This is a genomic window from Kocuria rhizophila DC2201, assembly GCF_000010285.1.
Classification (GTDB): domain Bacteria; phylum Actinomycetota; class Actinomycetes; order Actinomycetales; family Micrococcaceae; genus Kocuria; species Kocuria rhizophila_A.
The window spans coordinates 2,015,421-2,130,763 of record NC_010617.1 but is presented as its reverse complement, the minus strand read 5'-3'; the positions used below and the strand labels follow the sequence as shown (position 1 = coordinate 2,130,763).

87 protein-coding genes, 3 tRNA genes, 3 rRNA genes and 1 riboswitch (2 of these 94 cut by a window edge) are annotated in these 115,343 nt (G+C 71.2%); of the genes, 61 read left to right on the top strand and 32 right to left on the bottom strand.

Translation table 11 applies throughout. From position 1 onward, the window contains the following. The 5 genes from glgB to KRH_RS09175 all read left to right on the top strand — a co-directional run. Window positions 1–1,288: the 3' portion of a 1,4-alpha-glucan branching protein GlgB gene (gene glgB, locus KRH_RS09195; protein ID WP_012398931.1), read on the top strand. It extends 2,861 nt beyond the left edge of the window; only the last 1,288 of its 4,149 coding nucleotides appear in the window; its start codon lies beyond the left edge, outside the window; the stop codon is at window positions 1,286–1,288. Window positions 1,289–1,807: 519 nt separating this feature from the next. Then, a 16S ribosomal RNA gene (locus KRH_RS09190) occupies window positions 1,808–3,338 on the top strand. A gap of 371 nt (window positions 3,339–3,709) precedes the next feature. Next, a 23S ribosomal RNA gene (locus KRH_RS09185) occupies window positions 3,710–6,834 on the top strand. A gap of 170 nt (window positions 6,835–7,004) precedes the next feature. Then, a 5S ribosomal RNA gene (gene rrf / locus KRH_RS09180) occupies window positions 7,005–7,121 on the top strand. The 16S, 23S and 5S rRNA genes sit together here, the layout of an rRNA operon. Before the next feature lie 162 nt (window positions 7,122–7,283). After that, window positions 7,284–9,290: an acetoacetate--CoA ligase gene (locus tag KRH_RS09175; protein ID WP_012398930.1), complete on the top strand. Its 2,007-nt coding sequence runs from the start codon at window positions 7,284–7,286 to the stop codon at window positions 9,288–9,290. A 209-nt stretch (window positions 9,291–9,499) separates the two neighbouring features. On the opposite strand, the gene KRH_RS09170 is transcribed toward KRH_RS09175, so the two are convergent. From KRH_RS09170 to KRH_RS09160, 3 genes are read right to left on the bottom strand one after another with little or no spacing between them, the layout of a single operon-like run. After that, window positions 9,500–11,176 carry an FAD-binding oxidoreductase gene (locus KRH_RS09170; protein ID WP_012398929.1) on the bottom strand — a complete coding sequence of 559 codons (1,677 nt, stop codon included), beginning with the start codon at window positions 11,174–11,176 and terminating at the stop codon, window positions 9,500–9,502. Between the two features lie 28 nt (window positions 11,177–11,204). Continuing rightward, window positions 11,205–12,038 (bottom strand): lysophospholipid acyltransferase family protein, encoded by an 834-nt coding sequence (locus KRH_RS09165; protein WP_226905844.1) that lies wholly within the window; start codon window positions 12,036–12,038, stop codon window positions 11,205–11,207. Window positions 12,039–12,042: 4 nt separating this feature from the next. Then, window positions 12,043–12,825, bottom strand: a complete 783-nt coding sequence (locus KRH_RS09160; protein WP_012398927.1) for an SDR family NAD(P)-dependent oxidoreductase — start codon at window positions 12,823–12,825, stop codon at window positions 12,043–12,045. Window positions 12,826–12,904: 79 nt separating this feature from the next. On the opposite strand from KRH_RS09160, the gene KRH_RS09155 reads away from it, so the two are divergent. Both KRH_RS09155 and KRH_RS09150 read left to right on the top strand, forming a co-directional pair. Next, a complete protein-coding gene (locus KRH_RS09155; RefSeq protein WP_012398926.1) occupies window positions 12,905–15,154 on the top strand; it encodes an HAD-IB family hydrolase in 2,250 nt (749 codons plus the stop codon). 3 nt (window positions 15,155–15,157) lie between these two features. Further along, window positions 15,158–15,760 (top strand): TetR/AcrR family transcriptional regulator, encoded by a 603-nt coding sequence (locus tag KRH_RS09150; protein WP_012398925.1) that lies wholly within the window; start codon window positions 15,158–15,160, stop codon window positions 15,758–15,760. Here KRH_RS09150 and KRH_RS09145 read toward each other — a convergent pair. Genes KRH_RS09145 through KRH_RS09135 form a run of 3 tightly spaced genes read right to left on the bottom strand, consistent with a single transcriptional unit; the run spans window position 15,757 to window position 19,376 of the window. After that, window positions 15,757–17,016, bottom strand: a complete 1,260-nt coding sequence (locus tag KRH_RS09145; protein WP_012398924.1) for a DUF4032 domain-containing protein — start codon at window positions 17,014–17,016, stop codon at window positions 15,757–15,759. The two genes, KRH_RS09150 and KRH_RS09145, sit on opposite strands and share 4 nt — an antisense overlap. Before the next feature lies 1 nt (window position 17,017). Then, entirely contained in the window at window positions 17,018–17,833 is an 816-nt protein-coding gene (otsB, locus tag KRH_RS09140; protein ID WP_012398923.1) for a trehalose-phosphatase, read from the bottom strand. Continuing rightward, a complete protein-coding gene (locus KRH_RS09135) occupies window positions 17,826–19,376 on the bottom strand; it encodes an alpha,alpha-trehalose-phosphate synthase (UDP-forming) (protein WP_050738066.1) in 1,551 nt (516 codons plus the stop codon). The genes otsB and KRH_RS09135 overlap by 8 nt, the downstream gene beginning before the upstream one ends. Before the next feature lie 222 nt (window positions 19,377–19,598). Between KRH_RS09135 and KRH_RS09130 the strand changes: the two genes are divergently transcribed. Then, a complete protein-coding gene (locus KRH_RS09130; protein WP_012398921.1) occupies window positions 19,599–20,480 on the top strand; it encodes a DsbA family protein in 882 nt (293 codons plus the stop codon). Window positions 20,481–20,624: 144 nt separating this feature from the next. Here KRH_RS09130 and KRH_RS09125 read toward each other — a convergent pair. The 4 genes from KRH_RS09125 to KRH_RS09110 all read right to left on the bottom strand — a co-directional run bounded on the left by KRH_RS09125 (window position 20,625) and on the right by KRH_RS09110 (window position 25,194). After that, window positions 20,625–20,698: transfer RNA gene (locus KRH_RS09125), tRNA-Thr, on the bottom strand. 113 nt (window positions 20,699–20,811) lie between these two features. Then, window positions 20,812–21,414, bottom strand: coding sequence for a TIGR03085 family metal-binding protein (locus KRH_RS09120; RefSeq protein WP_041297406.1), 603 nt, complete (start codon window positions 21,412–21,414; stop codon window positions 20,812–20,814). A 106-nt stretch (window positions 21,415–21,520) separates the two neighbouring features. Then, a complete protein-coding gene (locus tag KRH_RS09115; protein ID WP_012398919.1) occupies window positions 21,521–23,452 on the bottom strand; it encodes an ABC transporter ATP-binding protein in 1,932 nt (643 codons plus the stop codon). Beyond that, window positions 23,449–25,194 (bottom strand): ABC transporter ATP-binding protein, encoded by a 1,746-nt coding sequence (locus KRH_RS09110; RefSeq protein ID WP_012398918.1) that lies wholly within the window; start codon window positions 25,192–25,194, stop codon window positions 23,449–23,451. Before KRH_RS09110 ends, KRH_RS09115 begins: the two co-directional genes overlap by 4 nt. A 184-nt stretch (window positions 25,195–25,378) precedes the next feature. On the opposite strand from KRH_RS09110, the gene KRH_RS09105 reads away from it, so the two are divergent. The 8 genes from KRH_RS09105 to KRH_RS09070 all read left to right on the top strand — a co-directional run bounded on the left by KRH_RS09105 (window position 25,379) and on the right by KRH_RS09070 (window position 37,415). Beyond that, window positions 25,379–26,170, top strand: a complete 792-nt coding sequence (locus KRH_RS09105; protein ID WP_012398917.1) for a DeoR/GlpR family DNA-binding transcription regulator — start codon at window positions 25,379–25,381, stop codon at window positions 26,168–26,170. Then, window positions 26,167–27,348 carry a 1-phosphofructokinase family hexose kinase gene (locus KRH_RS09100; protein ID WP_012398916.1) on the top strand — a complete coding sequence of 394 codons (1,182 nt, stop codon included), beginning with the start codon at window positions 26,167–26,169 and terminating at the stop codon, window positions 27,346–27,348. The genes KRH_RS09105 and KRH_RS09100 overlap by 4 nt, the downstream gene beginning before the upstream one ends. 46 nt (window positions 27,349–27,394) lie before the next feature. After that, the gene (locus KRH_RS09095) at window positions 27,395–29,734 is read left to right on the top strand and encodes a PTS fructose transporter subunit IIABC (RefSeq protein ID WP_012398915.1); all 2,340 of its coding nucleotides are present in this window, start codon (window positions 27,395–27,397) and stop codon (window positions 29,732–29,734) included. Beyond that, window positions 29,734–31,470 carry a phosphoenolpyruvate--protein phosphotransferase gene (gene ptsP, locus KRH_RS09090; RefSeq protein WP_012398914.1) on the top strand — a complete coding sequence of 579 codons (1,737 nt, stop codon included), beginning with the start codon at window positions 29,734–29,736 and terminating at the stop codon, window positions 31,468–31,470. Before KRH_RS09095 ends, ptsP begins: the two co-directional genes overlap by 1 nt. A 54-nt stretch (window positions 31,471–31,524) precedes the next feature. Beyond that, window positions 31,525–31,806 (top strand): HPr family phosphocarrier protein, encoded by a 282-nt coding sequence (locus KRH_RS09085; protein WP_012398913.1) that lies wholly within the window; start codon window positions 31,525–31,527, stop codon window positions 31,804–31,806. 279 nt (window positions 31,807–32,085) lie between these two features. Continuing rightward, the gene (locus KRH_RS09080) at window positions 32,086–34,005 is read left to right on the top strand and encodes an FMN-binding glutamate synthase family protein (RefSeq protein ID WP_041297405.1); all 1,920 of its coding nucleotides are present in this window, start codon (window positions 32,086–32,088) and stop codon (window positions 34,003–34,005) included. 90 nt (window positions 34,006–34,095) lie between these two features. Continuing rightward, window positions 34,096–35,178: a lipid II:glycine glycyltransferase FemX gene (locus KRH_RS09075; RefSeq protein ID WP_012398911.1), complete on the top strand. Its 1,083-nt coding sequence runs from the start codon at window positions 34,096–34,098 to the stop codon at window positions 35,176–35,178. A 125-nt stretch (window positions 35,179–35,303) separates the two neighbouring features. Beyond that, complete coding sequence (locus tag KRH_RS09070; RefSeq protein WP_012398910.1) at window positions 35,304–37,415, top strand: threonine/serine exporter family protein; 2,112 nt, start codon at window positions 35,304–35,306, stop codon at window positions 37,413–37,415. A 16-nt stretch (window positions 37,416–37,431) separates the two neighbouring features. Here KRH_RS09070 and KRH_RS09065 read toward each other — a convergent pair whose 3' ends face one another. Further along, window positions 37,432–38,286, bottom strand: coding sequence for a siderophore-interacting protein (locus tag KRH_RS09065; protein ID WP_012398909.1), 855 nt, complete (start codon window positions 38,284–38,286; stop codon window positions 37,432–37,434). A gap of 19 nt (window positions 38,287–38,305) precedes the next feature. After that, window positions 38,306–38,989: a uracil-DNA glycosylase gene (locus KRH_RS09060; protein WP_012398908.1), complete on the bottom strand. Its 684-nt coding sequence runs from the start codon at window positions 38,987–38,989 to the stop codon at window positions 38,306–38,308. Window positions 38,990–39,050: 61 nt separating this feature from the next. Here KRH_RS09060 and KRH_RS09055 point away from each other — a divergent pair, with 61 nt between their 5' ends. The 4 genes from KRH_RS09055 to KRH_RS09040 all read left to right on the top strand — a co-directional run bounded on the left by KRH_RS09055 (window position 39,051) and on the right by KRH_RS09040 (window position 42,787). Continuing rightward, window positions 39,051–39,275, top strand: coding sequence for a DUF3263 domain-containing protein (locus tag KRH_RS09055; RefSeq protein ID WP_012398907.1), 225 nt, complete (start codon window positions 39,051–39,053; stop codon window positions 39,273–39,275). An 84-nt stretch (window positions 39,276–39,359) separates the two neighbouring features. Continuing rightward, the gene (locus KRH_RS09050) at window positions 39,360–39,617 is read left to right on the top strand and encodes a hypothetical protein (protein WP_012398906.1); all 258 of its coding nucleotides are present in this window, start codon (window positions 39,360–39,362) and stop codon (window positions 39,615–39,617) included. Between the two features lie 263 nt (window positions 39,618–39,880). Next, on the top strand, window positions 39,881–41,515 hold the full coding sequence (groL, locus tag KRH_RS09045; RefSeq protein ID WP_012398905.1) for a chaperonin GroEL: 1,635 nt from the start codon (window positions 39,881–39,883) through the stop codon (window positions 41,513–41,515). A 156-nt stretch (window positions 41,516–41,671) separates the two neighbouring features. Then, window positions 41,672–42,787, top strand: coding sequence for an RNase H family protein (locus KRH_RS09040; RefSeq protein ID WP_012398904.1), 1,116 nt, complete (start codon window positions 41,672–41,674; stop codon window positions 42,785–42,787). Between the two features lie 7 nt (window positions 42,788–42,794). Here the strand turns inward: KRH_RS09040 and KRH_RS09035 are convergent, their stop codons facing one another. From KRH_RS09035 to KRH_RS09020, 4 genes are all read right to left on the bottom strand, one after another. Next, the gene (locus KRH_RS09035) at window positions 42,795–43,085 is read right to left on the bottom strand and encodes a WXG100 family type VII secretion target (RefSeq protein ID WP_012398903.1); all 291 of its coding nucleotides are present in this window, start codon (window positions 43,083–43,085) and stop codon (window positions 42,795–42,797) included. A gap of 101 nt (window positions 43,086–43,186) precedes the next feature. Next, entirely contained in the window at window positions 43,187–44,659 is a 1,473-nt protein-coding gene (locus KRH_RS09030) for a sensor histidine kinase (RefSeq protein WP_012398902.1), read from the bottom strand. 4 nt (window positions 44,660–44,663) lie between these two features. Then, entirely contained in the window at window positions 44,664–45,377 is a 714-nt protein-coding gene (locus tag KRH_RS09025; protein ID WP_012398901.1) for a response regulator transcription factor, read from the bottom strand. 254 nt (window positions 45,378–45,631) lie between these two features. Next, window positions 45,632–45,901 carry a hypothetical protein gene (locus tag KRH_RS09020; protein ID WP_012398900.1) on the bottom strand — a complete coding sequence of 90 codons (270 nt, stop codon included), beginning with the start codon at window positions 45,899–45,901 and terminating at the stop codon, window positions 45,632–45,634. Window positions 45,902–46,045: 144 nt separating this feature from the next. Between KRH_RS09020 and KRH_RS09015 the strand changes: the two genes are divergently transcribed. Genes KRH_RS09015 through KRH_RS09005 form a run of 3 tightly spaced genes read left to right on the top strand, consistent with a single transcriptional unit; the run spans window position 46,046 to window position 48,394 of the window. After that, window positions 46,046–46,429 (top strand): cold-shock protein, encoded by a 384-nt coding sequence (locus KRH_RS09015; RefSeq protein WP_012398899.1) that lies wholly within the window; start codon window positions 46,046–46,048, stop codon window positions 46,427–46,429. Beyond that, window positions 46,422–47,117, top strand: coding sequence for a DUF3027 domain-containing protein (locus tag KRH_RS11810; protein WP_050738065.1), 696 nt, complete (start codon window positions 46,422–46,424; stop codon window positions 47,115–47,117). Before KRH_RS09015 ends, KRH_RS11810 begins: the two co-directional genes overlap by 8 nt. 53 nt (window positions 47,118–47,170) lie before the next feature. After that, on the top strand, window positions 47,171–48,394 hold the full coding sequence (locus KRH_RS09005; RefSeq protein ID WP_012398897.1) for an MFS transporter: 1,224 nt from the start codon (window positions 47,171–47,173) through the stop codon (window positions 48,392–48,394). Between the two features lie 259 nt (window positions 48,395–48,653). Here the strand turns inward: KRH_RS09005 and serC are convergent, their stop codons facing one another. Continuing rightward, window positions 48,654–49,814, bottom strand: a complete 1,161-nt coding sequence (gene serC / locus KRH_RS09000; protein ID WP_050738064.1) for a phosphoserine transaminase — start codon at window positions 49,812–49,814, stop codon at window positions 48,654–48,656. Between the two features lie 280 nt (window positions 49,815–50,094). Here serC and KRH_RS08995 point away from each other — a divergent pair, with 280 nt between their 5' ends. The 4 genes from KRH_RS08995 to KRH_RS08980 all read left to right on the top strand — a co-directional run bounded on the left by KRH_RS08995 (window position 50,095) and on the right by KRH_RS08980 (window position 53,546). Then, window positions 50,095–50,796 (top strand): metal-dependent transcriptional regulator, encoded by a 702-nt coding sequence (locus KRH_RS08995; protein ID WP_012398895.1) that lies wholly within the window; start codon window positions 50,095–50,097, stop codon window positions 50,794–50,796. A gap of 298 nt (window positions 50,797–51,094) precedes the next feature. Beyond that, window positions 51,095–51,294, top strand: a riboswitch (cyclic di-AMP (ydaO/yuaA leader). Between the two features lie 5 nt (window positions 51,295–51,299). After that, window positions 51,300–51,905, top strand: a complete 606-nt coding sequence (locus tag KRH_RS08990; protein ID WP_041297404.1) for a C40 family peptidase — start codon at window positions 51,300–51,302, stop codon at window positions 51,903–51,905. A 231-nt stretch (window positions 51,906–52,136) separates the two neighbouring features. Next, window positions 52,137–53,060 carry a C40 family peptidase gene (locus tag KRH_RS08985; protein ID WP_012398893.1) on the top strand — a complete coding sequence of 308 codons (924 nt, stop codon included), beginning with the start codon at window positions 52,137–52,139 and terminating at the stop codon, window positions 53,058–53,060. 198 nt (window positions 53,061–53,258) lie between these two features. Then, the gene (locus KRH_RS08980) at window positions 53,259–53,546 is read left to right on the top strand and encodes a hypothetical protein (protein WP_012398892.1); all 288 of its coding nucleotides are present in this window, start codon (window positions 53,259–53,261) and stop codon (window positions 53,544–53,546) included. Between the two features lie 52 nt (window positions 53,547–53,598). Here KRH_RS08980 and KRH_RS08975 read toward each other — a convergent pair whose 3' ends face one another. Then, window positions 53,599–54,525 carry a DUF4031 domain-containing protein gene (locus KRH_RS08975; protein WP_012398891.1) on the bottom strand — a complete coding sequence of 309 codons (927 nt, stop codon included), beginning with the start codon at window positions 54,523–54,525 and terminating at the stop codon, window positions 53,599–53,601. 61 nt (window positions 54,526–54,586) lie between these two features. Between KRH_RS08975 and KRH_RS08970 the strand changes: the two genes are divergently transcribed. Further along, window positions 54,587–54,659 (top strand) — tRNA-Arg (locus tag KRH_RS08970). 220 nt (window positions 54,660–54,879) lie between these two features. Here KRH_RS08970 and KRH_RS08965 read toward each other — a convergent pair. Then, the gene (locus tag KRH_RS08965; RefSeq protein WP_012398890.1) at window positions 54,880–55,581 is read right to left on the bottom strand and encodes a hypothetical protein; all 702 of its coding nucleotides are present in this window, start codon (window positions 55,579–55,581) and stop codon (window positions 54,880–54,882) included. Between the two features lie 108 nt (window positions 55,582–55,689). Here KRH_RS08965 and KRH_RS08960 point away from each other — a divergent pair, with 108 nt between their 5' ends. After that, entirely contained in the window at window positions 55,690–56,421 is a 732-nt protein-coding gene (locus KRH_RS08960) for an integrase (RefSeq protein WP_226905848.1), read from the top strand. 86 nt (window positions 56,422–56,507) lie between these two features. Further along, entirely contained in the window at window positions 56,508–58,964 is a 2,457-nt protein-coding gene (pcrA, locus tag KRH_RS08955; RefSeq protein WP_012398888.1) for a DNA helicase PcrA, read from the top strand. 33 nt (window positions 58,965–58,997) lie between these two features. Here the strand turns inward: pcrA and KRH_RS08950 are convergent, their stop codons facing one another. Then, on the bottom strand, window positions 58,998–59,744 hold the full coding sequence (locus tag KRH_RS08950; RefSeq protein WP_041297403.1) for a hypothetical protein: 747 nt from the start codon (window positions 59,742–59,744) through the stop codon (window positions 58,998–59,000). A 218-nt stretch (window positions 59,745–59,962) separates the two neighbouring features. Here KRH_RS08950 and sucC point away from each other — a divergent pair, with 218 nt between their 5' ends. Beyond that, window positions 59,963–61,132 (top strand): ADP-forming succinate--CoA ligase subunit beta, encoded by a 1,170-nt coding sequence (sucC, locus tag KRH_RS08945; RefSeq protein ID WP_012398886.1) that lies wholly within the window; start codon window positions 59,963–59,965, stop codon window positions 61,130–61,132. A 31-nt stretch (window positions 61,133–61,163) separates the two neighbouring features. Further along, window positions 61,164–62,081 carry a succinate--CoA ligase subunit alpha gene (gene sucD, locus KRH_RS08940; protein WP_012398885.1) on the top strand — a complete coding sequence of 306 codons (918 nt, stop codon included), beginning with the start codon at window positions 61,164–61,166 and terminating at the stop codon, window positions 62,079–62,081. Between the two features lie 138 nt (window positions 62,082–62,219). Here the strand turns inward: sucD and purU are convergent, their stop codons facing one another. From purU to KRH_RS08925, 3 genes are all read right to left on the bottom strand, one after another. Continuing rightward, entirely contained in the window at window positions 62,220–63,092 is an 873-nt protein-coding gene (purU, locus tag KRH_RS08935; RefSeq protein ID WP_012398884.1) for a formyltetrahydrofolate deformylase, read from the bottom strand. A gap of 722 nt (window positions 63,093–63,814) precedes the next feature. Then, window positions 63,815–64,975, bottom strand: a complete 1,161-nt coding sequence (locus KRH_RS08930; protein WP_041297402.1) for a VIT1/CCC1 transporter family protein — start codon at window positions 64,973–64,975, stop codon at window positions 63,815–63,817. 67 nt (window positions 64,976–65,042) lie between these two features. Next, a complete protein-coding gene (locus KRH_RS08925) occupies window positions 65,043–67,820 on the bottom strand; it encodes a DEAD/DEAH box helicase (protein ID WP_012398882.1) in 2,778 nt (925 codons plus the stop codon). Window positions 67,821–68,197: 377 nt separating this feature from the next. Between KRH_RS08925 and KRH_RS08920 the strand changes: the two genes are divergently transcribed. From KRH_RS08920 to KRH_RS08905, 4 genes are all read left to right on the top strand, one after another. Then, window positions 68,198–71,317, top strand: coding sequence for a hypothetical protein (locus KRH_RS08920; RefSeq protein WP_012398881.1), 3,120 nt, complete (start codon window positions 68,198–68,200; stop codon window positions 71,315–71,317). A gap of 140 nt (window positions 71,318–71,457) precedes the next feature. Next, entirely contained in the window at window positions 71,458–73,605 is a 2,148-nt protein-coding gene (gene betT / locus KRH_RS08915) for a choline BCCT transporter BetT (RefSeq protein ID WP_012398880.1), read from the top strand. Then, window positions 73,602–75,095 carry an aldehyde dehydrogenase family protein gene (locus KRH_RS08910; RefSeq protein WP_012398879.1) on the top strand — a complete coding sequence of 498 codons (1,494 nt, stop codon included), beginning with the start codon at window positions 73,602–73,604 and terminating at the stop codon, window positions 75,093–75,095. Before betT ends, KRH_RS08910 begins: the two co-directional genes overlap by 4 nt. A 170-nt stretch (window positions 75,096–75,265) precedes the next feature. Next, a complete protein-coding gene (locus tag KRH_RS08905) occupies window positions 75,266–76,852 on the top strand; it encodes a GMC family oxidoreductase (protein ID WP_012398878.1) in 1,587 nt (528 codons plus the stop codon). A 325-nt stretch (window positions 76,853–77,177) separates the two neighbouring features. On the opposite strand, the gene KRH_RS08900 is transcribed toward KRH_RS08905, so the two are convergent. Both KRH_RS08900 and KRH_RS08895 read right to left on the bottom strand, forming a co-directional pair. Continuing rightward, the gene (locus tag KRH_RS08900; protein ID WP_012398877.1) at window positions 77,178–77,474 is read right to left on the bottom strand and encodes a hypothetical protein; all 297 of its coding nucleotides are present in this window, start codon (window positions 77,472–77,474) and stop codon (window positions 77,178–77,180) included. A gap of 369 nt (window positions 77,475–77,843) precedes the next feature. Further along, on the bottom strand, window positions 77,844–79,019 hold the full coding sequence (locus KRH_RS08895; protein ID WP_041297401.1) for a glycosyltransferase family 4 protein: 1,176 nt from the start codon (window positions 79,017–79,019) through the stop codon (window positions 77,844–77,846). Between the two features lie 118 nt (window positions 79,020–79,137). Here KRH_RS08895 and KRH_RS08890 point away from each other — a divergent pair, with 118 nt between their 5' ends. Continuing rightward, window positions 79,138–81,027: a cell division protein PerM gene (locus KRH_RS08890; protein WP_226905850.1), complete on the top strand. Its 1,890-nt coding sequence runs from the start codon at window positions 79,138–79,140 to the stop codon at window positions 81,025–81,027. A gap of 32 nt (window positions 81,028–81,059) precedes the next feature. Here the strand turns inward: KRH_RS08890 and KRH_RS12330 are convergent, their stop codons facing one another. Then, window positions 81,060–81,683: a hypothetical protein gene (locus KRH_RS12330; RefSeq protein ID WP_126341207.1), complete on the bottom strand. Its 624-nt coding sequence runs from the start codon at window positions 81,681–81,683 to the stop codon at window positions 81,060–81,062. A gap of 362 nt (window positions 81,684–82,045) precedes the next feature. On the opposite strand from KRH_RS12330, the gene purN reads away from it, so the two are divergent. Together purN and purH are read left to right on the top strand one after the other, a co-directional pair. Next, complete coding sequence (purN, locus tag KRH_RS08880; protein ID WP_012398872.1) at window positions 82,046–82,603, top strand: phosphoribosylglycinamide formyltransferase; 558 nt, start codon at window positions 82,046–82,048, stop codon at window positions 82,601–82,603. Between the two features lie 211 nt (window positions 82,604–82,814). Beyond that, window positions 82,815–84,425 carry a bifunctional phosphoribosylaminoimidazolecarboxamide formyltransferase/IMP cyclohydrolase gene (gene purH, locus KRH_RS08875; RefSeq protein WP_012398871.1) on the top strand — a complete coding sequence of 537 codons (1,611 nt, stop codon included), beginning with the start codon at window positions 82,815–82,817 and terminating at the stop codon, window positions 84,423–84,425. A gap of 83 nt (window positions 84,426–84,508) precedes the next feature. On the opposite strand, the gene KRH_RS08870 is transcribed toward purH, so the two are convergent. Beyond that, window positions 84,509–85,066, bottom strand: a complete 558-nt coding sequence (locus tag KRH_RS08870) for a gamma carbonic anhydrase family protein (RefSeq protein ID WP_012398870.1) — start codon at window positions 85,064–85,066, stop codon at window positions 84,509–84,511. Between the two features lie 180 nt (window positions 85,067–85,246). After that, complete coding sequence (locus KRH_RS08865; protein WP_012398869.1) at window positions 85,247–88,600, bottom strand: beta-phosphoglucomutase family hydrolase; 3,354 nt, start codon at window positions 88,598–88,600, stop codon at window positions 85,247–85,249. A gap of 290 nt (window positions 88,601–88,890) precedes the next feature. Here KRH_RS08865 and glyA point away from each other — a divergent pair, with 290 nt between their 5' ends. The 7 genes from glyA (at window position 88,891) to KRH_RS08830 (ending at window position 95,821) form a co-directional block, all read left to right on the top strand. Next, window positions 88,891–90,165, top strand: a complete 1,275-nt coding sequence (gene glyA, locus KRH_RS08860; RefSeq protein WP_012398868.1) for a serine hydroxymethyltransferase — start codon at window positions 88,891–88,893, stop codon at window positions 90,163–90,165. A gap of 1 nt (window position 90,166) precedes the next feature. Further along, window positions 90,167–91,057, top strand: coding sequence for a bifunctional methylenetetrahydrofolate dehydrogenase/methenyltetrahydrofolate cyclohydrolase (locus KRH_RS08855; RefSeq protein ID WP_012398867.1), 891 nt, complete (start codon window positions 90,167–90,169; stop codon window positions 91,055–91,057). Window positions 91,058–91,365: 308 nt separating this feature from the next. After that, on the top strand, window positions 91,366–91,893 hold the full coding sequence (locus KRH_RS08850) for a hypothetical protein (RefSeq protein ID WP_012398866.1): 528 nt from the start codon (window positions 91,366–91,368) through the stop codon (window positions 91,891–91,893). Window positions 91,894–91,998: 105 nt separating this feature from the next. After that, a complete protein-coding gene (locus KRH_RS08845; RefSeq protein WP_012398865.1) occupies window positions 91,999–92,838 on the top strand; it encodes an exodeoxyribonuclease III in 840 nt (279 codons plus the stop codon). 164 nt (window positions 92,839–93,002) lie between these two features. Further along, complete coding sequence (gene trpS, locus KRH_RS08840; protein ID WP_012398864.1) at window positions 93,003–94,031, top strand: tryptophan--tRNA ligase; 1,029 nt, start codon at window positions 93,003–93,005, stop codon at window positions 94,029–94,031. A 61-nt stretch (window positions 94,032–94,092) separates the two neighbouring features. Then, the gene (locus KRH_RS08835) at window positions 94,093–94,665 is read left to right on the top strand and encodes a 2'-5' RNA ligase family protein (RefSeq protein ID WP_041297400.1); all 573 of its coding nucleotides are present in this window, start codon (window positions 94,093–94,095) and stop codon (window positions 94,663–94,665) included. Then, window positions 94,652–95,821, top strand: a complete 1,170-nt coding sequence (locus tag KRH_RS08830; protein ID WP_012398862.1) for a YihY/virulence factor BrkB family protein — start codon at window positions 94,652–94,654, stop codon at window positions 95,819–95,821. The genes KRH_RS08835 and KRH_RS08830 overlap by 14 nt, the downstream gene beginning before the upstream one ends. Before the next feature lie 74 nt (window positions 95,822–95,895). Here KRH_RS08830 and KRH_RS08825 read toward each other — a convergent pair whose 3' ends face one another. From KRH_RS08825 to sdhC, 4 genes are all read right to left on the bottom strand, one after another. Next, window positions 95,896–96,678, bottom strand: a complete 783-nt coding sequence (locus tag KRH_RS08825) for a succinate dehydrogenase iron-sulfur subunit (protein WP_012398861.1) — start codon at window positions 96,676–96,678, stop codon at window positions 95,896–95,898. Next, window positions 96,678–98,429, bottom strand: a complete 1,752-nt coding sequence (sdhA, locus tag KRH_RS08820; protein WP_012398860.1) for a succinate dehydrogenase flavoprotein subunit — start codon at window positions 98,427–98,429, stop codon at window positions 96,678–96,680. Before sdhA ends, KRH_RS08825 begins: the two co-directional genes overlap by 1 nt. A gap of 100 nt (window positions 98,430–98,529) precedes the next feature. After that, entirely contained in the window at window positions 98,530–99,015 is a 486-nt protein-coding gene (locus tag KRH_RS08815) for a succinate dehydrogenase hydrophobic membrane anchor subunit (RefSeq protein WP_012398859.1), read from the bottom strand. A gap of 4 nt (window positions 99,016–99,019) precedes the next feature. After that, the gene (sdhC, locus tag KRH_RS08810; protein ID WP_012398858.1) at window positions 99,020–99,397 is read right to left on the bottom strand and encodes a succinate dehydrogenase, cytochrome b556 subunit; all 378 of its coding nucleotides are present in this window, start codon (window positions 99,395–99,397) and stop codon (window positions 99,020–99,022) included. Window positions 99,398–99,857: 460 nt separating this feature from the next. Between sdhC and KRH_RS08805 the strand changes: the two genes are divergently transcribed. The 15 genes from KRH_RS08805 to KRH_RS08735 form a co-directional block, all read left to right on the top strand. After that, complete coding sequence (locus KRH_RS08805; protein WP_012398857.1) at window positions 99,858–100,973, top strand: mannose-1-phosphate guanylyltransferase; 1,116 nt, start codon at window positions 99,858–99,860, stop codon at window positions 100,971–100,973. A gap of 206 nt (window positions 100,974–101,179) precedes the next feature. Then, window positions 101,180–102,454: an amidohydrolase gene (locus KRH_RS08800; RefSeq protein WP_050738063.1), complete on the top strand. Its 1,275-nt coding sequence runs from the start codon at window positions 101,180–101,182 to the stop codon at window positions 102,452–102,454. Then, window positions 102,451–103,560, top strand: a complete 1,110-nt coding sequence (locus KRH_RS08795) for a BMP family lipoprotein (protein ID WP_012398855.1) — start codon at window positions 102,451–102,453, stop codon at window positions 103,558–103,560. The genes KRH_RS08800 and KRH_RS08795 overlap by 4 nt, the downstream gene beginning before the upstream one ends. A 72-nt stretch (window positions 103,561–103,632) precedes the next feature. Beyond that, on the top strand, window positions 103,633–104,040 hold the full coding sequence (locus tag KRH_RS08790) for a cytidine deaminase (protein WP_041297399.1): 408 nt from the start codon (window positions 103,633–103,635) through the stop codon (window positions 104,038–104,040). A gap of 110 nt (window positions 104,041–104,150) precedes the next feature. After that, window positions 104,151–105,995 (top strand): hypothetical protein, encoded by a 1,845-nt coding sequence (locus tag KRH_RS08785; RefSeq protein ID WP_012398853.1) that lies wholly within the window; start codon window positions 104,151–104,153, stop codon window positions 105,993–105,995. A 3-nt stretch (window positions 105,996–105,998) separates the two neighbouring features. Continuing rightward, window positions 105,999–107,141, top strand: coding sequence for an adenosine deaminase (locus KRH_RS08780; RefSeq protein WP_012398852.1), 1,143 nt, complete (start codon window positions 105,999–106,001; stop codon window positions 107,139–107,141). Beyond that, window positions 107,138–108,232, top strand: a complete 1,095-nt coding sequence (locus tag KRH_RS12705; protein ID WP_012398851.1) for a MazG nucleotide pyrophosphohydrolase domain-containing protein — start codon at window positions 107,138–107,140, stop codon at window positions 108,230–108,232. Before KRH_RS08780 ends, KRH_RS12705 begins: the two co-directional genes overlap by 4 nt. Window positions 108,233–108,337: 105 nt before the next feature. Then, window positions 108,338–109,621 (top strand): phosphopyruvate hydratase, encoded by a 1,284-nt coding sequence (gene eno, locus KRH_RS08770; RefSeq protein ID WP_012398850.1) that lies wholly within the window; start codon window positions 108,338–108,340, stop codon window positions 109,619–109,621. Between the two features lie 147 nt (window positions 109,622–109,768). Further along, window positions 109,769–110,338 (top strand): FtsB family cell division protein, encoded by a 570-nt coding sequence (locus KRH_RS08765; RefSeq protein WP_012398849.1) that lies wholly within the window; start codon window positions 109,769–109,771, stop codon window positions 110,336–110,338. Then, window positions 110,335–110,880, top strand: coding sequence for a DUF501 domain-containing protein (locus KRH_RS08760; RefSeq protein ID WP_012398848.1), 546 nt, complete (start codon window positions 110,335–110,337; stop codon window positions 110,878–110,880). The genes KRH_RS08765 and KRH_RS08760 overlap by 4 nt, the downstream gene beginning before the upstream one ends. A gap of 64 nt (window positions 110,881–110,944) precedes the next feature. Then, window positions 110,945–111,898 (top strand): Ppx/GppA phosphatase family protein, encoded by a 954-nt coding sequence (locus tag KRH_RS08755; protein WP_012398847.1) that lies wholly within the window; start codon window positions 110,945–110,947, stop codon window positions 111,896–111,898. 104 nt (window positions 111,899–112,002) lie between these two features. Beyond that, complete coding sequence (locus KRH_RS08750; RefSeq protein WP_012398846.1) at window positions 112,003–113,358, top strand: S8 family serine peptidase; 1,356 nt, start codon at window positions 112,003–112,005, stop codon at window positions 113,356–113,358. Window positions 113,359–113,429: 71 nt separating this feature from the next. Continuing rightward, window positions 113,430–114,815: an NAD(P)/FAD-dependent oxidoreductase gene (locus tag KRH_RS08745; RefSeq protein ID WP_012398845.1), complete on the top strand. Its 1,386-nt coding sequence runs from the start codon at window positions 113,430–113,432 to the stop codon at window positions 114,813–114,815. Window positions 114,816–114,889: 74 nt separating this feature from the next. After that, window positions 114,890–114,963, top strand: a tRNA-Leu gene (locus tag KRH_RS08740). 106 nt (window positions 114,964–115,069) lie between these two features. Beyond that, window positions 115,070–115,343 carry the 5' portion of a Bax inhibitor-1/YccA family protein gene (locus KRH_RS08735; protein ID WP_012398844.1) on the top strand. It continues 524 nt past the right edge of the window, so only the first 274 of its 798 coding nucleotides appear in the window; its start codon is at window positions 115,070–115,072; its stop codon lies beyond the right edge, outside the window.

Sequence of the window (115,343 nt, the reverse complement as noted above, 5' to 3'; positions counted from 1 at the left end):
GTCCTCGCGCTTCGGCTCCCCGGACGAGTTCCGGTACCTCGTGGACCAGCTGCACCAGGCGGGGATCGGCGTGCTCGTGGACTGGGTCCCGGGGCACTTCCCCAAGGACGAGTGGGCGCTGGCCAACTTCGACGGCCAGCCGCTCTACGAGCACCCGGACCCTCGCCGCGGTGAGCACAAGGACTGGGGCACCCTCATCTTCGACTACGGTCGGCGCGAGGTCCGCAACTTCCTGGTGGCCAACGCCAACTACTGGCTCGAGGAGTTCCACGTGGACGGGCTGCGCGTGGACGCGGTCGCCTCCATGCTCTACCTGGACTACTCCCGCAACGACGGCGAGTGGGAGCCCAACCAGTTCGGCGGCCGGGAGAACCTGGAGGCCATCGCGTTCCTGCAGGAGGCCAACGCCACCGCCTACCGGCGCAACCCGGGCATCGTGATGATCGCGGAGGAGTCCACCTCGTTCCCCGGCGTCACCAAGCCCACGAGCGCGGGCGGGCTGGGCTTCGGCATCAAGTGGAACATGGGGTGGATGCACGACAGCCTCGAGTACATGGCCGAGGACCCGATCAACCGGCACTACCACCACAACAAGGCCACGTTCTCCATGGTCTACGCGTTCTCGGAGAACTTCATCCTGCCCATCTCGCACGACGAGGTGGTCTACGGCAAGGGCTCGCTGCTGCGGAAGATGCCGGGGGACCGGTGGCAGCAGCTCGCGAACGTGCGCGCCTACCTCGCCTACATGTGGGCCCACCCCGGCAAGCAGCTGATCTTCATGGGCACCGAGTACGCCCAGGAGTCGGAGTGGTCCCAGGAGCACGGACTGGACTGGTGGCTCTCCGAGACGCCCCCGCACCACGGGGTCCAGGAGCTCGTGCGCAGCCTGAACGAGGTCTACCGGAACACCCCGGCGCTGTACGCCCGCGACAACGACCCCTCCGGCTTCGAGTGGATCGACGCGAACGACGCGAAGCGCAACACGCTCTCGTTCACCCGCTGGGACGACCAGGGCAACCCCCTGGTGTGCATCGCCAACTTCGCGGGCAACACCCACGAGGGCTTCCGACTGGGTCTGCCGTGGGCCGGGGAGTGGGAGGAAGTGCTCAACACGGACTCCGAGCTCTTCGGCGGCTCCGGTGTCGGGAACCTCGGGAAGGTCACCGCGGTGGAGGGCGCCTACGAGAACAAGCCGGCCTCCGCCGAACTGACCGTCCCGCCGCTCGCCGTGCTCTTCCTCAAGCCGGCATCCAGCTCGCACACCGGGCAGGACACCACCTCGGCCTGAGCGCCCGCGCCCGCCGAGCGGGCTGACGGCACCGGTCGACGAACCCGCGGGGGCACAGCCCCCGCGGGTTTGTCCTATCCGGGGCGGGCATGTAATGTCTTCCGAGTTGCCGCGGCAGCCGCCCACGGGGCGCAGACGCGGCAGCAGGGAGAGATCCACCGCCAGAACGGCCGACCGCAAGGGACGCCAGGATGTGCTAGGATGAATCCCCGCAAGTCACCGACACGGCTGACAAGAGATCCAGGCAACCAGGAGTTCACCTCGGGTTGCAGGGAACGTCGCCGAGAGGTACCCTTGCAGACCGCAACCGATCGTGGTGGTCCTCGTGTTGGGGAGCCGCGTTGTGGTGTGTTGTTTGTCAACTCAATAGTGTGTCTAGTTTGTTGATACCAAAGTTTTATTTTTTGGTTGATGGCCCGATGCCTTTTCAGGTGTTTTCCCGTTTCCTGGGGGTGTTGGGTGTCAGCTGGGATCCTACCGGCCGCGCTGAGGTGTGGTGGGTGGTTTCTGTTGAATTTTTTGACGGAGAGTTTGATCCTGGCTCAGGACGAACGCTGGCGGCGTGCTTAACACATGCAAGTCGAACGCTGAAGCTTGGTGCTTGCACTGGGTGGATGAGTGGCGAACGGGTGAGTAATACGTGAGTAACCTGCCCTTGACTCTGGGATAAGCCTGGGAAACTGGGTCTAATACTGGATACGACGGCGCATCGCATGGTGTGTTGTGGAAAGGGTTTTACTGGTTTTGGATGGGCTCACGGCCTATCAGCTTGTTGGTGGGGTAATGGCTCACCAAGGCGACGACGGGTAGCCGGCCTGAGAGGGTGACCGGCCACACTGGGACTGAGACACGGCCCAGACTCCTACGGGAGGCAGCAGTGGGGAATATTGCACAATGGGCGGAAGCCTGATGCAGCGACGCCGCGTGAGGGATGACGGCCTTCGGGTTGTAAACCTCTTTCAGCACGGAAGAAGCGAGAGTGACGGTACGTGCAGAAGAAGCGCCGGCTAACTACGTGCCAGCAGCCGCGGTAATACGTAGGGCGCAAGCGTTGTCCGGAATTATTGGGCGTAAAGAGCTCGTAGGCGGTTTGTCGCGTCTGCTGTGAAAGCCCGGGGCTTAACCCCGGGTGTGCAGTGGGTACGGGCAGACTTGAGTGCAGTAGGGGAGACTGGAATTCCTGGTGTAGCGGTGAAATGCGCAGATATCAGGAGGAACACCGATGGCGAAGGCAGGTCTCTGGGCTGTTACTGACGCTGAGGAGCGAAAGCATGGGGAGCGAACAGGATTAGATACCCTGGTAGTCCATGCCGTAAACGTTGGGCACTAGGTGTGGGGAACATTCCACGTTTTCCGCGCCGTAGCTAACGCATTAAGTGCCCCGCCTGGGGAGTACGGCCGCAAGGCTAAAACTCAAAGGAATTGACGGGGGCCCGCACAAGCGGCGGAGCATGCGGATTAATTCGATGCAACGCGAAGAACCTTACCAAGGCTTGACATACACCGGACCGGGCCAGAGATGGTCTTTCCCCCTTGTGGGGCTGGTGTACAGGTGGTGCATGGTTGTCGTCAGCTCGTGTCGTGAGATGTTGGGTTAAGTCCCGCAACGAGCGCAACCCTCGTTCTATGTTGCCAGCACGTGATGGTGGGGACTCATAGGAGACTGCCGGGGTCAACTCGGAGGAAGGTGGGGATGACGTCAAATCATCATGCCCCTTATGTCTTGGGCTTCACGCATGCTACAATGGCCAGTACAATGGGTTGCGATGCCGTGAGGTGGAGCTAATCCCAAAAAGCTGGTCTCAGTTCGGATCGTGGTCTGCAACTCGACCACGTGAAGTCGGAGTCGCTAGTAATCGCAGATCAGCAACGCTGCGGTGAATACGTTCCCGGGCCTTGTACACACCGCCCGTCAAGTCACGAAAGTTGGTAACACCCGAAGCCGGTGGCCTAACCCTTGTGGGGGGAGCCGTCGAAGGTGGGACTGGCGATTGGGACTAAGTCGTAACAAGGTAGCCGTACCGGAAGGTGCGGCTGGATCACCTCCTTTCTAAGGAGCACTGTGGCTGGCCGTGTGGCCGGCACCCACGATCCTCGTCATTTTCGGCGGGGTGTGGTTGATGCTCATGGGTGGAATATCAGCAAGCGGACACGCTGTGCCCTGACACGGGAACACGACCGGACACGAGTTCTGGTGGTGGTGTTGGGGTGGCGGCGTGGTGGCACATTGTTGGGTTGTCGATCAACACGTCAGTGTTGGTTGGTTTCCCGCAGCATCACGAGACTGGGATGGTTGTCCTGGTGAGGTGGTGTTGGTGGGTTGTTGTTTGTCAACTACATAGTGGACGCGAGCATCTTTGACGCCGCGCACCTGGAAGGGTGTGTGGTGTGTTCTTTGATGATTTATTTGTGTTGTGTGGCGTATAAGTTGTTACGAGCACACGGTGGATGCCTTGGCATCAGGAGCTGATGAAGGACGTGGAAATCTGCGATAAGCCTCGGGGAGCTGATAAACGAGCTGTGATCCGAGGGTCTCCGAATGGGGTAACCCGGCTGCGTATTATGCGTGGTCACTCGTATCTGAATTCATAGGGTGCGAGGAGGAACGTGGGGAAGTGAAACATCTCAGTACCCATAGGAAGAGAAAACAACAGTGATTCCGTGAGTAGTGGCGAGCGAAAGCGGATGGTGGCTAAACCGGTTGTGTGTGATACCTGGCGAGGGTTGCATGATCGGGGTTGTGGGATGCGTTGTTCCTGGGGTCGCCACCCTGGGCGCTGTGGCGTGGTGGTAGTCGAACTGGTGGTGAGTGCCAGACCGTAGGGGGTGTGAGTCCCGTAGACGAAACTGTCATTGTCGTGGTGTGACGTTGTTCCCGAGTAGCACGGGGCCCGTGAAATCTCGTGTGAATCTGCCAGGACCACCTGGTAAGCCTGAATACTTCCTGATGACCGATAGCGGATCAGTACCGTGAGGGAATGGTGAAAAGTACCCCGGGAGGGGAGTGAAATAGTACCTGAAACCGTGTGCTTACAAGCCGTTGGAGCCTTTTGGGGTGACAGCGTGCCTTTTGAAGAATGAGCCTGCGAGTTAGTGTTACGTCGCGAGATTAACCCGTGTGGGGTAGTCGTAGCGAAAGCGAGTCTGAATAGGGCGTTGTGAGTGGCGTGATCTAGACCCGAAGCGGAGTGATCTACCCATGGCCAGGTTGAAGCGCGTGTAAGAGCGCGTGGAGGACCGAACCCACTTCAGTTGAAAATGGAGGGGATGAGCTGTGGGTAGGGGTGAAAGGCCAATCAAACTCCGTGATAGCTGGTTCTCCCCGAAATGCATTTAGGTGCAGCGTTGCGTGTTGCTTGCTGGAGGTAGAGCTACTGGATGGCTGATGGGCCCTACAAGGTTACTGACGTCAACCAAACTCCGAATGCCAGTCAAGTGTAAGCGTGGCAGTGAGACTGTGGGGGATAAGCTTCATAGTCGAAAGGGAAACAGCCCAGACCATCAACTAAGGCCCCTAAGCGTGTGCTAAGTGGGAAAGGATGTGGAGTTGCTGAGACAACCAGGAGGTTGGCTTAGAAGCAGCCACCCTTGAAAGAGTGCGTAATAGCTCACTGGTCAAGTGATTCCGCGCCGATAATGTAGCGGGGCTCAAGTACACCGCCGAAGTTGTGGCATGACACCGTTAGCTGAGCCGTTTGTGGTTGAGGTGGTGTTGTGGGTAGGGGAGCGTCGTTGGGGTAGTGAAGCTGCGGGGTGACCCAGTGGTGGAACCTCAACGAGTGAGAATGCAGGCATGAGTAGCGATAGACGGGTGAGAAACCCGTCCGCCGGATGATCAAGGGTTCCAGGGTCAAGCTAATCTGCCCTGGGTGAGTCGGGACCTAAGGCGAGGCCGACAGGCGTAGTCGATGGACAACGGGTTGATATTCCCGTACCGATGAAGAACCGACCCTACTGAGCCGGGGATACTAACCACCCGAGCCACCATGACCGTGACCCCTTGTGGGTCGCGGGGTGTGTGGTGAGGCTGGGACCTGATCCGGGGAGGTAAACGTGTTAACAGGTGTGACGCAGGAAGGTAGCCGAGCCAGGCGATGGTTGTCCTGGTCTAAGCATGTAGGGTGACCCGTTGGTAAATCCGCGGGTTGTGTGCCTGAGATGTGATGGGACTCTCTTAGGTGAGAGAATTCGGTGATCCTATGCTGCCAAGAAAAGCATCGACGTGAGGTTCTAGTCGCCCGTACCCCAAACCGACACAGGTGATCAGGTAGAGAATACTAAGGCGTTCGAGAGAATCATGGTTAAGGAACTCGGCAAAATGCCCCCGTAACTTCGGGAGAAGGGGGGCCCTGTCTGGTGAGCACACGTGCTGTGTGAGCTGGGTGGGGTCGCAGAGGCTAGGGGGAAGCGACTGTTTATCAAAAACACAGGTCCGTGCGAAGTCGTAAGACGATGTATACGGACTGACTCCTGCCCGGTGCTGGAAGGTTAAGAGGACCTGTTAGATCCTTCGGGGTCGAAGCGGAGAATTTAAGCCCCAGTAAACGGCGGTGGTAACTATAACCATCCTAAGGTAGCGAAATTCCTTGTCGGGTAAGTTCCGACCTGCACGAATGGAGTAACGACTTCCCTACTGTCTCAACCATGAACTCGGCGAAATTGCAGTACGAGTAAAGATGCTCGTTTCGCGCAGCAGGACGGAAAGACCCCGAGACCTTTACTATAGTTTGGTATTGGTGTTCGGTGTGGCTTGTGTAGGATAGGTGGGAGACTGTGAAGCCATCACGCTAGTGGTGGTGGAGTCGTTGTTGAAATACCACTCTGGTCACTCTGGACATCTAACTTCGGCCCGTGATCCGGGTCAGGGACAGTGCCTGATGGGTAGTTTAACTGGGGCGGTTGCCTCCTAAAGAGTAACGGAGGCGCCCAAAGGTTCCCTCAGCCTGGTCGGCAATCAGGTGTTGAGTGTAAGTGCACAAGGGAGCTTGACTGTGAGAGTGACAGCTCGAGCAGGGACGAAAGTCGGGACTAGTGATCCGGCGGTACATTGTGGAATGGCCGTCGCTCAACGGATAAAAGGTACCTCGGGGATAACAGGCTGATCTTGCCCAAGAGTCCATATCGACGGCATGGTTTGGCACCTCGATGTCGGCTCGTCGCATCCTGGGGCTGGAGTTGGTCCCAAGGGTTGGGCTGTTCGCCCATTAAAGCGGTACGCGAGCTGGGTTCAGAACGTCGTGAGACAGTTCGGTCCCTATCCGCTGCGTGCGTTGGAAATTTGTGGAGGCCTGTCCTTAGTACGAGAGGACCGGGACGGACGAACCTCTGGTATGTCAGTTGTTCCGCCAGGAGCATCGCTGATTAGCTACGTTCGGGATTGATAACCGCTGAAAGCATCTAAGCGGGAAGCTTGCTCCGAGATGAGATTTCCTGACCCCCTTTGTGGGGTGTGAGGTGCCCAGTAGACGACTGGGTTGATAGGCCAGGTGTGGAAGCGTTGTAAGGCGTGGAGCTGACTGGTACTAATACACCGAAGACTTATACACACACGATCTGTCATCAAGAGAGTGGTGTTCGCGTTCACTATGTGGTTGACCACCAACAACCCCCACCCCGGACGGGGTGTGGGTGTGTGGTTGACAGAGGAATACAGGTTTGACCCGTGGTAGGCACGGGAACCAGGTTTCCGCCCCCGGGTTGTGGGGTGGTGCAGGTTTCCGGTGGTTATAGCGTGGGGGAAACGCCCGGTCCCATCCCGAACCCGGTAGCTAAGACCCACAGCGCTGATGGTACTGCACTCGGTAGGGTGTGGGAGAGTAAGTCACCGCCGGAATTATTGTGAACAGGGTTGAGGCCCCACACCGTACGGTGTGGGGCCTCCCCGCATTTAACAACCCATGCAGGCGAGTCCGCCTCCGTGCTCCTCGTCCTGACTGATAGGTTGCTGGCACAGCCGGCCTCGAGGATGAGGGGGCGTGACGGAGGGACCAACGACATGAGCGATGCAGTCCACCAGGATGAACGGGCACGACTGTGGACGCCGTCCGAGGAGTCCATTCGCGGCTCACGCATGCACGACTTCGCCCAGTGGGTGTCACGGACACGGGGTGTACCGACGGAGGGATTCGAGGCCCTCCACGCATGGTCGGTGGAGAACCTGGACGCCTTCTGGGGCGCGGTCTGGGAGTACTGCGGGATCGTGGCGTCGTCGGAGGCCACTGCCGCGCTGGAGGACCGGTCCATGCCCGGCGCGTGCTGGTTCCCAGGGGCCCGCCTCAACTATGCCGAGAACACGCTGCGCTGGGCGGAGTCCCGGCCCGACGAGGTGGCGATCGTCGGGGAGCACGAGGACGGTGCACCCGTCTCCTGGACCTGGCGTGAGCTGGAGTCCCGCGTGGCCGCTCTCGCGCAGCGGCTCAGGGAACTTGGCGTGGGGCGCGGTGACCGCGTGGCCGGTGTCCTGCCGAACATTCCGGAGACCGTGGTGGCACTGCTCGCCACGGCCAGCGTGGGCGCGCTGTGGTCCGTGGTCAACACGGACTTCGGACCCTCCGGTGTTGCGGACCGGTTTGCGCAGATCGAGCCTACGGTGCTTTTCGTGGTGGACGGGTACCGGTTCGGAGGCTCTCTGCGGGACATGACGGGCTCCTACGCGGGCCTGCTGGACGTGCTTCCCTCCGTGCAGCAACTGATCGTGGTTGACCAGCAGCCGTCGGGGGCAGTGGGAGCCCTGCCAGAGGGCGCGCTGCGGCTCTCGGAGATTCTCGAGTGCTCGGCCGTGCCCCGCTACGAGCAGGTGCCCTTCGAGCATCCACTGTGGATCCTGTACTCCTCGGGCACCACGGGTAAACCGAAAGGGATTGTTCACTCCCACGGGGGAGTGGTGCTCGAGTTCCACAAGGCCCTCGGCCTGCATGCGGGTCTGGGTCCGGAGGACATCGCCTACTACGCCGTGGCGACCACCTGGATGGTGTGGAACATGCTCGTGGGCATCCTGCTCACCGGCGCCCGCATCATCACCTACGACGGGTCCCCGACCCACGGCGGCCCGGAGAAGTCCTTCGAGCTCGTGGCGCGGCACCGGGCCACGTTCTTCGGTGCGGGCGCGGGCATTCTGAGCATGGTGCAGCGCGCAGGGGTGGTCCCCAACGTCCGCATGGACCTGTCCTCCCTCCGATCGATCCTGGTCACGGGCTCCCCGCTTCCCGACGCCGCCTGGGACTGGGTCTACGAGGCCGTCTCACCCACGGTGCGCCTCGGCTCCGACTCGGGCGGCACTGACGTCACGAGCGCGTTCATCGGCACCAATCCGTACCAGTCCGTGTACCGGGGCGAGATCATGGGCCCGTACCTGGGTGTGGCCGCGGAGTCCTGGAACTCCCGCGGGGAGCGCGTGTGGGACGAGGTGGGCGAGCTGGTGATCACCGCCCCCATGCCCAGCATGCCGGTGTTCTTCTGGGGCGATGAGGACGGCAGCCGGTACCGTGCCGCCTACTTCGACATGTTTCCGGGAGTGTGGCGGCAGGGCGACTGGGTGACGCAGCTGTCCCAGGGGCCCTTCGTCGTGCACGGCCGCTCGGACTCCACGATCAACCGTGGTGGGATCCGGATGGGATCGGCGGACCTCACGCACGTGGTGGACCGCGTGGCGGGGGTGTCCGCGTCCATGGTGATCGGTGCGGAACTGGCGGGCGGGGACTACTTCATGCCCCTGTTCGTGGTGCCGGAGCCCGGCACCCGGCTGGACGAGGAGCTGCGCCGGCGCATCGTCACCGCCATCCGGGAACAGGTCTCTCCGCGCTACGTCCCGGACGAGATCATCGAGGCGCCCGCGGTGCCACGGACCCGCACGGGCAAGCCGCTGGAGATCCCCGTGAAGAGGCTCTTCCAGGGCGCGGATCCCACCTCGGTGAACCGGGCCACGGCCGAGGACGCCGAAGTCCTGGACTGGTACGCGCGCGCGGCGCAGGAGTTCACCGGCAGGTCAGCCGAGCGTCCGTAGCGGTCCTCCCGCGCGCACCAGCGCAGCCCTCCGCGACACTCCCGGCCCCGGCACCAACACCGGCTCTGGCAGCAATCCCGGGGCCTGTACGGCCCCGGGTGGCCGGGACCGTACAGGCCCCGGCGGCAGCCCTGGCCCCGGCAGCAGTCCGGGCCCCGGCAACACCCCCGGGTCCACGGGGTCGCTCAGGCCTGGAGTGCCGAGCCGCCTCAGGAGACGATCTTGCCCGGGTTGAGGTTCTCCCCGGGGTCGGCGACCTCGAAGAGGCCCTTGAGCAGGGCGACGCCCTCGGGGGAGACGTCCTGCTCCATCCAGGGCTGATGCTCGACGCCCACGCCGTGGTGGTGGGACAGGGTGGCCCCGGAGTCCACGAAGGACTGCTGGATGGCGGACTTGATCACCCGGTACTCCTCGTAGGGGTCCTCCTCGTCGAAGACGTAGGCGAACGTGAAGTACAGGCACGCCCCCGAGTGGTACGAGTGGGACATGTGGGACATCACCCACCCGGTTTTGCCGAGGCGCTCGTAGGCGCGCTGGACGGCGTCGTAGGCGTTCTTGTGCACCGTGGTGAGCCGTGACCAGGGCGCCGCGGTCTCGGAGACGTCCCCCACGGTGTTCTGCTCGAGCAGGAAGTCGCGCAGGTGCGGGGTGTCGAACTTCTTCTGGTCGTAGAGGGCGCCCGGCCCGGAGCCGAGCACGAGGGCGCCCTGGGACTTGGCGATGGCCGCTACAGCCTTCTTGCGGTCGGCGACGTCCTTCGCGCTGCCCTCGAAGCACACGTAGGAGATGCACATGGCGTCCGTGTCCCAGCCGCGCCGGCGCATCACGGCCCACAGCGCGTCCTGCCCCCTGGCCGCGAGCCTGCCCTTCACGGAGGTGGCCGCCTTCTGGGTGGCCAGGGAGAACGCGGTCTCGTGGGCGTCCGAGACGCGCGCGAAGGTCAGGGGGATCTCCGCCTCGGTGTACCGGCGCACCGCGGTCAGCGCCTGCTGCCACGTGGGGAACATGTAGGCGATGACCTCGTGCTGCTCCGGCAGCCGGTGCACGTGCACCGTGAGCTCGGTGATGACACCGAGGCGGCCCTCGGAGCCGATGACCATCTCCCGCAGCCCGGGGCCCGTGGAGGTGGAGGGCAGGGGTCGCAGCACCACGGTGCCTGTCGGGCGCACCATGCGCAGCCCGCGCACGATGTCCGCGATGTCCCCGTACTTGTCCGACTGCATGCCGGAGGAGCGGGTGGCGGCCCAGCCGCCCAGCGTGGAGTGCGCGAACGAGTCGGGGAAGTGGCCCATGGTCCACCCGCGGGCGTTGAGCTGCTCCTCCATGTCCGGTCCCAGCACACCCGCCTGGATGGTGGCGAGGCCCGAGGTCTCGTCGATCTCGAGCACCCGGTTGAGCCGGCCCAGGTCCAGGGACACGATGCAGCGGCTCTCGTGCGGGTCCGCCTGCAGGCTTCGGGAGATGCTGGAACCGCCGCCGAAGGGGATCACCACGAGGTCCCGGTCCACGGCGGCCCGCAGGAGCTCGCCGACCTCCTCCTCGCTGCCCGGGTAGAGCACCACGTCCGGCACGCGGGCGAAGTCGTTGCGCAGCGTCTGCAGCAGCTCCAGCACGGACTTCCCGGCCCAGTGCACGATGCGCGTCTCGTCCTCGGTGCTCAGGTGGTCCCGGCCGACGATCCCGCGCAGCTGCTCCAGGACGTCCTGGGGTGCCCGGGAGGCCGGGACCCGTGCGGTGGAGAAGTCCACCGTGTCCCGCTCGCGGGGCCGCAGGGAGACCCCGATGGCCTCCTTCACGAAGGGCGCGAAGGCGGGCTTGTTCCGGTAGTCGAAGAACACGCCCTCCTCGCCCCAGCCCCACCACTTCTGGTGCTTCACGTCTGCCATTCGGGGCAACCTCTCTGCCGGGGGGTCTCTAGTCCTGGATGCGGTGCCGGTTGGCGGCGTAGAGGGCGCGCACGGCGGCCTCGATGCGCTCGTTGAAGCCCGCGGCGTTCTCGTTGCCCCGGGCGCGCAGCGGGGCGCCCACGGCCACGACCACGGGCGGGCGCCCGCGCCGCGGCCAGCTGGTGCCGCGGGGCATGGCCTCGTGCGCGCCGATGAGCGCGACCGGAACCACGGGCACCTGGGTGGACAGCGCCAACGACGCCGCTCCCACCTGGAACGGGGCCATCCTGCCGGTCTTCGAGCGGGTTCCCTCGGGGAAGATCAGCAGCGGCACGCCCGCCGCCAGCAGCTTCTTGGACAGCCCGCGGTTGGCGCCCTCCCCGCGGCGGTCCACGGGGAACGCGTTGAACACCAGCTGGGTGAAGAACTTCTTGTGCCACGTGGTGAAGAAGTAGTCCGCGGCCACCCCGGTGGCGAGATCCCGCGAGATGTAGTGGGGCACGCCGCTCATCACGAGCGGGGCGTCCAGGTGGCTCGAGTGGTTGGCCACCACCACGCACGTGCCCTTGACCCCGTAGGCCGCGGGGTCCACCACGTTGCTGCGGGAGATGGTGCGGTTCACGAGACCGCGGAAGAACACGGTCTGCACGATCCTGCGTACCACCCGGCGCACGGGCCGCGTGTAGTGGGCGGCGGTGAGCTCTGCGGACTCGGCCGGCGGGGCCGGGGGGTGCGGGTCCTGCTGGCCCGCCGGGCCCTCGAGCGAGTCCAGCACGCGGGGGCGGGGCTCGGGAGGGGCGGGGCGGCGTCGTCCCCCGGTGTCGGCGGACGGGCCGGAGGTGCGCTCGTGTGCGGGTGCCACGGGATCAGGCCGGGATCTCGCGGCGTCGGATCCCGGAGATCTTCCGGGAGACCCAGCGCACCGCGGGGCGCGGGAGGTGGCGCAGGGTGGTGGCCATGACCTTGTAGCGCAGCGTGGGGATCGAGATGACCTTGCCGCGTGCGACGTCCGCGAGCGCCTCCTCCACGAGGCGGTCGGCGTCGAGCCACATGAAGTCCGGGATGGAGGAGCCGGTGATGCCCGCCCGGCTGTGGAACTCGGTGCGGACCCAGCCCGGCAGCAGCGCGGTGGCGTGGACGCCGGTGCCGTGCAGCTCCACCGCCAGGGACTCGGTCATGCTGGTGGTGTAGGCCTTGATTGCGGAGTACTCGCCCATGGTCACGTACCCGGACGTGGAGGAGACGTTGACGATCCACCCCGTGCCGCGGGCGATCATGGCCCGGGCTGCCGCCCCCGAGAGCCGGGTGACCGCCGCGCACATGACGTCGAAGCCCTTCTCGTGCTGCCGGAAGTCCTCGGCGGTGTAGGGGGTCTTCACGGAGAAGCCCGCGTTGTTGACGAGCATGTCCACGGGGTGCTGCGGGTCCTCGAGCCGCTGGGCCACGTGCCACAGCTGCTCGCGCACCGCGAGGTCCGCGGTGATGGTCTCCACGTGCACCCCGTGCTCGGCGGCCAGCTCGCGGGCGGTCTCCTCGAGGCGGGCGGTGTCCCGTGCGACCAGGACGAGATTGAAGCCCCTGCGGGCGAGGGATCGTGCGAACGCGGCACCGATGCCTGACGTCCCACCGGTCACGAGAGCGGTAAGCATGGCTCCAAAATACACTACGGTAGGCGTAGCGTAGCCGCCGCCGGAGGGCGGGGCGTCGTCCAGACCCTCGGAGGATCCCTTGACCGACACCACCACACGCGTCCTGCTCACGGGGGCCACGGGCTTCCTGGGGCAGGCGGTCCTCGAACGGCTGCTCTCGAGCTCGGAGACCACGCACGTGACGGCGGTGGTCCGGCCCAAGGGGTCCCAGTCCGGCGCCGACCGGCTGCGGCAGCTGCTGCACAAGCCGTCCTTCCGGACGTGGCGCGAGGCCGTGGGGGAGCAGCGGGCGCGAGAGGTCTTCGAGGCCCGCACGAGCGTGCTTGAGGGGGACCTCACGGGGCTGGCGGAGATCGCCGAGCCGTTCGACGTGGTGGTGCACTCCGCCTCCACGGTCTCCTTCGACCCCCCGATCGACGAGGCCTTCCGCACCAACGTGAACGGCGCCGTGGGACTCTACGACGCCCTGCGCGCGACCGGCCAGGACCCGCACGTGATCCACATATCCACGTGCTACGTGGGCGGGATCGCCAAGGGACTGCGCCCCGAGACCTCCGTGGAGCACGACGTCGACTGGCAGGTCGAGTACGACGCCGCCGTGGGCGCGGCCGACACCGCCGAGGTGGAATCCCGCTCGCCCGAGCGGCTGGAGGCCTTCATCCGCCGGGCCACCGCCCAGCACGGCAAGGAGGGGCCCAAGTCCGTGGCACGCGCCGCGGAGGAGGCCCGGCGCGAGTGGGTGCGCGCACGCCTCGTGGACCACGGCCGCACCCGGGCCCAGTCCCTGGGGTGGACCGACATCTACACGTTCACCAAGGCGCTGGGCGAGCGCGTGGCGGAGCAGAAGTGGGCCGGGGTCGGGCACCGGCTCTCGGTCGTGCGCCCGTCCATCATCGAGTCCGCCCTGCGCCACCCCTTCCCCGGGTGGATCGACGGCTACAAGGTCGCGGACCCGCTGATCATGGCCTACGCCAAGGGCGCGCTGCCGGAGTTCCCCGGGCTGCCGGACTCGGTGCTGGACGTGATCCCGGTGGACTTCGTGGTCAACGCGATCGTGGCCCTCGCCCTGGGCGGTCACCGGGAGCAGGAGCCCACGGACGACGCCGCCGCGGGGCCGCACTCCGCCTACTACCAGGTCTGCTCGGGGGCCTCCAACCCCCTGCCGTTCCACCGGATGTACCGCAGCGTGCGCGCCTACTTCCTGGAGCGCCCGCTCGAGGACTCCCACGGCACCCCGATCCGGGTGCCTGAGTGGACGTTCCCGGCGAACAACGCGATGGAGCGCGGGCTGGCCGTGAAGGAGAAGCTCGCGGCTGCGGGCAGCCGCGTGAGCTCGGTGCTGCCCGCCACCGCGCGGACCCGGGAGTGGACCAACTCGCTGCACCGGGTCCAGACCGGGCTGGGGTCCCTGCGCACCTACGTGGACCTGTACCAGAACTACACGCGCACCGAGATGATCTTCGACGACACCCGCACGCGGCAGCTGGACCGCTCCCTGCCCGCGGACACCCCCGAGGACCTCCATTTCGACGTGCGCGCGATCGACTGGGCGGACTACTGGCAGAACGTGCACCTGCCCGCCCTGACCGAGATGACGCGCGCGTACGGCCGGGCCAAGGAGGCCTCACGCCGGCGGGCCGTACGGCAGCGGCGCATGAACGGGGGCACGGACGTCGTGGCCGTGTTCGACCTCGAGGGCACCGTGGCCGCGGGCACGATCGTGAGCCAGTACGCGCAGCTGCGCCGCCGGGAGCTCAGCCCGCTGCAGTGGCCGGGGGAGCTCGTCGAGCTGCTCGGCGGCGCGGGCACCTACATCGCCGCCGAGCGCCGCGACCGCGGGGAGTTCATCCGCGCGTTCCTGCGCCGCTATCGGGGAGTTTCCGTGGAACGGGTCACGGAGCTGATGAACGGTTCGCTCGGGCGGGCCGTGGAACGCAGCGTGCGCCCGGGGGCGCTTGCGCAGATCCGGGAGCACCGCGAGGCGGGGCACCGCACCGTGCTGGTCACGGGCTCACTGGACCTGCTGGTGAGCCCGGTGGCCGAGCTGTTCGACGACGTCGTGGCGGGGCGCATGGACCAGGTGGACGGTGTGCTCACCGGCTACCTGGCCACCCCGCCGCTCGTGGACGAGGCCCGCGCGCAGTGGCTCAAGCGCTACGCCCAGGACCACGGTCTGGACCTCAGTCGCTCCTACGGCTACGGGGACTCCGTGGCGGACGCCAGCTGGCTGTCCCTCGTGGGCCACCCCCACGCCGTGAACCCGGACCTGCAGCTGTACCGCCGGGCCCGCCGGGCCCACTGGCCCGTGGAGGACTGGAGGAAGGCCTGAGCCATGACGTCCGAGAGCATCCCGGCCCCCGGGCCCTCGACCGACCCGCGGACCGCGCGCACGGACCGCAAGATCATCGCGGGTGCCCTGCGGCTGCTGCGGGAGGGCGGACCGCAGCGCGTGACGATCGAGGCGGTCTCCGCGCTCACGGGCGTGGCCAAGACCTCGATCTACCGCCGCTACGACAACAGCCCCCAGCTGCTGGAGGCTGCGCTGCAGCACACGGCCGCCGCGCAGGCCCCCGCCGTCCAGGACGGCACGTGGGAGCAGGCGCTCACGGATGCCGTGGACCTGCTGCTGCGGGACATGGGCCTGGGCGTGGCCATCACGCTGCTGCAGGAACCCACCTCCCCGACCGCTGGGGTGCTGCGCTCGGCGGTGGTCCGCCCGCGCATGGACGCCCTGCGCGCGCTCCTGCAGCGGGACCAGGACCGCGGGCTCGTCCGGGCGTCCGTGGACCTGGACATGGTCGTGGACTTCGTCCTGGGGGCCGCCTACGCCCACGTGGCGCGCTACGGATCCCTCGACGAGCAGTGGACCGTGCGGGTGCACCGCGCGGTCGGGGACCTCATCCGGGTGCGTCCCGAGGAGCAGTCGGCGGGCTAGAACACGTCCCGCTCGTCGGGGCGCTCGGCCAGGTAGGTCTGCACGTAGTCCGCGGCGGCCGCCTCCGTGGGGATGTCCTTGCCCGCAGCCTCGGACATGAACCACCGGTGCTCCAGCACCTCGTGCACGATCTGCGCGGGCTCCCGCTTGCCGCGCAGCTCCGCGGGGATCGCGGCCATGATGGGCACGAAGATCTCCCGCATCCACAGCTGGGCGGTGAGGTCCTCGGGCAGCCCGGGGTACAGGGCCCGGCCGAACTGGTCGATGTCCGTGAGGATGCGCCGCGCCTGGTTCTCCTGCGTGTTCAGCCCGGTCAGGTGCAGCAGCCGGCGGCTGTGGTGGCCCGGCTCCACCACGCGCGGGCGCAGGTGCACCCGCCCGGACTCGTCCGAGTCCATGGACGCCTCCTCGACGTCGAAGCCCAGCTCGTTGAGCCGCTTGACCCGATCCTGCACGCGCCAGCGCTCGTCCACGGAGAACACCTCGGTGGCGGTCAGCTCCTCCCACAGCCCGTCGTAGGTCTGCACGAGCCGCTCCGAGACCGCGAACGGGTCCACGGACGCCGGATCCACCCCCGCCTCGGCCAGCCGCCGCTGCATGTGCTCGCCCGCGAGCAGGTCCATGATCTCCCCGGCCACGTTGGTGCGCGCGAGGTCGATGTCGTACTCGCGCTGCCCGCGCGTGAGCTGCGGGTGCAGCTCGCCGGTCTCGGCGTCCACGAGGTAGGCGGCGAACTGGCCGGCGTCCCGGCGGAACAGGGTGTTGGAGAGGGAGACGTCCCCCCAGTAGAAGCCCGAGAGGTGCAGCTGCACGATCAGCGAGGCCAGGGCGTCCACGAGCCGTTCAATGGTGTCCGGGGAAGGCACCTGCTCGAAGATCGCCCGGTAGGGCAGGGAGAAGCTCAGGTGGTCGGTCACCAGCGCGGCCGGGAGGGCCTCGCCGTCGGGGCGGTAGCGCTCCGTGACCACCGCGTCCGGAACCACCGACGGGGTACCCATGCGCTGCAGCCTGCGCAGCAGCCCGTACTCGCGCTGCGCGTAGTGGGCCGTGGTCTCCTTCACGGCCACCACGCGCTCGCCCACCGTGGCGAAGCGCACCACGTGGCGGGACAGTCCCCGCGGGTACGCGGCGAGGACCTCGGGGGGCCAGTCCTCGAGGGGGACGTCCCAGGGCAGCTCCAGCAGAGCGGGGTCCGGGAACGCGGTGCTGATCGAGATCCCGCGCGCGGTGTGGGGGGAGGGGGGTCGGGGGGTCATCTCAGCCCGCGCCGTCCAGCACGCGCGCCCGCCGGTCGGCGAGGTCGGCCAGCACCTCGCTGAGCGCGGCCGGGTCTGGGACCCGCCACGGGGCCACGGACTCCCGCTCGCCCACCTTGATCCCCACGTCAGCGGGACCCAGCACGGCCAGGGCGTCCTCGTCCGTGACGTCGTCCCCGGCGAAGACCGTGACGTCCGGGTGCACGGCCGCGCGGATCGCGTCGAGGCCGTCGCCCTTGGTGGCGCTGAGCACCGAGCACTCCAGGACCTGCTGCCCCGGGGTCACCCGCAGCCCCGGCAGGACGCAGTACGCCTCGGCGGCCTGCTGCAGGGCGCGCTGCGCGGCCGCGGGATCCTTCACGGGCCGGGTGTGCAGGGCCACCCCGGCGGGCTTGAGCTCCACGTGCGCGCCCGGGCAGCTCCGGGCGATCTGCCGGGTGGCGGCGACCGCCCGCTCGAGCCGAGCACGCTGCTCGGGTCCGAGCACGACGCCGCCGTGCCCCGCGTCGTGGCCCTCAGCTCCGCCGCGCGCCGCGGGGCCGAGGTCCACCTCCGCACCGTGCGAGCCGGAGAGCACCATGCGCCGCTGCGGGTCCACGACGGTGCGCAGGAACTCCAGGGGGCGCCCCGAGACCACGGCCACGGTGGTCCGGGGCAGCCCCGCGAGCGCGTCCAGCGCGCGCTGGGCCGCGGGCAGCGGGCGCGAGTCCTCGGGGCGTTCGGTGAACGGGGCCACAGTGCCGTCGAAGTCCAGCGCCACGAGCAGTGTGCCCGCACCGGCCGCGGCATCCAGGGCGCGGTTCAGAGGGTCACTCATGACCGGGCCCGTCCGCGGCGGCACCCGGCCCCGCGGCGTCGTCGGGCGCGGTGCGGGCGTGCGCGGCGAGGTCGTCCAGGAAGCGCTGGGACCAGTCCACGACGTCGTGGGTGAGCACCTGCCGGCGCATCGAGGCCATGCGCTTGCGCGCCTCCGTGGCGGGCATGTCCCGCGCGTACATCATGGCGTCCTTGAGGCCGTCGATGTCGTGGGGGTTGACCAGCACCGCCTGCTTGAGCTGCTCGGCCGCGCCCGTGAACTCGGAGAGCACGAGCGCCCCGGAGCGGTCCCGGCGGGCCGCCACGTACTCCTTGGCCACGAGGTTCATCCCGTCCCGCAGCGCGGTCACGAGCATCACGTCCGCCGCGAGGTAGAGCGCGACCATCTCCTCGAACGGGTAGCCGTGGTGGAGGTAGCGGATGGCGGTGTGCGAGATGGTGTCGTACTGGCCGTTGATCCGCCCCACCATCCCCTCCACGAGCTCCCGCAGGTGCCGGTACGAGTCCACGCGCTCGCGGGACGGGCTGGCCACCTGGATCAGCACGGAGTCCTCGACCGTGAGCCTGCCGTCGTGCAGCAGCTCCCCGTAGGCCTTGATCCGGTGCCGGATGCCCTTGGTGTAGTCCAGCCGGTCCACGCCCAGGAAGATGGTCTCCGGGTTGCCGAGCTCCTCGCGGATCTCGCGCGCCCGCGCCCGGACCGAGGGATCGTCCGCGAGCTCCTTGATGGAGTCCACGTCGATGGAGATGGGGTAGGAGCCGGCGTTGACCGTCCACGTGGTCTGCCCGCCCTCGGCCGTGCTCTCGCTGAACTGCGCCGCACCCTTGGTGAACTGCACCCCCAGGTACCGGCGCACGCAGCGCTGGAAGTTCTGGGCGTCCCCGGGGCGCTGGAAGCCGATCAGGTCCGCGCCCGTGAGCCCCTCCAGCACCGCCCTGCGCCAGGGCAGCTGCGAGAAGATCTCGGTGGGAGGGAACGGGATGTGGTTGAAGAAGCCGATGGTCACGTCCGGGCGCAGCCGGCGCAGCATCCGCGGGACCAGCTGCAGCTGGTAGTCCTGCACCCACACCGTGGCGCCCTCCGCGGCGGTCTCCGCGGCCGTGCGCGCGAAGCGCTCGTTGACCCGGCGGTAGGCGTACCACCACGTGCGGTGGAACTCGGGGGAGGCGATCACGTCGTGGTACAGCGGCCACAGGGTGGCGTTGGAGAAGCCCTCGTAGTAGCGCTTGACCTCCGTCTCGCTCAGGGACACCGGGACGAGGTGGAAGACGTCGTGGTCGAACGGTTCCAGGGACTCGTCCGGGGCCCCGTGCCAGCCCACCCAGGCACCGTCCCGCTGCGCCATCACCGGCGCGAGCGCGCTGACCAGCCCGCCCGGGGAACGGCGCCACGAGCTGCTGCCGTTCTCGTCCACGTCCCGGTCCACAGGGAGCCGGTTGGAGACCACCACGAAGTCGTAGCCCTCCTGCGGGACGGCGACCTCTTCCAAAGACTGTTCTGCGCTCACGCTGTGTTCCTTCCCGGGCGGGTTGATCGCTTCCATCCTAGGCGGGGGCACCGACGGCGGGCCCTCGTGACGGGCCACCCCGGCGCGGGCCACCCCGGGGAGGGGGCGTCCCTGCGGTGGCCCGCCGCGGGGGTCGACGGACCCGGTGGGGCGGTCCCGCCTGGGAGCCGGCTGGGCCACGGGCCCGGCCGGGCCGGGTACCCTGAGGACCAGTCAACGACAGCTGTGCTCCCCCATCGGAAGGACACCAGGGCCCCCATGGCTTCCAAGAACAACACCTCCGGCTCCTCGTCCGTGGACGCGCGGGAACGCGCCCGGCAGATCGCCGACCGCCAGTCCCGCCGCTCCAACGGCAAGCCCCTGGGGCTGATCCTGGGCGTCGTGGCCCTCGTGGTGGCGATCGCGCTGATCATCGGGCTGGTGATCTGGCAGAACAGCAAGGCCACCATCCCGGACGCCGGGCCCGTGCCCGCGAGCGCCAACCAGTACGGCGGGATCACCGTGACCAAGGACGGGATCGCGCAGAACACCTCCGACGTCAAGGAGCGGGACCTCTCCACGCTGCCCCCGGCGCCCGACGAGCCCGACACCTCCAAGACGCCCCTGGGCGTGGTGGACAAGGACAAGGCCGTGGGCAACGGCAAGCCCGTGCAGCTCGTGATCTTCCAGGACTTCGAGTGCGTGCACTGCGCGGACTTCGAGAAGGAGAACGCGGACGCCCTGAAGAAGGCCGTGGACGCGGGGAAGGTGGAGATCGAGTACCGCAACCTCAACTTCCTGGACAAGGCCACCCCGGACCAGTACTCCTCCCGCTCCGCGAACGCCGCCTACCTGGTGGCCGAGCAGGTCACCCCGGACCAGTACATGGAGTACTCCCAGGAGGTGTTCTCCCACCAGGGCAGCGGCGGGCTGAGCAACAAGCAGCTCGCGGAGATCGCCGGGAAGCACGGCGCCACCGTCTCCGAGAAGGACCTCGACGAGAACACCTACCGCCCCATGGTCAACGTGGCCACCCGCGAGTCCGTGACCAACGGTGTGGCGGGCACCCCGTCCATCTTCGTGGACGGCAAGCGCTACGAGAAGGGCGCCTTCGAGGACATGCTCAAGCAAGCGATCGACGCGAAGGCCAAGAAGAAGTAGCGCCGCGCGCGCAGAGACCCCCGGTCCGTTCCACGGGCCGGGGGTCTTCTCTGTCTCCGGGCAGCGGGCCCGGGTGCACCGAGCGCGAGGGCCCGGCAGGTGGTTCCTGGCGGGCCCTCGCGCTCGGGTGCGACCCGGACGGGGAGCCCCCTGCCGGATTCGAACCGGCGACCCTCTGTTTACAAGACAGATGCTCTGGCCATCTGAGCTAAGGGGGCGCGGGTGTCCCGCGGACGGGACCGCTCCATGATACGCGACGACGCCGCCGCGGCCGGGACGCGCAACGGCCGGCCACCCTCCGGGGAGGGCGACCGGCCGTGGCGTGCTGCGGTTACTCCTGGGTGATCTCCACGGCGGCCTGCTCCCGGCGGCCGAACGCCCACAGCAGCAGCTCGGAGGGCTCGCCGCGCACGATCTTCACCCGGCGCGCCGAGGTCTTGCCACCGCGCACGGCGCCGAAGCCGGCCGCGAGCAGCACCACGGACTCCGGCTCCTTGCGCAGCATGGTGGAGCCGCCGAACTTGAGCATGGCCCACAGGGCCTTCTGCTCGTCGTTGAGCAGCTGCCGGGGGTGCCACTGCGGCTGCGCGCGGCGGACGTCCTCGTGGTGGATGAAGAACTCCCCGGTGTTCATGCGCTTGTCCAGCGGGGACCAGCGGCCGGGGGAGTAGAGGGGAGGGCGCTCCACGAGGTCCACGAGGGACTCCCACGGCATGGCCCGGTACTCGGCCTCCACGGTCTTGGCGTGGGCCCCGAGCAGGGGCAGCCCGGGGGAGAACATCCCGGGGACCGCGTCCGGGCGAGCGTCGCGGATCGCGAGGTGGACCGCGAGGTCCAGCGTCTGCCAGCCCTCGCAGAGGGTGGGGGCGTCCGGGCCCACGCGGCGCAGCAGCGCGGCGAGGTGGCGGCGTTCGACGTTGGCGAAGTTGGTCACGGGGACATCCGTTCTGTGGGGGTGGTCCGTCACGAGACACGGTAGACGCGCCGGACCGCTTGCGCCACCGGTCCCACGACCCCGGGCGGTGCCCGGAGCCGGGGACTCACCCGGCGGCGTCGGGCTCCGTGTCCGGGGAGTTGAACTGGGCCTCGTAGAGCTCCGCGTACGCGCCGTGGGCGGCGATCAGCTGCTCGTGCGAGCCCTGCTCCACGATCCGCCCCGAGCGCATCACGATGATGGTGTCCGCGTCCCGGATGGTGGAGAGCCGGTGGGCGATCACGAACGAGGTCCGCTGCGCGCGCAGTGCCGCCATGGCCTTCTGCACGAGCAGCTCGGTGCGGGTGTCCACCGCGGAGGTGGCCTCGTCCAGGATCAGCAGGGACGGGCGGGAGAGGAACGCGCGCGCAATGGTGATCAGCTGCTTCTCGCCCGCGGAGACCGAGGAGCCGTCCTCGGTGACCACGGTGTCGTAGCCCTGGGGCAGCGCACGCACGAAGCGGTCCACGTACGTGGCGCGGGCGGCCTCGAGCACCTCCTCGTCCGTGGCGTCCTGGCGGCCGAAGCGAATGTTCTCCATGATGCTGCCGCTGAACAGCCAGGCGTCCTGGAGCACCATGCCCACCTGGGAGCGCAGGTCGTGCCGGGCGAGGTCGCGGATGTCGATCCCGTCCAGGGTGATCCGCCCGCCGTCGATCTCGTAGAAGCGCAGGATCAGGTTCACCAGGGTGGTCTTGCCCGCCCCGGTGGGGCCCACGATGGCCACGGTGCGCCCGGGCTCCACGTGCAGGGAGAGGTCCTCGATCATGGGCTGCGCGCCGGCGGCCACCGCGGCCTTGTCGTAGGAGAAGTCCACGTGCTCGAAACGCACCTCGCCGCGCAGCCGCTCGGGCAGCCGGGCCGTGGGCGTCTCGGGCTCCTGCTCGGGGGCGTCCAGCAGCTCGAACGTGCGCTCCGCCGAGGCGATGCCGGACTGCAGCTGCGTGGCCATGCCCGCCACCTGGGACAGCGGCTGGGTGAACTCCCGCGAGTACTGGATGAACGCCGTGGCGTCCCCCAGGGTCAGCTGACCCGTGGCCACGCGCAGCCCGCCGAGCACCGCGATCCCCACGTAGGAGAGGTAGGAGATGAACTGCATCACGGGCATGATGGTCCCGGACAGGAACTGGGCCCCGAAGGCCGCGCGGTGGAGCTCCTCGTTGCGTTCGTCGAACTGCGCCTGCATCTGCCGCTGCCGGCCGTACGCGTGGACGAGCTCGTGGCCCGAGAAGGACTCCTCGATGTGCCCGTTGAGCCTGCCCGTGGCCTGCCACTGCTGCTTGAACATGCGCTGGGACCGGGTGCCGATCACCCCGGCGGCCACCGCGGACAGCGGCAGCGCGAGCAGCGCCACGAGGGCCAGCTGCCACGAGACCACGAACATCATGACCACGATGCCCAGCACGGTGAGCACGTCCTGGACCAGCTGCGCGAAGGTCTGCTGCAGCGCGGTCTGGATGTTGTCCACGTCGTTGGTCACGCGCGACATCACGTCCCCGCGCTGGCGGGTGTCGAAGTAGCTCAGCGGCAGGGCGTTGAGCTTGCGCTCGACCTCGGCGCGCAGGTCGTAGACCACCCGCATGACCACGCGGTTGAGCACGTAGCCCTGCAGCCACATCAGCAGGGACGCCACCGTGTACATGGCCAGCACCGCCAGGATCAGCCCGCCCAGCCGGGTGAAGTCCACACCCTGGCCGGGCACCAGGGACATCGCGGAGACCATGTCCGCGGTGGTGTCCTGGCCCTGCGCGCGCAGCCCGGCCTCGACCTGGGCCTGGCTCGTGCCGGCGGGCAGGGATCGGCCGACGACGCCCGCGAAGATCACGTCCATGGCGCGCCCCAGCACGCGGGGCGCCCACACGCCCAGCACCACGGAGACCACCACCGCGAGGACCACCACAGTGAGGGCGGCCTTGTGGGGCGTGAGCAGCTTCATGAGGCGCACCGCCGAGGGCCAGAACTGCTGCGGTTTGCGGGCGGGTTCCTGGGTCTCGCTCACAGTGCGCCTCCGGTGCTCTGGTCCGCCGACAGCTGGGAGGTGACGATCTCCCGGTACGTGGTGCTGCTCGCCACGAGCTCGTCGTGGGTTCCGCGCGCGGTGATCCGCCCCTTCTCGAGCACGAGGATCTCGTCCGCGTCGGTGATGGTGGAGACCCGCTGTGCCACCGTGACCACGGTGGCGTGACGGGTCACGGGCCGCAGGGCCGCGCGCAGCCGGGCGTCCGTGGCGACGTCGAGGGCCGAGAAGGAGTCGTCGAAGACGTAGACGCTGGGCTGGGCCACGAGCGCGCGGGCGATGCTGAGCCGCTGGCGCTGCCCGCCCGAGACGTTGGTGCCGCCCTGCGAGACGGGGGAGTCCAGGCCCTGGGGCATTGCACGGACGAAGTCCTCCGCCTGGGCCACGCGCAGGGCCTCCCACAGCTGCTCGTCCGTGGCGTCCGCGCGCCCGAAGCGCAGATTGCTGGCCACGGTGCCCGAGAACAGGAAGGGCCGCTGCGGCACGAGGCCCACGCGCCCCGCGAGGTCCTCGGGGGCGTAGCGCGGCAGGGCCAGGCCGTCCAGCAGCACCTCCCCGGCCACGGGGTCGATCAGGCGCGGGACGAGGTTGATCAGGGTGCTCTTGCCGGACCCGGTGGCCCCGACGATCGCCACGGTGCGCCCCGGCTCGGCGGTGAAGTAGATGTCGTCCAGCACGGGTGCCTCGGCCCCCGGGTACTGGAACGTGACGTCGCGGAACTCGAGCCGGCCGCGGGCCGGCGGGGCCTCGGCGGGCTGCGCGGGCGGAGTCATGGCCGGGCGGGTGTCCAGCACCTCGGTGATGCGCTCGGCGCTGACCACCGCGCGCGGGACCATCATGAACATGAAGGTGGCCATCATCACGGCCATGAGGATCTGGAGCATGTACTGCAGGAACGCGGTCAGTGCACCCACCTGGATCTCGCCCTGGTCCACGCGGTGCCCGCCGAACCACAGCACCGCGGCGGTGGCCAGGTGCATGACCATGTTGATCACGGGGAACATCAGCACGAACAGCGCGCCGATCTTCAGGGAGATGTCCGTGAGGTCCTGGTTGGCCCGCGCGAAGCGCCGCGTCTCGAACGGTTCCTTGACGAACGCGCGGATCACGCGGATGCCGGTGATCTGCTCGCGCAGCACGCCGTTGATGCCGTCGATGCGCTCCTGCATGGTGCGGAACCAGGGCATGAGCCGGGAGACCACGAGGCCCAGCAGCACGCCCATCACGGGGATGGAGACCCACACGAGCCACGACAGCCCGGGGTCCTCGCGCAGGGCCATGATGATCCCGCCCACGCACATGATCGGTGCCATGACCATGAAGTTGAGGGCCATGAGCGTGAGCATCTGGATCTGCTGGACGTCGTTGGTGTTGCGGGTGATCAGGGAGGGTGCGCCGAACGTGCCGACCTCCCGGGCGCTGAAGGAGCCCACCCGGGTGAAGACGTCCCGGCGCAGGTCCCGGCCCACCCCCATAGCGGTGCGGGCCCCGCACCACACGGCCACCACGGCGCAGAGCACCTGGGCGAGGGCCACGGCGAGCATCACCGCGCCGGTGCGCCAGATGTAGTCGGTGTCCCCGCGGGTCACGCCGTGGTCGATGATCCGGGCGTTGAGGCTGGGCAGGTACAGCGTGGCGATCGTGGACAGCAGCTGGAAGACGAGCACCCCCACGACCCACGGGAGGTAGGGGCGCACGGAGGTGCGCAGCAGACGCAGCAGCATGACGGGCGATCCTGACGCAGAACAGCGGGGGCGAAGCCCATGACGGGCCCAATATACGCGGGAGCCCGGACACGCTCGCGGGCCGTTCGGGGCCGGATGTGGGAAAGGGGGTGGTAAAACCACACAAACAGACATAAGCTCACATTCAACGAGTCCTGCACCACAGTCCGTCCGTGAGGTGAGCATGTTCGCTGCAGAACGCCACGAGGAGATCGCGCGCACCGTGAGCCGCGAGCGCCGGGTCAACGGCGCGGAACTCGCGCGCCGCTTCGAGGTGACCATGGAGACCATCCGGCGCGATCTCGCCGTCCTGGAGAGCCAGGACCGGCTGCGGCGCGTGCACGGCGGGGCGGTCTCGGTGGACCAGTCCACGAGCGGCGAGCAGGGCATGGACTCGCGCCAGCGCCTCGCGGCCGCCGAGAAGCACAGCATCGCGCTCAAGGCCCTCGAGGTGCTTCAGCGCGCGGGCGCCGGGGCCGTGGTGCTGGACGCGGGGACCACGGTGGAGGCGCTCGCGGAGCTGCTGCTGCACCGCGACAACCACCTGCCCGGTGGCCAGGAGCAGCTGGTGATCACCCACGCCCTGCACATCGCCGCGAAGCTCGCGGACGCGGAGGGCGTGGGTCTGGAGCTGGTGGGCGGGCGGATCCGCAAGCTCACGTGGGCGGCCACCGGTTCGCGCGCGGCCCAGCACTACGACCAGCTGCGCCCGGACCTCGCGTTCGTGGGCTGCAACGGCGCGCACGCGCGGTTCGGGCTCTCCACGCCGGACCCCATCGAGGCCGTGGTCAAGTCCGCGATCGTGCAGGCGGCACGCCGCGTGGTGGTGCTGTGCGACGCGAGCAAGCAGGACCAGGAGACACTCACCCGTTTCTGCTCGCTCGAGCAGATCGACACGTTCATCACCGACGCGGCTCCCGTGGGGGAGCTGGCGCAGGCCCTCGAAGACGCAGATGTGGAAGTGGTCCTCGCATGATCATCACCGTGACCCTCAACCCCTCCGTGGACCGCACGGTGGACCTCGGTGCGCCGCTCGCGCGCGGGCGGGTCCAGCGCGCGGTCTCCACCCGCCAGGACCCGGGCGGCAAGGGCGTGAACATCTCGCGCGCGCTGTCCGCGAGCGGCGTGGACACCGTGGCCGTGGCCCCGGGGGACGACACCGACCCCCTGTTCGCCGCCCTGGACGCCGTGGGGGTGCGCTACGACAGCGTCTCGATCGGGGCGCCCATCCGCTCCAACATCACGGTCACGGAACCGGACGGCACCACCACCAAGATCAACGAGCCCGGCCCCGTGCTGGACGAGCGCACGGTCGAGCGGATCGTGGAGCGCATCGTCAGCCGGGGGGCGGGCGCGTCCTGGCTCGTGTTCGCGGGCTCCGTGCCCCCGGGCCCCGCCCCGGACGTCTACGCGGTGATCGCGTCCCGGGTGCGTGGCGCGCTGGGGGCGGCGGCGCCGTCGTACGCCCTGGACACCTCGGGCGCCCCGCTCGCCGAGGCGCTCGCCCCGGACGCCGGGACCCTGCCGGACGTGATCAAGCCCAACGGCCACGAGCTCGCCCAGCTGCTGGGCCGCGGGGACGGCGACGCCTTCGAGGCGGATCCGCTCGCGAGCGCGCAGGCCGCGCGGGAGCTCGTGGCGCGCGGCGTGGGCGCCGTGCTGTGCACGCTGGGCGGACGCGGCGCCGTGCTCGTGACCGCTGACGGCGCGTGGCACGCCGAGCACGCGCCCGTGACCGTACGCTCCACGGTGGGCGCGGGGGACAGCGCCCTGACCGGCTACCTCATGGCCGCCGAGCGGGGCGACCCCCCGAGCGAGTGCCTGCGCCACGCCGTGGCCCACGGCTCCGCGGCGGCCGCCCTGCCGGGCACCCAGATGCCCACGCCCGCACAGACCACCCCGGACGCCGTGCGCGTCACGGAGCTCGGCGCGCCGGCAGCCTCCCGCACCCCGCGGGGCACGGCCGACGACGCCGCACGGGCCCTCCCCGTTCTGCCTCACCCCGCCGCGCTCCGGCTCTCCGACCCCCAGGAAACCTCCGCGCCCGTGGGGACCGCCAAGCCCGCGGGGAGCGCCCCGGGTGCGCCCGGCCCCGCCGACGGCGCCCCGGACCACCCCGGTTCCGACCGGGGCCCCGCGGCACCCCGTTCCTGACCCATCCGCTGCGCGCCGCACCGGCCCGTACCCGAGGAGCACCGACATGTCAGATCTCATCACACCGGACCTGGTCCTGCTGGACCGGGACCTGGGCGGGTCCACGGACAGCGTGATCCGTGAGCTCGCCGCGACCGTCCACCGGCAGGGCCGAGCGCGCGACGCGGACTCGCTCGCCGCGGACGCCCTGGCTCGCGAGGCCAAGAACGCCACGGGCATCCCGGGCGGCATCGGCATCCCGCACTGCCGGTCCGAGGCCGTCACGCGGGCCACGCTGGTCATGGCGCGGCTCGCACCCCCGGTGGACTTCGGCGCCAAGGACGGTCCGGCGGACGTCGTGTTCTTCATCGCGGCCCCCGCGGGCGCGGACCAGGAGCACCTCAAGCTGCTGTCCAAGCTCGCCCGCTCGCTCATGAAGAAGCCGTTCGTCGCGTCCCTGCGCGCGGCCACCACCCCGGAGGAGGTCGTGGGCATCGTCGACGGCGCCCTGGGTCTGGGACCCGTCCCGGACGACGCCGCTCGGCCCGCTGCCGGGGGCGCGGACCCGGCCGCCGGTGGTACCACCACCGGCGCGTCGGGTTCCTCCGCCGCGACCGCGCCGGGCACGGCGTCGCCGGGCACCGTGGCCTCCGGCACCGCGTCGTCGGCGCCCGGAACCGGGGGTGGCACCTCAGCCGCGGGGGCTGGCGACGCCGCCGGGGAGACCGGCGCGGCGCCCCTCGCCGGGGATCCGCAGTCCCCGTCCACCGGTGCGCTCGGCGCCGACCCGGGCACGGCCGCGAGCGCGGGTGCCGTGGGAGGTGCCGCGGCGGCGTCGTTCGTGGCCAACGGCTCCCCCGAGGACCGGACCGCAGGGACGGGCGGTGAGCAGCGCGGGCCGCGTCGGCTCGTGGCCGTCACCGCGTGCCCCACGGGGATCGCGCACACCTACATGGCCGCGGACGCCCTCGCGAACACGGCGCAGGAGATGGGGGTGGAGCTGCAGGTCGAGACCCAGGGCTCCTCGGGCGCCACGCGCCTGGACCCGCAGGTGATCGCGCAGGCCGAGGCCGTCATCTTCGCCACGGACGTGGACGTGCGCGAGCGCACCCGCTTCGCCGGGCTGCCCTACATCGCCTCCGCCGTGAAGCGGGGCATCGACGAGCCTCGGGAGATGATCGAGGAGGCGCTCGCCGCCGCTGAGGACCCCCGGGCCCCCAGGGTCACCGGGGACGGCACGGACACCGCCGACGCCCTGACCGGCAGCGAGGGCTGGGGCACCCGGATCCGCAAGGCCGTGATGACGGGCGTGAGCTACATGATCCCGTTCGTGGCCGCGGGCGGGCTGCTCATGGCCATCGCGTTCATGATGGCGGACCCTGTGGAGGTGGCGCAGCAGGCCGACCACATCCTGCAGACCGCCACCCTGGGCAACCTGGGGGACGTGTCCTTGTCCATGTACCTGGGCGCGGTGCTGTTCAAGACCGGAAACCTGGCCATGAGCCTGCTGGTGCCCGCGCTCGCGGGCTACATCGCCTACGGGCTCGAGGACCGGCCGGGCATCGCCCCGGGCTTCGCGGCGGGGCTCGTGGCCAACTTCATGGGTGCCGGGTTCATCGGCGGCATCGTGGGAGGTCTGCTCGCGGGCCTGTGCGCGTACTGGCTGAGTCTGCCGCGGCTGCCACGCTGGCTGGGTTCGCTGATGCCGGTGGTGATCATCCCGCTGCTGGCCTCGCTGTTCGCGGGCGGTCTGCTCTTCCTGGTGGTCGGCGGGCCCATCGCGGCGTTCATGACCTGGCTGACCGGGCTGCTCTCCGGGATGAGCGGGGCGTCCGCCGTGGCCCTGGGGGCCGTGCTCGGCCTGATGATGTGCTCGGACCTGGGGGGACCCATCAACAAGGTGGCCTACTCCTTCGCCGTGGCCGGGCTGGGCACCGCGACCGCCACCAACTCCGCGCCGCAGGAGATCATGGCCGCCGTGATCGCCGCGGGCATGGTGCCCCCGCTGGGCCTGGCCCTGGCGTCCACCGTGCTCGGGCGTAAGTACTTCACCGCCGCGGAGCGCGAGAACGGCAAGACCTCGTGGCTGCTCGGGGCCTCCTTCATCTCGGAGGGCGCCATCCCCTTCGCCGCGGCGGATCCCCTGCGCGTGATCCCCGCGTCCATGGTGGGCGGCGTGGTCACGGGGGCCATGAGCATGGCCTTCGGCGTGGCCTCGGCCGCACCGCACGGCGGCGTGTTCATCCTGCCCGTGATCCACGGGCCCGGGGCCTTCCTGCTCAGCGTGGTGGTGGGCACCCTGATCACCGGCGTGCTCGTCACCCTCCTCAAGCGGGTGGGGCGCGCCAAGGAGCACGCCGGGGAGATCCCCGGGGTTCCGCAGACGCAGCAGAGCGTGGGAGCGTGATGACCATGAAGGACGACACCCGCCGGGAGGAGCCCGGCCAGCAGATCCTGCACGGCGTGGGGGTGAGCCCCGGGCGGGTCATCGCGCCCCTCGTGCACATGGCCCCCGCCGTCACCGAGCCCCCGGTCGGGGACCCCCTCACGGGCGACCCCGACGCGGCCGTGGACCGGCTCAAGGCCGCCGCCCTCGCGGTGCGGGCCGAGCTCACGGAGCGCGCGTCCCGCGCCCGTTCCGAGTCCGCCGCGGAGGTCCTCAAGGCCACCGCGCTCATGGCGGGGGACCGGGCCCTGACCAAGAACGCGGGCAAGCTCGTGACCACCCAGCAGCTGAGCCCCGAGCGCGCCCTGTGGCAGGCTGCCACGGCCTACGCGGAGCAGATGCGCGCGATGGGCGGCTACATGGCCGAGCGCGCCGCGGACATCGAGGACGTGCGCGCCCGGATCGTCGCGCAGCTGCGCGGCGAGGACGCCCCGGGAGTGCCCCAGCGCCGCGAGCCGTTCGTGCTCGCGGCCGAGGACCTCGCCCCGGCGGACACCGCGGTGCTCGACCCGGACGTCGTGCTTGCCCTGGTCACGGAGTCCGGCGGGCCGCAGTCCCACACGGCCATCCTCGCCCGCAACCTGGGCCTGCCCGCCGTGGTCGCCGCGCCGGGGGTGCTAGAGCTGTCCGGCGGTCAGCCCGTGTTCGTGGACGGTGCGGCCGGAACCGTGCTCACCGCTCCCGGTCCGGAGCAGGAGGAGGCCGTGGCCGGGTGGCGGCGGGCCAGCGAGCAGCTCGCCTCGTTCGACGGCAGCGGGCAGCTCGCGGACGGCACCACCGTGCCGCTGCTGGCCAACGTGGGTGCCGGCGACGACGCCCGCGCCGCCGCGGAGGCCGGCGCCCAGGGCGTGGGACTGCTGCGCACCGAGTTCTGCTTCCTCGGGCGGGACACCGAACCCTCCGTCGCCGAGCAGGCGGAGGCCTACGCCGAGGTGCTGGCGGCGTTCGAGGGCCGCAAGGTGGTGGTGCGCACCCTGGACGCGGGAGCGGACAAGCCCCTGCCGTTCCTCACGGACGCCACCGAGCCCAACCCCGCGCTGGGCGTGCGCGGCTACCGCACGGACAGCACCACGCCCGGCGTGCTCTCCCGGCAGCTGGAGGCCATTGCGGCCGCCGCGCAGCAGACCACCGCGGACGTGTGGGTCATGGCCCCCATGATCGCCACCGTGGCCGAGGCCGTGCGCTTCCAGGACCTTGCGCACGAGGCCGGGCTGCGCACGTGCGGCGTGATGGTCGAGACACCGGCCGCCGCCCTGACCGCCGAGCAGATCCTGGACCGCGTGGACTTCGTGTCCCTGGGCACCAACGACCTCACGCAGTACACGATGGCCGCGGACCGGATGCTCGGCTCCCTGGCTGAGCTGAACTCGCCGTGGCAGCCGGCCGTGCTGCGCATGGTCGAGTGCGTGACCCGCGGGGCGGCGTCCGCCACGCGCTCCACGGGCACCCCCAAGAACGTGGGGGTGTGCGGCGAGGCGGCCGCGGACCCCGCGCTCGCGGTGGTGCTCGTGGGGCTCGGCGTGGACACCCTGTCCATGAGCGCGCGCTCCCTCGCGGCGGTCGCCGCCGTGCTGCGCACCGTGGACACCGCACAGACCCGGCGGCTGGCGGAGCTCGCCCTGGGGGCCACCGGGCCCCAGGAGGCGAGGGACGCCGTGCGGGCGGAGCTGCCCGCGCTCGCCGAACTCGGCCTGTGACGGGCCGGAGCACCACCGCAACCACCGAGCACCACAACCCGAACAGGAGCTGACATGACCGAACGCACCGCCACCGTGGCCTCCCGCGTGGGGCTGCACGCCCGCCCCGCCGCGATCTTCGCCGAGGCCGCGGGGGAGTACGAGAACCTCGAGATCACCATTCGCGCCGAGGGCGAGGATGCCGAGGAGGGCATGGACGCCTCGTCCGTGCTGTCCCTGATGTCCCTGGGCGCCTCGCACGGGGACAGGGTGGTCCTCGCCGCCGAGGGCGAGGGCGCCGAGGAGGCGCTCGCGCACCTCGCGGGCATCATCGAGACGGACCTCGACGCCGAGTGAGCTGAGCCCACCGGCCGGACGCCGGGTGCCCACCACAGGCACCCGGCGTCCGTCGCTGTGGGCGCGACGCCGCGGGGCCCGCGGTCCCGACCGGACCGCCCGGAGCTGTGGCGCCGCGGCCCCGGCGTTGCCATCCCGGTGTTCCGGGCGGGGTCCCCGGGCGCGGTGTGGCGGAGCAGGGCGCCGGGAACGGGGCGCCGCGGGAGTCGGTGCCGCGCCCGCGACGTCGCGGGGGCGGGCGAAAGGAACCGCGCCGCGGCCGAGGGGTACGGTGTTCCCATGGTGCGTCTCCTGATCCTCGGCGGCCTCACGCTCGCCACCCTCGCCACGGTCCTGGCGGCCGTGCTCGGTCCCTGGGGATGGTGGTTCCCCGCCGTCCTCTTCCTCCTCCTGCTGCTCGTGGCCGTCCGGGACGCCACGCAGCGCAGGCACTCGGTGCTGCGCAACTTCCCCGTGCTCGGGCACATGCGCTTCTTCCTGGAGAAGATCCGACCGGAGATCCAGCAGTACTTCATTGAGCGCAACTACGACGGCAAGCCCTTCGACCGGGACCAGCGCTCCCTGGTCTACTCCCGTGCCAAGGGGTTCAAGGGGGACAAGGCGTTCGGCACCGAGCTGGACGTCAACGAGCCCGGCTACGAGTACTTCGTGCAGTCCGTGGCTCCCCGGGCCGCTCCCGAGGACGAGCACCGGGTGCGCCTGGGCGGGCCGGACTGCCGGCAGCCCTACGACGCGTCCCTGCTCAACATCTCCGCCATGAGCTTCGGCTCGCTGTCCAAGAACGCCGTGCTGGCCATGAACAAGGGTGCGGCCCTCGGCGGCTTCGCCCAGGAGACGGGTGAGGGCGGGCTCACCGAGTACCACCTCGTCCACGACGCGGACATCATCTGGGAGTTCGGCTCCGGGTACTTCGGCACGCGCGACGAGAACGGCAATTTCGACCCCGAGCAGTTCCGGCGCAAGGCCAACCTGCCCCAGGTCAAGGCCGTGAACATCAAGCTCTCCCAGGGCGCCAAGCCCGGCCTCGGCGGTGTGCTGCCCGGGGCCAAGGTCACGGCGGAGATCGCCGCGGCCCGCGGCGTGCCCGAGGGGCAGACCTGCATCTCCCCGGCGAGCCACTCCGCTTTCACGACGCCGCGCGAGCTGATCCGCTTTGTGGCCCGGCTGCGGGAGCTCTCCCACGGAAAGCCCGTCGGCTTCAAGCTGTGCGTGGGCTCCCGCGTGGAGTTCCTGGCCATCTGCAAGGCCATGATCGAGGAGGGGGTCACCCCGGACTTCATCGTGGTGGACGGCGCCGAGGGCGGCACGGGCGCGGCCCCGCTGGAGTACCAGGACCACGTGGGCACCCCGCTCGTGGAGGGCCTGATCCTGGTGCACAACGCCCTGGTGGGAGCGGGGCTGCGCGAGCGCATCAAGCTCGGGTGCGCCGGGAAGATCACCTCGGGCCACGACATCGTGCGCCACATCATCCAGGGCGCGGACTTCTGCATGAGCGCCCGGGCCATGATGATGGCGGTGGGCTGCATCCAGGCCCAGGCGTGCCACACCAACAAGTGTCCCGTGGGCGTCACCACGCAGAACCCGCGGCTCTACCGCGCCCTGGACGTCGAGGACAAGGGCGACCGGGTGGAGCGCTACCACCGCCTCACGGTGGAGGAGGCGGGCCAGATCATCGCCACGATGGGCTGCGACCACCCCGAGGAGCTCACCCGGGAGATGCTGCGCCGCAAGGTGACCGCCACCCAGTCCATCTCCTACGAGTCCCTCTACCAGTGGCTGCGCCCGCGCGAGCTGTTTGAGGGCGTCAAGGGCGGATGGGGCGAGGACTGGGACTACGCCGATCCCGACCGCTTCTCAGCGGGCCACCCCGGCAAGTACGTGTTCCACGACCGCGGGCCGCTGACCCCGGGCGGGGTGGTCCCCGCCGCGGACCGCGAGTACGCCGGCGTGGGCGGCTCCTCGGTGGGCTCCGCGCGCGTACGAGGTGCAGCGGCGTCGTCGTCCCCGGGCGCCGTGCGGACGGGCGACGACGCCGCGCCGCAGGATCCCGCGGACGCCTCCCCGGGGGCGAGCCGCCGGCCGGAGGGCGAGCCCGGGACGAGCCCCGGCGCGCAGCACACGCGGCGGGACCCGGCTCCCGAGCCCGGCAACGTGGACCCGGACGACGACTCACGCTCCCGCAACCCCGGCCTCGCCTGAGCGCGGCGGGATACCATGTGAGGCGGCGCCGGGCACGCTCGGCGCCGCCCAACGTCAGAGCACGTCCCGCGGTACAGGATTGAGAGAGCCTTGCGAGAATTCACGGCACGTTTTGCCACCGCCCAGGAGATCGCCGAGTGGGACGCCCACGTCACGGCCAACCCGTCGGGTGGCAACCTGCTGCAGTCGGAGGCGTTCGCCGAGGTGAAGAAGGACCACGGCTGGACGCCCCGGCACGTGGTCTACGAACCCTCGGACGGCTCCCGCGCGAGCTACAACCTGGTGCTGGAGAAGAAGGTGCCCGCCCTCGGCCGGCTCTGGTACATGATCAAGGGCCCGGACGTGGAGTCCGTGGAGGACGTCCCGGGCATCGTGGCTGCCAACGAGCGCTTCGTGGCCGGCGCGGCCAAGGGAGTGTTCGCCATCAAGTACGAGCCCGAGATCCTCGCCTCGGACTATGCCGCCGGGGTGCTGGCTCGGGCGGGACTCGTGAAGTCCTTCGAGATCCAGCCCAACGACTCCACCGCCGTGCTCAACACGGACATGGACGAGAAGGCGCTGCTGAAGTCCCTGCACTCGCGCGGGCGCAACGCCGTGCGCCGCGCGATCCGCGAGGGCTGCGAGGTGGAGCAGGTTCCCCTCACCGAGGAGAACATGCGGGCGATGTATGCCCTGATGGACTCCGTGGGCCAGGGCCACGCCCAGGTGAACCTGCGCTCCTACGAGTACTACCGGGCGTTCTGGACGAACTTCGCCGAGCGCGGCCAGGGACGTCTGTACTTCACCTACGAGGACGGCAAGCCCTCCGTGGGCGCGTACGTGATCGCCTACGGCTCCAAGGGCACGTACAAGGACGGCGGGTCCAAGCCCCGCCGCAAGCAGTACGGGGACTCCCACCTGGTGCAGTGGTCCGCCATCACGGACCTGAAGCAGGACCACGGGATCGTGCAGTACGACTTCTGCGGCACCCCGCCCTCGGACCAGCTCAAGAACAAGGAGCACCACTACTACGGGCTGGGGCTGTTCAAGACGAGCTTCACGAAGACTGTCGTGGACTACGCAGGTGTTTGGGACCAGCCGCTCAGCCGCGCGAAATACGCTGTGTGGACCAGCGTGGCGGAGAAGGTCCAGCGCCAGCTGTGGGTGCGCCGCACGGGCCAGCCGTTCTACTGACCGGCGCCAGCCCGGCCGCGGCACCCTGACGAGACCACGGGGCGGCCGCCCCACGGCCCCGGGCCGCGGCCGCCGCCACACCAGACCTGAGCAGTGCCCGCGGCGGCAGGGAAGGTTCATCCGACGTGAGCGTGAACGAGCAGCTGATCCACATGGCCCACCAGGGCTACCCGTCCTCGGGGGAGGCCACGGCCCGCCCCTCGGCGGACGGCCAGCCCTTCGGCCCGGGCGGTGACACGGCCCTGCGGGAGGCCGTACGGCCCACGGCCCCGCGCCGTCGTGGGCGTCCCCTGCCGCGCCCTACGGAGGAGCAGGCGGCCCAGGCCCTTGCGCGCGCCGCATCGCACCCGCACACGGACCCCCGTGCCGCCGCCCCCCGCACGGGCGGGCCGCGGACACTGCGCACCGGGCAGTCGGCCACCGCGGGGTCCACCCGCGTCTCCGCCCTGCCCGTGCTCACCCCCGGTCAGATCGCCGCGGACCGCGCGGGACAGGGCCACCGCGGCGGGGTCCCCGCCGCGCTCACCGAGCCGATCGGCACCACCTCCCGGCGCAGCAGCACCCCGGCGGCCTCGCCGGTGGAGCGCCCGGAGACGGTCGAGCACGAGATCGCCCCGGCCACCACCGCGATCCCCCGGGCCGTGTACCCCGCCGCCCGGGTGGACCCGCCGAAGGCCCCCCGGTCCCTATTCCGCTCGCTCGTGCAGGGCGACGCCGCCCCCACGGCCCCCATGCGCGTGGTGGACCGTCTCACCGCCACGCCGTTCCGCCACCTGCGCAAGTTCGGCGACGGCTCCGACCGGCAGGCCCGGCGGACCCTGAACTTCGCCCTGCGCCTCGCGGAGACCATGTTCCACTACGGGGCGGACGCCCTGGACGTGGAGAACGCCATCATCGCGGTGTGCGCCACATACGGGGTGGAAAACCTCGAGGTGGACATCACCAACCAGTCCGTGACCATCAACTACGTGGCCGAGACCACCGCCACGGGCCAGCTCGCGGCCGCGGGGCTCGCCCCGGCCGCCGCGGGCAGCGAGGGGGAGACCGGCGAGGGCGCGTCGTCGTTCGCGGGCACCCCCGGCACCACCGGGGAGATCCGCGGCTCGGGGAGCACCCGCACGGGGGAGGACCCCTGGGGGGACTCCGCGACCTCCAGCCACACCGTGATGCGTGTGGTGCGCTCGTGGACGGACAACTACTCGGGCCTGGCGGACACCCACCAGCTCGTGATCCGCATCATCGAGGGCGAGATGCCGCTGCGCCGGGCGGAGCGGGAGCTCGCGGAGATCAACGCGCGGCCCAAGCCCTACGCCCGCTGGATGGTCACGGCCGCCACCGTGCTCGTGGCCGGAACCCTGGCGCTGGCCCTCGGGGCGTCCTGGGTGGGGGCGTCCGTGGCCGTGGCCTCGGCCGCCGTGGTGCAGGTGGTCACGGCCAAGCTCAGCGCGTGGCGGATCCCCGAGTTCTTCTCGCTCGCCGCCAACGCCTTCGTGGTCACGCTCGTGGCCATCGTGGTCTCCGCCCTCGGGGTGCCGCTGTCACCGCCCACGGTGATCGCGGGCGGTCTGATCATGCTCCTGCCCACCACGCGCATGGTCTCCACCATGCAGGACGCCATCAACGGGTTCCCCGTGACCGCGGCGGGGCGGCTGCTCTCCACCGCCATGGCGTTCCTCGGCATCGTCGCGGGCATCGCCCTGGGGGTGTCCGTGACCGTGAACGTGCTCGGGGTGCCACCCATCGACATCTCGCAGTCGAGCTTCACCCCCACGGGCAAGCTGACGAACATCGCGTTCATGCTGGTCTCCACCGCCCTGATCGCGGTGTCCATGCAGGTCAAGCCGCGGCACATCCCCCCGGCCGTGGCCGCGGCCTTCGCGGGGCTGCTGCTCTACCACGGGGTGGGTCTCGTGGACGCCGGCAGCCGGATCGCCACGGGCGTGGGCGCGGTGGCCAGCGGATGCGTGGCAGCCCTGCTCGCGGCCCGCTCCAAGATCCCCCAGGCCGTGCTCGCGATCCCGGCCATGACCTTCCTGCTGCCGGGACTCACCCTGTTCCGCGGGATGTACGCCATGACGGTGCAGACCGAGACCCCGGGCCAGGGCATCAACGAGCTGGTCAACGCCATGGCATCCATCGTGCTGCTGGCCGCCGGCGTGGTGCTCGCCAAGTACCTCATGCGCCCGTTCATCGAGCAGATGCAGCACCTCTCGCAGCGCCGCAACCGGCGCCGCTGAACGCCGAGCGCGGGCCCTAGAGGATCTGGCCCACGGGCAGCTTCTTCTCCGCCTGGAACACGTCCTCGGTGCGTCCGCGCGCCCAGTAGCCGGACAGGGACACCTGCGCACGCTCGAGGCCGCGCACCTCGAACAGCTCGCGGCGGGCGGCCTTCACGGCCTCGCGCTCGCCGTGCACGAACGCCTGCACGCCCGTGAGGTCCTCGGGCCACGCGGCCTCGGAGATCCCGACGACGAGCGCCCGCTCACCCGGGCGCTCGTCCGCCCGGTGCACCCACCGCACGCGCACCCCCTCGGGGACGGCCGTGTCGGAGAGGTCGAGCTCGTGGGAGGCGTCCTGGACCTCGAGGACCGCCTCGCCGCGCGCGTCGTGCGGCAGGGCCTCGAGGTTCGCGAGCACGGCGGGGACGGCGGCGTCGTCGCCCGCGAGGATGCTCCAGGTGGCGGCGGGGTCCGGAACCCACTTCCCGCCGGGGCCCAGGGCCACGATCCGGTCACCCGACCGCGCGGCCGCCGCCCACGGCCCGGCGTGGCCCTCGCTGCCGTGCAGCGCGACGTCGATCCAGACCGTGGCCGCGGCGGCGTCCACCCGGCGCAGGGTCATGTGGCGGGACACGGGCTGCTCGTGCGGGGGAGCGCTCTCGCGGACCGCCCAGTAGTCCGGCAGCTCGCCGGGGGCGGTGGCGGCCAGGGTCTGCGGGGAGAAGAACAGGAGCTTGACGTACTTCTCGGGCGCGGGGACGTCCCGGAAGTCCTCCGGGTTGTCGATGCGGCACACCACGCGCACCATGGCGGGGGCCAGACGGATCTGCTCGACGACCGTGAGGTCGAGCTGGGGCTTGCGGTCTGCGGGTGCTGGAATCCTCGGCATGGACCCAGCTTAGGGGACCCTAACCCGGCAGCTCCCACGAGACGGGCTCCGCACCCTGCTCGCGCAGCAGCTCGTTGGTGCGCGAGAACGGGCGGGAGCCGAAGAATCCCCGGGACGCGGACAGCGGCGAGGGGTGCGCGGACTCCACCGTGGGCGCCCCGCCCAGCCAGCCCGCGGTGCCGCGGGCGTCCCGGCCCCACAGGACGGCCACGAGAGGCGCACCGCGGTCGCCGAGCGCGCGGATGGCGCACTCCGAGACCGCCTCCCAGCCCTTGCCCCGGTGGGACGCCGCCGCCCCCGCCTGCACCGTGAGCACCCTGTTGAGCAGCATGACCCCCTGTCCGGACCACGAGGAGAGGTCCCCGTGCGGGGGAGGCTCGATGCCCAGGTCCGAGCGCAGCTCCTTGTAGATGTTCTGTAGGGACCGCGGGACCGGTCGGACATCCGGGGCCACCGAGAACGAGAGGCCCATGGCGTGTCCGGGCGTGGGGTAGGGGTCCTGGCCCACGATCAGCACCTTGACCGCGGACAGCGGCTCCCGGAACGCCCGGAAGATGTTCTCCCCGGCCGGCAGGGTGTGCCGGCCCGCGGCGTGCTCCGCGCGCAGGAACTCGCCCATCGCACGGATCTGCGGCTCCACCGGTTCCAGGGCGGCGGCCCACTGCGGGTGCATGATCTCGGACAGCGGGCGCGGGGCGTTCACGGTGGACCTCCTGGGGCGGGGCGGCGCGCGGGGCGGGGCGGCGCGCGCTAGGGTTGAGGCCATGTCTACCACGGGGGAGGAGCTCGACGAGCTGGACCGGGCCGTCCTGGAGCTCGAGTCCGAGCACTGGAAGTACCGGGGCGCCAAGGAGTCCGCGATCCGCTCCCGCCTGGGGCTCAGCCCCGTGCACTACTACCAGCGCCTCAACGCCCTGATCTCCTCGGAGGCCGCAGCCCGCCAGGCCCCCATGCTGATCTCCCGGCTGCGCCGCGCCCGCACGCGCTGAGCGCGCCGTGCGTGGGATAGTGTCCCGGGGCGCGCGCGAGCGCCGCGCTCCCACGACGGCCGACGGGTCCAGGAGGGCCAGACCATGAGCGAGTACCCCCACGACGAGTTCGACGACGTCCCCGAGGACGGCGCCCGTCAGGGCGCCCACCGGGGGCACAACCCCCGGGCGCGGGAGGGCTCCACGCGGCAGTTCCGCGCGGTCCTCGTCTCCGGGGTGCTGGCCCTCGTGCTCGGTGCGGTGTGCTTCGTCAACGCCCCGCGCACGGCCCAGGACGCCCAGGCCGACGCCGCACGGCCGGGGGCGTCCGCGACGCTCGCGGGCGGCGTCGTGCGCGGCTGAGCGGGCCCGCGTTCAGCCGGGAATGAAACCTGAGCCCACCACACGCAGACCGTTTGCGGTTCCGCGCGCAGCAGTGCCACTATTGGATTAGCACTCAGTCGAGTGGACTGCTAACCGGGTCCGGTGGCGGCCACCCGGCGCACGGGTGAAAACCACATCACGGTGAGGTGGTCGCGGCGCGGTGAGGACTGCGGCGCGAACACCGTCCGTCGCGGGCATCGTGACCAGTCTCTTTCGTCAACCGTCCAGGAGGGACGACACACATGGCAAAGATGATCGCATTCGACGAAGAAGCTCGCCGCGGCCTCGAGAAGGGTCTGAACACCCTCGCGGACGCCGTCAAGGTCACGCTCGGCCCGCGCGGCCGCAACGTGGTCCTGGAGAAGTCCTGGGGCGCTCCCACCATCACCAACGACGGCGTCTCCATCGCCAAGGAGATCGAGCTCGAGGAGCCGTACGAGAAGATCGGCGCCGAGCTCGTCAAGGAGGTCGCCAAGAAGACCGACGACGTCGCCGGTGACGGCACCACCACGGCCACCGTGCTCGCCCAGGCCCTCGTGAAGGAAGGCCTGCGCAACGTGGCCGCCGGTGCGGACCCGCTGTCCCTCAAGCGCGGCATCGAGAAGGCCGTGGCCTCCGTGACCGAGCAGCTGCTGTCCTCCGCCAAGGAGATCGAGACCGAGGAGGAGATCGCCGCCACCGCGTCTATCTCCGCCGCAGACCCCGAGATCGGCAAGCTCATCGCCGAGGCCATGGAGAAGGTCGGCAAGGAAGGCGTCATCACCGTCGAGGAGTCCAACACCTTCGGGCTGGACCTCGAGCTGACCGAGGGCATGCGCTTCGACAAGGGCTACCTCTCCGGCTACTTCGTCACGGACGCGGACCGCCAGGAGGCCGTTCTGGAGGATCCCTACATCCTCATCGTGAACTCCAAGATCTCCGCCGTGAAGGACCTGGTCCCCGTGCTGGAGAAGGTCATGCAGGCCGGCAAGCCGCTGCTGATCATCGCCGAGGACGTGGACGGCGAGGCCCTGGCCATGCTGGTGCTGAACAAGATGCGAGGCGCCGTGAAGTCCGTGGCCGTGAAGGCCCCCGGCTTCGGTGACCGCCGCAAGGCCCAGCTCGCCGACATCGCCATCCTCACCGGCGGTCAGGTCATCACCGAAGAGGTCGGCCTGTCCCTCGAGTCCGCCACGATCGACCTGCTGGGCCAGGCCCGCAAGGTCGTCGTCACCAAGGACGAGACCACCATCGTGGACGGCGCCGGCACCCAGGAGGAGATCGAGGGCCGCGTGGCGCAGATCCGCGCGGAGATCAACAACTCCGACTCCGACTACGACCGCGAGAAGCTGCAGGAGCGCCTGGCCAAGCTGGCTGGCGGCGTGGCAGTGCTCAAGGCCGGTGCGGCCACCGAGGTGGAGCTCAAGGAGCGCAAGCACCGCATCGAGGACGCCGTGCGCAACGCCAAGGCAGCCGTGGAGGAGGGCATCGTCGCCGGCGGTGGCGTGGCCCTCATCCAGGCCGGTGCCAAGGTCTTCGACTCCCTGAACCTCTCGGGTGACGAGGCCACCGGTGCGAACATCGTCAAGGTCGCCATCGACGCCCCGCTCAAGCAGATCGCCCTCAACGCGGGCATGGAGCCCGGCGTGGTGGTCGACAAGGTGCGCGGGCTCGAGACCGGCTGGGGCCTCAACGCCGCCACCGGCGAGTACGAGGACCTCATGGCCGCGGGCATCAACGACCCCGTCAAGGTGACCCGTTCCGCGCTGCAGAACGCGGCGTCGATCGCCGGGCTGTTCCTCACCACGGAGGCCGTGGTGGCGGACAAGCCCGAGCCCGAGGCCGCCGGTGCGGGCGCGGGTGCCGATCCCATGGGTGGCATGGGCGGCATGATGTGATCCCACTCCACTGACGTGGAGTCCCACCCGTTCCGCGGGTGCGACCGTCGAGGGACCCCGGACGCGCAGCACGCGTCCGGGGTCCCTCGCCGTCCCGGCCGGGGCCCGGAGGTCTGCGGCGTTATGCCTGTCGGGTGGGTTTGGGAGGATGGGGCCATGACGATCATCGCTTCCGCGGACGGCTCCGCGCTCGGCAACCCCGGACCGGCAGGCTGGGCCTGGTACATCGACCCCACCTCGTGGCGGGCCGGAGGATGGGCGCACGGCACCAACAACATGGGCGAGCTCACGGCCGTGCTGGACCTGCTGGAGGCCACGCGCCACCGCCGGGACGAAGCGCTCACGGTGTACTGCGACAGCCAGTACGTGATCAACTCGGTGACCAAGTGGATGCCGGGGTGGAAGAAGAAGGGCTGGAAGAAGCGCGACGGCAAGCCCGTGCTCAACGTGGACATCATGAAGGCCCTGGACCGTGAGCTGTCCGGGCGGAAGGTCACGTTCGAGTGGGTCAAGGGCCATGCTGGCCACGAGCTCAACGAGGCCGCGGACGAACGGGCCCGGGCCATGGCCATGGCGTACCAGCGCAAGATCCCGCCCGCGCAGATGCCTGTGGGGCCGGGATTCCGGGACGAGGCGTCCTCCAGTCCGGCGGCGTCCCCCTCGGCCGGGAAGCAGGGCGAACAGCAGGGGCCCGGCGCTGGTCCCGGAGCCGTCAGGGGCACCGCTGACCACGAGGCCACCCCCGCCCCGGATGCTCCCGGGAACGAGCCCGGTCGGGAGAACGCCCGATCGGACCGCAACCGCGCGGAGGTGGACGACGCCGCCCCGCACGACCTCCTCACCGAACTCGCCGCTCTGTCTGCAACCGATCCGGCGGGCCCGGCGGCCCCGGAGTCGCAGCCCTGGCCGCCCCACCTCGTGGCGGACGCCGTCCAGCGCGAACGCGCTGTGGTGTGCGTGCCCGCGGACCACCAGGGGGCGGCCGTGGGCTCCGCGCAGGTCTCCGGCGGGGAGCTGCTGCACCCCCGGGTGCTGTGCATCGACCGTTCCGGTAACACTGCGGGTGCCGCCGACTTCCCGGGGGTGCGCTCCGCCGGCGAGCTGGAGGAGGTGCGCATCACCGCGGTGGCCGCGGACGTATACCACCTGAGCTACCGGATCGAGGAGCCCTCCGTGGTGACCCGCCGCAGCTCCGTGTGGGTCCGCGAGGACCAGCACAACGAGATGGGCCCCTGGCTGCTGCGCTTCCACCAGGTCACCGCGGAGGACTGAGCCCGGCTCACCCGGCGAACATCCGGGTGTTGGCGGCCTCCGTCTCGGCGTACTGGGTGCCTGCGGCGGCCAGGGCCTGGTTGATCTGCGCCACGGCCTGCTCCATCTGGGCCTGGGCGGAGCGCCAGGAGCGGAACGCCTCCTGGAAGCTCGCGGACGCCGTGCCCGTCCAGGAGCCCTGCAGGTCCGTGAGGGTGGAGGTCATGCCGTTGACCTCCGCGGTGAGGCGCTCGATGTGCCCGTGGGCCTGCTGGGACTTGGCGGCGATGGTGTCACTGTCGACGACGAAATGAGCCATGGTGTTCCTCCTGCGAACGGTGGGTCCCGGCGGGGTGCCGGTGCACTGCACGCTAGGAGGGCCGGGGCGCGAGCCGGCAGGGGGAGCCCCGGCCTGGGGCTCTAGGCGTCCGGTGCGGCGTCGTCCACAGGTTCCGTGTGGGGGATCCGCACGGTGAAGGTCGCGCCGCCGCCCTCGGTCTCCTCGAGCTTCACGGCGCCGTCGTGCTGCTCGATGATCGCCGCGACGATCGACAGCCCCAGGCCGGTGCCGCCCGTCTCCCGGGTGCGGGAGGAGTCCGCCCGGTAGAACCGCTCGAAGACCCGCTCGGCGTCCTGGCCGTGGATGCCGGGGCCGTGGTCCCGGACCTGCAGCACGGCGGTGAACCGGCCGTCCACAGCGGGTTCGAGTCCCACGGCGAGCTCGAGCGGCGACCCCGCGGGGGTGTAGCGCAGCGCGTTGGTCAACAGGTTCGCCACCACCTGGCGCAGCTTGGACTCGTCCCCGTGCACCCATGCGGACTCGGGGGTGGAGTCCGCGAGCCCCCGCACGGTCACGGTGCGGTCGGGTGCGGTCGCGTGGGCGTCCGAGGCGGCGTCGTAGGCGAGGTGCAGCAGGTCCACCGGGCGGGTCGCCGCCACGCGCCGCTCGTCGAGCCGGGCCAGCGTCAGCAGGTCTTCCACGAGCTGGGTCATGCGCTTGGACTCGGACTCGATCCGGTCCATGGCCTTGCCGACGTCCTCGGGCGTCTGCAGGGCCCCGTGGCGGTACAGCTCGGAGTAGCCGCGGATGGACACCAGGGGCGTGCGCAGCTCGTGGGAGGCGTCCGCCACGAAGCGCCGCAGCTTGGTCTCGGAGCGGGTGCGGGCGTCGAAGGCGTCCTCGATGTGGCCCAGCATGGCGTTGAGGGACGTGGAGAGCTGCCCGATCTCGGTCTGGGGGTTGTAGCCCTCCATGCGCTGGGAGAGGTCACCGTCCGCGATCCGTGCGGCGGTGGCCTCCACCTGGCGCAGCGGCTGGAACGCACGTGTGACCATGACCCACCCCACCGTCATGGCGGCGATCAGGGTGGCCAGTCCGAAGCTGAAGGTCAGCAGACCCACGCCGGAGATGATGGTGTTCGTGCGGTCCAGGGGCTCGGCCACCACCACGGACATGTCGAACATGGTGAGCTTGGTGGGCACCACGCGCCACGTGCGCTCGGAGGCCCCCACGGATCCCACGGTCTCGGCCTGGCCGTCGTGGGCGATCACGTACTCCAGCGTCATGGCGCCGAGGTCCGGGTCCAGCTGCTCGCCGGAGGCCGCCGCCCCGCCGCGCGCCGTGGCCACCACGTGTCCGTCCCGGTCGAGCAGGAACCCGGACGTGGGCACGGGGGTGCTCACGTCCCCCTGCAGCGCACCCGTGAGCACGGGGGCCACCGTGGGGATGGACTGGCGCAGCTCCTGGTCCATGCTGGTCACGAGCGAGTCCCGCAGCACCGAGACGGCCACCAGGGTGGTGACCAGGATGCTGACGGCCAGCAGCACGCCCGTGAGGGCCATGAGCTGGGAGCGCAGGGACGCGGAGCGGAACCGCCGGGCCAGGAGGTTCAAGGACTCAGTGGCGCTTGTCCGCGGAGCGCAGCAGGTAGCCCACGCCGCGCTTGGTGTGGATCAGGGAGGGCTGCTCGGGGTCGTTGTCGATCTTGCGGCGCAGGTAGGAGATGTAGGACTCCACGATGGAGGCGTCCCCGTTGAAGTCGTACTCCCACACGTGGTCCAGGATCTGCGCCTTGGACAGCACCCGGTTGGGGTTGAGCATGAGGTAGCGCAGCAGCTTGAACTCGGTGGGGGAGAGGTCGATCTCGCGCCCGCCGCGGAAGACCTCGTGGGCGTCGTCGTCCAGGACGAGGCCGTCCACCTTTAGGCGGGAGTCCTCCTCCTCGAGCGGCTGGGTGCGGCGCAGCACCGCGCGGATGCGGGCGACCACCTCGTCGAGGCTGAAGGGCTTGGTGACATAGTCGTCGCCGCCCACGGTCAGCCCGGCCACCTTGTCGTCGGTGTCGTCCTTGGCGGTCAGGAACAGGATGGGGAAGTGGCGCCCGGCGGCGCGCAGCTTGCGGGTCACGGAGAAGCCGTCGATGTCCGGGAGCATCACGTCCAGCACGGCGAGGTCCGGGTCCTCGGCCTCGGCCTTGAGCAGGGCGTCCCGGCCGTTGGCGGCGGTGACGACCTCGAACCCGGCGAACCGCAGGGACGTGGCGAGCAGCTCAAGGATGTTGGGCTCGTCGTCCACGACGAGCAGCTTCGCTTCGGGAGTTTTCGCGTTCATGCGCTCATTGTCTCCGAGTTTCCTGGACGCTTCCTGGCGTGTGTCCGGCCGCTTTCTGAGTGCCCCACGGGTGGGTGCGGATCGCCGTGTCCGGCGGGACTGCGGTTCCCTGGGCGGCAGTCACGTGAGTCCCGGCCGCCGCCCCGGGAGCACGGTCCCGAGCGCGGCGGGCTGGCGTCGCCGGGACGGGCGCCGTGCCCCCGTCCGGTACGACGACGCCGCTGCCGGCCCGGGTGTTCAGGCGCCGGGCCCGCTCAGCGCACCGAGCGGCGTCGTGCCCCGCGCAGCAGCTGCAGGCAGACCAGCAGGAACGCGACCGGGAGGACCACGGCGGGGAAGAGCGTGACACCGCGCCACAGCACGTGGCCCCCCGCGGCGGCCACGAGGACGGCCACGAGGCACAGGGCGCTCAGGCCGGCCAGCACGAGGGCCACGGTGAGCAGCGGGGGAATGCCCCGCCCGGGGGTGCGGGCCGCGCCGGGGGAGGAGGTCGCGGGGGTGGTGGGGGCAGTGGATTCAGGCATGAGCACAAGGTAGCAAGCGGGGGTTGTGCGCGCGGGACCCGGACTGTCGCCCGGGCGCGCGAGGGCTAAACTGTGGTGTTCGTAAGGTGCCGCGCCCCGGGCGCGGTGACCGCACCGTGACAACGAGAGACTGAGGTGATCCGCGTGCCCACGGGCAAGGTCAAGTGGTTCGACGCAGACAAGGGGTTCGGTTTCCTGGCCACCGACGACGGCCAGGAAGTCTTCCTGCACTCGTCGGCGCTGCCCAGGGGCGTGACCACCGTGAAGCCCGGCACGCGGATGGACTTCGGGATCGCCGACGGCAAGCGCGGCGCGCAGGCGCTGTCCGCCACCGTCCTGAGCGCGCCGCCCTCGGTCGCCCGCAACACCCGCAAGCCGCCGGAGGAGATGGCCGTGCTCACCGAGGACCTCATCAGGCTCCTGGACGGGATGTCCAACGGGCTGCGCCGCGGGCGCTACCCGGACCGTTCCCACGGCCACAAGATCGCGGCCATCCTGCGCACCGTGGCGGATGAGCTCGATGTCTGAGCCGGTGGAGCAGCAGAACGAGCAGAGCACCGGGGAGCGCGGCAGTCAGGGTGAGGCCTCGCCAGAGGCCCGCCAGGACGCGCCGGGGGCCGTCGTCGGCACCCCGCCCACGGACGCCGTTGGGGCGGACACCGCCCCCGCCGAGGAAGCCGCGGCGACGAGTGGCCGGGCCGCCCGGGCGACCACCCGCCCCAGGACCCGCACCCGCGCCGCCAAGCAGGACGCCGTGCTCACGGCCGCCGTGGACCTCGCCCGTGAGGCCGTGGTGGCGGGAGCCCACGACGCCCGGGGGATCGGCGAGCACCTGGGCGTGCGGGTCCAGGAGGACCGTCTGCTCACCCACCTCTTCGACTGCACGCTGCCCGGGTACCCCGGCTGGACCTGGTACGCCACGGTCGCCCGCGCCCCGCGCAGCAAGCACGTCACCGTGTGCGAGTCCGGGCTGCTCTCCGGCCCCGGCTCCCTCCTCGCGCCCCCGTGGGTGCCCTGGGAGGAGCGCATGCAGGCCATCAACGAACAGGGCGGGCAGGACGACGATGCCGCGCGGCCCGCGGAGAGCGGCACTGCCGGCTCCAATGGCGACGCCCGGGGCGGCTCCGCGGAGACCGGCGCGAGCGCCGGGGCATCCGGTGCACCCGGCACGGACGGGGAGCGCACGGAGACCTCCGAGGACGGCGCGTCATCGTAGTCGGCGGGTCCGGGACCGCGGGGGAGGACCTCGCGGCACCGGAGGGGACCGGGATGTTCCGGTCCCTGCGCATCCGCAACTACCGCCTGTGGTTCACGGGCGCACTGGTGTCCAACATCGGCACCTGGATGCAGCGCACCGCGCAGTCGTGGCTCGTGTTCGACGAGCTCACGGACCACGACGCCACGGCCATGGGCGTGGTCATGGCCCTGCAGTTCGTTCCGCAGCTCGTGCTGGCGCCCTACGCGGGCGTGCTCGCGGACCGCTACGACCGCCGGCGGATCCTCGTGGTCACCCAGGGAGTCATGGCGCTGCTCGCCGCGGCGCTCGGGGCCCTGCTGCTGCTCGGGGTCGCGGAACTGGGCACGGTCTACGGATTTGCCCTGGCACTGGGGATCGTGGCCACCTTCGACGCCCCCGTGCGTCAGACGTTCGTCTCCGAGATGGTTCCGGACACTTACCTGTCCAACGCCGTGGCCCTGAACTCCACCTCCTTCAACTCCGCGCGGTTGATCGGGCCGGCCGTAGCGGGCGTGCTCGTCGCCGCGGTGGGCACCGGGTGGGTGTTCATGCTCAACACCCTCACGTTCGCGGCGATGATCTGGGCCATCCTGCTGATCGACGGCACGCGGCTGCGCCCGTCCCCCCGCGCCCGGAGGGCCCGCGGCCAGATCCGCGAGGGCGTGGGGTACGTGCTGCACCGCCCGGACCTCGTGGCCGTGATGAGCACCATCTTCATGATCGGCACGTTCGGCATGAACTTCGCCGTGTACCTCGCGGCCATGGCGGGATCCGTGTTCGGCCAGGGCTCCGAGGAGTTCGGTGTGCTCAACTCCGTCCTGGCCGTCGGCACGGTCACCGGTGCGCTGCTCTCGGCCCGGCGGGAGCGGGCCCGTCTGCGCTACGTCTTCATCGGATGCGCGGCGTTCGCGGTCTCGTGCCTGGGGGCCGCCACGGCACCCGCCCTGTGGCTGTTCGCGGTGTGGCTCGTCCCGTGCGGGGTGTCCTCCCTGACCATCATGACCACCGCCAACGCCTACGTGCAGAGCACCACCTCGCCCACCATGCGCGGACGGGTCATGAGCCTGTACATGGCCATCTTCATGGGCGGCACCCCCATCGGTGCGCCCGTGGTGGGGTGGCTCACCGACACGCTCGGCGCGCGCTGGGGCATGGGCTCGGCGGTGCTCGCCGGGCTCTCGGGCGCGCTCATCGGCGCGTGGTACGCGTGGCGGCACGCGGCGCCGCGTCCCGGGGTGCCCTCGACCGCAAGCTGACGGAGTCCCCCGGGGGCGGCGTCCACCACCCCGGCGCCCACCACCCCCGCACTGCCGCGCTCGGGACCGGGCAACTCGCCAGGAACTGCCACCAGCCCCGCAACGGGCCCCGGCAGCTGGCAGCGCCCCGCGGGGTGGCGTCCGGCGGAGCGGCGCCCACCGTCTCGGCCCCACGGCGCTCGGGACGGGTCGCCACGAACGGCAGCCCGCGTCGTCGTCGGGCCCGGCAGCCGACGACGCCGCCCGGTCGCGTCCGCGCTCAGGCCAGCTCGGCCACGGTCCAGTCGATGCACTCCAGCAGCGCCCGCACGTCCGACGGGGGGACGGACGCGAACGTGGCGATCCGCAGCTGGTTGCGGCCCAGCTTGCGGTAGGGGTCCACGTCCACCACACCGTTGGCGCGCAGCACGCCTGCCACGCGGGCGGCGTCCACGGCGTCGTCGAAGTCCACCGTGCAGACCACCGGGGAGCGGTGCTCCGGCTCCGCCACGAACGGGTGCGCCACGGGACTGGACTCGGCCCACTCGTAGACGAGCGAGGAGGACTGTGCGGTGCGCGCGGCGGCCCACTGCAGCCCGCCCTGCTCGTTGAGCCAGCGCACCTGCTCGTCGAGCATCACGAGGCCCGCGAGGGCCGGGGTGTTGTACGTCTGGTGCTTGCGGGAGTTCTCCACGGCCGTGGCCAGGGACAGGACGTCCGGGATCCAGCGGTCGGAGGCCGCGATGCGCTCCACCCGTTCGAGGGCGGCGGGGGAGAAGGCGGCGAACCAGATCCCGCCGTCGCTGCCGAAGTTCTTCTGGGGCGAGAAGTAGTAGACGTCCGTCTGCGCGAGGTCCACGGCCATCCCACCCGCGGCGGACGTGGCGTCCACCACGGTCAGGGCGTCGTCCACCGGCACCCGCCGCACCGGCATGGCCACGCCCGTGGAGGTCTCGTTCTGCGGCCACGCGTAGACGTCCACGCCCGCCTCCGGGCGGGGCCCTGCCGGGCGGGATCCCGCAGGGGCCTCGATCACGTGGGAGCGCTCCAGGAACGGCGCGCGGTCCGTGACGCTCGCGAACTTCGCTCCGAACTCGCCGAACACCAGGTGCTCGGCGCGCGAGCGGACCAGGCTGAAGGCCGCGCTGTCCCAGAAGGTGCTGGCACCCCCCAGACCCAGGACCATCTCGTAGCCGGCGGGGAGGTCGAAGAACCGCGCGAGACCCGCCTGCACGCGGGCCACCAGGTCCTTCACCGGGTTCTGGCGGTGGGACGTGCCCAGCAGGCGGGTCCCCTCACGCGCGAGGGCCGCCAGCTGCTCGGGGCGCACCCGCGACGGGCCGGCGCCGAAGCGACCGTCCTCGGGCAGCAGGTGGGCGGGGATCACGGGTGTGCTGGTCACGAGGGCTCCTTGCGGGCGGGCGGGGGCGGGTCTCCCCATTGTGCCCGTCTCCGCGGCCCCGAGGTGCACGGGGTGCCGGGACACGGGATGCCATGACGCGCGGCGCCGGGATGCGGAAGCCCCGGAGCCCGGCAGGGCCCGGGACGCGGGATGCGACGCGTGCCGCGAGGAGCCCCGGCGCGGGCGATGACGCGGCGCGGGGCCCGGCGGACGTGAGCCACCTCGCTACAATCGTCCTGAATCATTCCTGGGCTGGACCGACCCCGACCGGGGACCGTAGACCCGCGCGCCGTGGTGCGCAGAACTGTGAGGACGGACCATGAGCGGCGACCTGATCGACACCACCGAGATGTACCTGCGGACGGTGCTGGAGCTCGAGGAGGAGGGCATCACGCCCATGCGGGCCCGCATCGTGGAGCGGCTGCACCACTCGGGCCCCACGGTGTCCCAGACGGTCTCCCGCATGGAACGGGACGGACTGCTGTCCGTCGCGCAGGACCGTTCGCTGCGACTCACCCCCACCGGGCGCGCCACCGCGGTGTCCGTGATGCGCAAGCACCGGCTCGCGGAGCGCCTTTTGGCTGACGTGGTGGGGCTGGACATGGCACACGTGCACGAGGAGGCGTGCCGCTGGGAGCACGTGATGAGCGAACGCGTGGAGCGCCGCCTGGTGGACCTGCTGGGCGATCCGCAGCTCTCCCCGTACGGCACCCCGATCCCGGGCCGCGGCGCGGGGGAGCAGGGCACCGAGGCCTTCGGGGGCCTGACGCTGTGGGACGTCGCGGCGGCCGGCGACGGCGCCGAGCACCGCGTGCGCCTGCTGCCGGAGGTCGTGCAGGCGGATCTCGAGCTGATCGAGATGCTCAGCTCGGCGGGGATCCTCACCGGCTCGCGGGTCACCGCAGAGCCGAACCCCGGGGACCAGCACCGGGTGGTCGTCACCAACCTGGACGCGGACGTCTCCCTGGACCTCGACGACGCCACGGCGCGCGCCATCAGGGTCACCCCTGCGGGGTCCTGACGCCCCGCACGCCCTCGCGGCCGTGACCTTCCCGATGTGTGGATGGTCACGGACGTTCTCATGGATCCGGAGCCCGCTGCTGCCCTGATACGTGGCGTCGTGGCTTGTCAGCGAGGCTTTCGTGGCTTGCGTGTCGTCATACCCGGGTATGGCAATTCATTCTTGAAAACTAATCAATCGCGATCTTTGATACGCACTGGTGCCCGATCCGTGACCGGTTGTAACCAAAACGTGACTTTTTCGTGATCTGTCCTGTACAGTCGTCTCCGTGCCGATCACTGGTCGGATCCGGCACTCCCGAACGCGATCGCCGAGTTCTGCCATGCGCACCGGGACCCGTACACAGAACATCCGCATGGCAGAAGCGGGGGAACCACTTCCGGATTCGTGACAGCCCGTCGAATCCTAGGGGTCAAGCCGGCACGGCTCACCAGCACGTGCGGCCGGATGTCTCCCATCCGAACCCGACAGCTCACCCCGCAGGCGTAGGGAGGAACACACACATGTCTTTCATGAAGAACAACTCTGCCCGTCACCGCGCTGAGGCCTCGTCGCACATCGTGCGCAACACCACCGTCGCCACCGTGGCGGCCGGTGCCGCCGTGGCCGGCATCGCGATGCCCGCCCAGGCATCCGCGGGCGTCGTGGACCTCGGGTCCACCACCTCCTACGCCTCCTCCACTTCTTCGCTGGAGGCCTACAACACCTCGTACACCACCCCGGCCGCGGACACCATGGCGTCCAGCTCCGGTGTGAGCACGCAGTCCAACCACGCCGCCGGCGGCACCGTGGGCACGGCCTACCAGGGCATCGGCGGCGCCTACGTCTGGGGCGGCACCGGCTTCAAGGCCTGGGACTGCTCGGGCTTCACCCAGTGGGTGTACGCGCAGAACGGCATCAACCTGCCCCGCACCACGTGGGCCCAGTTCGCCGCAGGCACCCCGACCTCCAACCCGCAGCCCGGCGATCTGGTCTCCCAGAACGGCGGCTCGCACGTGGGGATCTACATCGGCAACGGCCAGATGATCTCCGCCCTCAACCCCATGCAGGGCACTCAGGTTCACTCCGTGAACGCCATGCAGCTGGACGGCTTCTACAGCGTCCGGTGATCTGAGGGGACCGACGGCCTCCTGCGCCGTCGGTCCACGGATCGCACCGCGATCCTCGGCCGCCGGGACGTTCGCACGCACCGTGCGGGCCCGGCCGAGCCGCACGAACTGACTGAACGAGAAGAAAAGCACCGCCCACAGACGGTGAACCGCAGCTGCGTTTGACAACGTCGCGGTCACTGCACACCTCCGTGCCCTGGGTGGACACGAACGTGTTAGGAAACCACACGCATGACGAACGAAACCGCTTCCCACTCCGCCAAGAGCCTCTTCGCCGGCAAGGCCCGCACCGTGGCCGCCGTCGCCGCCTTCTCCGGCCTGGCGCTGGCCACCACCGTGTCCGTGCAGGCCACGCAGAACGCTGACGAGCAGGCTCCCGCCGCCGCCGTGTCCGAGGCTCCCGCCTCCGAGAACACCGTCTCCGCACAGCCCGCAGCCAAGGCCGACAAGGCTGAGAAGGCCAAGGAGAAGAAGACCGAGAAGGCCAAGGCCCCGGCGCAGCCCGCCGCGATCCAGGCCGCTCCCGTGGCCGACGTGACCCCGGTGGCTCCCCAGGTGGCCCCGGCCGCCGAGACCGTGACCCCCGCGGCCGAGACCGTGACCCCTGTGGCCGAGACCGCTGCCCCCGCCGCTCCGGTGGCCCAGCAGGGCCGTCACGCCGCCGAGCCGACCGCACAGACCCTGCAGGCCGAGACCGCGGCGCAGCAGCACTCCCAGGTCGCCGACCACAACGTCCAGGGCTACGGTGACACCCAGGCCAAGGCCAGCAACACCGGCGGCACCGTGACGACGCAGTCCACCCAGCAGACCAAGCCCGCCTCGGGCTCCGTGAGCGGCCAGGGCATCCTCGGTGCCGCCGAGGGCCAGATCGGCGTGAACCAGGACTGCACCGCGCTGGTGTCCAACGCCCTGCGCGCCGTGGGCATCAACCACCACGGCTGGCCCGCGAGCTACAAGTCCCTGGGCCGCTCGGTCTCCGCCGCTGAGGCCCAGGCCGGCGACATCGCCTACTACGCCGACGGCGGCGCGGGCGTGGCCCACGTGGCCATCTACGCCGGCAACGGCCAGGCCATCCACGGCGGCTGGAACGGCAACCAGACCGTGAAGACCACCGCGTACGTGGGCTCCGGCCCCGAGTTCATCCGCGTGGGCTGAGCTCAGCAGAGCTGGGTGCGGTGCCGCGAGGCACCGGGCCACACCTCGTGACGAGTCGGGACCGGTTGTGTACCCGCTCCCGATGAGGACGAGATAGACCGTACGGACCCTGTCGACCACAGGGTCCGTACGCCTTTAACATCTACGCCCCGCGGCCCGTGCGGTGGGCGCCCAGGGGCGGGACGTAGAATCGGAGCCATGTCCACCGACTTCTCCAGCGCCGCCAGAACCCCCCAGGACCAGGAATTCACGTACTACGCCGTGGGCATGCTCGCGGGGGCCGTGCCCGGGATCGTCGTGGGGTTCGTGGTGGCAGCCTTCGCGGGTCACGTGGCCATGTGGCTCTCCGTGTTCGGCGGGCTGGGCATCATCGTGGGTCTCATCCTCGCCGCGGTCCTCTTCCGACGCCGCCGCGCCGCCGCCCGAGCGGCAGATCCGTCCGGTGCCGCCGACGACGCCGCGGACGGTCCCGCGCCCCGCGCGTAGCCCGAGCAGCGCATGCCGGGTCGGCCGCGGTGAGACGGCCACACCGAACCCATCACACCGACGCGGTGAGCTCCACCATCTCCCGGTCCAGGTTGTGCCGGGCCCGCGCCTCCCACAGCTCCACCGCGCGCGGATCGTGGAACAGCCGGGGCGCCCTCTGCAGCCCGGCCAGCACCTCCGCGCGTGCCGCGCGGAACTGCGGCTCCGGGACGTGCGCGTACTCCCTCCGAACGGCAGCCCGGTAGCGCTCGTACTCCTCGGCGCTCCCGCCGAGCACGGAGAGGTCCGCATCCACCAGCAGGCACGCGTCCCGGTCCGCCGGGCCCGGGCGGTGGTGGGCGGTCACGAGAACCAGCTCGGCCACCCTGTCCGCGGTCCGTGGGCCCCACTGCGCGGTGGCGGGATCCTGCACCGGCGTGTCCCGCGGAGAGCTCTCGTCGGTGAGCAGACGCCGGGCGAGTTCGGCGGAGTCGCGCTCGTCCTGACCGGCCCGGCCGTCGTGCACGGCGTCGTGGAACCACGCCGCGAGCACCAGCTCGAGGGACGGCGCCGCGTCCGTGAGCAGGTCGAGGGCCTCCAGGACGGCCAGCAGGTGGCCGGGACCGTGGTAGTCGCGGTGCGGCTCGCCCCACCGCTGCCGCAGCTGCGCACCCAGGTGGGCATGGCCCGGGACGTGGCGCTCCCAACGGGAGGCGAGGGCCGTGGCCAGCTTGGCCGGGCGGCGTCGTGCGGGGATCCGGAGGCCGCTGCGGATCAGGATGCGGGCCAGCTGCTTGCCGTCCACCGGCACCGCACCCTGCGCGACCGCGGACGCGTGACGGTGCGCCGGGACGTCGTAGTGGTCCTGGTCGAACGCGCGTTCCGGGACCCCCAGCTCACGCGCGAACGCGTGCAGCTCGGCGAGGGAACGGTCCGAGACCAGGTGCGAGAACACGGTGCCGTGTGCGGGCCACCGCGGCGGGTCAATGTAGACGGTCATGGCCCCATTGTGCGCCCGACTCGCGGGGGCGCACCTCCCGCGGATACAGTGGGGCACTGTTGCCCTCGTAGCTCAGGGGATAGAGCACGGCTCTCCTAAAGCCGGTGTCGTTGGTTCGAATCCAATCGAGGGCACGCACCACGCCCCGCCCGTGCGCGGATGCCACGGTCCCGCACCGCCCCGGACGTCCCGGAACGGGGGTCGGGAATCCGCGGCCGGGCGGGGCGCACTCATGTCCGGGCACGCGGGCCCGCGAGGATGCCAGTACGCCAGGATGCCGACACATCAGGACTCGCGCATTCGGAGCGCGTGGGGAGCGGTCTCTGTCCCGACGCCGAGCAGGCGAGCGCGGTCTCAGTCGCGCGGGCGCTGGCCCGGGAGCTCTCCGCGGGCGAAGTCCGAGAGCTTGCGGCGCACCACGGAGACCACCACGAGCACGGCGATCAGCACCAGGCCCGCGAACAGCACCCACCGGGTGACCACCAGCGCGGATGCGAGCGCAGCGGCGTCCCGGTCCGCGGGGCGGGCCACCGAGGCGTCGAGCGCGGAGTTCCCGGCCACGAAGACCACGGCGTAGCCCAGGACCACGGCCCAGTAGACCCACTTCCGGGCGCGCTGCGGGGTGTTCAGACCGGTGAACAGCAGCCATCCGAGGCTCGTGAGCAGGGGTGTGAACAGGCCCGTGGTCGCGTGGACGCCCTCGTACTCGGTGAGCCCGTCCGCACCCAGCCCGCGCGCGAACTGCGCCACGTGCTCGGGAGCGAAACCGCCGGCGAGCAGCTCGGGAGCGGTGACCCCGCCGGCCATGTGCCCGGAGACGCCCTGCAGCACCAGCAGGTGGTAGTAGAGCCACAGTGCGAGGCCCACGAAGAACGCGACGCCCACCAGGATCCCGGCGGAGGAGGCCTTGGTGGGCTCGGCGGCGAGCTGGCCGTCCCGCATCTCGTGGACGCTCACGGGCCGCACGCGGGCACCGCGGCTGCTCGTGGAACCGGCCGGCGCGGCGCCCGTGGTGTCCCCGTACTTCCTGGCCTTCTGCGCTCTGGTCATACCCATGGCCCCATTATCCCCCGGGGCGTACTGTGATCAGGGACGGGTGACCACGCTCGAGGACGAGGTGGAGAACAGGTGCCCCCAGCGGCACCGCGAAAGGTGGTGACGGTCATGGAGCTCTCCATCGGCCTTCCGGACGGTCTGCTCATGAGCGCGGGTGACGGCTCGGAGCTCACGCTGTACGAGGCGGACCACACCACCGTGCGCCGCAGGATCGACTGCTCCGTCCTGGCCGGTGCCCGCATGGCCGACATCGTCTGGTCCCACAAGCTCTCCGCCGTGGTCGCGGCGGTCCCCGACCGCAACCAGCTCTTCCGCTGGGACGCCTACACGGACGTCCTGCAGGAGTGGGCGGGCACGGGGGAGCCCGGGCGCCGGGACGGCCGGGTGGCCCAGGCCAAGTTCGCCGCCACGGTGTCCATCACGGAGGGCGGGGACGGCCGGCTGTGGTTCGTGGACCGGGACTCCTCCTCCCTGCGGTGCCTCACGATCGACACGGACCGGCCCGACGGCGATCCCCACGTGGTCACGGTGGTCGGCCGGCACGGTGCGGGCTACCAGGACGGTCCCGCCACGGAGGCCAGGCTCGACCACCCCGAGGACCTGCAGATGCTCTACGACGGCTCGGTGGTCGTGGCCGACACCGGCAACCACGCGCTGCGCCACGTGGACGTCACGGACGGCGAGGTCACCACCATCTGCGGCGGACCGGATCATGTCCCCGATGAACTGTCCGACGACGACCTCGTGCTGCAGTCCCCCGTGCGGGTCACGGTGGCGGACTCCCAGCTGTGGGTCGAGGACGCCAACGGACGCCACCAGGTGGAACCCCGCTACGTGTGAGGGCGGCGAGCACCCGGCCGGGGGTTCCTCGGGCGGGCAACCCCGCCCGTCAGCGCGTCCGAGCCCCTCGATAGACTGGGCGCACCATGGACTACCTCTCTGACAACCCACTGCTCTCCGCCGCCTCGGTGCGATCCTCGACCGCCGGGGCCCCGCACGAGCCGTCCGACGCCGTCGCGTCCCCGGAGCAGCTCGTGGCGGGGCTCAACGAGCCCCAGCGCGCCGCGGTCGAGCACTCGGGGGCGCCCCTGCTCATCGTCGCTGGCGCGGGCTCGGGCAAGACCAGGGTGCTGACCCACCGGATCGCCCACCTGCTGGCCACCGGCCGGGCACGGCGCGGGGAGATCCTCGCCATCACGTTCACCAACAAGGCCGCCGCGGAGATGCGCGAGCGGATCGCCGAGCTGGTGGGGGACTCCGCCCGCACCATGTGGATCTCCACGTTCCACTCCCTGTGCGTGCGGATCCTGCGCCGGGAGGCCAAGACCCTGGGGCTGAACACCAACTTCTCCATCTACGACTCCGCAGACTCGCTGCGGCTGATCACCCAGGTGGCCAAGCAGCACGAGCTGGACCCGAAGCGCTTCGCCCCCAAAGCCATCCAGCACAGGATCTCGGCGCTGAAGAACGAGCTCGTGGACGACGAGACCTGCCTGGCCCGGGCGAGCTCCACGGACCCGTTCGAGTCCGCCGTGGCCCAGGTGTACCGCGGGTACACCCAGCGGCTGCGGGCGGCCAACGCCATGGACTTCGACGACCTCATCGGCGAGACCGTCCACATGTTCCGGGCCTTTCCCCAGGTGCTGGAGTACTACCGCCGGCGCTTCCGCCACGTGCTCGTGGACGAGTACCAGGACACCAACCACGCCCAGTACGCACTGGTGCGCGAGCTCGTGGGCGGGGACTCGCCCGGTCACACGGACGAGTCCGGGATCCCCCCGGCCGAGCTCACGGTGGTGGGGGACTCGGACCAGTCCATCTACGCGTTCCGCGGGGCGGACATCCGCAACATCACGGACTTCGAGCGGGACTTCCCGGCCGCGCGCACCATCATGCTGGAGCAGAACTACCGCTCCACGCAGAACATCCTCTCCGCGGCCAACGCGGTGATCTCCCAGAACGCGGACCGCCGGGACAAGAAGCTGTGGACCGCCGAGGGGGACGGTGCCCCCATCGTGGGCTACGCCGCGGAGAACGAGCACGAGGAGGCCCGGTTCATCGCGGAGGAGATCGACAGGCTCCAGGACGAGCACGGGATCCGCCCCGGGGACGTGGCCGTGTTCTACCGCACCAACGCCCAGTCGCGCTCCCTCGAGGAGATCCTGATGCGCGTGGGGCTGCCCTACAAGGTGGTGGGCGGCACGCGGTTCTACGAGCGCAAGGAGATCAAAGACGCCATGTCCTACCTGCGCGCGATCGCCAACCCAGCGGACGACATCACGGTGCGACGCATCGTCAACGAGCCCAAGCGCGGGATCGGGGACCGCGCCCAGGGGTCCATCGCGGCGCTCGCGGACCGTGAGGGCATCTCGTTCTCCGAGGCGATGCACCGCCTGGACGAGGCGCCGGGGCTCGCCACGCGCTCCGCCAACGCGATCCGCACGTTCGCCCAGCTCATGGACGACCTGGGCGAGCTCGCCCAGGGTGCGTCCGTGACCGCGGTGCTCGAGGCCGTGCTGGAGCAGTCCGGCTACCTGGAGGCCCTGCGCACCTCCACGGACCCGCAGGACGAGTCCCGCGTGGAGAACCTGGCGGAGCTCGTGGCCGTGGTGCGCGAGTTCGAGAAGGACCGCCCGGAGGCCGGCCTGGGGGAGTTCCTGGAGCACGTGGCCCTCGTGGCGGACGCGGACCAGATCCCCTCGCGCCCGGACACCGCCGCTGAGGGCACGGCGAGCGCCCAGCAGATCGCCCAGGAGGTCGAGGAAGCCCGCGACCAGGGGGTCGTGACCCTCATGACGCTTCACACCGCCAAGGGCCTGGAGTTCCCGGTGGTGTTCCTCACCGGCATGGAGCACGGGATCTTCCCGCACCAGCGCAGCTTCGCGGACCCCTCCAGCATGGAGGAGGAGCGGCGGCTCGCGTACGTGGGCATCACTCGGGCCCGGCAGCGGCTCTACATCACCCGCGCGGAGTCCCGCTCCCTGTGGGGCCAGTCCCAGTTCAACCCGGCCAGTCCGTTCCTGGACGAGATCCCCGCGCACCTCATCGACTGGAAGCGCGAGGGCGCGGCCGCGTCCGGCGGCTGGGGCTCGCCCGTCCACGCGGGCTCCGGGGGCGGAACCCGCGACCCGCTGCGGGGCTCCTCCTGGGGCGCCGGTGCCGGTTCCGGGGCAACGTTCCGCAGGCTCTCGCCCTCGCGGGTGGAGCCGAACCGGGAGATCCCCTCGCTCAGCGTGGGGGACGCCGTGGAGCACAAGGCCTTCGGCCGCGGATCGGTGGTCGCGCTCGAGGGCAGCGGGGACAAGACCGTGGCGAAGGTGCGCTTCGGCGCGGAGGAGAAGCGGCTGCTGCTGCGCTACGCGCCCATGACCAAGGTCTCCTGAGAACTGCGGGACTCCGCGCCGGGGCGCCCGCGCTCAGAGCACCGCGAAGGCCAGCAGGGTGAACGGCGCGGTGATGCGCAGGGACTCGCCGCCGCGCACGTGCACCACGCCCAGCAGCGTGCACACCACCAGGGTGCTCAGCGCCACGGCCGGGCCGCGGGAGAGCAGGGCCACGGCACCCGTGACCGCTCCGAGCGCCAGCCCGCCCCACGGCACCCACCGTGCGCCGCGCAACGTCACCACGCTCAGCACGGCCCGGTGCGCGTACGCGAGGATGCTTGCGAGCACCGCGCACCGGCCCACGAGGCGGACCAGCCACGCGAGCACCGCCACCCACGACGCCGCACCGTAGGCTTCGTACAGCGTGGCAAAGCGTTCCACGGGCGCCAGCCCCGGGACGCCCAGCAGTGCGGGGAGCACGATCGCCACCACCACGGCACCCACGGCGCACCCCAGGACCGTGCGCCACGCGCGGTGGTCGAGGGCGGCGTCGTCGCGACCGTCCGGGGTGCCGCTGGGCAGGGGGTCCACGCCCCGGCGTCGGGACCACAGCACGAGCGCCCGGGCCGTGAACCACCACAGGATCCCGAGACCGGCCCACACGACGGCCTGCCAGCCCAGGGGATAGAGGGTGGGCACAGTGCCCGTGAGGGTCAGCACGGTGCCGTCCACCACGAGGTCGAGACCGAGGCCCAGCACGGCGAACGTGGCGAGCGAGGCCATGAACCCGGGATCCGCCTCCCTGGCGTCCCACACGTCCGGCACTCCGATCCATCGCATGGGCCCAGTCAACCAGCACCGCGGCCGCGACACGGAATCCCGCGGAGGGGCGGGCCCCGTCCACTCACTGGAGTACGGCGAAACCTGGCCCCATGGACTAAAATCGCGGTGAGGGCACTGTGAGCGCGCCGATGCGCCGCATCCCCCCACATCAGGTCGCTCCAGCCGGGGGTTCCCGGCGCGGAACGACACACCTCGACGCAGAAGGACACCTATCCGTGGACCTGTTTGAGTACCAGGCACGCGACCTGTTCGAGAAGCACGGTGTTCCCGTGCTGGCCGGCATCGTCGCCACTACCCCAGAAGAAGCCAAGGCAGCCGCAGAGAAGATCGGCGGCGTGACCGTCGTCAAGGCCCAGGTCAAGGTGGGCGGCCGCGGCAAGGCCGGCGGCGTCAAGGTCGCGAAGACCCCGGAGGAGGCCTACGAGTACGCCCAGCAGATCCTGGGGATGGACATCAAGGGCCACACCGTGCACCGCGTGATGATCGCGCAGGGCGCGGACATCGCCGAGGAGTACTACTTCTCCGTGCTGCTGGACCGCGCCAACCGCTCCTACCTGGCCATGTGCTCGGTCGAGGGCGGCATGGAGATCGAGCAGCTCGCCGTCGAGCGCCCGGACGCCCTGGCCCGCGTGGACGTCAGCCCCGCGGACGGCATCACCGAGGCCAAGGCCCGCGAGATCGTGGAGCAGGCCAAGTTCGACGCCGAGACCGCTGAGAAGGTCATCCCCGTGCTCGTGAAGCTCGGGGAGGTCTACGCCAAGGAGGACGCCACCCTGGTGGAGGTCAACCCCCTGGTCAAGACCGGTGACGGCGAGATCCTCGCCCTGGACGGCAAGGTGTCCCTGGACGACAACGCCGCGTTCCGCCACCCGGAGCACGCCGAGCTCGCGGACAAGACCACGGCCGATCCCCTGGAGGAGAAGGCCAAGGAGAACGACCTCAACTACGTCAAGCTCGACGGCGAGGTCGGGATCATCGGCAACGGTGCGGGTCTGGTCATGTCCACCCTGGATGTCGTGGCCTACGCCGGTGAGAAGCACGGGGACGTCAAGCCCGCCAACTTCCTGGACATCGGCGGCGGCGCCTCGGCCGAGGTCATGGCCGCGGGCCTGGACGTGATCCTGGGCGACCCCCAGGTGAAGTCCGTGTTCGTCAACGTCTTCGGTGGGATCACCGCGTGCGACGCCGTGGCCAACGGCATCGTCAAGGCCCTGGAGATCCTCGGCGACTCCGCCACCAAGCCCATCGTGGTGCGCCTGGACGGCAACAACGTGGACGAGGGCCGCGCGATCCTCCGCGAGGCCAACCACCCGCTGATCACCACCGCGGACACCATGGACGCCGGCGCCGACAAGGCCGCCGAGCTCGCCCACGCCGCCAAGTAACCGCCCCGAGCACAGCTACCAGGAAGAAGACATGTCGATCTTTTTGAACAAGGACTCCAAGGTCATCGTTCAGGGCATCACGGGCGGCGAGGGCACCAAGCACACCGCGCGCATGCTCGCCGCCGGCACCCAGGTGATGGGCGGCGTCAACGCCCGCAAGGCCGGGACCACCGTGAGCCACCAGGACAAGGACGGCAACGCCGTCGAGCTGCCGGTCTACGGCTCCGTGAGCGAGGCCATGAAGGAGACCGGCGCGAACGCGTCGATCGTCTTCGTGCCGCCGGCCTTCTGCAAGGACGCCGTGATCGAGGCCATCGACGCCGAGATCCCGCTGGTCGTGGTGATCACCGAGGGCATCCCCGTGCAGGACTCCGCCGAGTTCTGGGCCCACTCCCAGGCCAACACCGGTGCGGACGGCAAGCCCAAGACCCGGATCATCGGCCCGAACTGCCCCGGCATCATCTCCCCGGAGGAGTCGCTGCTGGGCATCACGCCGGCCAACATCACCGGCAAGGGCAAGCTGGGCCTGGTCTCCAAGTCCGGCACCCTGACCTACCAGATGATGTACGAGCTGCGTGACCTGGGCTTCACCACCGCCATCGGCATCGGCGGCGACCCGGTCATCGGCACCACCCACATCGACGCCCTCGAGGCGTTCGAGGCGGACCCCGAGACCGAGGCCATCGTGATGATCGGCGAGATCGGCGGCGACGCCGAGGAGCGCGCTGCTGACTTCATCAAGGCCAACGTCACCAAGCCCGTGGTGGGCTACGTGGCGGGCTTCACCGCTCCCGAGGGCAAGACCATGGGCCACGCCGGCGCCATCGTCTCCGGCTCCTCCGGAACGGCCCAGGCCAAGAAGGAGGCCCTCGAGGCCGCCGGGGTCAAGGTCGGCAAGACCCCCTCGGAGACCGCGCAGCTCATGCGGGAGATCTTCGACGGCAAGTGACCGGTTCCCGGTTCTCCCGGACGCCTGACACGACGACGCCGCTCGCCCACCTCGGTGGGGGAGCGGCGTCGTTCTCGTCGTGGACCGGTCCGGTGCGCTCGGGCCGGACCGGCGCGCTCGGGGTGGGCAGGGCGGCTCTCAGGCCAGCACGATGGTGCGGTTGCCGGAGATCACCACCCGGCCCTCGGCGTGCCACCGCACGGCGCGCGAGAGGGTCTGGGCCTCGGCGTCGGAGCCCGCGGAGACGAGGTCCGCCGGGGTGTGGGCGTGGTCCACGGGGATCACGTCCTGCGCGATGATCGGCCCCTCGTCCAGGTCCGGCGTGACGTAGTGCGCGGTGGCCCCCACCATCTTCACGCCGCGCTCGTAGGCCTGGTGGTAGGGCTTGGCGCCCTTGAACGAGGGCAGGAACGAGTGGTGGATGTTGATGCACCGGCCCGCGAGGGACCGGGTGAGCTCGTCCGAGAGGATCTGCATGTAGCGGGCCAGGACCACCAGCTCGGTGTCGTGGGCGTCCACCAGGCGCAGCAGCTCCGCCTCGGCCTGGGCCTTGGTGTCCGGTGTGACGGGCACGTGGTGGAACGGCACTCCGTAGAAGTCCACGAGCGGGCGCAGGTCCGTGTGGTTGGACACCACGGCCACGATCTCCACGGGCAGCGAGCCGACGTGCGCGCGGTGCAGCAGGTCCGCGAGGCAGTGGGAGATCTTGGAGACCATCACCAGCACCCGGGTCTTGCGGCGGGCCTCCACGAGGCGGAAACGCATCCCGTGCTTCTCGGCCACGGGGCGGAAACCCTCCACCAGGGACTCGGTGGTCACGGTCCCCGGGGCGCTGATGGTGTGGCAGCGGATGAAGAACTCGTTGTCGTGGCGGTCCGAGAAGTGCTTGACGTCGAAGATGTCGCAGCCCTGGCCGGTGAGGTTGGAGGCCACGGCACTCACGAGACCGTAGGCCTCGGGGCAGTGGGCGGTGAGGACGTGCTCGTCGGGCGTGGGCTGGTGGGCCGACATGCTGGGGGTGCTCCTGGGGTCACGGGACGGATCGGTGGTCCGCGGGGCGGCAGAACTGCGGCGCCGTGGACCGGCGTCGATTTTATCGCCGGGTCAGGGGCGTTATCGACCGGTGGCCGCGAGAGCGGACGGTAGGAGCCCGTCCGGCGCGGGGAGAGGTGCGCCTCTGTGAGAGAACCAGCGGCCACCGGCAGGCGATAACGCCTCAACGGGATCAAGCCGTGGGCTGAGCGGCTATCAACGCACAGCACCTGCCACAGTGCACCCCCCAGTGCAGGTGTGGCGGTTTCCCTGTGCGAAGTCTCCCGTTGCGGTGGTTCAGAGAACCACGGGACAAGAATATCCGAACTTCCCAGACGTCTCGGAGCCGGTGAAAACACATAGAACGCCTCCGCCCCGTTCGGCCCACCCCCACAATGCGCTCACCGGGCCGTCCATAAATGCACAAAGCGGCTCTGACTAGGGCAAACACTGTATATCGGTGATTTATGGCACATTAGCAGGTGCGAATTATCGCTAATCTCCACGAGGGGTCATCCACTTGTGGGCATTAGAGGGGACAGCTGGGGTCCGGTCCGGAAGGTTGCGGAGGTGAGGGGGCCTGGACCGGTCGCCGTGGCGCGGGGCCACCGGGCGGCGTCATGGTGCCCCCAGTCCGCCCGCAGCCCGCCTGCGGCCCCCACCAGGCCACCACTCGGCCCGCCGGCGGCCCGTCGGCGGCGTCAGGCCACCCCGGTGTTGAACGCGAGCCCCAGCAGGTACGTGGCAATGGCCGCCCCGTAGCCGATCCCCAGCTGGCGCAGGCCCCGCTTGAGCGGCGATGCCCCCGAGAGCAGGCCCACGAAGCCGCCCGTGACCAGCAGCGCCGCCCCCACGAGCGCCATGCCCACCACCAGCGCAAGTCCGCCACCCAGCCCGAACAGGTAGGGCAGGATCGGGATCACGGCCCCGGAGGCGAAGAAGCAGAAGCTGGAGGCCGCCGCCCCGAGGTCGGTGCCCAGGGCCTGGTGCTCGTCGTCGCCGGAGGAAGCGGGCTCGGCTTCCTCGGACAGTGCCGCCCGCGCCTTCTCGTCCTGGAAGGACAGGGAGGGATCGCAGTCGCAGTCGAAGTGGCCGAGGCGTTCGGCGGCGCGGTGCTCGGCGGCCTCCTCGCTCATCCCGCGGGCCCGGTAGATCAGGGTGAGCTCGTTCGCGTCGAGGTCCAGGGAGGGGGCCACCCGCAGCGTCACCTGGGTGGGCTGGGAGGCGTCCAGCAGCTCTCGCTGGGAGCGCACGGACACGAACTCCCCGGCGCCCATGGACAGGGCCCCCGCGAGCAGCCCGGCGATGCCCGAGAACAGCACCATGGAGCTGGCCGTGCCCGTGGCCCCCACGCCCATCACGAGCGCGAGGTTGGACACCAGGCCGTCGTTCGCGCCGAACACCGCGGCCCGGAAGTTGCCGGAGAGCCGGGTGCGGCCGTCCGTGGCCAGTGCCCGGATGATCTCCTCGTGCACCGCCTCGTCCGCGGCCATGGCGGGGGTGGCATCCGGGTCCTCGCGGTACGGGGAACGGGACTCCGCGCGCTGCAGCAGGGCCAGCACGAACACGGAGCTCACGTGCCTGGCCAGGAACATGAGCACGCGGGCCTCGAACCCGGGGCGCACCGTGCGCTGTGCGTGGGGCCCGAGCAGGCGCCGCCAGTGCTCCGCGTGGCGTCCCTCGCCCTCCGCCACCCGGTGCAGGATCTCGGCGTGGCGCCCGGTGCTGTGCCGGGCCAGGTGCTCGTAGGTCTGTGCCTCGGCCAGTTCGTCCGCGAGGTAGTGCCGCCACCTGCGGATCTGGGCGGGCGTGGGGTCGGGGGTCTCGGATGGGGCGGTCGGGGTGCTGCGCGGCTCGGGCATGCTCACGGATCTTACGCAGGAGGCCGCGGGGCTGAATTCGGGTCCCCGAAGCTGGGCGTCCGGGGCCTCACGGCTCGAGCAGCGCCTTGATGTCCTCGGCGCCGAGGGTCGAGGAGAACACCTGGTCGTCGTCGAGCACGGCCGAGAACAGCTCCGCCTTGCGGGCCTTGAGCTCCATGACCTTCTCCTCGATGGTGTCCTGGGCGACCATGCGGTAGACCATGACCTTGCGGGTCTGACCAATCCGGTGGGTGCGGTCCACGGCCTGGTTCTCTGCCGCCGGGTTCCACCACGGGTCCAGCAGGTAGCAGTAGTCCGCCTCGGTGAGGTTGATGCCGAAGCCCCCGGCCTTAAGGCTCACCAGGAACACGGGTGCCCGGCCGCTGCGGAACGTCTTGAGGGCCGCGGCGCGGTCCTTGGTGCTGCCGTCCAGGTAGGCGTAGGCGATCCCGGCCTCGTCCAGGCGCCGGGCCACGATCTTCAGGAAGCTCGTGAACTGGCTGAACACCAGGGGCCGGTGGCCCTCCTGCAGCAGCTGGGGCAGCTGCTCGAACAGCGCGTCCAGCTTGGAGGACGCCGCGGTGGACTCCGGGTCCACGAGGGCCGGGTCCAGGGCGAGCATCCGCAGCGTGGTCAGGGACTGGAAGATGGTAAAGCGGTTCTTGTCGAAGTCGCGCAGCAGCCCCAGGATCTTGGCCCGCTCCCGCTGCAGCCGGCGGTCGTACGCCGCGCGGTGCTCGGCGTTGAGGCCCACGGGCAGCACGTGCTCGAGCTTGGGCGGCAGCTGCAGGTCCACGTCCGCCTTGGTGCGCCGCAGCATGAACGGCCGCATCCGGGCCCGCAGCCGCGCGAGGGCGTCCGAGTCCATCGCGCGCTCGATGGGCCGCTGGTAGTGCTCGGTGAAGCGCTTGCGGGACGGGAAGAGCCCCGGGGCGGTCAGGGACAGCAGGGACCACAGCTCGGAGAGGCTGTTCTCCATGGGGGTGCCGGTGATGGCGAGGCGCGTGCGGGCCCGCAGGTTCTTGACGGCGCGGTAGGCCTTGGTGCGGGGGTTCTTCACGAACTGCGCCTCGTCCATGACCGCCCCGGCCCACTCGACCGCCTGGTAGGCCTCGGCGTCCAGGCGCAGCAGGGCGTAGGAGGTGAGCACCACGTGGGACTCCCGCGCGGCGGCGGCCACCGAGTCCCGGGTGCTGGTGAGCACGGTGGCGTCCAGAGAGGGCGCGAAGCGCGTGAGCTCCGCGGACCAGTTGGCCACCACGGACGTGGGGGCCACCACCAGGAACGGCGGCAGCTGCGGGTCGCGGGACACGGCCCGCAGCATCGCGGCGATGCTCTGCACGGTCTTGCCCAGGCCCATGTCGTCCGCGAGGATCCCGCCGAGCTCGTGCTCCCACAGGAAGCTCAGCCACCGGTAGCCCTCGTACTGGTAGGGGCGCAGCGTGGCCTGCAGCCCGGCCGGCACCGGGGGAGAGGGCACCTCGTCCAGGTGGGCCAGTGCCCGCACGCCCGTGCGCCACTGCTCGGCCTGCTGCGTGTCCGTGGCGAGCTCCTCGAACTGCTGCCACAGGCTGGACTGGTAGCGGTTGAGCGCGAGCGGCGCGCTCCTGTCCTCCTGCAGGGTGCGCGCCTCGGCGATCAGTGTGCGCAGCCGGGTGAACTCCGGGCGGTCCAGGGAGAAGTAGGAGCCGTCCCGCAGCAGCATCACGTCCTGGCCGCGGTCCAGGGCCTGGAAGATCTCCGAGAAGGGCAGGTAGTGCTCGCCCACCTTCACGGTCACCCCGAGCCCGAACCAGTCGTGGTGCTCCGTGGGGGCCGTGGACACGGTGATCTCGGTGGGGTCGGTGACCTCCCGGTACGCGGGGGCCCCGCCGGTCTGCTCGATGCGCAGGTCCGGGATCCGGCGCAGCTGCGGCAGCCACTCGCGCAGCAGGGTCAGGGCGTCCTCGGCGGCGTAGGAGCTGCGCTTGAAGTCGAGCTCGGGGACCCGGCGGTGCACGGCCTGGACCATGGACGACTCCCAGCGGGCCTCGCGCGCCACGGCCTCGTCCCCGAGGGGGTCCAGCGGCCGGAACGGCAGCCGCACCCGCTCGCGGCCCTTCTGGTACTCCCACTCCCACTCCACGCGCTCGGTGAGGTCGTCGTGGTGCACGCTCAGCACGAACTCGGGATCCGCCACCTGCGGCAGCACCAGGGAGTCCTCCCCGGCGGTCACGTGCATGCTCTGGTGCAGCCGGGGGAAGTAGGTCTCGAAGAACTCCTCGACGCCGTCCTGCGGCACGGTGAGGGTCTCCGCGCGGTCCAGGAACGAGCGCTGCTGCTGGTTGAGCCGGGTGCCCAGCGCCACCAGGTGCAGCGGGAAGCGGTTGAGGTCCTCGGCGTGCTCGAGCGCCTCCGGATCTGCCGCCGGGTAGAACAGGCCGTGGCCGGGCTGACCGATGATGCGCGTCCAGCGCAGGGGCATCTCGTGCTCGCCCACCACCAGACGGGGGTGCAGGCTCAGCTCCCCGTGCTCGCCCGGGTCCACCCGCACCTCGAAGCGGCCGTCCTGCTCGAGCACCACGGGGGCCCCGGTGCCCCGCGAGACGAGCGGTATCCCCAGCCGCTGCGCGCGGGCCAGGATGGGCCACAGCAACGGGGAGGTGTAGCGCTCCACATGCAGCTGGTGGCGCTCCGCGGCGTAGCTGCCGCGGTGGGACTCGGACAGTGCGCGCAGCTCCTCGAACCAGTCCAGCTGCTCGGCGTCCAGCGTGCCGGAGCGCTCGTGGGAGGCCAGGTTGCCCCAGTCGATCCCGCTCTGCACCCACCCGCGCCGGCCGCGCAGCACGGGGCGGGCCGTGAGCACCAGGGGGGGTCTCCTCGGGTGATTTCCGCCACGCCCTCGGGGTGCGGTTCTGCTCGCGGGACAGGTCCAGCTCCAGGGCCACGGCGGGCCCGGAGTCCGGGTCCGCGACGGTGCGCCCGGAGTCCGTGCCGGGCACGATACGGGAGAGTTCACTGCGCCAGTCCGGGCCCGCGCCGGGCATGCGGGCATCCGTGAACCGTCCAGCTGCATCCATGGCGTCCACCGTACCGCCCGGTGCGGACACGGCCACGGGCCGGTGCGCGGTGGCGTCGTCGCCCCGCGGGCCCGGCACGACCCATGGGACACGCGGCGCCGGGAACTTATACTCGGAGGCAATGATGAAGACTGACGCGCCCCACGGCGCAGACGGAGGATTTGTGGCTGACGCTGCCGGTTTCCGCACGGGAGACCACGCGATTGCATCCGGACCCCAGGAAGTCGAGTACCTGCGCTGGAACGACGCCGTCGCGCGCGCGTTCTTCGGCCCCCGCGCCTCGGGGGAGCTGGTCCAGCTGGACCTGGACGAGAAGATGCTCGAGCAGATCGGCTCCGAGTTCGGCCTGGACGGGCCGTCCACCCTGCGCGCCCTCGCGGACTCCGTGACGCCGCTGCTCGTCACGGACGGCTCCCGCCACTCGGTCTTCGACGCGTTCAACAAGCTCACCGAGGTCTGGTACCGGATGTCCCGGCGCCAGCTCGAGGACCTCACGCAGATCGGGCCGCCGCCCATCGTGGCGCTGCTCGCGCTGCTCTCGCTCGCGGGGCGCCACATGTCCGCGCTCGCGGCGCGCACCGGCAAGAAGTCCGTGTCCGCGTTCTACCTCCCGCTCGCCATCCTGCTGCAGGCCGGGCAGGAGAATGCCAAGGCCCTGGAGGCCGCCGTTCGCAAGGACACTGAGACCTACTGGGACGCGCTGCGCTACTGGCTGGAGGCGTTCGACGGTCAGCTCGGGCTGCCCTCCGCCTACGCGGTGAACCACCGCCCCGTGGGCCTGGCCCTGTCCCAGACCCTGTTCGGCCCCTCCGAGCTGCGGCAGCTGCACCAGCTGTTCGAGGACCTCGAGCTCACCACCGCGCAGGGGATGAGCGCGCAGGAGCTCGGAATCTACATCGACTTCTGGCTGGACATCGCGGACACGGACGTCTCCCGGACCATGCGCAGCATCTGGTCCAACCCGCTCACCCGGGACCCCGCCCTGCAGGTCGCGCTCGCCCAGCTCGCCGCGTGGGAGTCCGCACCGGACGACGACGCCGCCGCGGCCGCCCGCGGCTCGCGGCACCTGGGATCCCGCAGCCCGGGGCTCTGCCTCTCCGACGGCACGGACTACGTGGGCAACCCCGTGTACGAGCTCGGCTTCGTGGTGCCCAAGCGTCTGGTCCCCGGGCGCGAGGTGGACCTGGCCACCGCGGCCGGTCCGCGCACCATGTTCCTGTCCTACATCGGGGACGCCTTCCTGGGGATCTCCGCGTACAGCGCGCGGATGACCAACGGCACCCTGCTCTCGGGCCAGCTGACGGTGACCGCGGGGGAGCTGACGCTCACGCGCAACCCCCGCCCGGTGGTGGTGTTCGCCAAAGACGCCTACTCGGACACGTTCCTGTCCGTGGACCACGTCCCCACCGCGTGGCCGTGCCGGATCATGGTGCGCAACGACGCCGAGTGGGTCGAGCAGGTCCGGGCGATCCTGGACGACTCCGCCTCGCCGGACTACCGAGTGGTGGGCCCGGGGGAGAACGGCGTGGCCGAGGGCTGGGTGCTCTTCGACGACGTCCAGGTGCTGCGCGCCGGTGACCCCGCGCTCACGGTCAACGACAACTTCTCCGCCCTGGTCCCGCGTCTCGTGCCGGCCATGACGCTCTCCGGAGGGCTGCGCATCCCGGGGGACGTGGAACGGTTCTCCGCGCTGCGGCCCCCACAGTTGACCGTCACCTCCGACAGCGACGACCCCCTGAGCGTGGAGTGCGAGTGGCGCAACCCCCACTCGTTCAAGCTCATGAGCACCAAGCTGACCACCCCGCGGGTCCCCCCGTTCCAGGTCAGCCTGGGCACCACGGGGCTCGCCACGCAGGACGGGCACCTCAAGCCCAACGACTACACCCTGGTGCTGCGCTCCGGGCGCACGGTCAAGCAGCGCCTGGAGTTCCGGGTGCGGGACAGCTCCTACTACATCACCCAGCGCTCGCTGGGCTACGAGGGCGAGATGGTCCACGTGGCCGAGGAGACCCTCTGGCCGGTCACCGCGGTCACGCGCGACGAGATCCCGGAGGAGTACGTCCAGGGCTCGTTCGACAACATGGCGGCCCACGACTCAGAGCTGCCGGATGCCGAGGTGCCCGCGGTGGCCGGCTGGGAGTCCGCGGAGGGGCAGATGTTCCCCGAGCGCAGCAACGAGCTGCCGGAGGCCCCCCAGGTCTCGTGCATGGTCACGGGCAAGCACAAGGTGGTGCTGCCCCCCATGGACCCCAAGGCCAAGGCGCCGTGGGTCTTCGGGCGCTGCACATTCTGCGGGCTCACCAAGCGCTACCCGGGGCGGCTCACCAAGCTCTCGGCCGTGGGGCAGACGGGTTCCGTGGAGGCCCTGCAGTTCATCGGCCCGGACGAGGGCGAGTACCCCGGGTCCTGGGCGCCGTTCAAGGACATGCTCACGTTCCTGGGCGGGGGCAAGCGCTCGAGCCTGTCGATCGTGGCCCGTCAGCTCGAGGACTCCGAGCGCTTCGAGGAGTGGTTCGTGGGCCACCTGCAGGCCCTCGGCTTCCTGGAGACCATCCGGGACGAGAACTGGACGGTGCGCCGCTGGCAGGTCTGCTCCCCGGCGCTGACCCAGCTGGTGGACGGCACCGTGCTGCTCACGGGCGGCTGGAAGGCCGAGCAGGAGGAGATCGTCACGCGCGCCGCCGCGGCCCAGGGTGCCGAGGCAGTGGTGCTCTCACCCGAGGACCACGCGACCACCATGCTGGTCGACGCGGACCTGGACGCCCTGAGCCGGATGCTGCCCGAGGGCATGTGCGACGTGGTCTACGACGCCGGGCCGGTGATGCTGGACACCCTGCCCCCGCTGTCCTCCGTGGTGGCCGGGCTGCCCCTGCGGGAGATGCAGTACAACGGCGTGGCGGAGAAGTTCGTCCCGGCGGACGCCACGTGGGAGCCCACCGAGGACCGCAACCGGCCCGGGCTCTACCGGATCAACCACCACCACAAGACCCGCTACGTGTTCCGCACCCCGGAGGACGTGGAGTCCGGCCACGCCCGCCCGGTGTCCTCGGGGCTGGGCAAGCACCTCGCCGCCCGCGAGCTGGGGATCGCCCTGGTTAGCCACGATCCCGAGCTGCGCCTGCTCTCCGTGCCGATCGGCGCCGCCCTGCCGGGGCTGTACGCGCGCGCGGCCGTGCTGTGCTCGGGTCTGCTGCCCACGCTGGTGGACGAGGACTTCTCCCTGAACTACGGGGACGTCTCCGAGGAGTTCGCGGCCACCCTGGTGGCCAAGCTGCTCGGCTGAGACCGCCCGGGCGGGGAGCGGATGTGCCCCCGCCCGCGGCCTCGCCTATAGTTGGAGGGCCGAAAAACAGCTACCTCTCGGTAACACGACGCATCGACCCCGGGTCGCCCATCGTCCGACCCAGACATGAGTTTGTTCCCATGAGTGAGTCCTCGACACCGCCCACGCCCACCGCGGAACCGTCCGCGGCGGGCTCGTCCTCCGCCGACGCCGCGGCGAAAGCCCGGCTGCCCGTCAACTGGCGCGTGCTGATCGCCGCCGCCACGGTCATCGTGGTGCTCTCCGCGTGGGCCATCACCGCCCCGGAGCAGGCCGACGCCGTGATCGGTGGGGTCGTGGGCTGGGTGGCCTCCCGCCTCGGCTGGTTCTACATCCTCACCGCGACCCTCGTGATCGCGTTCGTGGTCATGGTGGCCGCTAGCCGCGGCGGCAAGGTGCGCATGGGCCCGGACCACGCCCGGCCCCAGTTCAACATGTTCACGTGGACCGCGATGCTCTTCGCGGCGGGCATCGGCGTGGACCTCATGTTCTTCTCCGTGTCCGAACCCGTGAGCCAGTACTTCGCCCCGCCCACCGGGGACGGCCAGAACCTGGAGGCCGCCCGCCAGGCCGTGGTGTGGACGCTGTTCCACTACGGCATCACCGGCTGGGCCATGTATGCGCTCATGGGCATGGCCTTCGGGTACTTCGCGTACCGCTTCGGCATGCCACTGAGCATTCGCTCCGCGCTGTACCCCCTGCTGGGCCGGCGCATCCACGGCGTTGCCGGGGACGCCGTGGACACTGCGGCCCTGCTGGGCACGGTCTTCGGCGTGGCCACCTCCCTGGGCATCGGCGTCGTGCAGCTGAACTATGGGCTGAAGTCCCTGTTCGGCCTGCCTGAGAACCTGGCGGTGCAGAGCGCGCTGATTGTCGTGGGCGTGGGCATGGCCGTGGTCTCCTGCGTGTCCGGGGTGGACAAGGGGATCCGGCGGCTCTCCGAGCTGAACATCGTGCTCGCCATCGGCCTGATGCTCTACGTGCTGGTGGCCGGGCGCACCTCGTTCCTGCTGGACGCGATCGTGATGAACGTGGGGGACTTCATCTCGAGCTTCCCCGGGATGACCCTCAACACCTTCGCCTTCGAGGCGCCCCAGGAGTGGATGAGCGCCTGGACCCTGTTCTTCTGGGCCTGGTGGATCGCGTGGGCGCCCTTCGTGGGGCTGTTCCTGGCCCGGATCTCCCGCGGCCGCACGCTGCGCCAGTTCGTGGTGGGCACCATGACCGTGCCGTTCGCGTTCATCCTGCTGTGGATCTCGATCTTCGGGAACTCCGCCCTGGACCTCGTGGTGGGCGGCAACACCGAGTTCGGCGAGGTGGCCATGAACACCCCCGAGCGTGCGTTCTACTCCCTGCTGGAGCAGTACCCGGGTGCCACGGTGGCCGCGTCCATCGCCACGTTCACGGGGCTGCTGTTCTACGTGACGTCCGCGGACTCCGGGGCGCTCGTGATGAGCAACTTCACCTCACGGATCGAGGACCCCAACCAGGACGGCCCCAAGTGGCTGCGCGTGTTCTGGGCGCTGAGCACCGGTGTGCTGACCCTGGCCATGCTCCTGGTGGGGGGTGTGACCACCCTGCAGAACGCCACCCTGATCATGGGGCTGCCCTTCTCCGTGGTGATGTACCTGATCATGGTGGGGCTGTGGCGGGCCCTGCGCGTGGAGGTCAGCACCGCAGCCTCCGGCGCGGTGGCGGCCCGCTCCGCCGTGGCCGGACGCACCGGCAGGGACACCCACTGGCGCGGGCGGCTCAGTCGGCTCGTGAGCTACCCCGGGCCCAGGGCGGCCCAGCGCTACGTGCACGAGGTGGCCGAGCCCGCGCTGAACACCCTGGCCTCGGAGCTGCGGGACTCCGGCGTGGTGGTCTCGGTGGACACCGAGCCCGTGGCGGAGAACCCGGCGCTGCCGCAGGTGTGCCTCACCGTGGACCTCGCCCCGGAGCGGGACTTCGTCTACCGGGTGCACCCGGTGGCGTTCCCCACGCCCGGCTTCGGCGGGTTCCGCACCAACCCCGACTCCGACCGCTACTACCGCCTGGAGGTCTTCACGGCCACGGGCTCGCTGGGCTACGACGTGCTGGGGTACACGTCCGAGCAGCTGATCAACGACGCCCTGGACTGCTACGAGCGTCACCTGGAATTCATCCGGCTCAACCACGACCATCCCGGGAGCACGCAGATCGGCCTGCCCACGGCCGAGACGGCGGCCCGGGCCGAGAACTCCCCGTCCAAGGAGGACACAGCATGAGCAGCACCCTGTACATCGACGGCCAGTGGGTCCCCGCGCTCGACGGCGCCACCCGTACCATCCACTGCCCCGCGGACGGCACCGAGGTGGGGGTGGTGGCCGAGGCCGGCGGGCAGGACACCGAGCGCGCCATCGCCGCGGCCCGCCGCGCCTTCGACGAGGCCCGCTGGTCCAGCGTCCCGGGCCCGGAGCGCGGCAGCTTCCTGCTGCGGGTGGCCTCCCGGCTGCGCGAGCGCGCCGAGGAGTTCGCCCGCGCGGAGTCCCTCGACACCGGGAAGCGGATCGAGGAGTCCCAGCAGGACATGTCCGACATCGCGGACTGCTTCGAGCACTTCGGCAAGATCGCCGCGGACGACGCCGGGCGCGTCGTCGACGCCGGTGACCCGGACGTGGTGAGCCGCGTGGTCCACGAGCCCGTGGGCGTGTGCGGTCTGATCACCCCGTGGAACTACCCGCTGCTGCAGGCCGCATGGAAGATCGCCCCGGCGCTCGCGGCGGGCAACACGTTCGTGCTCAAGCCCGCCGAGCTCACCCCGCACACCGCGATCCTCATGATGCAGGTGCTCGAGGAGCTGGAGCTGCCCGCGGGCGTCGCCAACCTGGTGCTCGGCGCGGGTGCCGAGGCCGGTGCGCCGCTGTCCTCCGATCCCCGCGTGGACCTCGTGTCCTTCACCGGCGGGCTCGTCACGGGCCGCGTGATCGCCCGCGAGGCCGCGGCCACCGTCAAGAAGGTGGCCCTCGAGCTGGGCGGGAAGAACCCCAACGTGGTCTTCGCGGACGCGGACTACGACGCCGCCCTGGACAACGCCCTGAACGCGGCCTTCGTGCACTCGGGCCAGGTGTGCTCTGCCGGGGCCCGGCTGGTGGTCGAGGAGTCGATCGCGGAGCGCTTCGTGGACGACCTCGTGGCTCGCGCCGAGGGCATCCTGCTGGGCGGCCCGTTCGACGAGAAGGCCGAGACGGGCGCGCTGATCTCCGAGGCCCACCGGGAGAAGGTCCACGCCTACGTGGAGCGCGCCCGCGAGCAGGGTGCCCGGATCCGCTGCGGCGGCCGGTTCGCCGAGGGCCCCTCCGCCGACGGCTCCCTGCAGCTGGAGAACGGCTTCTTCTACCTGCCCACGGTGATCGACCGGTGCACCCCGGACATGGACTGCGTGCACGACGAGGCCTTCGGCCCCACCGTGACCGTGGAGACCTTCACCTCCGAGGAGGAGGCCGTGGCGATCGCCAACGACACCCAGTACGGCCTGGCGGGTGCCGTGTGGTCCCAGGACGCGGGCAGGTCCCAGCGCGTGGCCGCGAAGCTGCGCCACGGCACCGTGTGGATCAACGACTTCCACCCCTACCTGCCGCAGGCCGAGTGGGGCGGCATGAAGCAGTCCGGTGTGGGCCGCGAGCTCGGCCACGACGGGCTCGGGGAGTACCAGGAGACCAAGCACGTCTACCAGAACGTGCGCCCCGCCGTGACCGGGTGGTTCGCGCAGCACTGAGCACACCGCGGGTCCGCCCGGAGCACGACGACGCCGCGGCACCTGCGTGCCCGCACGGACCCCCGCGCACTGACCCGCCCACCGGGCGGGTGCGCGCACTGGAACACCTCACCGGCTCCGACGCCGCGGTCGCGCACCGCGGAGTCGGGTGCCCACCGAAGGGAGAAGACATGACTGAGAAGAACCCCATTGCCGAGTACGACTACGTGGTCGTGGGCGCCGGCTCCGCGGGGGCCGTGGTGGCCGCGCGGCTGAGCGAGGACCCGGACGTCACCGTGGCCCTGCTCGAGGCCGGCGACCACGACGCCGGGTACCCCGAGGTCCTGCAGCTCAACCGCTGGATGGAGTTGCTGGAGTCCGGCCACGACTGGGACTACCCGCTGGAGGAGCAGGAGAACGGCAACTCCTTCATGCGCATGGCGCGCGCCAAGGTGCTGGGCGGGTGCTCCTCCCACAACTCGTGCATCGCGTTCTGGGCCCCGTCCGAGGACCTCGACGAGTGGGAGGCGCAGTACGGGCTGGAGGGCTGGAACTCCGAGATGGCGTTCCGGCTGTACCAGAAGCTCGAGAACAACGAGGACCCGGGCGCCCACCACGGCCACGACGGCCCCGTGCGGCTGCGCAACGTGCCCGCCACGGACCCGTGCGGCGTCGCCCTGCTCGACGCCGCCGAGCAGGCCGGGATTCCGCGCGCGGACTTCAACACGGGCAAGACCGTGGCCCAGGGCGCGAGCTTCTTCCAGATCAGCGCCCGGGAGGACGGCACCCGCTCCTCGTCGTCCGTGAGCTACCTGCACCCCGCGCAGGACCGTGAGAACCTCACGATCCTCACCGGCACGCAGGTCAAGCGCGTGCTCTTCGACGAGAACCTGCGCGCCACCGGCGTGGAGGTCACGGACAACGCGTTCGGCAAGGCGCACGTGATCGGGGCACGCCGCGAGGTGGTGGTCTCCGCCGGGGCGATCGACACCCCCAAGCTGCTGATGCTCTCGGGCATCGGACCCGCGGAGCACCTGCGCGAGGTGGGCGTGGACGTGCTCGTGGACTCCCCGGGCGTGGGCTCGCACCTGCAGGACCACCCGGAGGCGGTGATCCAGTGGGAGGCCAAGAAGCCCATGGTGGAGGACTCCACGCAGTGGTGGGAGATCGGGATTTTCGACCAGGTGGACGAGGGCCTGGACCGCCCGGACCTGATGATGCACTACGGCAGCGTGAACTTCGACATGCACACGTACCGTCAGGGCTACCCCACCGCGGACAACGCGTTCTGCCTGACGCCGAACGTCACCCACGCCCGTTCCCGCGGCACCGTGCGGCTGCGCACCCGCGACTACCGGGACAAGCCCCGCGTGGATCCCCGGTACTTCACGGACCCCGAGGGCTACGACATGCGCATCATGACCGCGGGCATCCGCAGGGCCCGCGAGATCGTGGCGCAGAGCGGACTCTCCGAGTGGGCGGGCCGCGAGCTGTTCCCCGGCGAGGACGTGCAGAGCGACGAGGAGATCGCGGACTACGTCCGGCGCACCCACAACACCGTGTACCACCCCGCGGGCTCGTGCCGCATGGGTCCGGTGGAGGACGCCGAGTCCCCGCTGGATCCGCAGCTGCGCGTCAAGGGCGTGAGCGGGCTGCGCGTGGCGGACGCCTCCGTGATGCCGGAGCTGGTCACCGTGAACCCGAACATCACGGTCTACATGATCGGTGAGCGCGCCGCAGAGCTGCTCGCCGAGGACCCGGCGGCCGTGAACTCCTGACCGGCTCGCCCCGGCCCGGTGATCGGGCCCCTCGGAGCAGGTGCGGGGGAGGGACGGCCCGGAAGAGGCCCGGCACGGCGCGTGGTTCGCGCGCCGTGCCGGGCCTCTGTGCTGTGTGAGATCTGTGCTGCCCGTGGAGTCGGTGATGCCAGTGGACTCCGCGCCCAGGCTGCCGATCGTGTCTGCGGTGCCCGGCATGCCCGGGACATCCGGCGTACCTGCGGTGCCCCGCGTTCCCGCGATGCTCCGCTTGCGTGCGGTGCCTCGCGTGCCGGGGGAGACCAGCGCAGCCGGGGCACCCGGCGCCGGGGCGGCGCGCTCCGGATCAGGCCGGAACGGGCTCGAGCTTGTAGAAGGACATGCCCCCCGTGACCCGGGAGGCCCCGGGAACGAGCAGGCGGCGGTACTTGGCGCACCACTGGCCGCGGCCGTGGGTGTGCTGGGTGGCGAGCGCGAGCTCCCGGACGTCATCGGTGACGTACGTGTGCTCCTGCCCGTCCGGTTCGGTGAGGGAGACGACCTGGTGCGCGGTGTCCGCGCGGACGGTGACGTCCACCCACTGCTCCCGGGACTCCGGGGTGGCCTGGGGGGCGTACGGGGGTCGCTGTGCTGTGCTGTTCATGGTGTGTGGCCTCTGAGTTTTCTGGCTGCTTGCCTGGGCCACACGTGTGGCCCGGCCGCTTCGTCATCCAATCCACCCCTGAACCGAGGGTTGGCGTGCACCGGGTTGGAGCCCGGGTCGTGCGGGGGCGTGCTGCCCTCGCGCGGGTGCATCTCGTGAAGTCGGTTCGAGCCTAACCAGCCCGCCAGGGTGGGAGCCAGGACCGGGCCGGGAATGTCATCAAAACTTAACCAACGGCGCCCGGGAGCGGCTCCGGGAGTCACGTCAGGACACATCTGAGCCCCAGAACTGCCGCGAATGCGCTGCCGCGGACGCCCTCAGCACGCAGCTGCGGCTCTCCGAAGAGCGCTGGCCAACGGCCGGGTGGGGTCAGCGGAGCCCCGGGGCGATGGCCGCCCCACCCGCGCGGTGGGTCCCGAGGCGGGCACTGATCCGGCACGCCCGCTCGTAGTGTCCCAGCAGCTCGTCGCACACGCCGGCCCACGTGCGGGACTGGACCGTGCGGTGGGCGGTGCGGGCGAACGCGAGGCGCTTGGCGTCGTCGCCCACCAGGTCCCGCACCCGCTCCCGCAGCCCCTCGGTGTCCCCGGGCCGGTAGAGCCAGCCGTTGCAGGAGGAGTCCACGAGGTCCAGGGGCCCGCCGCGGCCCACGGCCACCACGGGCACGCCCGAGGCCATGGCCTCCTGGATGGTCTGGCAGAACGTCTCGTGCTCCCCGGGGTGGACGAACACGTCGAGGGAGGCCATGGCCGTGGCCAGGGCGTCGCCCGTGAGGAAGCCCTCGAAGCTCGCGTTCGGCAGCAGGGTGCGCAGGGCGTCCTTCTCGGGCCCGGAGCCGATGACCACCACGCGGGTGTCCGGCAGCGAGTCCAGCACCACGAGGTCCGCCACCTGCTTCTCGGGTGCCAGCCGGCCCACGTAGCCCACGAGGCGCCTGCCCCCGCCCACGCGGTCCCGCCACGCGTGGTCCCGCAGCTCGGGGCGGAACCGGGCGGTGTCCACCCCGCGGCGCCACATGTGCACGCGCTGCACGCCGTGCTCGTGCAGGGACGCGATCGAGGCGGTGGAGGGCGCCAGAGTGAGCGTGGCGGTGTTGTGCATGGTGCGCACGTGGGACCACATGGCCTTCTCCAGCACGGCCGCTCCGTAGCGTGCCGCGTACCCGGGGACGTCCGTCTGGTAGACCGCCACGCAGGGAAGCCCCAGGCCCCGGGCGGCCTGGATGGCCTGCCAGCCCAGAATGAACGGGGAGGCCACGTGCACCACGTCCGGGGCGAAGCGGCTCAGGATGCGCTGCATGCGGGTGACCGTGCAGCTGGCCACCCGCACCTCGGGGTAGCCGGCGAGCGGCAGGGACGGGATGCGTTCCACCCGCACGCCGTCCACGTGGTCCACGGAACCCAGGAACAGGGTCTTCTCGTAGGAGGGGGCGATCACCATGGCTTCGTGGCCGCGGTCCCGCAGGTGCTCGAGGACGCGGATCACGGAGTGGGTGACACCGTTGACGTGGGGGAGGAACTGTTCGGCGACCAGTGCGATTCTCACGCCTCCCACGGTGGGGTGTCCGGCTCACGGGCACGCCACCCGCCGGTGACCCGGGGGTGAAGTCTGGGCGAACTCCGGCTGCCCGGTGGGGGCCGGGCGTCGTGGGAGGATGGGAGGGATGAAACTTCCCTCAGTGCCCGGCGTGGTCTCGGGCGTACGCGACCGTTGGCAGGCGCGCGGCTCCTCCGCGGCGTCGGAGCCCTCACGCCCCGCGCGCAGCGACGCCGGCGTGCCCATGCCCCTGGCACTGCAGGGGGTGGTCGAGCTGCTCGTGGTAGCCGTGGTGGGCCTGCTGCTCGGCGCCCTGCTGCTGGGCGCGGTCTGGGCCGCGGGCGGCTTCGCCACGCTGGGCGCGGCGGGCAGCCTGCGGCTCGCGGGCCAGGCGTGGCTGCTGTCCCACGGCGCCCCCGTGGGCATCCACGCGATCCAGGGGCTCTCCCTGGACGGCGGAGGCACCGTGACCCTGCTGCCCCTGGGCCTCTCGCTCATCCCGTTCACCCTGGCCGTCGTGGCCGGGCGCCGCATCGCCCGCGCGTGCTGGCGCGGGCAGTTCCTCGTGCCGTTCGTCGCCGGGATGGCCGCGTACGCCGGGTTCGGGGTGCTAGTGGCGCTGCTCAGCCGCACGGAGCAGGTCTCGGTGCAGCTGCTGCCCGCGGCGCTGTGCCCGCTGGTCCCGGCGGGGCTCGGGACCCTCGTGGGCGGCTGGAGCGCCTCCCGCTCCCTCGCGGCCGTGCTCGGGACGGATGCGGCGTCCTGGCTCGAACGAACCAGCCAGTACTCGCGCTGGGCCGGCTCCTACGTGTGGGCCGTGATCCGCGCCGGGTTCCTGGCCGCGGTGGCCGCGGTGGCCGGTGGGGCGCTGCTGCTGACCCTCGCGCTCGGGGCGAACTGGGACGACGTCATCACGGTCTACCAGGACCTCGGCACGGGTGCCGCAGGGGACACCGCGCTCACCGCGCTGCAGCTGGGCTTCCTGCCCAACATGGTGGTGTGGGCGCTCGCATGGTCCACGGGTGCGGGCTTCTCCCTGGGCTCGGGCACCATCACGTCCCCGTTCCACACGGTCCTGGGGCCCCTCCCGCAGTTCCCGGCGCTCGCGGCGGTCCCCGCCGATCCCGGGGCCTTCACGGCCGGTGTGCTGGCGCTGCCGGTGATCGCGGGTCTGCTCGCGGGCTGGTGGTTCTGCCGTGAGGGGGAGAACCACCTGGACGACTGGATGGCCATCCGCCTGCCCCTGCGCTGGCTCACCTTCGTGCTCTCCACGCTGCTCACCGTGGCGTTCATCGCCGCCGTGGGGGCGGGTCTCGTGGCCGCGCTCGCGTGGCTGTCCGGGGGATCGCTCGGCATCGGGCGCCTCACGGAGATCGGTCCGGACGCGGGGAAGGTCTTCGTGTGGCTCGGCGCCGAGCTCGCGGTCGGCGCCGCGGTGGGGTACCTGCTGGGCCCCTGGCTCGAGCGCGAGGGCTACCGCTCCCGCTCGTGGGGTTCCGACGACGACGCCGCGGCCGCGCTCTCGGACGGCCCCGTCCCCGCCGCGCAGACCCCCTCCCAGAACATTTTGACCGGGGACCAGGACAAGGCCGAGGAGGGGGAGCCCCCTGTAGCCCCGCGAGCCCGCAGGTTCCCCTGGACCCGGTCGAGCACCCCGGAGGACACGCTGCCGGAGCACCTGGCGCCGGAGGACGTCAGGTCGGAGCACCCGACGTCGGAGGGGGAGCCGGTCGAGGACCCGGTGCGCCCCGGGGAGACGCCCGGCCCTTGGGGGCGCAGTGCGGCGGCGTCGGCGTCCAGGACGGGCTCCACGACCGTGGGCGCACGGGACACCGCGCGGGCGCCCCGTGCGAAGCCCGCGACGGTGAGGGTCGGCGGGGCCGAGCCCGCACCTGCGGAGGAGACGGACACGGGGCCGTCACGCCGCAAAGAGGCCAAGCGACGTCGTGCCGAGAAACGGTCCGCGAAGCGCAAGGCCGCGCGACTGGCCGCGATGGACCGGGAGAACGAGCGCTAGGCGCGTGACCGGTCGGCCGGAGGGGCCGGGGCTCAGCGGGTGGCGCTGGCGCTGGGCGCCCCGGTGTCCGGGGACGCGGATGGCGTGGCCGCAGAGCCCGAGGGCGACGCACTGGCCGAACCGCTCGGTGAAACGCCGGCGGAACCGCTCGGGGAGGCGCTGGGCGACACTCTCGGTGAGGCGCTCGGGGACGGCGCTCCGGTCTCCACCGGCTTGCCGGTCAGGTGGCGCCAGACGTTGTCGGTGAGCTGACGCTCGCACTGCGCGCCGGAGTTCAGGGTGAGTGAGCGGGCCGTGCAGTCCCGGTACACCTCGCTCGCGGGCCACACCACCAGCCGGCTCCCGCCGCCCAGGGCGTTCAGGGTGCCCCACAGGATGGCGATCACGGCGAACGAGACGACCAGCGTGCGCGCTGCCGAGCGGCGGTGGCGCACGAGCGAGACGATGCCCATCGCGATCCCGGCCAGCGCGAGCACCACCCCCACCGCGGTGGGCAGGGCATCCTGCGTGACGAGGGCGGAGGCCAGCACGGACAGTCCCGCGGCGGCGGCCGCGAACCTCACGGCGGGGGCGTCGGCGGCGGGGTCCCGGCGAGGCTCCGGTGCACCGGGGGAGGGGTCGCGGGGCGCGGTGCCGCGCTGACGGGAATGCTGCATGCCCACCACTGTAGGCGAGTCCCCGGCAAGGCCCGGACCACCGGTGCGCGGGGCCCGGACCACAAGTGCGCGCGGCCCGGGCCGCCCGGGAACGGGGCCCGCTCCACGCGCGCGCCGGGGTGGTGCCAGACCGGAACGTGCTCGCCGCGGGCACCAGGACTGCCCCACGCGCGCACCGGGGTGCGGCCCGGCGGACGGTGAAAGCCGGGCACCACCGGGGGAGACGGGGCCGGCAGCATCCCCGGGAACCGGGCGGTGGCCACGGGGCGAGCCAGCCCGCCCCGTCCTTGGAACAGCCCCCGCACCACCCCGACAGGGTGCCCGGTCCGCCGTGGCACCGCTCCGGCGGCTAGCATGGCGGCATGCGACTGGTGGTTCTGGTGTCGGGGTCCGGTACAAATCTTCAGGCGGTGATCGACGGCCTGCACCTCGGGGACGCCCCCGTGGAGATCGTGGCCGTGGGTGCGGACCGGCCGTGCGAGGGGCTCCGGCGGGCCGAGGCGGCGGGGATCGGGACGTTCCTCGTGGCACCGTCCGAGCACCCGGACCGTGAACGGTGGAACCGTGCCTTGGAGCGGGAGATCGTCTCCCACCGTCCGGACCGCGTGGTGTTCGCGGGCTTCATGCGCATCGTGGATGCTCCCTTCGTGGCCGCGTTCCCGGGGCGGATCGTCAACACGCACCCCTCCCTGCTGCCGTCCTTCCCCGGTGCGCACGCGGTGCGCGACGCCCTGGCCTACGGGGTCAGGATCACGGGGGCCACCGTGCACGAGGTGGTCGCGGACGTGGACGCCGGCCCGATCCTCGCCCAGGTGGCCGTTCCCGTGCTGCCGGACGACACCGAGGACACCCTGCACGAGCGGATCAAGACCGCCGAGCGCTCGTTGCTCGTGGAGGCTCTCGCCGAGCTGGCCGGCTGAGATCCGCGCCGCCGGACGACACATCGCGGGGTGCTCCGTGGCCCGGCCGTAGACTGGCCCGGGCGCCGTTGCGGGCCCCGCGCCGTCGTGCTCCACGACACCGCGCGCGGACCCGCCACCGGGAGCCGACACTCCCGGGCCCGGGCACGCCGCTGACCGCGCGCGCAGGGCCGACGCCGGCCCACACGTCCCCACGTCCTCTGGAGAGTCTGTGAACACTTCCGACCTGAACCGCGTGCCGCTCAAGCGGGCACTGGTCTCCGTCTACGACAAGAGCGGTCTGGAGGACCTCGCGCGCGGGCTGCACGACGCCGGCGTGGACATCGTCTCCACCGGCTCCACCGCCAAGACCATCCAGGCTGCGGGCGTGCCCGTCACCGAGGTCTCCGAGGTCACCGGTTTCCAGGAGTGCCTGGATGGGCGCGTGAAGACCCTGCACCCGCGCGTGCACGCGGGAATCCTCGCGGACCGCCGCAAGCAGGAGCACGAGGACCAGCTCGAGGAGCTCGGAATCGACCCGTTCGACCTCGTGATCGTGAACCTCTACCCGTTCCAGGACACCGTTCGCTCGGGTGCCGGCCGTGACGACGTCGTGGAGCAGATCGACATCGGCGGGCCCTCGATGGTGCGCGCGGCCGCCAAGAACCACGCGGCAGTGTCCGTGGTGGTGGACCCCGCGGGCTACCCGGACGTCGTGCGCGCCGCGCACGAGGGCGGCTACGACCTCGCGGCCCGCCAGAAGCTCGCGGCCGCCGCGTTCGCCCACACCGCCGCGTACGACACCGCGGTGGCCACCTGGACCGCCCAGCAGTTCGACCACGACCCCCGGGCCAACTTCTGGCCGCCCTACGCCGGGCTCGCGCTGCAGCGCGCGGAGTCCCTGCGCTACGGCGAGAACCCCCACCAGAAGGCCGCGCTGTACACGGACGACGCCGCCTCGCCGGGCATCGCGCAGGCCGAGCAGCTGCACGGCAAGGCCATGTCCTACAACAACTACGTGGACGCGGACGCCGCCCTGCGCGCCGCCTACGACTACCAGCACCCCGCGGTGGCCGTGGTCAAGCACAACAACCCGTGCGGCGTGGCCGTGGCCACCCCCGGTGCGGTGGACCCGATCGCCGACGCCCACCTCAAGGCGCACGCGTGCGACCCGCTCTCCGCCTACGGGGGAGTGGTGGCCGCCAACCGCCCGGTGACCGCGGAGATGGCCCGCAACCTCCAGCCCGTGTTCACCGAGGTGGTGGTGGCGCCGGAGTTCGAGCCCGAGGCGCTGGAGATCCTCTCCGGCAAGAAGAACATCCGGCTGCTGGCGCTGCCCGAGGGCTTCGCCCGGGACCCGCTCGAATACCGGGGCGTCTCCGGCGGCGCCCTGTTCCAGCAGGCGGACCGTCTGGACGCCGAGGGCGACGACCCCGCGAACTGGACCCTGGTCTCCGGCGAGCCCGCCGACGAGCAGACCCTGGCGGACCTCGAGTTCGCGTGGCGTTCGCTGCGCGCCGTGAAGTCCAACGCCATCCTGCTCGCCCACGACGGCGCCTCGGTGGGTATCGGCATGGGCCAGGTCAACCGCGTGGACTCGTGCCGGCTGTCCGTGGAGCGCGCCAACACGCTCGCCGAGGACGGTGCGCAGCGCGCCCGCGGGGCCGTGGCGGCGTCGGACGCGTTCTTCCCGTTCGCGGACGGGCTCCAGGTGCTGCTGGACGCCGGCGTGCGCGCCGTGGTTCAGCCCGGTGGCTCCATCCGCGACGAGGAGGTCGTGGCGGCCGCCAAGGCCGCCGGGGTGACCATGTACCTCACGGGCGCGCGCCACTTCTTCCACTGAACCGCGCCCACGGCGAGCCCGCAGACACACGGCGGCCCGGACTCGTGGAGTCCGGGCCGCCGTGGCGTTCGCGGGGGTGCGGATCAGGAGTTCAGGGCGCGGTGCTCCCGGGAGAGCACGATGTAGCGCTGGGCGTTGCGGCTCACCGCGCGGCGCTCCTCGTCCGTGAGCTCCCGGCGGACCTTGCCCGGCACGCCGGCCACGAGCGAACCGGGGGCCACCACCGTGCCCTCCAGGACCACGGCGCCCGCGGCCACCAGACTCCCGCTGCCCACCACGGCACCGTTGAGCACGGTGGCGTTCATGCCCACCAGGACGTCGTCCTCGAGCGTGCAGCCGTGGACCACCGCGCCGTGGCCCACGCTCACGCGCTCGCCGATCGTGGTGGGGTGCTCCGGGTCCGAGTGCACGGTCACGTTGTCCTGCAGGTTCGAGTTCGCGCCGATCCGCAGCGGGGAGCGGTCACCGCGCACGACGGCGCCGTAGAAGATCCCCGCGCCCGCCCCCACCGTGACGTCCCCGACGAGGGTCGCGTTCGGGGCCACGAACGCGGTTTCCGCCACCCTGGGGCGGCTCTGGCCGTAGGTGAGGACGAGTGGTTCGCGGGCGGCGTCGGGCGCGGAAGAAGCACTGTGTGTCATGCAGCACAGTCTAGTGCGGCCCTTCCGGGCGCCCCCGTGCGCCGCGGCACACCGAAACTGGGTCTGCGGGCGGCACGCCGAACCCGGGGCTGCGGTCGGCACCCGGCCGCGCGCCGTCGGACCAGTCCCGGGTGCGGACGACGACGCCGCGCACGGGACCGGCGGCGTCGCCCGAGTGGCTCAGAGGGCCCCGGCGTCCGAGATGAAACGACGGCGCAGCGCCGCAGTGGCCTTCTCGGGCCGGCGGGACGTGCGGTGGCGCAGGGCCACGGAGATCTTCTGGCCGCCCTTGAGCACGTACTCGGCGCCGTTGACGTGGATGGTCACCGGGTCCGCCTTCACGGAGCTGCCCTCCAGCTCCAGGATGTCGTGGTCCAGGGAGACCTCGATGACCTGGCCGTAGTAGAGCACCGTGAAGTCCACGGCCTCGATCTCGCGGGGCAGCGCGGGCTGGAACTCCAGCCAGCCGCCGCGCACGCGCAGCCCGGCGTACGCCCGGGTGATCACGTCCACGGAGCCGGCCATGGCCCCCAGGTGGATGCCCTCGCCGGTGGTGCCGCCCTGGGTGTCGTCCATGTCGATCATCAGGGCGTCCTGGAACGAGCCCCACGAGCGGTCCGGGTCCAGCCACGCGAGCACCGCCGCGTTGACCACCCGGGACAGGGACGAGCCGTTGGACGAGCGGGCGATGTAGTGGTCCACGGTGCGCTGCACGGCGTCCAGGTCCGTGGTGTAGCCCATGCGGGCCAGCTCCTCCACCACGCCGTCCGGGCCCAGCAGGTAGACGAGCATGATGGTGTCCGCCTGCTTGGAGAGCTTGTAGTTGTTGGTCAGGTCCCCCTCGTTCTCCAGCAGCAGGTCCAGGCGGCCGATGTTGCGGTACTTCGTGCGGTAGAAGGCCCAGTCCAGCTCGGCGAGCTCGTCGTAGCCCGCGAACTGGGCGATCGTACCGTCCGCGTTGAACGGCACGTACATGTTCTTGGCCATGTTCAGCCACGTCTGGACCTCCTGGGGGGAGATCTCGAAGCGGGACTCCAGGTACTCGCGCTGGTGCTCCACCATGTCGTTGAAGATGTGCGCGGAGTGCCGGAACAGCCAGGAGGCGAGCACGTTGGTGTACGCGTTGTCCTTGAGCCCGCCCCCGTGCTGGCCGGCGGGACCGTCGTGGTACTCGTCCGGGCCCATCACGCCGTCGATGTGGTACTTGCCGTCGTGGGAGTCGTACTCCGCCAGGGACGCGAACAGGCGGGTGATCCCGATGATCAGCTCCGCGCCCTGGCTGGAGAGCCAGTCCATGTCCCCGGTGGACTCGTAGTAGACCCACGCGTTGTAGGCGATCGCGAGGCCCACGTGGAACTGCCGCCACGAGTTGTCCGGCAGCCACCGGCGGGAGTGGTGGTTGTAGAGCTCCGGAGGGGTCTCCTCGCGGCCGTCGGAGCCGGACTGCCACGGGAACGCCGCCCCGTAGAGGCCGATCTCCCGGGCCCGCTGCTGCGCCATGGCCAGGCGCCGCCAGCGGTAGGAGAGCAGGGAGCGGGTCACGTGCGGCTGGCGCATGTTGATCACCGGCAGGATGAACAGCTCGTCCCAGAAGATGTGGCCGCGGTAGCCCTCGCCGTGCAGACCGCGGGCAGGGACACCGGCGTCGCGCAGGGTCAGGTGCGGGGCGAGCGTCTGCGCCGCGTGGAACAGGTGGGTGCGCACCGCGAGCTGCGTGCTGAGGTGCTCGGGGGTGTCCTCGGCGGACTCCAGGGTGACCTCGTAGCGGTCCCAGAGCCGGGCCCACTCGATCTCGTGGGAGGCCAGCAGCTTGCGCACGCCGAACGGGGTGCGGTTGAGCTCCGCGAGCGCGCCGTCCCGCGGGGAGCCGATCGCCGCGTCCCGGCTCGTGACCACCGCGGTGGTGCTGTCCACCAGCACGGGGCTCCACGGCTCCACCTGCACGGTGTGGCGGCGGAACTCGATTCCGCCCGGGCGCACCTCGCGGCGCTCGGTCACGGCGCCCTCGCACTCGATGCGCGTGCGCTGGGCCATGGCGATCTCGATCTTGGACTGGGAGGTGCGCACGAGGGAGAGCAGGGTCTCGTGCTCGTCCGGCAGGGTGGTGGACTCCAGCAGGGAGAGGTGGTGGGAGTTGAGCTCCTTGTACTCCGCCACGCCGCTGTTGGTCACGGCCGGGTCCACGCCCGTGCGCACGTGCAGCCGTCCGCTGTAGCCGCGCGAGACGATCCGCGTCTCCTGGGCGCCCAGGTGGCGGTGGCGCAGGGACACCAGGCGGCGCTGCTCGATCTCGAGGCTGCGCTCGGGCCCGTCGGGCGTGGGATCGTCCTCGGCGTCCGTGAGCACGAGAGTGCGGATCAGCACGCCGCGGCGCAGGTCGAGCTCCACGCGCTCGTCGGAGGGGCGCAGCCCGCCCTCGGACCACCACCGGCCGTCGGACAGGCGCAGGTCCAGGTGCAGCCAGTTGGGGGCGTTGACCATGGACTCGTGCTCCACGTCCCGGCCGTTGACGTGGCTCAGCACGCGGTTGAACACCCCGGCCAGGTACGTGCCGGGGTAGTGCATGCCGTTGGCGGGGAACTCGCACGCGGCGCCGCGCACCCCCATGTAGCCGTTGGCCAGCGTCAGCAGGGCCTCGCGGCGGGGCTCCACGGCCGGGTCGAAGCCCTCGAAGACCAGCCGCCAGGTGTCGTCCCGCCGCGCCCCGAGGTCCAGCTCGGAGACGTCGTTGAGCACCACGTGGGCGCCGGCGCGGTAGAGCCGCTCCCGGGCGCCGTCCCGGTTCACGCCCACCACGAGGCCGAAGCCGCCGGCCGCCCCGGCCTGCACACCGGCCACGGCGTCCTCGACCACCACGCTGTCCTCGGGCGCCACGCCCAGCAGCCGGGCGCACTCGAGGAACGTGTCCGGTGCGGGCTTGCCCGGCAGTCCGTGCTCGGCGGCCCAGTTGCCGTCCACGATCCGGTCGAAGGAGTCCTGCAGCCCGGCCGCGGCCAGCACCACCGCGCTGTTGCGGCTCGCGGTCACGAGTCCCACCGGGACCCCGCCCTCGCGCAGCCGCTCGATCAGGGCCACGGTGCCGTCGAAGACGCGCACGCCGTGCACGGCGAGCTCGTCGTGGAAGTAGCCGTCCTTCGCGCCGGCCTGGCCCTGCACGGTCCAGTCCCCGGGCTGCGGCTCGGCGTGGCTGTCCGCCTCGGGGAGCATGGCGCCGCGGGCCGCGAGCAGCGCGCGCACGCCGTCCTCGCGGCGTCGTCCGTCCACGTAGGTGCGGTACTCGCTGCCCATGTCGAACGGGCTGCGGTCCACCTCGATCCCCTCCTCGGCGGGCTGCAGCCGCGGGTCCGCGAGCACCTGGTCGAAGAGCTTCTTCCACGCGCGGGCGTGGACCCCGGCGGTGTCCGTGACCACGCCGTCCATGTCGAAGATCACGGCGGCGAAGCGGGTGCGCAGCACGTCCACCGGTTCCGACGGCGCGGCGTCGGTCACGCGGGGCATGGCGGCGGTGAACGGGGCGGTGGGAAGAACGTTCACGGCGCGGGGACTCCTAGAGCATGGGACGAGGACCTGGAACGGGTGGTACGGTGCGCGCGGTCTCCGGGGGGCGGTCCTGCAGCGCGTCGACGTCGCGCGAGCACGTCACGCGCGTGAGGTTCGGGCACACACCTTACCCGTAGTCCACCGCTGGCTATCACACGACGCCGTGGATCCCCGGGGCGCACCGGAGCGGTGGGCGGCGCGGGGCGGGTGTAATCCACCGAACAGCCCGCCCCCGTTCCTGGATATGCTGAGGGGGAACCTACCGCGGACCTAGAAGGTGGAGCATGACCGAATCTGTGACCAACCAGCCGCTCTCGGATGTGGACCCGGACGTCGCCCAGGCGATCCAGGACGAGCTGGGACGCCAGCGCTCCACGCTGGAGATGATTGCCTCCGAGAACTTCGCACCGCGAGCTGTGCTCGAGGCGCAGGGCTCCGTGCTGACCAACAAGTACGCCGAGGGCTACCCCGGGCGCCGCTACTACGGCGGTTGCGAGTACGTGGACGTGGTGGAGAACCTGGCCCGTGACCGTGCGTGCGAGCTGTTCGGGGCGGACCACGCCAACGTGCAGCCCCACTCGGGTGCGCAGGCGAACACGGCCGTGATGGCCGCGCTCATGCAGCCGGGCGACACCCTCATGGGCCTCTCCCTGGCCCACGGCGGGCACCTGACGCACGGCATGAAGATCAACGTGTCCGGCAAGCTCTACAACATCGCCGCGTACGAGGTGGAGCCGGAGACCTACCGGATCGACATGGACAGGGTGCGCGAGCAGGCCTTGGAGGCCCGTCCGAACGTGATCGTGGCCGGCTGGTCCGCGTACTCGCGCCAGCTGGACTTCGAGGCCTTCCGCTCCATCGCGGACGAGGTGGGCGCCAAGCTGTGGGTGGACATGGCGCACTTCGCCGGTCTGGTGGCCGCCGGGCTGCACCCCAACCCGGTGCCGCACGCCCACGTGACCACCTCCACGGTGCACAAGACCCTCGCGGGCCCGCGCTCGGGTGTGATCCTGTGCGAGGCGGACCTCAAGAAGAAGATCGACTCCGCGGTGTTCCCGGGTCAGCAGGGCGGACCGCTCATGCACGCGATCGCGGGCAAGGCCGTGGCGTTCAAGATCGCGGCCTCCGAGGGCTTCGCCGAGCGCCAGCGCCGCACGATCGAGGGCGCCCAGATCCTCGCGGAGCGGCTCACGGCACCGGACCTCGCGGAGCACGGCGTGTCCGTGCTGACCGGTGGCACGGACGTGCACCTGGTGCTCGTGGACCTGCGCGACTCCGAGCTGGACGGCAAGCAGGCCGAGGACCTGCTGCACCGCGCGGGCATCACGGTCAACCGCAACGCGGTGCCGTGGGACCCCCGCCCGCCCATGGTCACCTCCGGGCTGCGGATCGGCACGCCCGCGCTGGCCACCCGCGGCTTCGGGGCGGAGCAGTTCACCGAGGTCGCGGACGTGATCGCCCAGGCGCTCATGCCCGGCGCGGACGTCGATGCCCTGCGCTCGCGCGTGGACGCCCTCACCGAGCAGTTCCCGCTGTACCCCGGCCTCGAGGAGTGGTGAGGTGACGGCTCAGGTCCTCGACGGCAAGGCCACGGCCGGGCAGATCAAGGAGGAGCTCGCGCAGCGCGTGGCACGGCTGCGCGAGCGGGACGTGGTGCCGGGGCTGGGCACGGTGCTCGTGGGCGACGACCCCGGCTCTCGCTCCTACGTGGCCGGCAAGCACCGCGACTGCGAGCAGGTGGGCCTGGCCTCGATCCGTCGGGAGCTGCCGGCGGACGCGTCCCAGGAGGAGCTCGAGCGGGTGATCGACGAGCTCAACGAGGACCCCCGCTGCACGGGCTACATCGTGCAGCTGCCGCTTCCGGAGTACATGGACACCAACTCCGTGCTGGAGCGGATCGACCCCGCCAAGGACGCCGACGGGCTGCACCCCACCAACCTGGGGCGGCTGGTGCTCAACGTCAGCGAGCCGATGACCTCCCCGCTGCCGTGCACCCCGCACGGGATCGTGGAGCTGCTCACGCGCCACGGGGTGGAGCTCGCGGGGCGCGAGGTGCTCGTGATCGGCCGCGGCGTGACCGTGGGCCGTCCCATGGGGCTGCTGCTCACGCGCCGGGAAATCAACGCGACCGTGACCCTCGCGCACACGGGCACCCGCAACCTGCCCGAGCTGCTCGGGCGGGCGGACGTGGTGGTCGCGGCCGCCGGGCGGCCCCACATGGTCACCGCCGAGCAGGTCAAGCCGGGCGCCGTGCTGCTGGACGTGGGCGTCTCGCGCGTCCCGGACCCCGAGACGGGCAAGGGGCGGCTCACGGGGGACATCGATCCCGCGGCCGCCGAGGTCGCGTCCTGGATGTCCCCCAACCCCGGCGGTGTGGGGCCCATGACCCGCGCCATGCTGCTGGTCAACGTGGTCGAGTCCTGCGAGCGGCAGGTCTTCGGGCAGCCCTGAGCCCCGCCGGCCCGCACCGGCTCACGACGCCGCCGGACCGCAGCCCGGTCACGACGCCGCTCGGCCGCCTCGTGCGCGAGGCCGCCGGGCGGCGTCGTGCGTCCCCCGGGGCCGGGGCGGGCGGCGCGCTCCCGGCTCGCGGATGCGGTGCACCGCTCCGGGAACCCGGGCCCGGCCACGCCCGTGGCGGGGAGCGAATCCGGGCGGGCCGGGGCGCCGGTGGCTGACGGCCGGTCGCGCCCGCGCGGGCCGGCGGCCGCCGCCGTGCACGATTCGGCGCGCCCCGCCGCGTTTGAGACAATGGCCCCATGCAGCCGATCGGATCCTCGTCCACCCAGCCCGCCGACACCGCCGGGAGCCCGCGCTCGGGGCGCACCGCCCTGTGGGGCACGGTCATCGGGCTCGCCGTGCTCGTGGTGATCTTCGCCGTGGCGCTCATCCAGGCGGCCAACGCCAACTCGTTGCTCGGCTGGATCCTGGCCGGCATCGCCCTGGGGTGGCTCATGCTCGCGGTGTGGGCCCTGACCATGGTGCGCAGGGCGGCCGCCTTCGGGCGGGAGCAGGTGCGCCAGGCGCAGGAGCAGTTCCAGGCGCAGCACGGCCGGGCCCCGGCCACCACCGCGGGGGAGGGGCGCTCGCTGCGCGACGAGAAGCTCGCCCACGGGATGCAGGTGATCCTGGTGCAGTCCACCGTGGTCAAGGAGCAGCTCTCCGCCCCCGAGCCCGACCCCGAGCAGATCCGCCGGGCGCTCGAGACCATCGACATGACCGCCGCCAACGGGCTGCGCAGTCTCAAGGACTCCGGCACCCCGGTCAGCGGTACCGTGGTGGACTGAGCGCGGCAGGCGCGGCGCGGCGTCGTCGCCCGCCGTTCGCAGGCCCGCAAGACGCGTGCCCGCGGGACCAGCACACGACCCACGATTCGAGGAGACACTCCCAGCATGGCGCAGTCAGGACAGAGCGTACGCATTGCCACGGTGAACGTGAACGGGATCCGGGCCGCGTACCGGCGCGGCATGGCGGACTGGCTCGCGCCGCGCGGCGTGGACCTGCTGTGCCTGCAGGAGGTGCGCGCGCCGGACAAGATCACGCGCGAGCTGCTGGACGAGGACGTCTGGGACGTGCAGCACACCGAGGCCGCCGCCAAGGGCCGGGCGGGCGTGGCCATCGCCACCCGCCGGGACGCGTTCGACAGCGCCCTGCTGCCCACCGCCGCGCGCGTGGGGATCGGCGAGGAGTACTTCGACGACTCCGGGCGCTGGATCGAGAACGACGTCACGCTCCCCAACGGCGAGACCCTCACCCTGGTGTCCGCCTACGTGCACTCCGGCGAGGTGGACACCCCCAAGCAGACGGACAAGTACCGCTTCATGGACGCGATGCTCACACGCCTGCCGCAGCTCGCGCAGGGCTCCGACCACGCGCTCGTGGTGGGGGACCTCAACGTGGGCCACACCGAGCGGGACATCAAGAACTGGAAGGGCAACGTGAAGAACGCGGGCTTCCTGCCCGAGGAGCGGGCGTACTTCGACCGCTTCTTCGGGGACGTGGGCTACGTGGACGTGGCCCGCAGCCTGGCCGGGGACGTCCCCGGCCCGTACACGTGGTGGTCCTACCGCGGCAAGGCGTTCGACACGGACGCCGGGTGGCGCATCGACTACCACATGGCCACCCCGGGCCTTGCGGCGCGCGCCCGCAGCGCCACCGTGGACCGCGCCGCCAGCTACCACGTCCGCTTCTCGGACCACGCCCCGCTCGTGGTGGACTACGCCCTCGACTGAGCCCGGCACCCGCCCGGTTCCTCCCGTCCCCCGTCCGGGACCGGGCACGGCACCGCGGACGACGACGCCGCACGGCCCGGTGCCGCGCACCGGGTCCACCACCGCCCACATCCCTCACCGGTGGCCCCCGGGGCCGCCCCTCCCGCAGCGATCGAAGGAAGACCATGACCGAACAGAGCACCCCCACGAACCGGATCCCGCGCGTGGTCTCCGGTGTGCAGCCCTCCGCGGACTCCCTGCACCTGGGCAACTACGTGGGCGCGCTGCGCAACTGGGTGGACATGCAGGACGAGAACGACTGCGTGTTCTTCGTGGCGGACCTGCACTCCATCACCACCGGGCAGGATCCCGCCACGATGTCCGAGCGCACCCGGGTCACGGCGGCGCAGTACATCGCGGCGGGCATCGACCCCGAGCGCTCCACGCTGCTGATCCAGTCCCAGGTGCCCGAGCACACCCAGCTCGCGTGGGTGCTCAACTGCATCACCGGCTACGGCGAGGCCGCCCGGATGACCCAGTTCAAGGACAAGTCCGTGAAGCAGGGCGCGGAGAACACCACGGTGGGGCTGTTCACCTACCCCGTGCTGATGGCGGCGGACATCCTGGTCTACCAGGCCAACCAGGTCCCGGTGGGGGAGGACCAGCGCCAGCACCTGGAGCTCACCCGCACCCTCGCGCAGCGCTTCAACTCCCGCTTCGGGGCCACGTTCGAGGTGCCGGACGCCAAGATCCTGGAGAACTCCGCCAAGATCTACGACCTGCAGAACCCCACGGCCAAGATGTCCAAGTCCGCGCCGTCGGACGCCGGGCTCGTCAGGCTGCTGGACCCCGCAAAGGTCAACGCGAAGAAGATCAGGTCCGCGGTCACGGACGACGGCACCGAGGTGCGCTTCGACCGCCAGGCCAAGCCGGGGGTCTCCAACCTGCTCACCATCTACTCGTCCCTCTCCGGGGCCCCGGTCGAGACCCTCGTCGAGCAGTACGAGGGCAAGATGTACGGCCACCTCAAGGTGGACCTCGCCGAGGTGGTCACCCAGACCCTGGACCCCATCCAGAAGCGGGCCCAGGAGCTGCTCGACGACCCCGCCGAGCTGGACCGCCTGCTGGCCCGCGGCGCGCAGAAGGGGCGGGAGATCGCCGCCCGCACCGTGGCGGAGGTCTACGAGCGCATGGGCTTCCTGCCCGCCGCGTGAGACGCCGTGGGGTCCGCGGGGGTGGGATAGTGTGGGACGCGGCCGCAACGAGGAGGTTCGCGTGAGTGAGGCACACCCGTCACCCACGGTGCGCCCGGGCGTGGTCCACGCCGGGGTCGTGCTCCGCCTGCCCGAGCCCACGGGCCGCGAGCTGCAGGACTGGCGGGCCTCGTTCGAGGACCAGTCGGCGGACGCCGTGGCCCCCCACATCACGCTCATGATCACCGAGCTGGACCGGCCCTGGGACCAGCTGGCCGACCGCGTGCGGCAGGCTCTGGCGGAGCAGGACCCCTTCCACGTGGAGATCAACGGCACCGGGACCTTCCGGCCCCTGACACCCGTGGTCTACTTGCGCATCGAGCGCGGACGCGAGCAGTGCACCGCCCTGCACGCGGCGCTGGCGCGCCACGGCCTCGTCTCGGTCTCGCCCTTCGACTACCACCCGCACGTGACCCTGGCCCACGGCACGGACGACGCCGCCCTGGACCGGGCCCAGGAGATGCTGCGCACGTACCGCGCGGGCTTCCTGGTGGACCGGGTGCACCTCTACGAGGGGGACGCCCAGGGGCATTGGCACCCCCGGCAGAGCCTGGCCCTGGGAGCGCGCACCGCGAACGAGCATGGTGCGCACTGACCCGCCCCCGGTGGTCCCGGCCCTCGTGGACCGCTCCGGGCTGGTGGCCGAGCACCGGCGGCTGCGGGCCCTGCGGCGTGACCTCGCCGCCGAGCACGCGCCCCTCGGGCGCCGGGTGGGCGCGTTCTTCGCGTGGTTCTTTGCCCGGTTCATGGCCCTGTTCCCGGTCCGGGTGGTGGCTCACTACATGTTCCACGGCGGGCCGCTGATGGCCGCGGGGCTCGCGTACCAGTTGCTCTTCGCCTCCACCGCCCTGCTCGTGATCTTCTTCGCGGCACTGGCCACGTTCCTGGGCACCAACTCCCCGCTGCAGCAGAATCTCGTGGCCGGGCTCGTGGAGAAGATCCCCGGGCTGCTGGACGTGGGGGACGGACGCGGCGGCGTGATCCCCCTGCGGCTGCTCGAGGACACCGGACCGTTCACCGTGGCGTCCACGGTGGCCGTGGCCGTGCTGCTGTTCACCGCGTGGCGCTGGGTGGCCGGGGTGCGCCTGGCCACCCGCCGCATGTTCGAGCTGCCACCCGCACCCGGGGTGCCCATGGCGGCCGTCCCCCGGGACCTCGGCTGGCTCGTGGTCATCGGGGTGCTGCTGCTGGCCTCCGCCACCGTGAGCGTCTTCGCCTCCGGCGCGGTGGACGGCGTGATCGGCTGGCTCGGGGACATCGGGCTCACCCGCCTGCAGCCGTGGCTCGACGGCGGCGTGAAGTCCGCCGTGACCTTCGCGGTGGGCCTCGTGGTGGATTGCGTCATGAGCTTCTCGCTGGTGCGCGGCGTCGCGCAGCTCAAGCTGCACCGCAAGGCGCTGGCCGTCACGGTGGTGGTGGGGGCCGCGGGGTCCCAGGTGCTGCGCTACGGCGGCAGCGAGGTGATCGGGCGCGCGGGGGAGAACCCCTACCTGCTCTCGGCGGCCGTGCTCGTGGGTGTGCTGCTGTGGTTCAACCTCTACGGCCAGATCCTGCTGCTGGCCGCAGCTTCCGGGGCCGTGGTGCAGGCCGACATCCGGGGCGCGCGCGCCCAGCCCGAGCGGGAGAAGCGCGCGGTCACCGCCGTGGCCGTCTCGGCGCTTCCCGACGCCGCCCGGGGCCGTGGTCACGAGGCCCCCGTGAGCTTCGGGCAGGCGTCCGGCAGCAGTGCGGCCCCCTCGGACGCGCGGTAGGGCCGAGCCCGTGTGAGGTACGGGAAAGGCCCCGGATCCGACGGGATCCGGGGCCTTCCGCTGCTCTCAGGCGCTCACAGGGCGGAGGCGAAGACCGCCTTCTTGACCTCAGCGATGGCCTTGGTCACCTGGATGCCACGGGGGCACGCCTCGGTGCAGTTGAAGGTGGTGCGGCAGCGCCACACACCCTCCTTGTCGTTGAGGATCTCCAGGCGCATGTCACCCGCCTGGTCGCGCGAGTCGAAGATGAACCGGTGCGCGTTGACGATCGCGGCGGGGCCGAAGTACTGCCCGTCCGTCCAGAACACGGGGCACGAGGACGTGCACGCCGCGCACAGGATGCACTTGGTGGTGTCGTCGAAGCGCTCGCGGTCCTCCTGGGACTGGAACCGCTCCCCGGTGGGGGTGTGGTCCTCGTTCACCAGGAACGGCATGATCTCGCGGTAGGACTGGAAGAACGGCTCCATGTCCACGATCAGGTCCTTCTCGCACGGCAGGCCCTTGATGGGCTCCACCGTGATGGGCTTGGACAGGTCCAGGTCCTTGAGCAGGGTCTTGCACGCGAGCCGGTTGCGGCCGTTGATGCGCATGGCGTCCGAACCGCACACGCCGTGGGCGCACGAGCGACGGAAGGACAGCGAGCCGTCGAGTTCCCACTTGACCTTGTGCAGGGCGTCCAGCACCCGGTCCGTGCCGTACATGGTGAGGGGCCACTCGTCCCAGTGGGCCTCGGACTCGAACTCGGGATCGTAGCGGCGGACCCGGAGCACGACGTCGTACGTGGGGATGCTCTCCTCGCCCTCGGGAGCGGGCTGCTGAGCGTCCTGGTTCTGGTTCTCGGTCACTGCAGTGGACATCAGTACTTACGCTCCATCGGCTCGTAACGGGTCATGATCACCGGCTTGGTCTCCTGCCGGATGCCCGCGGTGGCGGACGTCGGGTCCTCGTAGACCATGGAGTGGACCATGAAGTTCTCGTCGTCGCGGTCGGGGAAGTCCTCGCGGAAGTGCCCGCCGCGGGACTCCTCTCGGTGCAGGGCGGCCACGGACATCACCTTGGCCAGCTCCAGCAGGAAGCCCAGCTCCACAGCCTCCAGCAGGTCCAGGTTGAAGCGCTTGCCCTGGTCCTGGATGGAGATGTTCGCGTAGCGCTCCTCGAGCGCGGCGATGTCGTCGAGGGCCTTCTGGATGGTCTCCGCGGTGCGGAACACCTGCATGTTGAGGTCCATGGTGTCCTGCAGGTCCTTGCGGATGGCCGCGACCTTCTCATTGCCGTGGGGGCTGCGGGCGTTGTCCAGCAGCGCCACGGTGCGCGCCTCGGCGTCGTCCGGCACGGGCAGGAACTCGGCGCTCTGCGCGTACTCCGCCGCGTAGATGCCGGCGCGCTTGCCGAACACGTTGATGTCCAGCAGCGAGTTGGTGCCCAGGCGGTTGGAGCCGTGCACGGACACGCAGGCCACCTCGCCCGCGGCGTAGAGCCCGGGGATGGTGGTCTCGGAGTCCTGGAAGACCTCGCCCTTGATATCGGTGGGGATCCCGCCCATGCAGTAGTGGGCGGTGGGGAACACCGGAACGGGCTCGGTGTAGGGCTCCACGCCCAGGTAGGTGCGCGCGAACTCCGTGATGTCCGGCAGCTTGGCGTCGATGTGCGCCGGCTCCAGGTGGGTGAGGTCCAGCAGCACGTAGTCCTTGTTGGGACCGCAGCCGCGGCCCTCGCGCACCTCGTTGGCCATGGACCGGGCCACGATGTCACGCGGCGCGAGGTCCTTGATGGTGGGGGCGTAGCGCTCCATGAAGCGCTCGCCCTCCGAGTTGCGCAGGATGCCACCCTCGCCGCGGGCGGCCTCGGAGACGAGGATGCCCAGGCCCGCGAGGCCCGTGGGGTGGAACTGCACGAACTCCATGTCCTCCAGCGGCAGGCCGTTGCGGAAGGCGATGGCCATGCCGTCACCGGTGAGGGTGTGCGCGTTGGAGGTGGTCTTGAAGACCTTGCCCGCACCGCCGGAGGCGAAGACCACGGACTTGGCCTGGAACACGTGCAGCTCACCGGTGGCGAGCTCGTAGGCCACCACACCGGCCGGGCGACGCCCCTCCGGGGTGTCCACCATGATGAGGTCCAGCACGTAGTACTCGTTGAAGAACTCCACGTTGTGCTTGATGCACGTCTGGTAGAGGGTCTGCAGGATCATGTGACCGGTGCGGTCGGCCGCGTAGCACGCGCGGCGCACGGGGTTCTTGCCGTGGTCGCGGGTGTGGCCGCCGAAGCGGCGCTGGTCGATCTTGCCCTCGGGGGTGCGGTTGAACGGCAGCCCCATGTGCTCGAGGTCGAGCACGGCGTCGATGGCCTCCTTGGCCATGACCTCCGCGGCGTCCTGGTCCACCAGGTAGTCGCCACCCTTGACGGTGTCGAAGGTGTGCCACTCCCAGTTGTCCTCCTCGACGTTCGCGAGGGCCGCGCACATGCCGCCCTGGGCTGCGCCGGTGTGGGACCGGGTGGGGTAGAGCTTGGTCAGTACGGCAGTGCGGGCGCGCTGGCCGGACTCAATGGCGGCACGCATGCCGGCGCCGCCGGCGCCGACTATTACCACATCGTACTTGTGAACCTGCATACCAGATGTTCTTTCTACGTGGGTGAGTGTGATGGGGGTCCCCGTGCGGGACCGGGGTGGCCGGTGGCGGCGGGACCCGTGGGCCCCGCCGCTCACCCGGTCACCGGGCGTGGCAGAAGGAGGCCAGCAGCGAGGGGTCGGCGCCGGCGGGGCACGGCTCGAAAGTGAAGATCACCATGGTGCCCAGCAGGATCACGAAGGCCGAGGCCACGAACAGGAACACCTTGAGCCAGAAGCGCGTGGTGTTGCGCCCTGCGTAGTCGTCAATGATGGTGCGCATGCCGTTGGTGCCGTGGAGCATGGCCAGCCACAGCATGACCAGGTCCCAGACCTGCCAGAACGGGTTGGCCCACTTGCCGCCCACGAAGCCGAAGTCCACGGCGTGCACGCCCTCGCCCACCATGAGGTTGACGAAGAGGTGGCCGAAGACGAGCACCACCAGCACGATGCCGGACATGCGCATGAACAGCCACGCGAACATCTCGAAGCTGCTGCGGGACGAGGAGGAGCGGTTGTACTTGACGCCGTCCACCTCGAGGTCCCGGCTGCGCGGGACGGAGATCTTGGTCTTGAGAGGAGTGCTCACGGAATCAGCCCCCGAAAACGATCGACAGGTGACGGACAAGGAAGGGGATCATCACGACGACCCAGAGGGCGAGGACGCCCCAGAGCAGGCCCTTCTGGTGCTTGGTCCCGCCCTTCCAGAAGTCGATCAGGATGATGCGCAGGCCGTTGAAGGCGTGGTACACGATGGCGGCCACCAGACCGGTCTCGCCCAGGCCCATGACGGGGTTCTTGTAGGTGGCAATCACTGCGTTGTAGGCCTCGGGGGATACACGCACGAGAGCGGTGTCGAGGACGTGGACCAGCAAAAAGAAGAAGATGGCCACGCCGGTAATGCGGTGGGCAACCCACGACCACATGCCGTACTGGCCGCGGTAAAGGGTGCCCCTGGATGAGTTCGCCACGGAATGTCCTCCCTGTGTCGCTCGTCGTCGTGCGCACTGGTGATCGGTGCAGAACGGCAGCGTTCTCGCGCTGATGCACGGCGATGGCGGAGCCCTGGCTGGCTCTGTCATGGATGATGCGGTAGTTCTCGTCAAAGATACCAGCCTCCCGGGAGTTCACTGACAACGTGTCGCCATCCCGAAAACCGCGCGGGGCCGCGGAATTAGCGCAGTTCGGCATTCCCGAATCGGGGGTCTCGGGGGCGGTTCCGGAGGGGGCTGCGCCTGGGCCCGGGGAGGTCCCCGGGGACCGCGGCGGACGCGCGGACCGGACGCGGCGGCGTCGTTCCCCGGGGGTTTTCCCGCCGTGGGTGGTGGGCCCGCGGGTGCGTCCCCCGGGCGGGGGACGCCGCCCGGCAGGGGGCAGGTCACAGCCGCGAGATCCGCGGAACCGCGCGGGTCTGGCCGTACACTGTCGGTCGTGACTTCGCCACTGCAACGATTCCATCCGTTCATCCCGGCGGGCGGCGTGGGCTCACGGCTGTGGCCCCTCTCCCGCGCGGACGCCCCCAAGTTCCTGCTGGACCTCACCGGTTCCGGCTCGTCGCTGCTGCGCGCCACGTACGACCGGCTGGCCGGGCTCTCGGCGGGGCCCATCATGGTGGTCACGGGACGCTCGCACGCCGGTGCCGTGCAGGAGCAGCTGCCCGAGCTCACGGCGGACGACCTCGTGCTGGAGCCGTCCCCCAAGGATTCCGCGGCGGCCATCGGACTCGCGTGCACGCTGATCGCCCGGCGGGACCCCACCGCGATCATCGGCTCGTTCGCCGCGGACCACGTGGTGGAGCCCGCGGAGGCGTTCCAGGAGGTGGTGAAGGAGGCGGTGCAGGCGGCCGACACCGGTCGGATCGTGACCATCGGCATCACCCCCTCCTCCCCGGCCACCGGGTTCGGCTACATCAAGGCGGGGGAGTCGCTCGAGCTCGCGGAGGCGCCGCACGCGCTGGCCGTGGAGCAGTTCGTGGAGAAGCCGGACGAGGAGACAGCGCGCCAGTACGTGGCCAGCGGCCGTTACACCTGGAATGCGGGGATGTTCGTGGCCCCGGTGGGTCTCATGCTCAGCTACCTGCGCGAGAGCGAGCCTGAGCTGGCCAGGGGCCTGGACCGGATCGCGGACGCGTGGGAGACCCCCGAGCGCGACGCCGTGGTGGACGAGGTCTGGCCCACCCTGACCAAGACCGCCATCGACTACGCCGTGGCCGAGCCCGCCGCGGCCGCCGGGGACGTGGCCATGGTCCCCGGGGACTTCACGTGGGAGGACGTCGGGGACTTCGCGGCGATCAACCGCCTCAACAAGGTGGACCCGCAGACGGAGGCGCCGGTGTCCATCCTGGGGCAGAACAACCGGGTGCTCGCGGACGAGTCCTCCGGGATCGTGGTCTCGGACACCGGGCGGCTCATCGCCCTGATCGGCGTGGAGGACATCGTGGTGGTGGACACGCCCGATGCCCTGCTGGTCACCACCGCCGAGCACGCGCAGCGAGTGAAGAACGCCGTGGACTCCCTCAAGCGCAACGGGGACACGGACGTCCTCTGAGCCCGCGCCGGCGCGTCCCGGCCCCGCCGCCCGCACCCGGTGCGGGCGGTGACGCGTTCCCGCGGATGACGGCCGGGCCCGCCGTGCGGGACGACGACGCCCGCGCGGCGCCCCGCCCGCGCCGCCCGCGCCGCCAGGCCGGTGGGTCCGGTGAGCGCGGCCCGGGATGCGATCCGTCTCACGTGGGCGGCGGTACTCTGGCTCTCATGTTGGATCTGCCGCTTCCCTCCGCCGACGACGTGGGGCTGCCCCCCGCGATCGGACCCCTCCTCTCCCACTACCTCCCGGACCTGATCCGCTTCCGCCGGGACGTGCACCGGCACCCGGAGCTGTCCTACGAGGAGTACCGCACCACGGAGCGGATCGTGAACGCCCTGGAGGCCTCCGGCCTGCACCCCGTGCGCTTCGAGCGCACCGGCTGCTACGTGGACGTGGGGCGCGGACCCGTGATGGTGGGGCTGCGGGCGGACATCGACGCCCTGCCGATCCTCGAGGACACGGGGCTGGACTACGCCTCCATCAACGAGGGCGTGATGCACGCGTGCGGCCACGACATCCACACCACCGTGATGCTCGGGGTGGCCCGTGTGCTCGCGGACCTGCACCGCTCCTCGCCGTTCGCGGGTACCGTGCGGATCGTGTTCCAGCCCGCGGAGGAGAAGCTGCCCGGCGGGGCGCTGAGCATCATCAGGCAGAACGTGCTGGCGGGGGTGCCGCGGATGTTCGCGCTGCACTGCGAGCCCAAGCTGGACGTGGGGCAGGTGGGCACCCGGATCGGGGCCATCACCTCGGCGTCCGACACCATCCGGATCGAGCTCTCCGGGCGCGGCGGGCACACGTCCCGTCCGCACCTGACCGAGGACCTGGTCTACGCGATGAGCCAGATCGCGATCGACGTGCCCGCGGTGCTCTCGCGCCGGGTGGACGTCCGCTCGGGCGTGGCCGTGGTGTGGGGCCAGATCCACGCGGGCGTGGCCCCCAACGCCATCCCCATGTCCGGCTTCATGGCCGGGACCATGCGCTGCCTCGACGCGGACGCGTGGTACCAGGCCGGGGAGATGCTCGACGAGGTCGTGGGGCAGGTGGCCGCCCCCTACGGCGTGAACGTGGACCTCGAGCACATCCGCGGCGTGCCCCCGGTGGTCAACGGGGAGACCGAGACCACCCTGCTGGAGATCGCGGCCCGTGCGGAGCTGGGGGAGGAGAGCATCCTGCTCGTGGAGCAGTCCATGGGCGGGGAGGACTTCGCGTGGTTCCTGCAGCACGTGCCCGGGGCCATGATGCGCCTCGGCACGCGGGAGCCGGGCGGGCGCACCTACGACCTGCACCAGTCCGACTACACCCCCCAGGAGGAGGCGATCCGCTGCGGCGTCCAGGTCATGGCCTCCACGGCACTGCGGGCGGTCCGGCTGCGGGTGCGCGAGCTCTCGGACGCCGCGGCGCCGGCCGAGCCCGCCGAGGCCGAGCAGGGAACCCCGTGACCACGTGGCACCTCCGGGGCGCCCTGGCGCTCGCCCTGGCGGGGGTCACCGGGCTCGGTGCGACCGGCTGCGGTGCGGTGTCCGGCTCCTCCGGGGACGGCAGCGCCGAGGGCTCGGAGTTCACGGGGTGCATCGTCTCCGACGACGGCGGCTTTCAGGACCGTTCCTTCAACCAGAGCTCCTGGGAGGGTCTCAAGGCCGCCGAGGAGCACCGGGGGATCACGGTCGGTCAGGCGGAGTCGCAGTCCCAGACGGAGTTCGAGCCCAACCTCCGGTCTATGGTGCAGCGCGGCTGCGGCCTCACTGTGGCGGTGGGCTCCATGCTCGCGGACACCACCAGGAAGGTCGCAGCGGCCAACCCGGACCGGCACTTCGCCATCGTGGACGACGCCTCCGTCACGGCCGATAACGTGAAGCCGATCGTCTACAACACCGCGGAGGCGGCGTTCCTGGCCGGCTACCTCGCGGCGGGCACCACCCGCAGCGGCACGGTGGCCACCTACGGCGGCATGGACATCCCCACCGTGACCGTGTTCATGGACGGCTTCGCCGACGGTGTGTCGTACTACAACCGGAAGAACAAGAAGGACGTCACGGTCCTGGGCTGGGACCGGCAGTCCCGCAAGGGCACGTTCCTCAGCTCCTTCCAGGACACCGAGGATGCGAGCCGGACCACCGCAGAACTGATCGGGGACGGTGCGGACGTGGTGCTGCCCGTGGCCGGGGAGGCCTCCGAGGGAACGGTGGAGGCGGTGGTGGAGGCCAACAAGGGGAACAAGGGCGACAAGGACGTCCGCATCATCTGGCCGGACACGGACGGCTACGAGACCCTCGACGCCGGCAGGGAGTTCCTGCTGACCTCGGTGCTCAAGCACATGTCCACCTCGGTGGAGGAGGTGGTGACCCAGGCCGCGGACGGCAGGTTCGACAGCACCCGCTACGTGGGAACGCTCGGCAACGGCGGTGTGGGCCTGGCGCCGTACCACGACCAGCAGAAGACCGTGGGCGAGGCCCTCGACAAGCAGGTCCAGAAGCTCAAGCAGGACATCATCGACCGCCGGGTCGCGGTGACGTCCAGCAGCGCGCCGACCGCGCGCGCCACCTAGACCATCCGCCGGGCGCCGCTCGTCACCGCCCCGGCACCGCCACGACCACCAGCACGAGGAACGGGAGCCACCATGACCGAGAACCAGCACACCGTGGACGAAGCCACCTGGCAGCGGCTACAGCGGGCCGCGACGGACGCGCTCGCGCACTCGTACTCGCCCTACTCGAACTTCCCCGTGGGTGCCGCGGCCCTCGTGGACGACGGGCGCACGGTGACCGGGGCGAACATCGAGAACGCCTCCTACGGGATCACCCTGTGCGCCGAGTGCTCCCTGGTCAGCGCGCTGCACATGTCCGGCGGCGGCAAGCTCACGGCGTTCGTGTGCGTGGACGGCCACGGGGAGGTGCTCATGCCGTGCGGGCGCTGCCGCCAGCTGCTCTACGAGCACCGGGCCCCGGGCATGCAGCTGCTCACCGTGAGCGGTGTGCGCACCATGGACCGGGTGCTGCCGGACGCGTTCGGCCCCGAGAACCTCTAGCGCCCCGCGGAGCCGCCGCCGCGAGAGCTCCGTGCTCCCCGCGTCCGCGCAGGGCGGCGCACCTATACTGAGCACCAGACCGAGCCCGGCTTTCGAAGGGAAACATTCACGTGGGTTTGAGAGATCTGTTCCGCAGCACGAAGCACGACACCCCGACGCCCGAGCCGTCCCCGGGGGCCCGGCCCACCGCGCCCGGTCCCGAAGACGGTGCGGGCCGCCAGCAGCACGAGGCCGCCCAGCAGACCGCCCCCGGTGAGGCGGCCCCGCGCCGTCGTCCCGAGCCGGCCTCCGAGCCGCTGCCCGAGGACGGCGCGCTGCACCACCTCGTGGAGCTGCTGCTCTCCCGCGGAGCGGACCGCGCGCGGCTCACGCTGGTGCAGTCCGGCAACATCATGACCCACCAGACGCGCCAGGCCGTGGGGGAGGCCCAGGACGAGGTCGAGAACGGCACGGTGGACCAGGGGTCACCGCTGTTCGACGACGTCGCGGACCTCTACACGCAGGCCATGAGCACCCCCGTGGGGCCGTGGCGGCAGCTGGACCTGGTGGTCGCGGCGCCGGAGGACGGGCTGCGCGAGATCACGGTGAGCTATGACTTTCCCAACGGGGAGTCCCGCACCGAGCACTACAGCCACGGCCGGGCCCGCTCCGGGGACTCCCAGGACCGGCACGGCGTACCGGGCACCACCGAGCACGCTCGTGACGGGCAGCCGGTGGAGCACGCGCCCGCCGAGCAAGCGTCCGAGTCGCACCCGGGCACCGGGGTGGGGGCCGCAGCCCTGGCCGGCGGCGCCGCCGGCGGTCTCGCGGGCGCGGGGCACTCCCGCACCGACGAGCACGGGACGGCCGGGGAGGCCGGTGCCCACGACGGCACCGCGTCCACCCAGGGCACCGTTGCCCATGACGCTCCCGCCACGGGCGACGCCGCCATGGACCACGCCGCTGCAGACGACGCCGCGGCGCCCACCGAGGCCGAGGACAGCGTCCGGGTGGTCGAGGACGGCCACGCCGAGCCCGCCGAGGACGGGGACGTCCTGACCGCGGGCACCACCGAGCCCGTGGTCGCCCACGACGCCTCCGCCGCGCAGCCCTCCACCGGGCAGGAGTCGGCCGGGACCGTCGCAGCTCCGGAGAGCGCGGAGCTCGCTTTCGACGCGCAGGACGGCCGCTTCCCCGAGGATGCCGAGCTCGGCGCCGAGGACGACGCCCGGTTCGAGCAGGGCCTCGGGGAGGACCCGCGGGTCGCCGAGGACGCGCCCGCCGGCCAGGTCCACGGGGAGCAGCACGCCCCGGAGGGTTCCGACGAGCTGCCCGCCCACGTGGACGAGTCCGCGTTCGGCGCCGACGCCCAGGACCCCCTGCTGCCGGCCCAGGCGGGCGTGTCCGGGGACGACGACCCCTCGGGTGCCCCGCAGCTGGCGACCGCCACGGACGTGTCCCCCTCCTACCGCGCACCCGCCCAGGAGCAGGACGCGGACCCGAACGCCCTCGCCACCGGGAACCTCGTGCTGAGCGTGGGGGACGTGACAGCACGGCTCTCGGATGCCCAGCGCCACCTGTTCGGGGAGGACGGCACCGCGCGTGACGTCTCCACGGTGCTGATCCGCGTGCGCGCGCTCGGCACGTACTACGACGCTCTCACGCACGTCCGCCTCAACGGCTTCTGGGACCAGCGGCCCACGTTCGAGCTGGTTCCGGAGGAGCAGCTGAAGGTCCAGGAGCTCAAGGACGACTCCTACGTGGAGGGCTCCGGCGCCCCCCTGGCCATGATGTTCCGCTTCCGCCCGGGGGTTCCCCCGGAGGTCGCGTTCGACTACTCGGACGAGGAGGCCTTCGTGCGCTACGAGCAGCGCTTGCCGGGGCAGAACTACCTCGAGGAGCTGCGGATGTACCCGCGCACCGGCTCCAACATCCCCCGCCACGTCAACGACGCCCTGCAGGACTGGAACTACTGAGCCATGACCTCACGAGCAACCCCCGAGGGCCCCGTCCGCACCACGGACGGGGCCCTCGGGCCACACGCACTGATCTCGCTGCACGACCACCTGGACGGGGCGCTGCGCCCGGCCACCGTGGTGGAGCTCGCCGCACAGGTGGGCCACGAGCTGCCCGCCACGGATCCAGACTCCCTGGGGCAGTGGTTCCGCGACAGCGCGGACTCCGGCAGCCTCCCGCGCTACCTGGAGACCTTCTCCCACACGGTGGCGGTCATGCAGACCGCGTCCGCCCTGCGACGGGTGGCCCGGGAGTACGTCGAGGACTGCGCCGCGGACGGTCTCGTGCACGCGGAGGTGCGCTGGGCACCCGAGCAGCACGTGTCGGGCGGGCTCACGCTGGGCGAGGCCGTGGACGCCGTCCAGGGGGGTCTGGCCGAGGGCGTCGCGGCGGTCCGCGCCGCGGGGGGCCACCTCTCGGTGGTGCAGATCCTGTGCGCCATGCGGCACCTGGACCGTTCCCCGGAGATCGCCCGTCTCGTGGTGCGCCGCGTGCGCGCGGCCGAGCAGACCACGACGCCGCACGGCTCGGTCGCCGGGGAGCCCTCGCCGGGATCGGTGGTCGGCTTCGACCTCGCCGGCCCGGAGGCGGGCTTCCCCGCCTCGGGCCACCGTGAGGCCCTCGACCTCCTGGCAGGGGAGCGGATCCCCGTGACGCTGCACGCGGGGGAGGCCGCCGGGGCGGAGTCCATGGCGGACGCGCTCGACGCCGGCCGGGCCCTGCGGCTGGGCCACGGGGTCCGGCTGCTGGACGAGGACCGCGGCATGAGTGCACCCCTGACGCGGTGGATCCGGGACCGCAGGATCGCCCTCGAGGTCTGCCCGTGCTCCAACCTGCAGACGGACGCAAGTGCCGCGTGGGGCACCACCGTGGCGGAGCACCCCGTGACCGCGATGCTGCGCGCGGGGTTCGCCGTGACCGTGTCGCCGGACAACCGGCTGATGAGCGCCACGTCCGTGACCCACGAGCTCGACCGGCTGCGCGCCGAGGCCGGTTGGAGCGAGCAGGACGTCCTCGCGGTCCAGCGCACCGCCGCCCGCGCGGCCTTCGTGCCGCGCGAGTACCAGGACTGGCTCGAGCGCCGCGTCACGGGGGAGGCCTCGTGAGCCCGGAGCGTCACGACGACGCGTCCTCGGAATCGGCGTCGACCGCCCAGACCGGTGAGGGGAACGGATCACTCCGTGAACCGCTCGCGCCCTCCCACCCGGACGCGGCCCCGACGGCCACCGGCGCGGGCCACGGAGGACCGGGGGAGCGCTTCGAGCGGCTGCTGGCCGTGATGGACACCCTGCGCTCCCCGGGCGGCTGCCCGTGGGACGCGGAGCAGACCCACGAGTCCCTGCTGCGCTACCTCGTGGAGGAGTCCTACGAAGTGGTCGAGGCGGTCGAGGCCCTGGAGCCGTCGCAGCGGCGACGGGACGAGCTCGTGGAGGAGCTCGGGGACGTGCTGCTGCAGGTGGTGTTCCACGCGCGGATCGGGCAGGAGCACCCGCAGCCCCAGCGCTTCGACGTCACGGACGTGCTCGCGGCCGTGACCGACAAGCTCGTGCGGCGCCACCCGGCCGTGTTCGGCACCGCGCAGCCCGGCACGGGGCCCGAGCCGTCCGGCACTACCGCCACGGAGTCCGGCACGGCCACCGTGCAGTCCGGCATAACCGGCGGGTACCCCGCCGCGGGCGGCGGGCACGGCTCCGCCTCCGCACCGGTGGAGCACGGCCCGGAGTCTGCGGGCAGCACGCGATCGGACGGGGAAGCTCAGCACGCACCGGGCAGTGCGGACCCCGCCGAGGCCCCCGGTGCGGTGGGCGAGGGGCAGGCAGGGGACCCAGCGGCGTCGTCCGAGGCGCCCGCCCGGGAACGGCCCAGCACCGCGGAGCTCTCCGCGCGCTGGGACGCGGTGAAGCGCGAGGAGAAGCCGCACCGCACGCGCGTGTTCGACGGCATCCCCCCGGCGCTGCCCGCGCTCGCCTACGGGGAGAAGGCGCTGTCCAAGGCCCGCCGGCACGGTGTGGCGGGCGTGCGGCCCGTGGAGCCGGAGCTGCCGCCCGAGCAGCGCGAGGCGGAGGAACGGGACCTGGGGGAGGCCCTGCTGCGTCAGGTGGAGACGGCCTCGGCACGCGGTCTGGACGCGGAGCGCGCCCTGCGGGCGGCCGTGCGCCGGTTCGTGCGGGAGAACGACGGCCCCCTGGCGGGGTGAGCGCCGTCATCCCGGGCGCGTCTCGCGGGGATGCGCGGGCGCTCGGTAGGCTGGGAGGCGGGGCCGAGACCGCCCCACGGGTCGACGACCGACAAGGAGATTTTCATGGCAATGATCATTGCGCTGCAAGCCCGCCAGATCCTGGATTCCCGCGGCAACCCCACGGTCGAGGTGGAGGCGCTGCTGGACGACGGCAGCTTCGGCCGCGCCGCCGTGCCCTCCGGAGCCTCGACGGGTGAGTTCGAGGCCGTCGAGCGCCGTGACGGCGACAAGAAGGTCTACCAGGGCAAGGGCGTGCTGGACGCCGTGCACGCCGTGGACGAGGAGCTCGAGCAGGTGGTGGTCGGTCTGGACGCCTCCGACCAGCGCGCCGTGGACCAGGCCATGCTGGAGCTGGACGGCACCGACAACAAGGCCAAGCTGGGCGCGAACGCCATCCTGGGCGCCTCCATGGCGATCGCCCGCGCGGCCGCGAGCTCCGCGGACCTGCCGCTGTACAAGTACCTGGGCGGGCCCAACGCCCACGTGCTGCCCGTGCCCATGATGAACATCCTCAACGGCGGCTCGCACGCGGATTCCAACGTGGACATCCAGGAGTTCATGATCGCCCCGATCGGCGCGCCCACGTTCTCCGAGGCGCTGCGCTGGGGCGTGGAGGTCTACCACAGCCTCAAGTCCGTGCTGAAGGACCGCGGCCTGTCCACGGGCCTGGGGGACGAGGGCGGCTTCGCACCGAATCTCGAGTCCAACGCCGCCGCGCTCGACCTCATCCTCGAGGCCATCGACAAGGCCGGCTACAAGCCCGGGCGTGACATCGCGCTCGCCCTGGACGTGGCCTCCTCGGAGTTCTTCGACAAGGGCACGTACACCTTCGAGGGCAAGAAGCGCTCCGCGGAGGAGATGTCCGCGTACTTCGCGGACCTCGTGGAGAAGTACCCGCTCGTGTCCATCGAGGACCCCCTGGACGAGGACGACTGGAAGGGCTGGGCCACGCTCACCGAGCACATCGGCGACAAGGTGCAGCTCGTGGGCGACGACCTCTTCGTGACCAACCCGGAGCGGCTGGCACGCGGCATCCAGGAGGGCGTGGCCAACGCCCTGCTCGTGAAGGTCAACCAGATCGGCTCCCTGACCGAGACGTTCGACGCCGTGGAGCTCGCCCAGCGCAACGGCTACCGCTGCATGATCTCCCACCGTTCCGGTGAGACCGAGGACACCACCATCGCGGACATCGCGGTGGCCGTGAACGCGGGCCAGATCAAGACCGGTGCCCCCGCCCGCTCCGAGCGCGTGGCCAAGTACAACCAGCTGCTGCGCATCGAGGAGGAGCTGGGCGACGCCGCCACCTACGCGGGCGCCTCCGCCTTCCCGCGCTTCGCCGCCAAATAGGCTCCGCGCGGCGGCGGCCCGCCGCCGTGCACGCCCCACGACGCCGCCCGGTCCCCTCGTCTGCGCACGCAGGGGGCCGGGCGGCGTCGCGCTGCGGGTACACTGGCCGAGCACGATCCGCCCCACCACGTCACCCGGGAGGTATGCATGGTCGGCCCCCGCCCCCGGATCCCCCGGCGCGCACCGCGCCCCGCTCGAGAGGCTGCCCGGCAGCGTCCGGAGCGTGACGCGCGCGGCTCCGAGGGGCGCAGGAACCGCGGCGGCTCCTCGACCCTGGCGGCCCCCACACCGGCGCGCTCCTTCAACGGGCGCCTGGTGGCCCTGGTCGTGGTGGCCACGCTCATCGTGTTCCTGGCCGCCCCCACCGCCAAGATCTTCCTGGACCAGCGCTCCCAGATCTCGGAGCTGCGCTCGAGCATCTCCCACGAGCAGCAGCGCCAGCAGCAGCTCAAGCGCGAGGAGCAGCTGTGGGGGGACGACTCCTACGTGGAGCAGCAGGCCCGCGAGCGGATGTCCTACGTGATGCCGGGGGAGAGCGCCTACGTGGTGCTCGGTGCGGACACCGCACCCCACCAGGCCGCGGAGTCCTCCGCGGAGCAGGTGGAGGCCGGCCGGCCCGCCTGGGCGGACGGGCTGTGGCAGTCCGTGGTGGACTCGGCCTACCCCCAGGAGGACATCACCCTGGAACCCGAACCCCGAGAAAGCAGCAGCAAGTGAGCGCACCGCACGACCCCACCGTGACCCCCCAGGACCTCACCGTGGTGGGTGCCCAGCTCGGCCGCTCGGCGCGAGACGTGGTGGAGATCGCCGCGCGCTGCACGTGCGGCAACCCGCTCGTGGTGGCCACGGCCCCGCGGCTGAGCAGCGGCACCCCGTTCCCCACCGTGTTCTACCTGACCCACCCCGCGGTCACGGCCGCGGTGTCCCGCCTCGAGGCCGAGGGCGCGATGTATGCCATGACGGACCGCGTGGCCGAGGATCCGGAGCTGGCCGAGCGCTACCGCGCCGCCCACGAGGACTACCTCGCCCAGCGGCGTCGGATCGGGGAGCTCGCCGGGACCGGGGACGTCCCCGAGATCGAGGGCATCTCCGCGGGTGGCATGCCCACGCGCGTCAAGTGCCTGCACGTGCTCGTGGGGCACAGCCTGGCCTCCGGGCCCGGCGTGAACCCGCTCGGGGACGAGACCCTCGCCATGATCGCCGACACCTGGACCCCCGAGCGCTGCGCGTGCGACCCCGCATGGCGCGCCGCGGCCTGACCCCGCGCCCCGCGGGCCCGTCCGCGAACCTCCCAGCACCACCGACCCGAGGGACTCTCCTGCCATGCGCGTAGCCGCCATCGACTGCGGAACAAACTCCATTCGCCTGCTCATCGCGGACGCCCGCACCGACGAGAGCGGCCGCACCGTGCTGCGGGACGTGGTGCGCGAGATGCGCATCGTGCGCCTCGGGCAGGGCGTGGACGCCACCGGGTGGCTCGCCGAGGCCGCCCTCAAGCGGACCTTCGCCGCCGCGGACGAGTACGCGGCGCTGATCGAGCACCACGGCGCGGACCGGGTGCGCTTCGTGGCCACCTCCGCCACCCGTGACGCCGGCAACCGTGACGTGTTCGTGGCCGGGATCCGCTCACGCCTGGGGGTCGAGCCCGAGGTGGTCAGCGGGGACGAGGAAGCCGCACTGTCCTTCCGCGGTGCCCTCAACGCCGCGGCGGAGCTGGACCCGGCGGACCGCGTGCTGGTGGTGGACCTGGGCGGTGGCTCCACGGAGTGCGTGCTGGGCACCCCGCGCGAGGTGATCGCCGCCAGGAGCGTGGACGTGGGGTGCGTGCGCATGACGGAGCGCCACCTGGGCTCCAACCCTCCCACCGAGGAGCAGCAGGCGCGCGTGCTGCGCGACGTGGACGAGGCCATGGACGTGGTGGCCCGCACCGTCCCCCTGGAGCGCACCACGCGGCTCGTGGGGGTCGCCGGGACGGTCACCACGGTGACGGCCATGGCTCTGGGCCTGGAGCACTACGACCCCGAGCGCATCAACGGCACCGTGCTGGAGATCCCCGATGTGACCCGGGCGTGCCGGGAGCTGACGGCCATGACCCGCGAGCAGCGTGCGGCCCTGGGGTTCATGCACGAGGGGCGCGTGGACGTGATCGGGGCCGGTGCGCTCGTGTGGCGCCGCGTGGTCGAACGCGTGGCCCGGGCCACGGACGGGCGCGTGCGCACCGTGACCGCGAGCGAGCACGATATTTTGGACGGCATCGGGCTGTCGCTGGTGCCCTGAGCCCGGCGCGTCCTCGCCACACCCACCCCCAACGGCGCCCGGCCCCGGTCGGACGGGCCGCCGCACCCCACCACGCGCCTCGCGCGGGAAAGCACCGAGGGTCCATGACACGCCGTTCCACCACGCGCGCCGTGCTCGCCGGCGCCGCCGCCCTGCTGCTCGCGGGAGCCGCCCCGGCCGTCGCCACGGCGCAGGAGCCCGCGGTGCCCCGGCCCGCGCCCTCGGTGCCCGTGCAGTCGCCCCCGGCCCCGCCGCCCGCGAACGGCAAGCCCGCCGTGGACACCGCAGACATCCGTCAGCGCGAGTACTGGCTGGACGACTACGGCGTGCGGGACGCGTGGCGCAGGGCCACCGGCAAGGGCGTGAAGATCGCCGTGATCGACACCGGCGTGGACGGCTCCCACCCGGACCTCGAGGGTGCGGTGCAGCCGGGCACGGACGCCTCCGGCGCGGGACAGTCCGACGGCCGCAAGGGTCTCGGCGCGGAACCCGAGCACGGCACCCTGGTCTCCTCCCTGGCGGCCGGACGCGGGCACGGTGCCCCGAACGCCGAGGGCCCGGGTCGCGAGAAGGGCGTGCTGGGCGTGGCCCCGGACGCCGATATCCTCCCGGTGTCCCTGTGGCTCGGCAACGAGGAGCCGGGCGTGAAGGACGTCAACCAGCAGATCCCGGACGCGGTGCGCTGGGCCGTGGACCACGGCGCGGACGTGATCAACATGTCCGTGGGCTCGGACTCCACCGCGTGGCCGCAGTCGTGGGACTCCGCGTTCGCGTACGCGGAGGAGAAGAACGTGCTGGTGGTCGCGGCCGCCGGCAACCGGGGGTCGGGACTGAACCAGGTGGGAGCCCCCGCCACCATCCCCGGGGTGCTCTCTGTGGGCGGCGTGGACCGCTCTGGGCGCGCGAGCTGGGACTCCTCCTCCCAGGGCATCTCGATCGCGGTGGCCGGGCCCAGCGAGGACATGGTGGGGGCCATGCCTGGCGGCGGCTACGCCGAGTGGTCCGGGACCTCGGCCACCGCGCCGCTCGTCGCGGGCACCGCGGCGCTCATCAAGCAGGAGCACCCGGACCTCACCGCCGCGCAGGTGGCGCAGCGGATCGTGAAGACCGCCCACGACGCCGGGGACAAGGGCAAGGACCCCATCTACGGCTACGGGGTGCTGGACGTGCGCGCGGCCGTGCTGGACGACGTCGAGACCACGCAGGAGAACCCGCTGGGCAGCATCCGGCACTGGATCGAGCAGAACCGGCCCCGCAGCGCGTCCCCGCAGCCCTCGGCCACGCCCAGCACCGCCGAGGGGGACACCCGGCAGGTCACCGAGGAGGCCACCCCGCCCGTGGCCCAGGCTCCGCTCAACGAGACCGGCGCCCTGCCCGTGGTGGTCCTGACCTCCTTCGGGCTGGTGGTCGCGGGGCTCACGGTGGCCGCGATCCTGCACATCCGCAGGCTCTCCCGCTGATTTCACGCACAGCACAGCGGGCGGGGACGGTCCGTCAGCAAAAGCCCCGTGCCGTGGGTAAACTCGGTGGCATGTCTTTCAATCAACTTGCTAAGGACCGTCCGCGCCTTCTCATCGTGGGTGGCGGCTACGTTGGTTTCACCCTCGCGCAGAAGCTGCAGACCCGCATCAAGGAGTCCGGCGGCGTGGTCACGGTGGTGGACCCCAACCCGTACATGACCTACCTCCCGTTCCTGCCGGAGGTGGCGGCGGGCAACATCGACGCCCGTTCCGCCGTGATCTCCCACCGTCACCACCTCGGTGACTGCGAGCTGATCGACGGCCGCGTGGAGCACATCGACCACGCCAACCACAAGGTCACCATCCGTGGCATCGATGAGGGCCCGCAGTTCGAGCTGCCCTACGACGAGATCGTCGTGGCCGGCGGATCCACCACGCGCACGTTCCCCATCCCGGGGCTCGCGGAGAAGGCCATCGGCATGAAGACCATCGAAGAGGCCGTGTCCGTGCGCAACTGGGTGCTCGAGCGCATCGAGGTGGCCTCCCTGACGGACAGCGAGGAGGACAAGCGCAAGGCGCTGACCTTCATCGTGGTGGGCGGCGGCTACGCCGGCTCCGAGTCCATCGCCGAGCTCGAGGACATGGCCCGCTCCGCCGTGGAGCGCAACGACCGCCTGCGCGTCTCTGACCTGCGCTTCGTGCTGGTCGAGGCCATGGGCCGGATCATGCCCGAGGTCTCCAAGGACCGCGCCGAGAAGGTCGTGGCCGAGATGCGCGCCCGCGGCATCGAGGTGCTGCTCAACACCTCGATCTCCGAGGTCGACGGGGACGTGGTGAAGCTCATCAACATGGGCGACAAGTCCCCGGCTGGGGAGGTCGCCACCGACACGCTCATCTGGTGCGCCGGCGTGCAGGCTTCCGGGTTCGTGAAGAACAGCGACTTCCCCGTGGACGAGCGCGGTCGCGTGCGCGTGGGTGCGGACCTGCGGATCACCGGTGACGACGGTCCCCTCGAGGGTGCCTGGGCCGCTGGCGACATCGCCGCCGTCCCGGACCTCACGGGCTCGGGCCCCGGCGGCTTCTGCGTCCCCAACGCCCAGCACGCGGTGCGCCAGGCCGCCACCATGGCCAAGAACATCATGGCCGCCCACCAGGGTGCTCCCCTGGAGGACTACTACCACGAGAACCTCGGTTCCGTGGCTGGCCTGGGCCTCTACAAGGGTGCGGCCACCATCCGCGGCGTGGACCTCGGCGGGCTGCCCGCGTGGGCCATGCACCGGCTCTACCACGGCTACGCCATCCCCACCGTGGAGCGCAAGGTCCGGGTGTTCACGGAGTGGGGCATCAACATGCTCTTCGGCCGGGACACCACCGCCCTGCGCCACCTGCGGGAGCCGCGCCGCGCGTTCCTCGAGGCCGCGGGCAAGGACCTCCCCGCGGAGAAGGCCAAGCTCTAGCCACGCCTCCGCACGCCGCCCGGACGTGCAGCGGTGGGGTCGCGCAGCCGCGCGACCCCACCGTCGTCGTTGCGGCCCCCATAGCCCAACCGGCAGAGGCAGCGGACTTAAAATCCGCTCAGTGTGGGTTCGAATCCCACTGGGGGCACCCCTCCACCCGCCCGCGTTCGCCCTGCAGGAACTCCCTGCCGGGGTTCAGATCCCACTGCTAGCCTGTGTGCACAGCTCGAACACGCCCTCGAAAGGACGTCACATTGGCCGGCGGAAACCCCCTCCTCAACGATTTCGGCAAGAAGAACGCCACCGCGCCGGGTTCCTACCAGGATCCCCGCCACTCGCCCGAGCAGCTCGAGCGGATGTACAACGCTCCCGCCGCGGGCCCCGCGCAGACGGGCCGCATGAGCTACGACGACGTCGTGATGCGCACCGGGCTCGTGCTCGCGTGCGTGATCGCCGCGGCGGTGGCCGGCTGGATGCTCCCCGCGCTCGCGTTCCCGGGCGCACTGGTGGGCCTGGTCCTCGGGCTGG

Excerpts from the sequence above, each read along its gene's own strand:
- KRH_RS09050 (WP_012398906.1), top strand. The coding sequence starts at position 39,360 with ATGAGCGAGTACCCCCACGACGAGTTCGACGACGTCCCCGAGGACGGC.
- KRH_RS09085 (WP_012398913.1), top strand. The coding sequence starts at position 31,525 with ATGACCGAACGCACCGCCACCGTGGCCTCCCGCGTGGGGCTGCACGCC.
- groL (WP_012398905.1), top strand. The coding sequence starts at position 39,881 with ATGGCAAAGATGATCGCATTCGACGAAGAAGCTCGCCGCGGCCTCGAG.
- glyA (WP_012398868.1), top strand. The coding sequence starts at position 88,891 with ATGACCGAATCTGTGACCAACCAGCCGCTCTCGGATGTGGACCCGGAC.
- purU (WP_012398884.1), bottom strand. The coding sequence starts at position 63,092 with ATGTCGGCCCACCAGCCCACGCCCGACGAGCACGTCCTCACCGCCCAC.
- KRH_RS08745 (WP_012398845.1), top strand. The coding sequence starts at position 113,430 with ATGTCTTTCAATCAACTTGCTAAGGACCGTCCGCGCCTTCTCATCGTG.
- KRH_RS09175 (WP_012398930.1), top strand. The coding sequence starts at position 7,284 with ATGAGCGATGCAGTCCACCAGGATGAACGGGCACGACTGTGGACGCCG.
- KRH_RS09170 (WP_012398929.1), bottom strand. The coding sequence starts at position 11,176 with ATGGCAGACGTGAAGCACCAGAAGTGGTGGGGCTGGGGCGAGGAGGGC.
- KRH_RS08965 (WP_012398890.1), bottom strand. The coding sequence starts at position 55,581 with ATGGGTATGACCAGAGCGCAGAAGGCCAGGAAGTACGGGGACACCACG.
- KRH_RS09160 (WP_012398927.1), bottom strand. The coding sequence starts at position 12,825 with ATGCTTACCGCTCTCGTGACCGGTGGGACGTCAGGCATCGGTGCCGCG.
- otsB (WP_012398923.1), bottom strand. The coding sequence starts at position 17,833 with ATGAGTGACCCTCTGAACCGCGCCCTGGATGCCGCGGCCGGTGCGGGC.
- KRH_RS08930 (WP_041297402.1), bottom strand. The coding sequence starts at position 64,975 with ATGCCCGAGCCGCGCAGCACCCCGACCGCCCCATCCGAGACCCCCGAC.
- KRH_RS08850 (WP_012398866.1), top strand. The coding sequence starts at position 91,366 with ATGCAGCCGATCGGATCCTCGTCCACCCAGCCCGCCGACACCGCCGGG.
- KRH_RS08890 (WP_226905850.1), top strand. The coding sequence starts at position 79,138 with ATGAAACTTCCCTCAGTGCCCGGCGTGGTCTCGGGCGTACGCGACCGT.
- KRH_RS09135 (WP_050738066.1), bottom strand. The coding sequence starts at position 19,376 with ATGGAAGCGATCAACCCGCCCGGGAAGGAACACAGCGTGAGCGCAGAA.
- KRH_RS08980 (WP_012398892.1), top strand. The coding sequence starts at position 53,259 with ATGTCCACCGACTTCTCCAGCGCCGCCAGAACCCCCCAGGACCAGGAA.
- KRH_RS12330 (WP_126341207.1), bottom strand. The coding sequence starts at position 81,683 with ATGCAGCATTCCCGTCAGCGCGGCACCGCGCCCCGCGACCCCTCCCCC.
- ptsP (WP_012398914.1), top strand. The coding sequence starts at position 29,734 with ATGACCATGAAGGACGACACCCGCCGGGAGGAGCCCGGCCAGCAGATC.
- KRH_RS08975 (WP_012398891.1), bottom strand. The coding sequence starts at position 54,525 with ATGACCGTCTACATTGACCCGCCGCGGTGGCCCGCACACGGCACCGTG.
- KRH_RS08780 (WP_012398852.1), top strand. The coding sequence starts at position 105,999 with ATGACCTCACGAGCAACCCCCGAGGGCCCCGTCCGCACCACGGACGGG.
- sucD (WP_012398885.1), top strand. The coding sequence starts at position 61,164 with ATGTCGATCTTTTTGAACAAGGACTCCAAGGTCATCGTTCAGGGCATC.
- KRH_RS09040 (WP_012398904.1), top strand. The coding sequence starts at position 41,672 with ATGACGATCATCGCTTCCGCGGACGGCTCCGCGCTCGGCAACCCCGGA.
- KRH_RS09150 (WP_012398925.1), top strand. The coding sequence starts at position 15,158 with ATGACGTCCGAGAGCATCCCGGCCCCCGGGCCCTCGACCGACCCGCGG.
- KRH_RS08960 (WP_226905848.1), top strand. The coding sequence starts at position 55,690 with ATGGAGCTCTCCATCGGCCTTCCGGACGGTCTGCTCATGAGCGCGGGT.
- pcrA (WP_012398888.1), top strand. The coding sequence starts at position 56,508 with ATGGACTACCTCTCTGACAACCCACTGCTCTCCGCCGCCTCGGTGCGA.
- KRH_RS08765 (WP_012398849.1), top strand. The coding sequence starts at position 109,769 with ATGGTCGGCCCCCGCCCCCGGATCCCCCGGCGCGCACCGCGCCCCGCT.
- KRH_RS09145 (WP_012398924.1), bottom strand. The coding sequence starts at position 17,016 with ATGACCCCCCGACCCCCCTCCCCCCACACCGCGCGCGGGATCTCGATC.
- KRH_RS09035 (WP_012398903.1), bottom strand. The coding sequence starts at position 43,085 with ATGGCTCATTTCGTCGTCGACAGTGACACCATCGCCGCCAAGTCCCAG.
- serC (WP_050738064.1), bottom strand. The coding sequence starts at position 49,814 with ATGGGGAGACCCGCCCCCGCCCGCCCGCAAGGAGCCCTCGTGACCAGC.
- sdhA (WP_012398860.1), bottom strand. The coding sequence starts at position 98,429 with ATGCAGGTTCACAAGTACGATGTGGTAATAGTCGGCGCCGGCGGCGCC.
- KRH_RS08995 (WP_012398895.1), top strand. The coding sequence starts at position 50,095 with ATGAGCGGCGACCTGATCGACACCACCGAGATGTACCTGCGGACGGTG.
- betT (WP_012398880.1), top strand. The coding sequence starts at position 71,458 with ATGAGTGAGTCCTCGACACCGCCCACGCCCACCGCGGAACCGTCCGCG.
- KRH_RS08950 (WP_041297403.1), bottom strand. The coding sequence starts at position 59,744 with ATGCGATGGATCGGAGTGCCGGACGTGTGGGACGCCAGGGAGGCGGAT.
- KRH_RS08750 (WP_012398846.1), top strand. The coding sequence starts at position 112,003 with ATGACACGCCGTTCCACCACGCGCGCCGTGCTCGCCGGCGCCGCCGCC.
- KRH_RS08800 (WP_050738063.1), top strand. The coding sequence starts at position 101,180 with ATGTTGGATCTGCCGCTTCCCTCCGCCGACGACGTGGGGCTGCCCCCC.
- KRH_RS09095 (WP_012398915.1), top strand. The coding sequence starts at position 27,395 with ATGTCAGATCTCATCACACCGGACCTGGTCCTGCTGGACCGGGACCTG.
- KRH_RS08790 (WP_041297399.1), top strand. The coding sequence starts at position 103,633 with ATGACCGAGAACCAGCACACCGTGGACGAAGCCACCTGGCAGCGGCTA.
- KRH_RS09055 (WP_012398907.1), top strand. The coding sequence starts at position 39,051 with ATGTCTACCACGGGGGAGGAGCTCGACGAGCTGGACCGGGCCGTCCTG.
- KRH_RS09005 (WP_012398897.1), top strand. The coding sequence starts at position 47,171 with ATGTTCCGGTCCCTGCGCATCCGCAACTACCGCCTGTGGTTCACGGGC.
- KRH_RS11810 (WP_050738065.1), top strand. The coding sequence starts at position 46,422 with ATGTCTGAGCCGGTGGAGCAGCAGAACGAGCAGAGCACCGGGGAGCGC.
- KRH_RS09020 (WP_012398900.1), bottom strand. The coding sequence starts at position 45,901 with ATGCCTGAATCCACTGCCCCCACCACCCCCGCGACCTCCTCCCCCGGC.
- purN (WP_012398872.1), top strand. The coding sequence starts at position 82,046 with ATGCGACTGGTGGTTCTGGTGTCGGGGTCCGGTACAAATCTTCAGGCG.
- KRH_RS09100 (WP_012398916.1), top strand. The coding sequence starts at position 26,167 with ATGATCATCACCGTGACCCTCAACCCCTCCGTGGACCGCACGGTGGAC.
- KRH_RS09080 (WP_041297405.1), top strand. The coding sequence starts at position 32,086 with ATGGTGCGTCTCCTGATCCTCGGCGGCCTCACGCTCGCCACCCTCGCC.
- KRH_RS08845 (WP_012398865.1), top strand. The coding sequence starts at position 91,999 with ATGGCGCAGTCAGGACAGAGCGTACGCATTGCCACGGTGAACGTGAAC.
- KRH_RS08825 (WP_012398861.1), bottom strand. The coding sequence starts at position 96,678 with ATGTCCACTGCAGTGACCGAGAACCAGAACCAGGACGCTCAGCAGCCC.
- KRH_RS08905 (WP_012398878.1), top strand. The coding sequence starts at position 75,266 with ATGACTGAGAAGAACCCCATTGCCGAGTACGACTACGTGGTCGTGGGC.
- KRH_RS08830 (WP_012398862.1), top strand. The coding sequence starts at position 94,652 with ATGGTGCGCACTGACCCGCCCCCGGTGGTCCCGGCCCTCGTGGACCGC.
- KRH_RS08990 (WP_041297404.1), top strand. The coding sequence starts at position 51,300 with ATGTCTTTCATGAAGAACAACTCTGCCCGTCACCGCGCTGAGGCCTCG.
- KRH_RS09130 (WP_012398921.1), top strand. The coding sequence starts at position 19,599 with ATGGCTTCCAAGAACAACACCTCCGGCTCCTCGTCCGTGGACGCGCGG.
- KRH_RS08985 (WP_012398893.1), top strand. The coding sequence starts at position 52,137 with ATGACGAACGAAACCGCTTCCCACTCCGCCAAGAGCCTCTTCGCCGGC.
- KRH_RS08910 (WP_012398879.1), top strand. The coding sequence starts at position 73,602 with ATGAGCAGCACCCTGTACATCGACGGCCAGTGGGTCCCCGCGCTCGAC.
- KRH_RS09025 (WP_012398901.1), bottom strand. The coding sequence starts at position 45,377 with ATGAACGCGAAAACTCCCGAAGCGAAGCTGCTCGTCGTGGACGACGAG.
- KRH_RS08755 (WP_012398847.1), top strand. The coding sequence starts at position 110,945 with ATGCGCGTAGCCGCCATCGACTGCGGAACAAACTCCATTCGCCTGCTC.
- KRH_RS09105 (WP_012398917.1), top strand. The coding sequence starts at position 25,379 with ATGTTCGCTGCAGAACGCCACGAGGAGATCGCGCGCACCGTGAGCCGC.
- eno (WP_012398850.1), top strand. The coding sequence starts at position 108,338 with ATGGCAATGATCATTGCGCTGCAAGCCCGCCAGATCCTGGATTCCCGC.
- KRH_RS09110 (WP_012398918.1), bottom strand. The coding sequence starts at position 25,194 with ATGCTGCTGCGTCTGCTGCGCACCTCCGTGCGCCCCTACCTCCCGTGG.
- KRH_RS09065 (WP_012398909.1), bottom strand. The coding sequence starts at position 38,286 with ATGCCGAGGATTCCAGCACCCGCAGACCGCAAGCCCCAGCTCGACCTC.
- trpS (WP_012398864.1), top strand. The coding sequence starts at position 93,003 with ATGACCGAACAGAGCACCCCCACGAACCGGATCCCGCGCGTGGTCTCC.
- KRH_RS08870 (WP_012398870.1), bottom strand. The coding sequence starts at position 85,066 with ATGACACACAGTGCTTCTTCCGCGCCCGACGCCGCCCGCGAACCACTC.
- KRH_RS08900 (WP_012398877.1), bottom strand. The coding sequence starts at position 77,474 with ATGAACAGCACAGCACAGCGACCCCCGTACGCCCCCCAGGCCACCCCG.